Below are 112,691 nucleotides of genomic sequence, written 5' to 3' on the forward strand. Positions count from 1 at the left end.
GGGCACGGCGCCCGGCGCCACCGGCAGCACGACCGCAGCCCCGGGCACAGCCCCGAGCGCAGCCCCCGGCGCCGCCGCCCCGCGCACCGATGCGACGCCTACCACCGCCACCCCGGCCGCCGGCGCCAACAGCTTCACCGAAGGCCAGGCCCGCAGCCGTATCGAGGGCGCTGGCTATACCGACGTCCAGAACCTGCGGAAGGACGACCAGGGCGTCTGGCGCGGCCAGGCCATGCGCAACGGCACCCGCAGCGATGTCGGCCTGGACTTCCAGGGCAATGTCGTCGTCGGCAACGCCCCGGCCGCCAGCCGCTAGGCCAAGCGCGGCCGCCTGAACGGCGGCCGCCCGCCTCGGCCGCAAGCCCGGCCCGCCGCCGGCACAGCGCCACGCCATAACCACATCGGTGGCCGGACACGATCCGGCCCAACAAGGAACGCCCCCATGCAACGCACCATCACCCGGATGTTCGATACGCGGGACCAGGCCATGGCCGCCATCGCCGATCTGGAAGCCGCCGGCTTCGCGCATGACGATCTGGGCATCGTCGCCGCCAACCCGGAAACCAGCGCCGACCCCGCCACGCATCATGACCGTACCGAAGCCACCAGCAGCGGCACCGGCATTGGCGCCGCGCTCGGCACCTTCCTCGGCGGCGGTGCCGGCCTGGCGGCGGCGCTCGGCGCCATCGCCATCCCGGGCATCGGCCCGCTGGTCGCGGCCGGCGCCCTCGCCACCACACTGGTCGGCGCCGGCACCGGTGCGGTCGCCGGCGGCCTCGTCGGCAGCCTGACCGGCCACGGCGTCAGCGAGCGTGAAGCACCGATCTACGCCGAGGGCATGCGCCGCGGCGGCAGCATCGTCACCGCCCGCGTCGAGGAAGGCCGCTCTTCCGAAGTGGAAGCCATCCTCGCCCGCCACAACCCGGTGGACATCAACGCGCGTGAGGCCGACTACCGCGCCAGCGGCTGGCAGGGCTACGACGAGGAAACCTCCGTCGACACCCGCACCCGCCGCACCGGCGGCATCAACGACCCGCTGGTCCCCGGCGGCCCGCTGGGCGACCGCCAGATCTGACGCCGACATCGCCGCCGGGGGAGGTCATCCCCTAGCGTTCTTCCTGCCGAAACCTCGCAGGAACCAAGAAAGGCCGGGGAAGGAATTCCCCGGCCCCATCTTCTTTTTTCAAATCTGGCGTGGAGCCGGCGTGATGGCTTGGGGCGGAATCCCCGAGAGCTGAAGCACGCGGTCCCCCAAAGGCGTCGAGCAGGATGCGTGACCGAATGCGAACGCAGCAGGCTCGGGCTCACACCATCAGCGCAATACCTGCGGCCCTCAGTGCGCCCGGGCGATGCAGAACTCCACCACGCCCACCAACGCCCGCTTCTCCGCATTGTCCGGGAAGCCGTCCAGCGCCGCGATGGCCTTGTCGCCATACATGCGGGCCCGGCCGATCGTATCGGTGAATGCCTGGTGCTTCTGCATCAGCGCCAGCGCATGCGGCAGGTCAGCTTCTTCCTGCTGCTTCTCTTCCAGCACGCGGCGCCAGAACACCTTCTCGGCCTCGTCGCCGCGCTGGAACGCCAGCAGCACCGGCAGCGTGATCTTCCCCTCGCGGAAATCGTCACCCACCGTCTTGCCCAACTTCTCCTGCTGCGCGGAATAATCCAGCGCGTCGTCCACCAGCTGGAAGGCGATGCCCAGGTTGCGGCCATAGGCGTCCAACGCCTCGGCCTCCGCCACCGGGCGGTCGGCCACCACGGCACCCACGCGCGTCGCCGCCGCGAACAGCGCCGCCGTCTTGCCCTCGATCACGTCGAGATACTGTTCCTCGGTCGAGGACGTGTCGTTCTGGATCACCAGCTGCAGCACCTCGCCCTCGGCAATGGTGGCGCTGGCGCCGCACAGGATACGCAGCACCTCCAGCGATCCGTCCTCGACCATCAGCTCGAAGCTGCGGGCGAACAGGAAATCGCCGACCAGCACGCTGGCCTGGTTGCCGAACACCGCATTGGCGCTGGCCCGGCCGCGCCGCAGGTCGCTCTCATCCACCACATCGTCATGCAGCAGCGTGGCGGTGTGGATGAACTCCACGCACGCCGCCAGCCGCACATGCCGGTCGCCGCGATAGCCGCACATCCGCGCGGCGGCCAGCGTCAGCAACGGCCGCAACCGCTTGCCACCGGCCGCGATCAGATGTGCCGCCAGCTGCGGAATCAGCGCCACCGGGCTTTGCATCCGCTCGACGATCTGGCGATTGCAGGCCTCCAGATCCTCGCGCACCAACCCCACCAGGGCGGTGAGCGCATCTTCCCCGTTCGGGGCGGAAGCCTGGTCGGCGCGGGTCTGTACGGCGGGGGAGCTCACGCGGGGATTGACCTCTTGCTGGCGCGCGCACCATACCGGCCGGGCCCCGGCCCAGCAAGCCGACCGCCCCAATCCCGCCCGGCCCTTTCGCACCCGGCCCTGGACCATCCCCCAGGCCATCCCCAAGGCCATCCCCAAGGCCATCCAAGGAGTAGCCCGGCATGCCCCCGCTCCCGGACGCCACGGGCGACACGACCGAGGACACGCTGCTGGGCGGCCGCGTCCGCCTGCGCCAACCCGTGCAAGGCCTGCGCGCCGGGCTGGATGCCGTCCTCCTCGCCGCCAGCATCCCCGCCCGCCCGGGCCAGACGGTGCTGGAAGCAGGCTGCGGCACCGGCGCCGTCTTCCTCTGCCTGCTGGCCCGCGTACCGGACCTGCACATCCTGGCCGTGGAGCGGGAACCGGAACTGGCCGAGCTCGCCCGCCACAACGCCGCCGCCAACAACGTGGCGGACCGCGTCACCATCCTGACCGGGGACATCACCGACCCCGCCCTGCTGCAGGAGAGGCGGGTCCACCACGCCTGCGCCAACCCGCCCTACTGGCCCGGCGGTACCCGCCCGCCCACCCGCCTGCGCGCCGCCGCCACGCATGAAGGCCCGCCGCATCTGGGCCACGGCCCGGCACTGGAACTGTGGGCCGCCGCCCTGGCCGCCCCGCTGGCCCACAAGGGCAGCCTCACCTTCGTGCTGCCCGCCGGCCGCCTCACCGAAGCCGCCCTGGCCCTGCATGCCGCCCGCTGCGGTGGCCTGGCCCTGCTGCCCTGCTGGCCACGCGCCGGCCAGCCCGCCCGCCGCATGCTGGTGCAGGCGCGCAAGCACAGCCGCCAGCCGGACCACCTGCACCCCGGCCTCGCCTTGCATGACGACGCGGGCTGGAGCCCGCAGGCCAACGCCATCCTCCGCGACGCCGCCGCCCTACCGTTGCGCTGACCGCGGCGCCTCGCCGGCCCGGCCCGCACCGCACCCGGGCACCCCATCCCGAACGGACGGCCCGCCGCGCATCCGCCCGGCGGCCGGGACCGCATCGAAATTCCCCAGCGCAGCCCAGGCCTTTCGCCTGCAAGAAGCTGAGCACCGATCCCCGCATTCCGGTACAACCTCCGGCTGCGGCCCGCCTCCGGTCTCCCGCGCTGCCCCGCGCCAGGCCGCGCACCGCCTCCACGCGGCACGGCTTGCCATTTGCCCTGCCCCACCGCCTGGCTTAGGACTGAACCCCCGTCCACAAGAAGACGCACAGGCCCCCTGAACGACATGGCATCCCCGATCATCGACCCGGATACCCTGCTGGCCAAGGCGGACGCTCACAGGCGGGACAAGGACTGGATGGGCGCCGCCGACGCCTACCGCCAATTCACCATCCTGCGCCCCAACGACTGGACTATCATCGTCCAGGAAGGCCACTGCCTGAAGGAAGGCGGCAAGGTCGCCGAAGCCCTGGCCCGCTACCGGGAGGCCGAGGCCCTGGCCCCGGACGACGCCGACCTCCAGGTCCAGATCGGCCACGCGCAGAAGGTGCTCGGCCGCTGGCACGATGCCGCCCGCGCCTATCACCGCGCCCTGGCCATGAACCCCTCCAGCGCCGCCGCGCGGGTCGAGGCCGCCGCTACCGCCGAGTGGCTGACCGGCCCGGAGATCGATGCAGCCGACCGCGCCGCCCTCTCGCGCGAACGTGATAAGGACCCGCGCTTCGCGCCGTTCCTGCCCGTTCCGCAACCGGCGGATGCGGCCATCGCCACGGTGTTCGACGTCACCGACCTGCTGCAATACTTCAACGACCGCCGCACCCCCACCGGCATCCAGCGCGTGCAGTCGGGCATCATCACCCGCGCCCTCACCGCGCCCGCCGCCGGGATGGCCATCTCGCTCGCATACTTCGAACCCCGCCAGCGCGTCTGGAAGGCGGTGGACCGCCACGCCTTCACCCGCCTCTGCGCCCTCTCCGCCGCCGGCGCCGATACGCAGGACCCGGAATGGACCGGGATGCGCGATGCCGTCCGCCGCCTGCTGAACGCCACAGGCGCCATGCGCTTCCCGCGCGACGCCCTGCTGGTCAATCTCGGCAATTCCTGGAGCCTGACTGACTATTTCCGCGCCCTGCGCCAGGCGCAACGGGACCACGGCGTGCGCTACGTACCCTTCGTGCATGACTGCGTGCCGCTGATCGTGCCGGAACACTGCCTCACCGGCCTGGTACATTCCTATGTCCGCTGGTTCAGCGCCCTCGGCCTGCACGCCCACGGCCTGCTCTGCAATTCGGAAAACACCCGCGACGACCTGCGCCGGCACATGGAAGCGCTGCGCCCCGGCCTGACGCCCCCCACCCACGTGGTGCGCCTCGATGCCGACCCGCGCGGCCTACTGCCCCCGCAAGGCAACGCCGCGCCGATGGAGGCCCTGCGCGCCCTCCGCCACGATGAAAGCTTCGCGCTGTTCGTCGCCACGCTGGAAAGCCGCAAGAACCACCTGCTGGTCTTCAACGCCTGGCTGAAGCTGCTGCGCGAGCACGGCGCCGAGGCCATCCCCCGCCTCGTCTGCGTCGGCAAGCCCGGCTGGCACGCCGATGCCGCCCTGAAGCTGCTGGAAACCTCGCCCGAACTGCAGCGCCACGTCCTGCTGCTCCCCCAGGTCTCGGATCAGGAACTGGACGCGCTGTACGACCGCTGCGCCTTCACCGTCTACAACAGCCACTACGAAGGCTGGGGCCTGCCGATCACCGAGGCGCTGGCCCACGGCAAGGTCACCATCACCCCCCGCCACTCGGCACTGACCGAGGCGGGCGGGGACGTCGCCACCTACTTCACCCCGCAAAGCCTGCCGGAACTGACGGCAACGTTGGAGAAAGTCATCCTCGACCCCGCCTACCGCGCGGCGCAGGAAGCGCTGATCCGCGCCAAGGGCCAGCCCCGCAGCTGGGACGCGGTGAAGGACGAGGCGCTGGACGCCATTCGCGCCCTCGCCGCCCAGCCCGTCCGCCCGGTGGCGGAAGCGGCCACCGTCGCGCTCGGCCAGCACTACAAGCTGCGGCGGATGGAAAGCCCCACCCCCGCCCTCGCCCCCGCCATGGCCGAGCTGGTGCGCGAAGGCCCCGGCTGGTACCCGCTGGAGGAATGGGGCGTCTCCACCATGGCCGGCCTCGCCACGCTGCGCCTGCCGCTCCCCGCCGGCACCGACGCCCCCCTCCGCCTCTACCTGGAGATGCGCGCGCCCGCCGACATGGAGGTGGAGCTGCGCTTTCACTCCGAGGGCAGCCAGGCGCAGCCCTTCCTTGTCAGCCTGCCCGCCGGCGAGCCCCGCATCTGCCTGTTCGACCTGCCCGCCCTGCCCGGCACCAGCCTCAGCATCGAGCTGGACAGTGGTGACGGCCCCTATGCCTTGCAGTATGGGGAGGCGAGACGCCTCGGCGTCGGCCTGCTCGGCTTCATGCTCTGCCGGCTGGACGACCACGCCGCCCGCCTCGGCATGCTCGAAGAGCACAGCCTCAACCCCGTCTCCCCGGCCCTGACCTGATCATGAACCATACTCTCGCCGGCGCGCATGTGCTCGTCACAGGCGCCGCCGGCTTCATCGGCGCCGCCCTCTGCCAACGCCTCCTGGCGGAAGGCGCGCGCGTCACCGGCTGCGACAACATCAACGCCTATTACGACCCCGCCCTGAAGCACGCGCGGCTGGACCTGCTCCGCCCCAACCCCAACTTCGCCTTCCACCGCGTCGAACTCTCCGAAGCCGGCGCTCTCGCCAGCCTGTGGCGGGACAGCAAACCGGACTACGTCGTCCATCTCGGCGCCCAGGCCGGCGTCCGCCATTCGATCGAGCGTCCGCGCGCCTACGCCGCCGCCAATCTCGACGGCTTCCTGGAAGTGCTGGAAGCGGCGCGGGAAACGCCGGTGCGCCACCTCGTCTACGCCTCCTCCTCCTCCGTCTACGGCGCCAACACCAAGGTCCCGTTCAGCGAGCGCGATCCGGTCGAACAGCCCGTCAGCCTCTACGCCGCCACCAAGCGCGCGAACGAGCTGATGGCCCAGACCTACGCGCATCTCTACCGCATCCCCGCCACCGGCCTGCGCTTCTTCACTGTCTACGGCCCCATGGGGCGGCCGGACATGGCCTATTGGGGCTTCACCAGCGCCCTGTTCTCCGGCGCGCCCGTGCAGGTCTTCAACCACGGCAACGTCTGGCGGGACTTCACCTATGTGGACGAGATCGTCGAGGCCATCGCCCGCCTGACCCTGCACCCGCCCGCCGAGCCGGACGAGCCCGGCCGCGTCGCCCCCGCCACCCCCCACCGCATCTTCAACATCGGCAACGACACGCCCGTGAAGGTGGATGACTTCCTCAAAATCCTGGAGCGCCTGACCGGCCGCACCGCCAACCGCCAGGACGTCCCCATGCAACCCGGCGATGTGGAGCGCACCTGGGCCGACGTCTCCGCCCTCCGCGCCGCCATCGGCTTCGCTCCCCGCACGCCGCTGGACGAGGGCCTGAAGCGCTTCGTCGACTGGTACCGCGAATACCACCAGATCCGCTGAACCCGCCCCACCGTCATGCCACCCATCCTGGCGCCGGCATTCGACGCCGCCTTCCAGTCCCAGTTGGATGCGCTGTTCCGCTGGCGGCGGGACGTGCGCCACTTCCAGCCCACGAAGCTGCCACCCGGCCTGCTGGATACCCTGCTGCAGGCGGCCGACCTTGCCCCCTCGGTCGGCCTCAGCCAGCCCTGGCGCTTCGTCCTGGTGCGGGACGCCGCCCGCCGTGCCGCCATCCGCGCCAACTTCACCACCGCCAACGCCCAGGCCCTCGCCACTCAGGCCAATGACCGTGCCGCCACCTACGCCCGGCTGAAGCTCGCCGGGCTGGACCAGGCCCCCTGCCACCTCGCCGTCTTCGCCGAACCCGACCCGCGGCAAGGCCACGGCCTCGGCCGCGCCACCATGCCGGAAACCACCGCCTACTCCGCCGCCATGGCCATCCACACGCTCTGGCTCGCCGCCCGCGCCCACGGGCTCGGGCTCGGCTGGGTCTCGATCCTCGACCCGACATCCATCGCCACGACGCTCGACATTCCCGCCCATTGGGCCTTCATCGGCTATCTCTGCCTCGGCTACCCCGCCACGGCGGAACAGCAGCCGGAACTGGAACGCGAAGGCTGGGAACACCGCACCCCGGCGGAATCGCGCCTGCTGCACCGCTAACCACCCAGCACCACGCCGATACACGCCTACGACGCCGCATCACCGCACCTGCGCGATACACGTCCGCCAAATCTCAGTGGGAAACACCGCGAGGGACCGGCATCGCAGGCGCACCTCAAGCTTCCGCAACCACTTCCGGCGCCACTGCAGCACATCTCCATCGGGCGGACTCACCCGATGGCGTGAAAACGATCTCTAAAACAACAAACCGGAGCAGTTGAAGGAAGCCTGTGCGAACGGACACTGCTCCAGCCGGACCAGGCAGCATAAAACGCCACCGCTGCGAAACCTTGCTGATTGCCGCAGCACCTCTTCAAAGCCGACCGCCGCGCCGCCCATCCGCCCTCAACCAACGCCTCAGCACCCATAAACAGGCCAGGGAGGACCCGCCTCTCAAGGCAAGCCCTCCCCCTTTCTCCAGCAGGAAGCCGGGGCGGAACTTACTCCGCCACCTGCTCCACCTCACCCACGGTCACGGTCGGGGTCCGGCCACCGCCGCCACCCCCGCCGCCGCCACCGCCACCGCCGGAGAACCCGCCGCCGAAGCTACCAAAGCCGCCGAAGCCGCCATCACCCACGAAGCCGCCGCCACCGAAATAGCCCGCGCCCGTGGTATGATCGATATAGATGGTCTCGGGCGTACCCACGCTCACCGTTGGCACCGGCTCGGCCTCTGCCGCCGCATGGGCCTCACCCGCGGCAAATCCCTCGGCAAGCGCCGCCCCGGCAAAGCTCAAATGCTCGCCATGGCTCAACAGGGGATCGAACGCCGTCTCGCGATACTGCGCGACCATGACCTCCTGGAAAGCCTCGTAGTCGAAATTGAACAACGGCTCGGCAGGGCCCCAGTCCGGCGCCGGCACCGCCGGGCTGCCAAAACCTTCCGCATTCCAAACCGTGATGGTGTCGCCGCCGTCTTCGAACAGCATGGTTCCTCCTTCCTTCGTTGTTTCCGACAACATGAAAAACATGTCAGGATCGGGCCAGCAAAGCCACGAAGACGTGAGGGCACCGAAACAGCGCTGATACTCTCGTGATCTCCACATCAAAGTATCACGCGGTACAGAAAGATCGTGCCAGCAAGAAGAACCAATCAAACTCTACCGTAAGGTGCACTTCAACGCTCACATTCTACCGACCACCGAACGAACCGACGTCAAGCGCCAGCATCGCAGCGCAAACCCAGCACGACGCACCCGCAACACGCACCCGGCCTACCATTCCTCCGCGAGCCCACCGCCCACAACGCGAGTCATCAGAGTCCACCCTCCATCTCTGCCATCCGTGCCCGCAGCCGTGGTATGGTGAAGTCCAGGAAACTCCGCACCTTCAGCGGCAGAATCTCCGCAGGCGCATAGACCAGGCTGACCGGCAGCGGCTCCGGCGCGAACGCCTCCAGCACAACCCGCAGCCGCCCGTCCTTCACCTCCTCGGCAACCTGGTAGGACAGCAGACGCACGATGCCGACACCGGCCAACGCGGCCTGGATGGCGGCCTCCGTCGTATTCACCGCAAGCCTCGGCTTGGCTTCCATGACGCTGTGGCTGTCCCGCCGATACCGCCATTCCGGCGATGCCGCGAAGCCCTGGAAATTGATGCCGTCATGCCGCGCCAGGTCTTCTGGCATAAGCGGCACCCCGCGCCGCGCCAGATAGGCCGGCGATGCGCAGATCACCCGCCGCACCGTCCCCACCCGCGTCGCCACCAGCGCGCTGTCCGCCAGATGGCCGATGCGCAGCGCGACATCGATATGCTCGTCCGCCAGGCTCACTTGCTGGTCCGCCAGCATCAGCCGCAACGTGATCTCCGGCTGCTCGGCCAGGAAGGCCAGCGCCACCGGCAACAGGTGCCGTTGCCCGAACAGCATCGGCGCCGTCACATGCAACTCGCCGCGCGGCGCGCGGTACTCGCCCGCCGCCTGCCGCTCCGCCTCCTCCACCTGTTCCAGAATGCGCCGCGTGGCAGCGACGTAAGCCTGCCCCGCATCGGTCAACACAACCCGGCGGTTGGAGCGGACCAGCAACTGCGTCCCCAGATGCCGCTCCAACTCCGCCACCTTGCGGCTCACCGTGGTCAGCGGAGCCCGCAGCCGCCGCGCCGCCGCCGAAAGGCTGCCCGCCTCCACCACCGCCAACAGCACCGCCATCGCATCGAACCGGTCCACGCTCCCTCCCATTTTCCGGCAGGAACACTCCCACCTTCCCACGGTACCGCGCAGAAACCGGAAGGCCTAGCTTCCCATCCGCCAACGACCCCTTGGCAGGAGGACCCCCATGCGCCACCGCTATCTGGACATCGCCACCACCCCTGCGGTGACGGCCGCCCGCGAGCATTACGGCAGCGCCCCCCAATGGGCCCGCGCGACCGAAGGCGCGGGCGAACCCGCCAGCCACGACCGCCTCACCCCGGCCGAGGCACAGTTCATCGCCGCACGGGATGGCTTCTACCTCGCCAGCGTCTCGGAGGCCGGCTGGCCTTACGTCCAGTTCCGTGGCGGCCCGTCCGGCTTCCTGAAGGTGCTGGACGACCGAACGCTCGGCTACGCCGACCTGCGCGGCAACCGGCAATACCTGACCGTCGGCAACATCCAGGCGGAGGACCGGGTCTCCCTGTTCCTCATGGATTACGCCCACCAGCGCCGCCTGAAGATCTTCGGCCATATGCGCGTCATCGACGCCCGGGCGGACCCGGCCCTCGCCCAGCAACTCGCCATGCCGGGCTACCCCGCCCGGGTCGAGCGCGCCGCCCTCATCACGGTCGAGGCGTTCGACTGGAACTGCCCGCAGCACATCACGCCACGCTTCACCCAGTCCGAACTGGACACCGCCCTCGCCCCCGTCCGGGACCAGATGGCCGCGCTGAAGGCGGAGAACGAACGCCTCCGCCGCCAGTTCCACCCTGAAGCCACCACCCCCAAGCCCTGACAGGCCACCACCGGCATCCGCCGCCCCAACCCCACCAGGCCCGCAACGCAAGACGGCCGGGAAGTCCCCTCCCCGGCCGCCCGTCACGCCGGTGGGGCGATTGCCCGTCACCCCGTGCCGGTCAGGTCCATCGGCTCCGGTATCCAGCCATAGCCTTCCCCCGCCTTCACCACATGCCCCAGCCCCGGCCATGGAAAGTGGTAGGACAGCACGGCAAACTTATCCGTCGCCAACTGGTCGAGCATGCGGGAGCGGGACTGCGCCGACAGCTTCGGGTCCGTGTCGAAGGAGAATTCCCACATCGGCCGCTGCAGCAGCAGGATGTGGTGGTGCGCCAGATCCCCCGTATAGACCATGGTCTGCCCGGCGGAAGTGATGGCATAGCAATGGTGCCCCACCGTATGCCCCGGCGTCGCCAGCGCCACGATCCCTGGCGCCACTTCCGCCTTGTCCCGCACCATGATCATCCGGTCGCGATAGGCGGAGAGGTTCTTCTTCGCCCCGTCGATGAAGGTGGTCATGAAGGCCGGGCCACGCTTGTTGGCGTCGTCCGTCCAGTACTTCAGGTCGGCTTCGCTGACGGCCACCTGCGCGTTGGGGAAATTCCGGTTGCCGGCGGCATCCACCAACGCCCAGCAATGGTCGCTATGCGCATGGCTCAGCACCACCAGGTCGATCTGCTCGGGCTGGATGCCGGCGGCGCGCAGATTGCCCATCAGCCGCCCGGTGGTCGGGCCGAACATCTTGCTGTCCGCCCCCATGCTGTCGCCCATGCCGGTATCGAACAGGATCAGTTGCCGCCCGGTATTCAGCACCAGCGCGTTCTGCTCCAGCGTCGCCGCATCCGGCGGCAGGAAATTGGCGCGCAGCAGCCCGACGATCTCATCGGGCGGCGAAGCCGGGAAAGCCGGCTCCGGCTTCCCCAACGGCAACCGGCCGTCGGATACGATGGTCGCCTCGTACTCGCCGAAGCGGAACCGGTACCAGGCCGCCGGCACGGCGTTCTGGAAAGGCGCCGCGGCCAGCGCCGGGCGTTGCAGGATGGCGGCACCGGCAGCAAGGCCGGCGCCCGCACGGAACAGGGCGCGTCGTTGCAGGCTCATGGTCGATCCTCCTCGCCGGTCCCGTGCCGCGTCTCTCGCGCACGCATCGGGCCGGCGGGGTGGAGCCTAGCTGTTCCGCCCCCGCCACTCCATCACCAAGATGACGGAGATTCTTGTCAAAACCACACGTTTCGCGGATCGCGGCCTCACTCCGGCTCCACGCCCACCTCGCGCGTCAGCGCCCCCCAACGGGCGATCTCGCGCACCATCAACGCCCGCTGCGGCTCCGGCCCGCGCTCCTCCTCGGGCGGGATCTGGATGGCCATGTCGGCAAAGCGCTCCTTCACAGCTTCATCGTCCAACACGGCGTTGATCGCCTCCGTCAACCGCCGCGTCACCGCCTCCGGCGTGCCACGCGGCGCCACGGCGGCGTTCCACACGGTGATGTCGAAGCCCGGCAGCCCGGCCTGCGCCGCCGTGGGTACGGCGGGCATCTGGTCCAGCCGCTGCGGCACCGTCACCACCAGCGCCCGCAACGTGCCCCCCGTCGCATGCGGAATCACCGTGACGGCCTGGTCGACGATCGCATCCGTCACGCCATTCATTGTGTCCTGCAACGCCGGCCCGGCACCGCGATACGGCACCAGCGTCGCCTGTGCCCCCACCGCCCGGTCGAACAACAACGCCCCGAGATAGGAGACCGACCCCGTCCCCGCCGTCGCGATGGTCAGCCGCGCCGGGTTACGCGCGATCCACTGCCGCATCTCCGCCAGGTTGCGCCCCATGCCCGGCCGCACCGCCAGCACCATCGGGTTCACCGCGAACAGCCCCAGCGGCTCGAAGCTCTCCAGCGGGTCATACGGCAACTGCTTGTAGAAGGCGGTGTTGGCGGCCAGCGTGCCCATGTGCCCCAGGCCGAACGTGTAGCCATCCGGCTCCGCCCGCGCCGTCCGCTGCGTGCCGAGGATACCGCCCGCACCGCCGATATTCTCCACCGGCACCGCCTGCCCCAGCACATCGCCCAGCTTCTGCGCCATGATCCGCGCCATCACGTCAGTCGGCCCACCGGCGGCGAACGGCACCTGCATCGTCACCGGCCGCTCCGGCCAGGTGGAGGCCCGCACCAGCGAAGGCGCCGCCAGCAGCGCCACCCCCGTCATCAAACTCCTGCGCCCGATCATCCTGTTCCTCCCTGGTCTCTTCCTGGTTGGACGATGTGGCGGCGGGCTTCTGCCTCAGCCGATGCGTGCCTCCGCCCGCATGGCCAGCCCGCCGCCGGGGTTGGTGGCCCAGAGCGCGACGCGCCCCTCCGCATCCGGCGGTTGTCCGTGCAGCGTCACCGGCGCCCCGTCGAACAGGGGAGACACCGCGCGGAAGGAAAACCCCGTCACCCGTGCCTGCGGCATCTGGCGGCGCACCAGGTCCAGCAGCAACGTTGCCACCAGCGGCCCATGCACGATCAGGCCAGGATATCCCTCTTCACGCGTAACGTAATCGCGGTCGTAATGGATGCGATGGCCGTTGAAGGTCAGCGCGGAATAGCGGAACAGCATCACCGCATCCGGCACCAGGCTGCGCTGCCACGCCCCCGGCGGCGGTGCCTGCGGCGCCGCCTTGGCCGCCACCGTGTCGGCGGAGCGGTAGACGATGTCATGCTCCTCGGTCAGCAGCAGCGCCTCCTGCCCGCTCTCCCGCACCTCGTGCCGCACCGTCACGAACACCAGCTCCCCGGTGCCGCCCGTCCGCTGCGTCACGTCGGCGATGGTGGAACGCCGCGTCACCGCCATGCCGGCCCGCAGCGGCGCATGGAAGCGCAGCCGCCCCCCCGCCCACATGCGGCGCGGCAGATGATGCACCGGCGGCAGAAACCCGCCCCGCGCCGGGTGCCCATCCACCCCCAGCGCCGAATGCCGCGCACCGGGCAGGAACAGGATCCAGTGGCTCAAGGGCGGCGCCGCATCGCCCGCCGCCACCGGCGGGTCATCGCGGTCCAGCGTCGCCGCCCAGCGCTCCAGCGCCCCGGCGGAGACGGTGTCGTGCTGCTCCTCCGCCCGTCCCACCCAGGCGGCATAACTGCCCACGCCATCCTCATTCATCGCCGATCCTCCGTCCACGCACGCCTATCCAGGCCCCTTCGCGCCCGACTATCCCAGCCAGGCGCCCACTGCCTCACGCCGCCTCGCTGCGCCCACCAGCGGGCGCGGATCGCCGCAACAACCCCGCCGCATCGTTCAGCCGGTCCAGCCGCAACACTTCCTCCGCCAGCGCGGCGGCCGGCCCCGCCCCCAGCACCGCATCCGCCAACCCGGCGAACTTCGCGCGCAGTTCCGCCTCGTCCGGGAAGTTGGCCGGCTCGCCCTTCGGTACCACCACCGTGCGCACGAAGGTCTGCCCGCGTGCCCGCAGCGTCAACTTCCCCGCCATATTCATGGGAAACTCTGCCTCGATCTCATCGTCATGCGCGCAGCCGATGCGCGGCAGCAGCCCGCGGATGCCAGCATCGTCCAGCAGCCGGTAGCTGTCCCAGTCCATCCGCCCCGTGGCCAGCGCACAGGCTATCACGAAGGGCCCGCTGAACTGCGCGTCCACCACATTGCGCGGGTCCGCCTTGCGCGCGGCCGGCTCGCCCACCAGCAACAGCCCGGCACGGGAAAGCCCCAGCGTGGCGCTCTCGATCTCCTCCGCCCGCAGCCCCAGCTCCTCGCGCAGCGCCAGCGCCGCGTCGATCCCCGCATGGCCCCAGCGGCAGGAGGGATAGGGCTTCACCCCCGTCGCCATCAGCTCATACACCTCGCCCAGGTCCCACAGCACCCGCTCGGCGCGCGGCGCGGGCGCATAGGCGTTCAGGAAGCCATGCTTTCCCTCCACCGCCTCGGCGGCGCCCTTGAAGCCCTCCCGCGCCAAGGTCGCGGCCGTCAGCCCGGCCATGCCCGCCCAGCCCACCTGGAACCGCTTGGTCCACGCGCCATTGGCCAGGAACTGCAGGCTGCCCGCGCACTGGCTCAGCGCGATCCCCAGCGCCGAGGCCACCGTATCCGCATCCAGCCGCATCACCCGCGCCGCCGCCGCCGCCGCGCCAAAGGCACCGCAAGTGGCCGAAGGGTGGAAGCCACGGTCGTAATGTGCGCCCGCCGGCAGCGCCAAGGCCAGCCGCAATCCCACCTCGTACCCGGCCACGATGCCCGCCATCACCTCGGCGCCCGAAGCCCCCACCATCTCGGCGGCGGCCAGCGCGGCAGGGATGACCGGCGCCCCCGGGTGCAGCACCGCCTCCGCATGCGTGTCGTCGAAATCCAGCGAATGGCCCAGCGTCGCATTCACCAGCGCGGCACCGGCCGGGGAATACCCTTCGGTATCGGCGAACACCCGTGCCTCGCCCCGCGCCATCCCCAGCGCGCGCACGGCGGCCAGCAGCGCCGGCGTGCTCTCCGCATCCTGGCGCGCCCGCACGGCATTGCCCACCAGGTCCAGCACCAGCAGCCGCGTGCGCGCCACCACCTCCGGCGGCAACGCCTCGATCTGCAAACCAGCGACGAAAGCCGAAAGCTCGGCGGTGACGGTCATGGCATCATTCCCCTTCAGGCCGAAAGCTGCACGGCGAACTCACTCCGAATGGCCTGGCTGTGCTGCCCGATGGACGGCACCGCCCCCAGGCTGGGCGCCGCCCCATCGTGCAAGGCCGGCGGCGCGACGATCGAGGCCACACCCCCCGGCGTCTCCACCACCACCCGCCGCAGCGCCGGGTGGCTTGGCAAATCCGCCACCTCATTCACAAAACCATAGGCGGTGCCGGCCGCATCCAGCCGCGCCGCCGCCTCCGCCCGCGTCAGCCGGGCGAATACCTGGCCCACCAGCGCATCCACCGCCGGCCGGTTGCCCACCCGGGCATTGTTGCTCTCGAAGCCCGGGCGCTGCGGCAACTCCGGCTGCTCCAGCACCCCGGCACAGAATCTGTGCCACTCTCGCTCGTTCTGGATCGAGAGCAGCACCAGCGACTCATCGGCGGTCTCGAAGGCGCCGTAAGGGCAGATGGAAGGATGCGCCAACCCCACCCGCTTCGGCGCCTGCCCGGTGCCCTCGAAATACAGCAGCGGCACGTTCATCCAATCGGCCATGCCATCGAACAGGCTGACCGCCAGCTGCCGCCCCCGCCCGTCGATCCCACGGCCGATCAGCGCCTCCAGCACCGCCGCATGCGCCGCCATCCCGCAACCGATATCGCAGACGGAAACCCCCACCCGCCCCGGCCCCGCCGGGTGCCCGGTAATCGCCGCCAGCCCGCTCTCCGCCTGCACCAGCAGGTCGTAGGCCTTCATCCCCGCATAGCTGTGCCCGGCCCCGTAGCCCGAGACATCGACGGTGATCAGCCGCGGATACCGCCGCCGCAATTCCGCCGAGCCGAACCCCGCCCGCTCCGCCGCCCCCGGCGCCAGGTTCTGGATGAACACATCCGCCCGCGCCAGCACCCGGTGCAGCAGCGCCGCGTCGTCCGGGTCCTTGATGTCCGCCACAAGGCTTTCCTTGCCCCGGTTCAGCCAGACGAAGTAGCTGGAGAGCCCATGCACGCTGGCATCGTAGCCCCGCGCGAAATCTCCCTCCGGCCGCTCGATCTTGATCACCCTTGCCCCCGCATCCGCGAGGCGGGAGGAGCAATAGGGCGCCGCCACCGCCTGCTCCAGCGACACCACCAGCAACCCCGCCAGCGGCCTGCGCGCATCCCTGCTGTTGCCGGCTGCATCCATGCTCAAGGCACTCCCATCTCACCAGGTCACGCGGCGGCGGCACCCATGCCCCCGCCGCCTTTCGCGCGCACCGGAATCAGGCGTTCCCGCCGCCGGCGCGCGCAGGCCAGGCCACCGGCTCAGCGGAAGGCGACAGGCGCCGCCATCCGCTCCAGCGCGTCGGGCTTCAGCGTCTTCAGCCAGTCCAGGCTCTTCTGCCCCACCGGGGTCGTCACGCTCTCCGCCGGAAACACCACCATGTCGGTCATCACCGGGAAGGGGTAGCGGTCCGTATGCAGCGTCGTGCCGATCAGCTGGTTCTCCAGCCCCTGCCCGTCCTGCCGGATGGTCACGGACGATGTCAGCGACGGGAAGGTCAGCCCCCGGAACGCCGCCGACAGCTCGGCATCGTTCGGCCACTGCCCGCCCTTCGCCGCCAGCGCCTTCTCGTATCCCGCCTTCATCGCATACACCGCCTGCGCCATGTGGTGCGCCGAGTAGATCGGGTAGGCATTGAAGCGCTTCCTGTAATTTTCAGTGAAGTTCTTCAACAGCGCCGGGTCCGCCGGCGACGGGTGCAGGAACCAGTGATCGCCGCGGGAGCCGATGATATGCCCCGCCGGCAACACCTTCCCCACCCGCTCCAGCGACGATTCCGCCAGCGGCAGCACGAAGGTGCTCCGCTCGAACAGCTTCCGCTCCGCCGCCTGGCGGATGAAAGTATCCAGGTCGCCGCCCCAGGAGGTGGAAAGCACCACATCCGGCCGCAACGCCAGCAGCCGCGTGATCTCGCTGGAGAAATCCGTGGCGCCGAAGCGCGGGAACAGCTCCGCCGCCACCCGCACGCCCGGCTTCAGCGTCTGCAACCCGGTGCGGAAGATGTCCCAGGAATCGCGGCCCCAGGCGTAATCCTGGTTCACCACCGCCATGCTGCGGAAATCCGGCTTCACCTTCAGCAGGTACAGCAGCGCGGAGAGAATCTCCGGCGTCGCATTGCCCTGCGTGCGGTGCGCGTAATCGTACTTGCCGTCCTCGAACACGCGCTGCGTGCCGCAATCCCACAACAGCGTCGGCCGCTTCATCTCGTCCGCCAGCGGCGCGCAGGCCAGGCAGTCGGCCGAGGAAATCGCCGAGAAGATCAGGTTGACGTTCTCGCTCTGCACCAGCCGGCGGTACTCGCCGACGAAGTGGTCCACGCCCGGCCCCTCATCCACGAAGATGGGCCGCACCTTCACACCGCCGATGCCACCGGCGGCATTCACCTCGTCGAACAGCAACTCCGCCGCCTGCCGCCCCGGCACCCCGAAGACGCTGGAAGGGCCGGACAGGAAGGTCGCGATGCCGACCTTGATCTCGGCCGGCTTCTGCGCCGGCGCCTGCGCCCAGGCAGGCCGTCCGGCCGCCAGCAGGCTGCCGGCGCCAAGCCCGGCCTGCAGCAGGCCACGGCGGGAAACAGGACGGCGGGAAACAGGGTTGGTCGATTGTGGCGGGGTGGGACGCGTCATTGGGCACTCCTCCTCCGAGACGGCCGCTTCAGCGGCTCTGCGATCAGACTGGCACCCTGCATCCCTCAGGTCCAATATATGGAACCGCCACCACCCCCACGGTTCCAGATATGGATCTCCGCCACCTCCGCTACTTCGTCGCCGTCGCCGAGGAGCTCAGCTTCACCCGCGCCGCCCGCCGCCTCGGCCTCAACCAGGCCCCGCTCAGCCAGCAAGTGCAGCAACTGGAACGGGAAGTCGGCGCGCCGCTGTTCCAGCGCCTCCCCCGCGGCGTCGCCCTCACCGAGGCCGGCCAGCGGATGCTGGAAGACGCGAAGGACATCCTGGCCCGCACCCGCCAGGCCGTGCTCAACGCCCGCCGCGCCGCCAGCGGCGAGCTCGGCACGCTGCGCATCGGCTTCACCGCCTCCGCCTCCTTCAACCCCTTCGTCACCGCCAGCATCCGGGACTACCGCGAAGCCTTCCCGGACGTCCGGGTGGAGCTGATGGAAGCCAACACCGTCCAGCTGCTGGAACGCTTCCAGTCCCGCCAGCTCGACGCCGCCTTCATCCGCCCCGCCCCCGGTGAGGCCGGCCACCTCCCCTGCCGCCTGCTGCAGCGGGAAGACATGCTCGTCGCCCTCCCTGCCGGCCACCCCCTGGCGGAACGCCGCCTCATCCCCCTCACCGCTTTGCGGGACGAGAGCTTCATCCTCTACCCCCGCCGCAACGGCCGCGCCCTCTACGACGCCATCATCGACGCGTGCGAGGCCGCCGGCTTCAGCCCCCGCGTGGCGCAGGAAGCCCCGCAAATGGCCTCCACCGTCACCCTCATCGCCAGCGGCATCGGCATCTCCGTCGTCCCCGCCTCCATGGGCCAGCTCCTCGCCCAGGGCGTCACCTACCGCCGCCTGCGCGGCCCCGCCCCCTTCGCCGAACTCAGCCTGGTCCACCAGACCGAGACCGCCCAGGAAGTCACCACCGCCTTCACCCAACTGGTCCTGGACCGCGCCGAGCGCGAAGGCCTCCTGCCGTGAGGGCGTGGAGAAAAGCTGGGGAAGGAATTCCCCAGCCCCCATCTTCTTCCTACGAGTCTTCAGGTTGTTCTCGTGGAGCGCACGGTCTTTTCAAACCATCGCTGCGCGTCATCTCAGGACGCCCGGGCAACTTGGGCGTGCGCGACACGCCCCGTCGTCTGGCCGCTACTCACGCCGTCCGCTGCGCCCACCTCAGCCGGCCACGCCCCGGAAGCCCACCCGGATGGCCAGGCAATCCGTAGGCCCGGGCCCCGAAGACCAGAAAGGAGATGGGCGCCAGGGGAACTCCTTCCCCTGGCGTTTCTCCACCCTCGCCTACAGCGAACGGCACCGCATCACAGCGCCGCCATCGCCTGCCGCACCGCATGCGCCACCCGGTTCCCGGCCCGCCGGGCGGAGACGGTCAACAGATGCACCGCCTCGCTGCCCTCTTCCGCCCGCGCCAGTTCCCGCAGCGGCTCCAGCACCGGCCAGGCCGGCTGCGGCAGCGCCGGGTCGTGGCTGAAGCGGTCGCCCTGGGTGTAGTCCAGCGGCACCAAGGCGCGGGACACCCGCATCGACGCCGCGTCCGCCAGCACCGCCCCGTCCAGCCGGTCCCGCAACGCCTCCACCTCGGCCAGCAGCGCATCCAGCGGCAGGGCGGGGCTGCGGTAGCGCTGCAACTCGCCCAGCAGCGCCGTGGCCGTCGCCGCGTGGTCCAGCGGCAAGGCGGCATCGGTCAGCAGCCGCCAGATGGCGTGGGCGTAAACCCGCGTGTCCCGCGCCAGGAAGTCGGGGTCGATCTTGTCCAGCAGGTCCTGCGGCGTGTGCCACCACCAGCCCAGCGGGTTGCGCATCGCCACCGGTCCCGGCGGCTGGTGGCTCAACGTGCTGAACAGGCTCGGCAGCCCGATCCCCCAGAAGGAGGCATCGCCATTCCGGCCATGCCGCTTGCCCTCATGCGCCACGCCCAGCTCGTCCCGCAGCACCGCCCCTGCAAACCCGGCCAGCGCCCCATCGCTCGGCGCCTCGCCTAGCACCGTGGCGCCCGCGCCGCCGGTGGAATCCACATTCACATGCACCGCGCAGCGCTGCTCCAGCTCCGCCCAATGCGTGTCCGCATACCAGGCCGAGCTCGCATACCGCCCCTGCGAATGGCCGGACCAGAAGCAGAACCGCAGCCCGCGCTTCCACGCGTCGCGCCGCGCCGCCGCCAGCCGCGCCACCTCCATCATCGTGGCGTTGGCGGCGCCATTATCCATCACGCCCTCATACCAGGTGTCGTGATGCCCGCTGAACAGGATGAACGGCGCATCCTCCTCCGGCGCCGGCAGCTCAGCCACCAGCAGCGGGATCGGCCGCCAGCCGGTATCCACCTCGGCGTGCAGCACCACCGCCGGCAACTCCCCCGCCGCCAGCCGCGCCCGCAGCGCCATCCCATCGGCGTGGCATACCGTCACCGCCACCGCCGCCGGCAGGTTCCCCGCCGTCTCGGCGGAAGGGCTGCCCCACACGGGCGAGATGCACATCTCGTGGATATGCTCGTGCGGGCTCACATGCAGCGTCCCCGCCGCCCCCACCCGCGCGGCGCGCGTCGCCACCGCCGGGCTGGCAATGCCATCCACCAGCAGGATCGCCCCACGCAGGTCGCGCCCGCCGGCAAAGGCGGCCTCGTCGCCCGCCCCCATATCCACCACCGGCCCGGTCACGCCGCCAGCCGGCGAGGCCAGCGACATCGCGTGCGTGATCGCTCGCAACCGCTGCCCGTCCACCGTCACCTGCGCCGCGCCCGGCAGGCTGACATACGCTTCGTGCATCAGCATCGTGGTGCGGTAACCATAGGCATCCATCCTCGCCTGGATGAAGCGGATGCTCTCCAACTCCTCCGCCGTACCCGCCAGCTTCCGCCAGCGCGCCAGCGCGGTAAGATTCTCCATCAGCGCCCCGGCATCGACCCCGGCGGCGAACGCCTTCGCATCCCCCGCCATCACGCGGCCTCCCGCACCACGGCGGAAAGCGCATCCGCACTCTCCGGCCCGATCGCGCGCCGCCCCGCCTCCACTTCACCGATCAGTTCCACCAACCGGTCCGCGATCGGCGTCGCCAACCCATGCCGCCGCGCCGCCGCCCGCACCGGCGCCAACTGCGCCGCCACGTCGCTCTGCCGCTTCCGCACCGCCAGGTCCCGCCAGATCCCGCTATGCGACTTGGCCGAGCCGCGATTGAACACCTCCATCCGCTGCATGGACGCCGCGATGGCCGCCTCGTCCCCGCGCGCGAACCCCTCCGGGTCGAAGCCGTTGAAGCCCAGCACCCGTACCTTCTCGGCCGCCGCCACCGCCAGGATCTCCCGCACCAGTGCCACGATCAGCGCCCGCCGCTCCGGTGCCGCGATGAAGTCGGCAATCGAATCATTATCCAGCGCCGAGGCCTTCAGGATCGACCCGTACCCCGCCTTGCCCCACAGGTAACCGAAGATGTTGTCGCTCAGCACCGCATCCGGCTCGAACACCTGCAACTGCGCGTGCAGCTCGGCAATCCGCGGCGTCGCCGCCCCATCCAGCTCCCCCACCACGACGGAGCCCCGGTTGCCGAACAGGATCTTCCCCGGCTCGATGTAATCCGCGCCGAAATTCACGAAGGAACCGATCGTCCGCTCCCGCCCGACAATGTCGGCGATCACCAGCTCATTCAGCCCGTTCTGGCAGGAAACGACGATGCCATCCTCGGCCAGGAACGGCGCCAGCGCCCGCGTCGCCGCCTCGGTATGGTGCGCCTTCACCGCCAGCAGGATGCAAGCGTGCTTCCCGCGCATCCCCTCCGGCGTCACCGCCTCGCCGCCCGTGGTGAAATCGTCCACCGGCCCCTCGATGCGCAGCCGCCCGGCGCCGATCTCCGCCACATGCTCCGGCACCACGTCGACGAACAGCACCTCCTGCCCCGCCCGCGCCAGATACGCGCCGATCGTCCCGCCAATCGCCCCCGCACCCCAGATCACCACCGGCTTCGCCATCATCCGCTCTCCTGGTTCCTCGGTCAGCAGACTTCATGATGCCAAATTGTCTGTCAATACAGTTGACGATTGCCCGAAACCCCTGCCAACCTCCCGCTATGCAGCACGCCGATGCCCCCTCAACCCCCACTGTCCGCCACGCGGCGGAGGAGCGCCTGCGCAGCGCCATCGTCTCCGGCGAGCTCCAACCCGGCCAGAAACTCACCGACCGCAGCCTGTGCGAACTCACCGGCGCCGGCCGCACCACCGTGCGCGAAGCCATCCGCCAGCTGGAATCCGAGGGCCTCATCGCCACCGTCCCGCATCGCGGCCCCACCGTCGCCCTGCTGACGGAAGCCGAGGCGCGGGACCTCTACGAACTCCGCGCCATGCTGGAAGGCCAGGCCGGCCGCCTCTGCGCCCTGCGCGGCCAGCACGCCCACGCCGCCGCCCTGCACGACGCGGTCGATGCGCTGGATGCCGCCCGCCGCGCCGGCAGCATGCTCGGCGTCCTCTGCGCCAACAGCGGCTTCTACGACGCGCTGAACGACGGCGCGGGCAATGAGGCGCTGCGCCAGGCCATGCTCGGCGTACAGAACCGCCTGGCCTTCTTCCGCTTCAGCTCCACCCGCTGGCCCGGCCGCAGTGAGCGCAGCGTCATCGAACTCCGCGCCATCGCCGATGCCGTGCAGCAGCGGAACCCCGCCGCCGCCGAGGCCGCCTGCATCCACCACATCGAAGCCGCCGCCGAACTCGCCCTCATGGTCCTGGCGGAGCGCGCCCGCGGCGCCGCCCTGGCCCCCCGCGCCCGCCGGCGCGTCCTGGAAAAGGTGTAGCCGTTTGTCCCTGGATTTCACTGGTCAGATCGTCGCCGTCACCGGCGCCGCCACCGGCTTCGGCCGCGCCATCGCGCGCCGCTTCGCCCAGCACGGCGCCCGCGTCTTCGCCACCGATATCGATCCCACCGGCCTCGCCGAGACAGCCGACCACCCCAACATCACCCAGCATGTGCTGGACCTGACGGACCGCCCCGCCGTCGGCGCCTGGATCGCCCAGGTGGAACACGCGGCCGGCGCCTCCATCGGCATCCTGGTCAACAATGCTGGCGGCGTCATCGGCCGCACCATGCAGCCGATCGAGGATACCCCCTTCGGGGACTGGGACGCGGTGCTCCGAATCAACCTCGATGCCGGCTTCACCGTCACCCGCGCTGCCGTCCCGGGCATGAAGCGCGCCGGGCGCGGCCGCATCATCAACATCAGCTCCGGCGCCGGCCTCAAGGCATCCCGCACCGGCGTGCAGGCCTATACCAGCGCCAAGCACGCCGTCATCGGCCTCACCCGCCAACTGGCGCAGGAACTCGGCCCCTTCGGCATCACCGTCAACGCCATCGCCCCCGGCCTGTTCCCCGTCGCCCCCGGCCCCATCGCACAATGGGAAGGCTACGGCCCCGAAGGCCAGCAACGCGTGCTGGACGGCATCGCCCTGCGCCGCATGGGCAGCGCGGACGACATCGCCAAGGCCGCCCTGTTCTTCGCCTCGGACCTCGCCGACTACGTCACCGGCCAGGTCCTGCCCGTCAACGGCGGCTCATCCTGATCCCCGCCCGCCATCCGCCCCGCAACCCGCAGGACCTGAACGCCATGAGCAAGACCCCGCCGTCACCGGCCCATCCGCCCGCCCCCGGCCGCCGCCAGTTGCTGGGCCTCACGGCGGGCGCCCTCGCCCTGCCGGCCCTGGTCATCCCCGGCCGCGCCCAGGCGCAGCGGGATGCCGCCTGGCCCAACCGCCCCATCCGCATGGTCGTCCCCTTCGCCACCGGCGGCGGCACGGACGTCACCATGCGCCTGCTCGCCCCCAAGCTCGGCGAGATCCTCGGCCAGTCCGTGGTCATCGAGAACCGCCCCGGCGCCGGCAGCACCGTCGGCACCGACTCCGTCGCCAAGTCGGCACCGGATGGCTACACCTTCGTCCTCGCCACCCTCTCCTCCACCGGCATCGCCAAGGGCCTCTACAGCAACCTGCCCTATGACCCGGTGAAGGACCTCACCGCCGTCGCCCCCACCGTCTTCATCCCCATCAGCTTCGCCATCACCCAGCGCGGCTGGAACGTGAAGACCTACCCGGAACTGGTGGAAACCCTGCTGGCCAAGCCCAACGGCTACTCCTACGGCAGCAGCGGCTCAGGCTCCACCGGCCACATCGCCAGCGCCAACTTCCTGCGCCAGGTCGGCGCCAAGGCCGAACACGTCCCCTATCGCGGCGCCGGGCAGAGCTTCACCGCCCTCATCGCCGGCGAGACGCAGTTCACCCACGACATCCCCTCCCTGCTCAAGCCCTTCCACGAATCCGGCCAGGCCCGCGTCCTGTTCGTCAACGGCGACAAACGCTCGCCTCTGCTGCCGGACGTCCCCGCGCAGACCGAGCTCGGCATCCCCGACTACAAATCCTATTCCTGGTACGGCATCTTCGGCCCCGCCAACCTCCCGCCCGAAATCACCGCCAAGATGGCCGCCGCCATTGAAGCCACGCTGGCCGACCCCGCCATGGAAGCCAAGCTCAACGAACTCGGCACCCCCGCCATGCGCGGCTGGAGCCCGGCCCGCTTCGCCCAGTACGTGAAGGAAGAAATCGACACCTGGGTGCCCCTCGTCCACGCCTCCGGCGCCAGCGCCGGCTGAGCAGAGACCGGGGAGAGGAAAGGCTGGGGAAGGAATTCCCCAGACCCCATCTTTCGTTTTCAAGTTTGGCGTCCTGGCGGGGAGGCCGGCGCATCGCGCGATGGCGCTGCGGATGCACGGCCGCGGGCGAATACCGCAGCTGCACCCAGCGTTTTATCCGATCGCGTTTCTCTCGCTCGTGGCTGGTTCAGCCTGCGGCGCGTCCGCTCCCGCACCAGCGCAACGCGGCACCCTTCGCCCGGGCGAAGCCAATACAAAATCCCAAGCCAAACACGCCTGGCATCCAAACCAACAGCGCGCCAGCACCGCCGTGCCCGAACACCCTCACCACCGCCCGCCCAAAAACTCGAAAAAAGAAAAGAAGGGGCCCGGGGAATTCCTTCCCCGGCCTTCATCCTCGCCAAAGCCAGGAAGCCCCCCGAAGCAAGATGCGTTCACCTTCGCTCACACACCATGCTCTATGCCTGCGTCGGGTCGCGTGATTCAGGCTCCCAGTGATGTCACCTCAAGCCATCACGCTCTAACCCTTCTCCCGCTCCCGCAAGATCCGCAGCGCCACCTCCGCCGCGTGGCGCACATGCCGCCGGCAGGCGTCCCAGGCGGCGGCGGGGTCGCGCGCCTCCACCGCTTCCACCACCTGGCGCAGTTCCGCCACTGTCTGCGGCAGCCGCCCCGGTTCGGCCAGGGATGTCGCGCGCAGTTGCATGTTGCGGTTGATGGTGGCGTCGAACATGCGGGCCACCATCGGGTTCCGGCAGCCGCGCATCAGCACGTCGTAGAAGTCGCGCTTCAGGGCCAGCAGCGCCTCGCGGTCCGCCGCCGGCTGCAACTGCGCCAACTGCTCGTACACGCGCCGCAACTCCGCCCGCTCCTCATCCGTGGCGCGCACGGCGAACCCCTCGCCCGCCAGCGCCTCCAGCACGCCGCGTACCTCATAGGTCTGCTCCGCCTCAGTGGAGGACAGGAAGGCGACGAACGGCCCGCGGTTAGGGATGGTCGTCACCAGCCCCTCGGCTTCCAGCAGCCGCACCGCCTCGCGCACCACACTGCGGCTGGCGCCGAACAACTCGCACAACATCCGGTCCGGCAGGTGCTGCCCGGGGCCGAAGCGGCCGGACATGATGGCGTTGCGCAGCCCGTCTTCCACCAGCTTGCGCATGGGCTTCGGCACCACCCGCAGCGCCGCGTCATCCATCATTCGCAGTCCGCCCGTCTCTGTCATTCCACCCCGGCACCTATCCTGCCGCGTCTCTTTGTCTGACGATATGGAAATCATCGGCCACTGCCCGCGCCGTCAGCCCTGGGCGGGACGGTACCGCTCCACCACCGCCCGCACGGCGGCGGTATCGATGGCCTCGCCCTTGCGCCTGCGCCCGGTCGCCGGGTCCCGGCTCTCCACCGTCACAGCCCGCAGCATGGAGTTCAGCACCGCCTCCTCCACTGCCTCGGCGGCAGCGACGAACAACGGCGACATCCGGTCATTCGGCCAATCGGGCAAGCTGGCATCCCCGGCCCGGTGCGCCGCCCCGCGCCGCACCCCCGCATGGGTGGAAAACGCGATGGCATAGTCCCCCGACCCGTCGGAAAACGCCGCGCCCGTCCGCGCCAAGCCCGCCATCGCCCGCAACGCCAGCCGCTGCAGATTGCGGTCGGAGAGCGGCGCATCGGTGGCAATCACCACCATCACCGACCCATCCACATCGCCCTGGTCCGCATGCTCGCGCAGGTAGAACTTCCCCAGTTCCCGCCCGACCGGCACGCCGTCCATCACCAGCGCGCCGCCGTAATTGCTCTGCACCAGCGCACCGATGGCGAAGCCCCCCAGCGCCGTCGGCAACAGGCGGGAAGACGTGCCGATGCCGCCCTTCCAGCCGAAGGCCATGGTGCCTGTCCCGGCCCCCACGCTGCCTTCCTCCACGGGCCCAACCACGGCACCATCCAGCGCCGCCAGCACATCGGCCCCGGTCACGCCCCGGGCGCGGATATCGTTCAGCCGCCCGTCATTGGTCTCGCCGACCACGGCGTTGACGGACCGCGCATCGGCATTCCGCGCCAGCGTCCAGTCCACCACCGCCTCCACCGCCCGGCCGACGGCCAGGGTGTTGGTCAGCACGATCGGCGTCTCCAGCTCCCCCAGCTCCATCATCTGGGTGGCGCCGGCCAGCTTGCCGAAGCCGTTCATCACCGCCAGCCCGGCCGGCACCCGCTCGGCGAACAGGTTGCCGCCATGCGGGCGGATGGCGGTCACGCCGGTGCGGATGGTCTCGCCCTCCACACGCGTCACCTGCCCGACCAGAACGCCATCCACGTCCGTGATGGCGTTCAACGCCCCGGTCGCGAACTGCCCCGGCCGCAGGCCGATCTCCCGCGCCCGTACCGGCTGGCCGCGCTCCGGCCCGGCCGGGCCGCCACCAGCGGGCGCCCCGTCCGTTGTGCCAGGAGGCACCAGCCCGCCCGCCGTCACGCCGCCAGCGCGGCCCGGATGGCGGCCAGCGCGTCCTCGGCCTTGCTGGCATCGGGGCCGCCGGCCTGGGCCATGTTCGGCTTGCCGCCACCACCCTGCCCGCCAACCGCCGCCGCGGCCGCGCGCACCAGCGCTACCGCATCGGCCTTGCCCGCACCCGCAGCACCCACGCCGACGACGATGCTCGCCTTGCCATCGGCGGTGGAAACCAGCGCCACCACATCGGCGGCATCCTGCTTCAACAGCGCCTCGGCCACGCCGCGCAGGTCCTTCGGCGGAATCTCGCCCAGGTTCCGCGCGGAAAGCCGCAGCCCGCCAATCTCTTCCGCCGCCGCCGCGCCACCGCCCGTCGCCATCTGCTTGCGCAGCTCGGACATCTCGCGCTCCAGGCGCTTGCGGTCCTCCAGCAACGTGGCGATGCGCCCCGGCAACTCGGCCGGCCGCGCCTTCAGCAACGCCGCTGCCTCGCGCAACACCTTCTGCTCGGCCTCGATCAGCTCCAGCGCCGCCGCGCCCGTCACCGCCTCGACGCGCCGTACGCCGGCCGCCACCGCGCCTTCGCCGACAATCTTGAACAGCCCGATATCGCCGGTCCGGCCGACATGCGTGCCGCCGCACAGCTCCAGCGAATACACGCCGTGCTTGCTGGTGGCCTCGGGGTCGAAGCCCATCCCCACCACGCGCACCTCGTCGCCATACTTCTCGCCGAACAGCGCCGTGGCACCAGCCTCGACCGCCGCTTCCGGCGTCATCAACCGCGTCACCACCTCGGCATTCTCGCGGATGCGCCCGTTCACCTCGGTCTCGACCCAGGCCAGGTCATCCGCCGTCATCGGCGTCGGCTGCGATACGTCGAAGCGCAGCCGGTCCGGCGCGTTCAGGCTGCCCTTCTGCGCCACATGGTTGCCCAGCCGGCGCCGCAGCGCCTCATGCAGCAGATGCGTCGCGGAGTGATGCGCGCGGATCGCCCCGCGCCGCTCATGGTCCACGATGGCGGAGACAGCGGTCCCCACCCGGGCCTCGCCGGCCTCGACCTTCCCGAAATGCACGAACAGCCCCAGCTTCTTCTGCGTATCCGTGACGGAAATCCGCAGCCCGCCCGGGCCCTCGATCACGCCGGCATCGCCCACCTGGCCACCGCTCTCGGCATAGAACGGCGTCTGGTTCAGCACCACGCCGACCTCGCTGCCCGCCAGCGCCTTGTCCACCACCTGCCCGCCGGAGACGAGCGCGAGCACCTCGCCCTCCGCCTTCTCGGTCGAATAGCCGAGGAACTCGCTCGCGCCCCCCAGCTTCTCCTTCAGGTCGAACCACAGCGTCTCCGTCGCCGCCTCGCCGGACCCGGCCCAGGCCGCCCGCGCGCGCTGCCGCTGCTCCGTCATCGCCGACTCAAACCCCGCGACGTCGACCGAGCGCCCCTCGGCCCGCAGCGCATCCTGCGTCAGGTCCAGCGGGAAGCCGTAGGTGTCGTACAGCTTGAAGGCCACGTCGCCCGGCAGCACGCCCTTGTCGCCCAGCTTGGCGGTCTCGTCCGCCAACATCCCCAACCCGCGCTCCAGCAGGCTGCGGAAGCGGTTCTCCTCCAGCTTCAGCGTCTCGGAAATCATCGCTTCCGCCCGCACCAGCTCCGGGTACGCCGCTCCCATCTGGCGGATCAGCGCCGGCAGCAGCCGGTACAGCAACGGCTCCTTCGCACCCATCATGTGCGCATGCCGCATCGCCCGGCGCAGGATGCGCCGCACCACATAGCCGCGCCCCTCGTTGGACGGCATCACCCCGTCCGCGATCAGGAAGGCGCCGGAACGCAGATGGTCCGCCACCACCCGGTGGCTCACCTTGAACGGCCCGTCCGGCTCCTGCCCCGTCGCCTCGGCCGAGGCCAGGATCAGCGCGCGGAAGGTATCCGTGTCGTAGTTGTCGTGCTTGCCCTGCAGGATGGCGGCAAACCGCTCCAGCCCCATGCCGGTATCGATGGAAGGCCGCGGCAGCGGGTTCCGCGTGCCTGCCGGCTCCTCCAGATACTGCATGAACACCAGGTTCCAGATCTCGATGAACCGGTCCCCGTCCTCGTCCGGGGAACCCGGCGGCCCGCCGGGAATCTTGTCCCCGTGGTCGTAAAAGATCTCGGAACACGGCCCGCACGGCCCCGTATCCCCCATCCGCCAGAAATTGTCGGAGGTCGGGATGCGGATGATCCGGCTGTCCGGAATGCCCGCGACCTTGCGCCACAGCGCCGCCGCATCCTCATCCTCGGAATACACCGTGACGAGCAGCTTATCCTTCGCGAGAGCAAAATCCTTGGTCAACAAAGTCCAGGCATGCTCGATCGCCTGTTCCTTGAAATAATCGCCGAAGGAGAAATTCCCCAGCATTTCAAAGAACGTATGGTGGCGCGCAGTATAACCCACATTGTCCAGGTCATTATGCTTGCCACCGGCCCGCACCGACTTCTGGGCGGAGGTCGCGCGCGTGTAAGCCCGCTTCTCCTGCCCGGTGAAGACGTTCTTGAACTGCACCATGCCGCTGTTGGTGAACATCAGCGTCGGGTCGTTGCGCGGCACCAGCGGCGAGGACTCCACCACCGTGTGCCCATTGCGGGCGAAGTAATCGAGGAAGGTGGCCCGGATATCGTTGCTGCTGGTCATATTCCGTCGTTTCGCCCGAGAAGAGGGAAATTCGGGCGCTGACGTAGCGCGGATGGCCCAAGGCTGGGAAGCCCCGCCCGTTCCGCCCTATATGAAGGGCAATGCCCCGCAAAGCCGCCCCCGTCGCCCAGGACGCCACGACCCCCGCCGGAAACGAGGACCTCTTCGCCCCGCCGCCCGGCGCCGCCGTGGCCCAGCTGGAGCGCCAGGGCCCCGACACCCGCCCCCTGGCGGACCGCCTCCGCCCCACCACCCTGGCCGAGGTCGCGGGCCAGGACCACCTGCTCGGCCCCGGCGCGCCCCTGGCCCGCATGGTCGCCGCCCGCGCCATCGCGTCCATGATCCTCTGGGGCCCGCCCGGCACCGGCAAGACCACCATCGCCCGGCTGCTCGCCGGCGCCACGGACCTGCATTTCGAAGCCGTCTCCGCCATCCAGGGCGGCGTCGCCGACCTCCGCAAGGTGTTCGACGCCGCGAAGCTGCGCCGCCGCATTGGCCAGGGCACCCTGCTCTTCGTGGACGAGATCCACCGCTTCAACCGCGCCCAGCAGGACGCCTTCCTGCCCTATATCGAGGACGGCACCATCGTCCTCGTCGGCGCCACGACCGAGAACCCGTCCTTCGAGCTGAACGGCGCCATCCTCTCCCGCGTCCGCGTCCTCATCCTCAACGCGCTGGACGAACCGGCCCTCCGCACCCTCCTGTCCCGCGCCGAGGACCATCTCGGCGCCCCCCTCCCCGTCACCCCCGAAGCCCGCGACGCACTGATAGAAATGTCCGGCGGCGACGGCCGCTACATGCTCAACATGGCCGAGCAGATCGCCACCCTCGCCGGCCACGGCGCCGCCGCCAGCCCGGCAACGGATGCGGGCGAAGACGGCGACGAAAGCGCCCCCCCGGCGGCGCTGGACATCCCCGCCATGGGCCAGCTCCTGCAACGCCGCATGCCCAGCCACGACAAGGCGGGCGACGGCCATTACGACTTGCTCAGCGCCTTCCACAAATCCCTGCGCGGCTCGGACCCACACGCGGCGCTCTACTACGCCGCCCGCATGGTCCATGCCGGGGAAGCGCCGGAAGCGGTGTTCCGCCGCCTCGCCTGCGCCGCCTCGGAAGATGTCGGCATGGCGGACCCGCAGGCCATGGTGCAGGTCCTCACCGCCTGGCAGGCCTTCGACCGTATCGGCTGGCCGGAAGGCCGCCTGTTCCTCGCCCAGGCCATCAACTACGTCGCCACCGCGCCCAAATCCAATGCCAGCTACAATGGCTGGAACGCCGCCATGGCCGCCGCCCAGCGCAGCGCCCACATCCCACCGCCGATGAGCATCCTCAACGCCCCCACCAAGCTGATGAAGCAGATCGGCCGCCACGCCGGCTACCAGTACGACCACGACCACCCGGACGCCTTCTCCGGCCAGCAATTCCTGCCCGACGACCTCGCCGACGCCACCTTCTACGCCCCCAACGAACGCGGCTTCGAACGCGACATCCGCAAGCGCCTCGACTACTGGTCCACCCTCAAATCCCGCCGGCGGGAGGACTGAGCCCCGCCCGCTACCGGTGAACCTGAACGCCCGATGTCCAAGCTTTCATGCACCGCGCGCCGCCACCCGCGCGTTGAACAGGACACGGACAGCAGGAGACCCCGTCCCATGCGTGCCATCCTCACCGCCGCCCTCCTCGCCACCGGCCTGGGCCTCGCCACAATCCCCGCGGAAGCCAAGACCGGCGGCTGCGTGCGCGATGGTGCCGTCGGCGCCGTCGCCGGCCATTTCGTCGGCCATGGCCACGCGGTCGCCGGTGCCGCCGCCGGCTGCGCGGTCGGCGTCCACCGCCGCCACGCCGCCGAACGCCGCCAGCAGCAGGACCAGCAGCCCCAGCCGAGCCAGGAGACGCCGGCCCACTAAAACCACCACGGCCGGGGCCCCAGCCCAGGCCCACCCCACCATTTGCCCCGGCCCGCCCGCCGCGCCACTCTCCCCGGCGCCACCACCGCGCAGGCCCGCATGAACCCTTTCGCCCCCAGCCTCATCGCCCTCGTCGCCCTCGGCGGCGCCACCGGCTCGGTGCTGCGCTACGCCGCCGGCCTCTGGTGCGCCCACTGGTTCGGCACCGCGCTGCCCTGGGGCACGCTGGCGGTCAACGTCATCGGCAGCGCCGTCATCGGCCTGCTCGGCGGCCTCATCCTCGGCGGCCTGCAGCTCTCGCCGGAGATGCGCGTCTTCCTCATCACCGGCATCCTCGGCGGCTTCACCACCTTCTCCGCCTTCTCGCTCGATGTCGGCACGCTGTTCCTGCGCTCGCCCGCGCTGGGCGCCGGCTACCTCGCCCTCACCCTCGTCGGCGGCCTTGGCGCCTTCGCCCTCACCTTCGCCCTCGGCCGCACCCTCATGCACTGAAGCAGCCGCGCCACTTTTCTCGCGCCGCCCCGTCACACCCGCCCCCGCCATCTCGTCTTACCGGCACACAACCACGACGAGACCGCGATGACCCAGAGACTGAACTACGCCAAAGCCGCGCCGGACCTGCTGCAAGCCATGTACGCGCTGGAAAAGGCCGTCGCCTCCTCCGGCCTGGACCACAGCCTGCTGGAACTGGTGAAGACCCGTGCCTCGCAGATCAACGGCTGCGCCTTCTGCATCGACATGCACACCAGGGACGCCCGCAAGGCCGGCGAGACCGAGGCCCGCCTCTACCTCCTCAACGCCTGGCGCGAAGCCCCGCACCACTACACCCCGAAGGAGCGCGCCGCCCTGGCCTGGACGGAGGCCCTGACCCTCGTCGCCACCACCCACGCCCCGCAGGCGGATTACGACGCCCTGGCTCCGCATTTCGCGGATGCCGAGACAGTGGCCCTCACCCTGGCCATCACCACCATCAACGCCTGGAACCGGCTCTCCATCGGCTTCGGCAGCGTCCCGCCCGCCCCGCGCGCCTGACCACCTGGCCAGGGGCGCCGCCACACCCCCGCCCCTGGCCATCCCACCCTGGCAAAAGCCACAACCCCACGCCCCGTCGCCGCCTTCATCCCCCCGCTTTCACCGCCCCAGCGTTTCACCAGCCCATCGTCCCATCGGCCCAGCGCTCCACTGACCCAGCGCCTCACAAGTCAGAGGAATGTCCACCACCGCCAAACACGGCCATGGTCCAACCCGCTCCCCGCTTCACGCTGCCCACCTCAGCCACCCCCCCCCGTTGCCACCCCCCGGTTGCCACCCGCCCGAACACCCGCAAGGCCACCCCACCATGCCGCCAGAGGCCCCGAACCCCGATCTCGACAGCTTCACCGCCGTCCGCCCGGACCTGGTCGGCCTCGCCTATCGCATGACCGGCTCCCTCGCGACGGCGGAGGACATCGCCCAGGACGCCTTCCTCCGCTGGCGCGCCACCCCGCGCGAGCAGATCGAGACCCCCCGCGCCTACCTGCTGAAAACCGCCGCCCGCCTCAGCCTGGACCACCTCAAATCCGCCCGGGTGCGGCGCGAACGCTATGTCGGTCCCTGGCTGCCCGAACCGGTGGTGGAAGATGCGGAAGCCCCGCAACAGGCCGCACTCGCCCGCGCCCAGGACGTCTCGGTGGCCATGCTGCTCACCCTGCAACGCCTCTCCCCGGCCGAGCGCGCGGTATTCATCCTGCACGACCTGTTCGACACCCCGTTCCCCGAGATCGCCGCCCTGCTCCGCCGCACGGAACCCGCCTGCCGCAAGCTCGCCAGCCGCGCCCGCAGCCACCTCGAACAGCACGAACCACGCTTCGCGGTGGATGACGCGGAAGCCACCCGCATCGCCACCGCCTTCCAGCGCGCCACCGCCGCCGGCGACCTCGCCACCCTGCGCGGCCTCCTGGCCGAGAACGCCAGCTTCCACTCCGATGGCGGCGGCATCCGCCCGGCAGCGCTCCGCGTCGTCACCGGCCTGGAGAAATGCCTGCGCCTGATCGCCGGCATCGCCCGCAAGCGCCCCGCCCCACCGCAGTTGCTCCACGCCGGCCGCATCAACGGCCTGCCCGGCTATGTCACGCTGGAACATGACGGCCTGCCCCAGACCACGGCGCTGGAGGTCGAGGACGGCCGCATCACCGCCATCTACGTCATGCGCAACCCGGAAAAGCTGGAAGCCATCCGCCACCGCTTCCAGCAGCCCACCCCGCCCGCCTGACCCACGCATCCGTTCGCCATGGCCCGGCGGCACCAGAAACGCGAAGCAACCAGCCAGGCCAACACGCCAAACCACGCCCGCCGCTTCCCTCAGCGACGGGCATCCCCCCGCGCGTGACCGTCCCGGGCCGAAGCAGCCGGAACCCGGATCACCAACCCGGCCCTGGAGCACGATGCGTCCACATCCGTTCATGCACCCTGCTCCATGCCTTTGCTTGATCGCGTGATTCAGGCTTCTCGGTGCTTCCACCTCACGCCATCACACTCCGGAGCATGATGCGTACCGTTCACGTACCCCGCTCCCTGCCTGTGTCTGGTCGCGCGATTCAGGCGTTTCCTCACGGCATCAGCCGCGCCAGCTGCCCCTCCCGCGCCGCCCGCACGGCCGCCTCGGCATCCATCGGCAGCAACAGCCGCTCGGCCACCATGCGGCTCGCCGCCGCCTGCACCGCCGCCACATACGCCTCAGCCGTCGGGTACAACTCCTCCAGCGACGGCCTCGGGTCCCGCGCCGCCTCGCGCGCTGCCCGTGTCGCCGCCAGCGGAACCACGCCGCCCACCTGCGTGCACAGCTCCTGCGGCCCCTCGGCCCCCGCCTGCGCGTTCCAGCCGACATAGGTGGCCCGGGGCGCCGCGATCACCGGCAGCCGGATGCCGGAGATCATGTTGCCGTCCAGCCCTGCCCGCGGCAGGAAGATCGGGTAGCTCCCCCGCGCCACCGGCACCGGCGCCGCGGTCTCGATCCGCTCGGCCCGCACATACTGCCCCCGGTAAGGCAGGCCCGGAATCTCCGGGTACACCGCCGCCGCCGGCACCAGCGTGCCCTGCGCCAGCATCGGGTAGCGGCTGGCGGGCGGCTCCACGCCATCGCGCATCCAGCGCTCCATCGCCACCAGCAGCGCGCGCAGCGCCGGCCCCTGGCTGATCGGGTTCAACGGCATCACGCAGGCCGGTGTCTGGCGGGAAGCCGCGTTCCACGGATTGCCATGCGGCGCACCCGCCACCGCGTAGGCCCGCACATTCGCCGGCAGGTCGATATGCCGGCCCTGTGGGTCCGTCACCACCAGGCTGGCCTGGGAGCCCCAGAACTCGAACTCGGAATCCATCTGCATGACCACGGGGCAGCTATTGGTCAGGCGGCAACGCAGCAGCAGCCCATCCCGCCGCCCGCTCAACGGGTCGTCCAGCACCTCGTAGGTGAAGGGGAATTGCAGCACCGGGTACAGCCGGTCGTATTGCGGCCCCGGGTTGCGCCCCGGCTGGCCGAACCGCGCATTGGTGAAGCTGCGCCGCGCCCCGGGAATGATCGGCATCATCCCCTCGAAGACGATCCGCCCCGCCTCGTCCTCGTTCATGCCGTAATACAGCACGTCCCGCAGCACCCGCCCGGATTGCGAGATCCCGAACCCGATCGCCCGGTCCAGCCCGGACCGCCCATCGGCCGCCAGCGGGTTGGCCGCACCCCCTTCCCGCCGCAGGAAGCTGGAGACATCGCGGATCGCGGCCAGCGCCATGCCCGTCACCTTGGGGTCGCGCGCCGTGTAGGTCAGCTCATACAGCGCGCCCTCCGCCATCCCGGCCGGGCGGTCGATCTCGATGGTGTTGTCGTCGATGAAGCGGAAACTGCCTTCCGCCAGCGGCTGCCGCTCCTGGTCCGTGCGTGCCCGCACCGTCATGCGGGCGGAAGCGCGGTCGGCAACCGGGTAGCTCAGCACCGCGCGCTTCGGGCTCGCCGCGTCGGTGAAGGTGAACTCGTCGCGGGAAGGCCCGGTCACCCCCGCCGCCACCGGCAGGTCGATCCGCAGCAAACCTTGCCCGGCCGGCAGGTCATGCTGCCACCCGGCCCAGACCAGAGTGTAGCCCTGCTCCAGCAGGAAGCCGTTGCCGGCATCCTCCGCCCGCTCCAGCCGGATCGCCGGCGCCGCATCCGTATCCTGCGCCCAGCCGGTCACCAGCTTGCGCCCGCGGTTCAGCACCTCGAACAGCAGCGTGCCGTTGGTCTGCGCCGGGCGCAGGATCACCACCTCCGTGGTCGCCTCCACCCGCCCCTCGGCATTGCGCGGCGCCCGGTCGAGATCGGCGATCACCGCATTGCGCGGGTCGGCCGGGTCCAGCGCGATCGTCGCCCGCGCCGTGATCTTCTCCGCCTGCCCCCCCCGCGCGCCAAACGCCCGTCCGCCCAGCGCCGCCGCCTCGCGGGAGAGCACCTCGAACCGCGTCACCTCCGCCAGGGCCGGGGCGGCGCAACCCAGCGCCCCCAGGGCCAGGGCCGAACCCAGATAGAGAGACTTCACCGACATCCCCATTCCCTCCGTTCTTGCTTCTTATGGCCGTCATCGCCCCGGCGGGTGTTCCCGTCCGGCACCGGCACCGCGAAGTTCGCGGGCAGACGCACCATCCTGCCACCCCGCGCCCGCCGCCACCGGAAAGCGGCCGCGGCGCTGAACGTACCAGTTAGTTAACAAGGAACGTCACACAGCCCGCCCCCGTCAACCACCTCCTCCTCGCTGCCGCCCACACCCCGGCCCGCCGACGCCCCCGTGCCACGCAGCCCCGCCACCCGAAAAGAATATATTCCTTTACTTTGCCCGCGTCGCCGCGCTAACCTCCCCTCCATCAACCGCCCGGCCCGCATCCGCCGCGCTGACCATCTTCCCAGGCCACAACAGCAACACTCCATCATGCACCTGCACGCGGAAATGCGTCGGCGCCCCTAGCGCCTCGACCACCGCCTTCGGCAGGGTCAGCTGGTTCTTGCTGGTCATCTTCGCCATCCGCATCGCCGCGCCTCCACCCGGTAAGGAAGTAAGATAGTAAGGAATATATTCCTTTCCGTCAAGCGAATTTACCTCGACGCCGCGCGCCGCTCCGGCTAATCCGCGCGCATGACCATCCAGCACCGCACTGTGCACGCGGCGGACGCCGACTCCCGGCTGGACCGCTGGTTCCGCCGCTATTTCCCGCAATTGACCCAGGGCGCGCTGCAGAAGCTGCTGCGCACCGGCCAGATCCGCGTGGATGGCAAGCGGGCCGAAGCCAATACCCGGCTCGATCGTGGCCAGGAAATCCGCATCCCCCCCATCCCCGAGGGCCCCGCCCCCGACATGGGTCCCAAAATCCGCGAAGTGTCCCCCGAGGACGTCAAGATGCTGGAGCGCGCCATCCTCCACGTCGATGACAGCATCATCGCGCTGGACAAGCCCCACGGCCTCGCCGTGCAGGGCGGCCCCAACATCAAGCGCCACCTCGATGGCATGCTGGACGCGCTGCGCTTCGGCCACGAGGAACGCCCCCGCCTGGTCCACCGGCTGGACCGGGATACCTCCGGCGTCATCCTCCTGGCGCGGGACCAGCGCGCCGCCTCCTTCCTCGCCCGCGCCTTCCGCTCGCGCGATGCGAAGAAGACCTACTGGGCTATCGTCGTCGGCCAGCCGCAGCACGAGGCCGGGCGTATCGACATGGCCCTGGCCAAGCAGGGCGGCGGCCCGATGGGCGAACGCGTCGTCCCCGCCGAAGGTAAGGACGGCGCCTTCGCCGTCACCGAGTACGTGACGCGCGACGTCGCCCGCCGCCACGCCTCCTGGCTGGAACTGCGCCCGCTGACGGGCCGGACCCACCAGCTGCGCGTCCACTGCGCCAGCGCGCTGGAATGCCCCATCCTGGGCGACGGCAAGTACGGCGGCCAGGCCGCGCATCTGGAAGGCATGTCCCACAGCCTCCACCTGCACGCCCGCAACCTGAACATCCCGCACCCGGAAGGCGGCACGCTGGACGTCACCGCCCCCCTGCCGCCGCACATGCTGGAAAGCTTCGCCACGCTGGGCTTCGACAAGCCGCGCAACGCGGCGCCCAAGCGCACGGCCTGACGCCATGGCGACGCCTCCCTCCCGTCTCCGGACGGCGGCCCCGCCCACCGGCCTGCGGGCAGCCGCCCCGCCACCCCGCCGCCGGCGCGGCCGCCGCGCCCTGGTGGTGCTGGCCGTGCTCGTCGCCATCCCGGCGGCGGGCTACGGCACCCTGCGCTACCTGTTGCGGGACGACGTCCTGCGCCCCCGCCTGCTCGCGGCGGTGGAGCAGGCGACGGGCCGCAGCCTGACCCTTTCCGGCCCCATCGGCCTGAAGCTGTCCCTGGTCCCGACCGTGACGCTGGATGGCGTCGCCTTTGCCAACCCGCCCGGCGCCAGCCGGCCGGAGATGCTGACCGCCCGCCGGGTGGAAGCCAAGCTCGCCCTCCTCCCCCTGCTCTCCCGCCACGTGGCGTTCGAGCGGGTGACGCTGATCGAGCCCGACCTGCTGCTGGAGACGGACGCCGAAGGCCGCGGCAACTGGCGCTTCACCCCCGCCCGCCCGGCTTCCCCCGCCCCGGCCCCTACCACCACGGCGGAACCCGCCGCCAACACCCCGCTGGCCCTCTCCATCGCCGCCATCGGCATCGAAGGCGGCCGCATCGGCTGGCGCGACCCCCGCTCCGGCCGCATCGAGACTCTGGAAGTCCGCGAACTCGCCCTCACCGCGCCCGAGCCGACGGCGCCGATCGACTTCGAAGGCCAGTTCACCCTGCGCGGCGTCGCCCTGGCCGCACGCGGCCAGGCCGGCCCGCTGCCGCGCCTGCTCGGCACCCAGGCCGAGCCCGCCGATTGGCCCCTGCGCCTGACCCTCGCCGCCCCTGGCATCCAGGCGGTGCTGGATGGCGCCATCGCCCACCCGGAAACCGCCTCCGGCTGGCGCATCGCCCTCAACGCCACCGCCGACCGGGCGGACCGCCTTTCCCCCTTCCTGCGCCCCGGCACCACCCTGCCGCCACTCTCCGGGCTGGACCTGCAGGCCCGCGTCGCCGATGCCGGCCCCGGCGCCCCGCCGGATGTGCAAAGCCTGCGCCTGCACACCGCCGGCGGCGACCTCGGCAGCCTGCAACCCGGTCTCCGCCTCGGCGCCAGCACAGTCGGCATCGCCGGCAGCGGCCAGCCCGTCACCCTGGCCAGTGCCCTGACCCTGAACGGCCAGGCCTGGCAGGGCGAGGCCAGCCTGCCACCGCTGCCCGTGCTGCTCTCCGCCGAGCCCTGGCCCATCACCGCCGCCCTGCGCGGCGAAGGCACGGCGGCCCAGGCGCGGGCCACGCTGGCCGGCCCGCGTCGCGCCGCGCTCTCCGGCCGTCTGTCTGTCCAGGCAGCCGATACGCTGTCGCTATCGCGCTCCCTGGCCCTGCCGTTGCCGCAGCTGCAGGACCTGCGGCTGGACAGCAACCTGGCGCGCGACGGCAACCGCATCGCCGCCAGCGACCTGCACCTGCAGGCCCGCGGCATCGCGCTGGAAGGTGAGGCCAGCCTGGTCCTCGCCCCCCGCCGCACCGTCACCGCCCGGCTGAACGCACCACGCATCAACCTGGACGAGCTGACCGCCGCCGCCCCGGTCTCCGCCGCGCCGCAAGCCACCACGCCGCCCGCTACTCCTGCGATCCCCGCCACGCCCGCGACACCGGCGGTGCCCGCCACCCCGGCCACGCCCTCGGCCCCACCGCCGGGGCTGATCCCCGCCATCCCGCTGCCGGTGGCGGCGCTGAAGACGCTGGATGCCAACATCCAGCTGAATGTCGGGGACTGGATCGCCGACGGCATCCTCTATCGGGACCAGCGCATCACCCTGGCGCTGCTGGACGGTCGGCTGGCGCTGGACCCCGTCTCGCTCGGCGTCCCGGGCGGCCGCATGGCCATGGTGCTACGCGCCGATGCCAACGCCACCCCGCCCAGCTTCGCCCTGAGCGCCCGGCACGAAGGCGCCGGTATCGACCTGCGCCCCCTGCTGCAAACCTACCGCCTGCCCGCCCAGAGCAGCGGCCGGGTAGAAATCGAAACCGACCTGACTGGCGCGGGCGCCGATCTCCGCGCGGTCGCCGCCTCCCTCACCGGCCCCTTCGCCGTGGCGATGGCGAACGGGCAGATCGACAACAGCCTGCTGGACCGCTTCGCCGGCGACCTGCGCCGCCTGCTGGTGCCCAACGCACCGCGGGAGGGCAGCACGGCGCTGCGCTGCCTGGCGCTGCGCCTCGCCTTCCGCGACGGTATCGGCCGGCCGGAAGCGCTGTTGCTGGAAACCAGCCTGGCCAACATCACCGGCAGTGGCGAGATCGACCTGAAGCAGGAGCGGCTGAACCTACGCCTGCTGCCGCAGGTAAGGATCGCCGGCGTCGGCATCAGCGCGCCGGTGCGCATCACCGGCACCTTCGCCAATCCGGGCTATCGGCTGGACCAGGGCGGCGCCGCCCAGGCCGCCGCCAGCATCCTGGGCGACCTCGCGGCGCGGCAGCGCGAATCCAGCGTCTCCGCCCTCGGGCAGCTGGCACAGGAACTGGCGGGCCGCCCGGCTGGCAGCCTGCCGGATTGCGCGCAGCAACTGGCGGTGGCACGCGGCGGCCGCAGCGGTCCCGTGCCTGCCGCGGAAGCGCGTCCGCAGCAGGAACAACGCCGCGTCAACCCGGCCGACCTGCTGCGCGGCCTGCTGGGCCGGTAATCAACCAGTCAGTCGGCCCGGCTGGCGCCGGGAGATGGCCGGCAGTGCCGCGCCGCAGGCATAAAAAAAGGGAGCCGTGAGGCTCCCTTCTTCGTTTCGTGGTGTCGCGGCCTTACTCGGCCGCGGCGTCCTCGGTCTCGGCATCCGGGCTGGTCAGCATCGCCTCGGCGACGAGGCCGGACTGGGCGCGGATGCGCTTCTCGATGCTGTCGGCCATCGCCGGATTGTCGCGCAGGAACTGCTTGGCGTTCTCGCGGCCCTGGCCGATGCGCTGGTTGTCGCAGCTGAACCAGGCGCCCGATTTCTCGACCACGCCGGCCTTCACGCCAAGGTCGATCAGCTCGCCGACCTTGGAGATACCCTCGCCGTACATGATGTCGAACTCCAGCTGGCGGAACGGCGGCGCCATCTTGTTCTTCACTACCTTCACGCGCGTCTGGTTGCCGACGACGTTCTCGCGGTCCTTGATCTGCCCGATACGGCGGATCTCCATGCGGCAGGAGGCGTAGAACTTCAGCGCGTTGCCGCCCGTCGTCGTCTCCGGGTTGCCGAACATGACGCCGATCTTGAGCCGGATCTGGTTCAGGAAGATCAGCAGCGTGTTGGAGCGGGAGACGGTGCCGGTCAGCTTGCGCAGCGCCTGGGACATCAGGCGGGCATGCAGGCCGACATGGGTGTCACCCATCTCGCCTTCCAGCTCGGCACGCGGCACCAGGGCGGCGACGGAGTCGACCACCACGACGTCGATGGCGCCGGAACGCACCAACGTGTCGCAGATCTCCAGCGCCTGCTCACCGGCATCGGGCTGGGAGATCAGCAGGTTGTCCACGTCCACGCCCAGCTTGCGGGCATAGCCGGGGTCGAGCGCGTGCTCGGCGTCGATGAAGGCGCAGGTGCCACCCTTCTTCTGCGCCTCGGCGATGGCATGCAGCGCCAGGGTGGTCTTGCCCGAGGATTCCGGGCCGTAGATCTCGATGATGCGGCCCTTCGGCAGGCCACCGATGCCCAGCGCCAGGTCGAGGCCCAGCGAGCCGGTGGAGATAACCTCCACCTCATCGGATTGCTGCTTGGCGCCCATGCGCATGATAGAGCCCTTGCCGAAGGCCCGTTCGATCTGGCTGAGCGCGGCGTCGAGCGCCTTGTTCTTGTCCATGGTAAGGACCCCTTCTGGCGTCGCTGGTCGTAGTGAGTTGGCTGGTATGGGCCGGGCAGGCCTGTGCGAACAAGAGCCCGGGTTAAGTTCACGATTTCGCGATCCATAATGCCCCTGTTCGGGCGCCGCACCAAGCGGCGGTTCGTCATGGATCTTTCGTTCCCTATATGTTCACACTCAGGCCGTTCCGCAAGCGCTTTCGTATCAGGCCGGGCGGATTTGTTCCGCGACGGCGTCTACGAGTCCGGACGGGCTGTAAGGCTTTGCGAGATAACGGATATTGGCCTCCGCCAGTTGCGCTTCAACCACTGCGTTGGCGTAGCCGCTGACCAGGAGGACGGGCAGGCCCGGCAGGTCCCGCCGCAAGGCCTGGGCCAGGGCGACGCCGTCCATACCGGGCATGGCGACGTCCGACACCAGCAGCGCCGGCACCAGACCCCCGGCCACCAGTTCAAGCGCCGATTCGGCATCCTCGGCCACCACCACTTCATGTCCGGCGCGGCCGAGGGCGCGTTCGGCCAGGCGGCGCAGCGGTGCCTCGTCCTCCACCAGCAGGATGGGGCCCTGGGGTACGGGATGAGGGATGGCGGCTTGGGGCGTAGGGCGCGGGGCCTCCGGCGGTGCCTCCACGCGCGGGAGCAGGATGCGGAAGCGGGTGCCCTGCCCTGCCGCGCTCTCCACCACCATGTAGCCGCCGGACTGGCGGACGATGCCATGCACCGTGGCGAGGCCGAGCCCGGTGCCGCCCTGGTCGATGCGCGTGGTGAAGAACGGCTCAAAGATCCGCGGCAAGATGTCGGCGGGGATGCCGGGGCCGGTATCGGCGACTTCCAGCACCGTCCAGCGGCCGGCGGGGACCGTGTCCGGCACGCCTGGCATGGCGGAGAGCAACACCAGCCGGCCGGTGCCGAGCTGCAGCCGGCCGCCCTGTTGCATGGCCTGGCGGGCATTCATCGCCAGGTTCATCACCACGCGGTCCAGCTGCGACGGGTCGATCAGCACCTGGCGGCCGGGGTCGTCCAGCGCCAGTTCCAACGTGACACCCTGGCGCAGCACCGTGCGTTCCAACAGGCGGGCGATGCCTTCGACGGCGCCGTTCAGCTCCACCAACCGGGGGGCCAGCACCTGCTGGCGCGCGTAGGCGAGCAATTGTCGCACTAGCAGCGCGCCCCGTTCCGCCGCCTGCCGCACCTGCGCCAGTTCCGCCGCCAGGGCCGGGTCGGGCGCCGGGCCGGCGAGGCGCAACGCGTCCTCGCTGGCACCCAGCACCACCGTCAGCAGGTTGTTGAAGTCATGCGCGATGCCGCCGGCCAGCGTGCCGAGGGTTTGCAGGCGGTCGGCTTCCGCCGCGTTGTCCCGGCTGGCGACCTGGCGCAGCAGCAGCAGCGATTCGCCGTGCGGAAGCGGGATGCGGTGTGGCAGGACCGGTTGCTCCGCGATGCCCTGCGGCGCGGCCAGGCGGAGTTGCCCCGGTGCCCGCCCGCCCTGCAGCCAGGACAGCGCCGCCGTACGATCCGCCGCCGCGAAGAGCTGGCTGGCCGGCATGCGGCGCCGCACCGGCTGGGCGGGGCCGAGCGCCTGCCGCAGCGCGGCGTTGGAGGCCAGGATGCAACCGACATCGTCCAGCCACGCCGCTGCATCCGGCAGGCCATCGAGTACGGCCTGGGACAGGCGTGCCTCCGCCTGCCGCCGCCATGGGAAGCGCCACCATTTCATGCCCGCAGTATAGCCTCACGGAAACGTGAGTCAGGCATGAAACATGCGCGGGCGGGCGGCGCTAGCGTAACAATGCCAGGGTACGGTTCAGCACATCCTGGCAGGCGCGCAGCGTGGCTTGATTGTCCGGCGGTTGGCCGGCGCGCGGGCCTGGCCGGCCGCCGCTGGTTGGGCCGGGGCGAAGCAGGCGTTCGGCGGTGGAGAGGATGGCATCCGGCTCCGCCGCCGGGCCGGCGGCGACCCTCAGGGCATGGTCCATTTGCATCGCCTTCGCTCCTTCCTGTGGCGGGGACAGGCGGCATTGTGCCAGCGGTCAGTAAAGAGACGGTCAATGCGGCGTGGCGCGGCAAGGATCTGTTAGGGAGCGGGCCTGTATCGTCCCGGTGCCATGACCTCTCCGCAGAACCCGGCCGTGCTGGCCCGCATCGAAGCGATGGATTCCACCCTGGCGGTTGCCACCGCCCTGGCCACGGCCGGGCGCTGGCTGGACCTGGATGGGCTGGAGGCCGAGATGAACCGGCTGTGCGGCGCCGTGCTGATGTTGCCGGAGGAGGACGGCAAGGCGCTGCGTCCGGCCATGGCCGGGTTGCTGGTGCGGCTGCAGGGACTTTCCAGCGCCCTGCTGAAGGAGATCGATTCGCCGTTCGGGCCGGCGGAATAGCCGGAGGCCGGCGCATCCCGGGCCTGGAATCAGACGCGCGGCCCATGCCGGAGCATGGGCCGCGCTGCCTGAAGGCCAGCAGGTTGGCCATGGCCGGGCGCCTGGGGCGACGGCCATGGCGGCAGGGCTCAGCCCTGCGGCAGGTGCTTGGCGATATAGGGCGGCAGGTGGAAGGCGCCGGTGTGGATCTCCGGCGTCCAGTACTGCGTCTGGCCCAGGATGCCGGCGGCTTCCGCGCGGGCGCGGATGGTGGCGGTGTCCACCTGGCGCAGCGTGGCATCCTTGGCGGACCAGCCCAGCGTCATGAAGCCGCCCACATAGGTGGGGACCGCGGCGACATAGGCGAAGATGTCGCTGAAGGACTTGGCGCGGCGCAGCGAGGTGTCGTGCAGCTCGTCCGCCTGCATGGCGGGGACACCACACTGGTTGACGATGACGCCCTTGTCCGTCAGCAGGCGGGCGACATTGGCGTAGAACTCATCGGTGAAGAGCACTTCGCCGACGCCGATCGGGTCGGTGCTGTCCACGATCACCACGTCGAAGCTGCCATCGGCGGCCTTGCGGACGTAGTCGATGCCATCGGCCACCAGCACTTCGGCGCGCGGGTCGTTCCAGGCATCGCCGGCGATGCCGGGGAGGAATTCCTTGGAGAGGCGGATGACCTCGCCGTCGATCTCGACCATCACGGCCTTCTCGACATTCTTGTGCTGCAGGACGCGCTTCAGCACGCCGCCGTCACCGGCGCCGATGATCAGCACGCGCTTGGCATCGCCATGCGCCAGCAGCGGCACGTGGGTCAGCATCTCCTGGTAGACGAACTCGTCGCCTTCCGTGATCTGCACGACGCCGTCGAGCAGCAGGACGCGGCCGTGGGTGTAGCTTTCGAACACCACGATGTCCTGGAAATCGCTCTGCACACGGGCGAGTTCCCGCTTCACCATGAAGCGCTGGCCCCATTCGGGGTAGAGGGTCTCGTTGATCCAGGAATCGGTCGGCATGGGATGGGTATCCTCTGGCGATGCACGAAAAGAGGGCGGGGTCATATGGACCCCGCCCTCCATCAAATCACGTGAAAGGCTGGTGTCAGCCGATCAGGCCGCGCTTGTGCTCGGCGAGCTGCACGCGCTCGGGCAGGAAGCCCTTCTTCAGCACGGGCACCGCGTTGTACGGGTTGCAGTCCCCGCACACGAAGATGTCCAGCGCCGCGTAGGAACGCTCCGGCCAGGTGTGGATCGAGACATGGCTCTCGGCCAGCACCAGCACGCCAGACACGCCACCATTCGGGGAGAAGTGGTGGAAGTGGCCGTGCAGGATGGTCGCACCGGTCTTGATCGCGGCTTCGCGCAGCACGGCATCGATATGGGCAGGGTCGTCCAGGTTAGTGGCTCCCCACAGATCCACGATCAAATGCGTACCGGCGAAACGCACGCCATCGCGCTCGACGAAGTAATCCTTCGCCTCAGCGGCATCGAAAGTCTGGGCTTCGCTCGGGGATTCCGAGACCATCCCCAGCGGAGAGATATGAGAGTCCATGTGGGGCTCCTTTCCACCAGCAGATGACCAGGGTGATCGAACATCGATCGGGGTCAACGGCGCCGCATATGAGGCATATTTTCCCCTTCCTCAAGAAAAATCGGGACTTTGAGGCCGAAAGAATCGCGTGTCCCCCCCGCGTTGGACGCGCATCTCATCGCGTAAGGGCTGGAATGGCCCGCAATGGCTCCAGCCACGGCGCAATGTTACGGAAAAAATATCGGGTCGGATTGGTGGGAAAGCCGGTGCCGTGGCGGTGCCGGGGACGGGTGGCGCGAAAAAACCGGGGATGGACGAAAAAACCGTCCCATTTCCGTCATAGAGACGCTTGCCGAGGCGCGGCGGCGTGATTATACCCCGCCTCCTGAGATGGACGGGTGGCCGAGCGGTCGAAGGCGCACGCCTGGAAAGTGTGTATACCTCAAAAGGGTATCGTGGGTTCGAATCCCACCTCGTCCGCCAGAACCCCCTTCCGATGAAATCCTAGCAGTTCGATGTCCGGTACGGTTGAAGGGTTTGTGCCCTGCCGGGCGTATCGCCGTGTCCGGTCGAGACCCATTTAGCGTTGCGCTGTGTGGGACACGACGGAGCCGAGGTGGGTAGGAGCAGGAATCCAGGCTTGCGCGCCGAACTAGAGGGTGTTTTGCCGAGGACCCGCCTACGCGCATCCAGGTAACTGCGCTCATTCCAATATAGGCGTTCCGACACCGCCTGCCGTTTCCTCTCAGCGCTCTTCCCTGCTTCGTCGCGAGCGGTTGCCACGATGGGACGGCGTGCTATCCGGCTAAGGCAGTGCCCGGGAGGGATACCAAGGATGCGCGACTTCGTGGTGCAAGCACTGCCCTGGGTGATCGGTATCGCGAGTGTCGGTGCCTTTCTGGCGGTGGGCGGCGCGGAGACATCAGCAGGCCGGACGATCGCCGCCGTCATCTTGGGGCTCGGCGTCGTGGCGATTGCAGCCCTGCCACTCGTGCTGCGGTGGGCCCGTCGGAACGCCGCAGCAACGCGACGAGCGTTGGAGCGGGATCTCGATCAACGACATCGCGAGAGGCAAGAGGAAGACCGCTGATCGTCTGCCGCTGAATGGCGAGAAGGATCGGGGCCCAGTGGCGGTTATGTCTGGGAGCCGCTTTCCAGACGCATGCCCTGAAAAGGCGGCTTGCCTGATGGATACTCTTGATCACGAAACAGACAGACGCTTCACATGCGTTTTGTTGCTCTGTTTGCCGGCGCCGTGACCGGGCACCCGGTACTGATCTGGGAACAGGTTGAACGGAGCCTACTAGATGCAGGGGCAAATATGCTGACAGGCGTGACCGGCGAGCGCGAGGCGCTCGAAGTGCCTTTGCAGACGGAGGCTTACCGGAACCAAGGTGCGTACCAGTCTGCCTCAGGCTGATGGCCGCTTAAGAGTGGCAGCCATGAAGGCATGGTGCGCGGGTAGCTGCTTGTGTCAGGGCCGGCGATGAGCGATGGGACCCGCTTCTGCTCAAGATGGACAGTTCGGGTACAGCGTGCCTCGGGCGGCCAAGATTAGAATGGCAGTGGGCCGCGCCGGCCCTTTATGTGGGCCGGCGCGGGATCAGGCTCAGGCGGAGCCGAGGAAGACCCAGCTATCGTGGGTGGCGTCGGCGGTCAGGACGCGGGCTTCCAGGCTGTCGGAGAAGCCGACCAGAACGTCCGCCCGATCTCCGCCGTTCTGCAGGAAGCTGTTGTAGAAGTCGCGCCCGACCTGATCGGCCGGACGGTCGAGCACGTTCTGGTAGAGCTGCTCGATGAAGTTCGCGTTGTCCAGGCTGCCATAGAGATTGGCGAATTCAGGTGAATCGATGAAGCCGCGCGCGACGGAGCTAAGCGATTCACCGCCTTCAAGGCGCAGGTACCAGAATTCGAGGCCAGCGGCCTCGGGGGCGCGGTTCAGCGCCGCTTCGTAGAGGCGGTAGGCGCTGCCGTATTCGCGGTCTCCGGTGAAGGACAGCGAGTTCTGGATGTTCTCGATGCTGTCGGAGAATGCCATCAGCACGTTATCGCGCCCGAGGGTGCCGGCGTTGAGCTTGTCGACGTAGAAGGACACGCCGCTGGCTTCGCCAGGCCGGTCCAGGATGTTCTGATAGAGGGCGGAGACGTAGCCGAAATTATCGAGATTGCCGTAGCGGGCGAGGAACTCGGGCGACTGGCTGAAATAGGTCGCGACGTTCAGCTCGGTAATCGCGCCGGCTTCCAGCCGTTCGGTGTAGAATTCGAGGCCGGCGACCTCGGGCCTGCGGTCGAACGCCGCCTGGTAGATGTGGGTGACGTCCTGCGCCGCGCCGGTGGGATCGAAGCGGCCGACGCCGTCGGTGAACAGGATGTACTTGGCGTCCGTTAACGTGGACGTGCCGTCACGGCCTTCGACCTTGTCCTGCAGATAGAGTTGGCCGAGGCCGGTTTGCGCGATGATGTAGTCGGTGTGCAGGCCGGAGAGGAATTCGTCGTTCGGCAGGCCGCCACCATTGCCGAGGCCGACGCCGACATTGATGCCGCCCTGCCCGTTCGACTGGAAGCCGAGCTGGTCGCCGTCGAAGGAGCCGCTGACGGTGGCGCTGGCGACCAGCGTGTTGCCGTTGAAGACCTGAATCTGGCCTCCTTCGTAGCGAACATCGGTGGCGGTGGAAACGCCGGCGAAGGACAACACGTCGTCCGAGTTAAAGCCGGTGACGTTGCTAAGCAGGTTGACGTTCAGGCCTGGGTTCAGCACCAGCAGGCCGCCGACGCCGGTGAAGTTGATCGGCGACAGCAGGTTCACGCCGAGGGTGGAGGAGAGGTCCAGCTTGCCGGCGTCGCCGATGTTGAAGGTCGTCAGCGCATTGACGTTGGCCAGGCTGTCGATGGCGAGGCTGGCGTTCTGTACCTGGATGGTGGAGAGCAGGCCGATTGTCACGGTGTCGAAAGTGACGTTCACCGGGTCTCCGGCTGGCGAGGTGCCGTTGCGCTCGACGATGATGCGCGAGCTGAGGCCGAGGGTGACATCGTAGGAACCAGATGCGTTGAGGGTTTGAGTGCCGAGAATCGGGACGTTGACAGGGGTGCCCATAACTCAGTGATCTCCCGCTTTTTCTCTTGGACGCCAAGGCCCAGGCATTCGCTGCGCCCTGTTCTGGTCACGTTGAAAAGCGGCAATACTTCCGTAAAATAAAATAAATGTGTTCTGAAGGTAAATTCTGCGGAAGTTCTTTTCTCAAAGGGAGATTTCGCGGACGTGAGGAGGTTGCCGGCCCTGCCATGCCGCTATGCCGTGAAACTTTCCTCTTGCACGGAGAACCGGCTTGGCATGGCTGTAGAATTGCCGAATTCCGGCCAAGCCCTGGCTTTGCTAGGCGCCTCATGGCGCTTCGGTCTCGGTCGATGCGGGAGGCGGGTCTGGGAATCGCCTCGCTGGCCGGATGCTGTCAGCGGCGCGGGAGGCCTGGGTCGAAATCGATGCCGTCGCCGATCTCGCCCAAGCTGAGCAAGGGGCGGGCGGGAATGGTGAGGCGGCGGGTCTTTTCCTCGTCGTTCTCGATGCTGCCGGTCGTCACGGTGGCGCGGTGGGTACTGTAGTTGATGCTGACGGCTTCCGTGTCGCCGCTGCCGCGGTTCACGGAAAGGCTGTCGTAGCCGATCAGCTCGAACCGGCTGTTCTGCCAGCGGAAGGTGAAGGTCGGGCGCAATGTGCCGTAGGAGCCCGCGTTGGCGAACAGGTGCTGCGTGACACGCAGGGTGCCACGCTGGATGGCGACGTCATCCGGGGAGGTGATCGCGTCTTCCAGGGTCGGGCTCACCGGGCGGCGGACCAGGGTGTGGTCCTGCAGGGCCAGGCGGTAGCCGCCTTGTTGGCCGAAGGCGATGGCGAGGATGCGGGGGTTGGTGTCGAACCGCCTCGGGCCGAGGCCGCGATTGTCCAGCACGCTCTCCGGCGCCTGGTTGCGCAGGAGGAGGGCGAGGTCCTCGACGCCGTCGCCGTTCAGGTCGCCCTTGGCCAGAATCTCCTGCCGCCAGCCGGTGGGGGTGAAGCCGTCGGCGCTGGCGGCCTGGGCCGGCAGGGTGGGATAGGTGACATCGGGGATGCTGAGAGGCTGTGCCAGGGAAGTGGTGGCGGCCAGCAGGCTGGCTGCGCAGCCGGCGAATGCGGCGTGGATCCAGGATGACGTCACAGCTCTGTCCTCGCAGTTGCGGTAGCCCGCGATACGTCCCTGGCGCGGCGGATGCCAACGACAAGTTCTTGATGAGCGGACGGCGTGGCGTGGGCTGGGCGCTGCAACTGGCCAGGCTGCCGCTGGTTAGAATCGCATCAAGGATCGCGAAGGAGCGAGCGATGGAAACGCCGGACGACAAGACGGACCTGCAGAGCAGCCTGCAGGACGGGTTCAGCCGCCTGGACGAGACCGCCAAGCGGCTGGGCGACGAGACGCGGGACACGATGGAGACCGTGGCCGACCAGGCGGAGGGCTATGTGCACCAGGGCATGGCCAGCCTGAACAAGGCGGGCAACGCGGTGGCGGGCGCCATTCGCGGGCGGCCGTTCACGGCGCTGCTGGTGGCCGGGATCGGCGGTGCGATGGCGGCACTGGCGCGGCCGCACCGTTAAGCCTTCGTTGACGATTCTCCCGCAGGCTGAGGCGTCGGTAGAGAGGACGCCATGCGGAGGATCAGGTGGATGGTGGCGGCACTGCTGATCGCGGTGCCGCCGGCGAACGGTGTTGCCTGGGCGCAGAACCAGTGGAGCCGGCCGCAAGGCCGGCAGGACTCCAACCAGCAATATCGGCAGCCGCGCGCATACCGGCATGACGGGTACGTGGAGCGGCAGGGATCGACCCGGCGCTATTACGACTGGCGTGGCGAGTATGAGGGGCGGTCGGAACGCTCGGCCGGTGGCGGCGTGCGACGGTTCTACGATGAGGATGGGCGGTATCTGGGGCGGGAGGATGTGCAGCGCGACTTCCGCCAGCGCCGCTGGTGAGAAAATGCGCCTCATCGCAGGAATTTCGCCGGTTGTTTGCCGGGCGTGAACTATTCCCCGCCATCATGCCCTGGCCCGAAGGCAAGAAGCCTTGGGAAAAACGGCGACAAAAGGCGCCGTCTGGCTTGACTGGACCTGTCATCCGGGCGCGACCGCGAAGCGGCGCGCCCGGATGCACGTTGTGTGGGGCTCAGATAGATGCCGGGGCCGGAGGATGGCGCCTCTGTCGAAGCTCGCACCGTGAAGCGGCGTGGCCGCGCGAATCGCGCGGCCTGGCATCTCAGCCGCGCGGTGCAGGCGTGGCGGGCGTTTGCAGGAAGCCCAGCACCGCATCGGTCAGCATGTGCTTGTGGTGCTGCTTGGTCTCCGCCGATTGCAGCTCCCGCCGGAACAGCCGGCTGAAGGTATGGCGGTTGGAGACGCGGTAGAAGGAGAAGGAGCTGATCAGCATGTGGACGTCGACCGGGTCGGCGTCCTGGCGGAACAGGCCTTCCTGCTGGCCGCGGCGGATGATGTCCGCCAGCATCTCGATAACCGTGACGTTGAGGTTCTGGATGACCTCGGACTGCGCGACGTAGCGGCCGTGGTGGATGTTCTCGATGCTGACGAGCCGGACGAAATCCGGATGCTCGTCATGGTAATCGAGGGTGAATTCCACCATGCGGCGCATCGCCTCACGCGGCGGCAGGGCGTGCAGGTCCAGCTCGCGCTCGATGGCGCGGATGCGGCCATAGGCTTCTTCCAGCACCGCCAGGTACAGGCCGTCCTTGCTGCCGAAATAGTAGTAGATCATCCGCTTGGCGGTCTTGGTGCGGGCGGCGATGGCATCCACCCGCGCGCCGCTCAGCCCGTGCAGGGCGAATTCCTCACGCGCGACCGCCAGAATTTCCTGCCGGGTACGATCCGCATCGGGACGGCGAAGGCGGGCGGGCGGCGCCTTGGCGGGCTCCTTGGTGATCGACACGTGTTCCATTCATCCAGCAGCGGGAGGCGCGAAGCCCGGGCGCGGGAAGCCTAGCACCGACGGCCCGGCTTGTCGCGGCGCGGGATGGCGGGCGTGGCGGGCACGGTGCCGGAGCGCTTCGGCAATGGTTGTGCGACGCGGGCGGGATGGCCGCCCATGCGGATGCATGGACGGCCCTGCCCTGCTGCCCGTGCCTGGGCGCCGCCCTGGCCGGCGGCGCCCGGGGTGCGGGAGAGGCCTGTTACTCGGCGGTGATGCCGCGGCTGCGGATGACCTCGGCCCACTTGCCGCTCTCGGTGGCCAGGTAGGCGGGGAATTCCTCCGGCGTGCCGACGGTGGGGAAGTTGGACGCGGCACGGAGGCGGGAGAGCACGCTCTCATCCTTCATGGCGTTGACCAGGGCGGTGTGCAGGCGGCGCACCACCGGCTGCGGCGTGCCGGCCGGGGCCAGCAGCGCGAACTGCGAGGAGCATTCGAAGCCCTGCAGCCCGGATTCGGAGATGGTGGGGACATCCGGCGTGAGCGGATTGCGCTGCAGGCTGCTGACGCCGATGGCGACGACTTCCTTGGCGGCGATCAGCGGCAACGCCGTCACGGCATCGACGAAGGCCATTTCGACGTCGCCGGCCAGCATCGCCTGCACGGCGGGGGCGCCGCCGCGATAGGTGACGTTCATCACCTGGATGTCGGCCATCTTGAGGAACAGTTCGGTCGCAAGGTGGGCGGAGGAGCCGGCGCCGGAGGAGGCGTAGCTCATCTTGCCCGGCTGGGCCTTGGCGCGGGTGATCAGTTCCTGCACCGACTTGATGCCGGTCTGCGGCCGGACGCAGAGGAAGATCGGCGTCTCCGCGATGCGGCCGACGGGGGTGAAGCTGCTGGCGTCGTCATAGCCCTTCTGGGGGAAGAGATGCGTCGCCATGGCGTAGGTGCTGTTGACGCCCATGAGCAGCGTGTAGCCATCCGGCCGCGCGCGGGAGACGTACAGGTGGCCGATGGTGCCGGAGGCGCCGGCGCGGTTTTCCACCACCATGGGCTGGCCGAGCTCCTTGGCCATCTGCTGCGCCAGGAGGCGGCCGACGAAGTCGGTGGAGCCGCCCGGGGCCCAGGAGACCACCAGGGTCACGGTATGGTCGGGGAACACGCCGGGGGTGGCGGCGGGCGCGGTCTGCGCCTGGCCGGCGCGCGGCAGGAGGCCGGCGGAGGCCGCGAGCACGCCGAGGCTGGCGCAGCCGAATTGGCGACGATTCATGGTAGATCCTTCCCGAGACATCTCTTCCCGGTGCGCTTCGAAGGGCGCACCTTGGCGTGCGGCGCGATGCCGCATTGACCTTTACGTACTAGTTAGTCCATGAACATAGCAAGAGCAAAAGCCACGCGCATTGCAGGAGAGTCGTCCTTTGACCACCCAGAGTCCCGCCCCCTCCCCCACCGGCTCCGCCGTGGGGCGCCGCCCGCATCTGCTGCTGGGGCTGGTGGGGGCCGGCATCCAGCTGTCCCGCACGCCGGCGATGCATGAGGCGGAGGGCGCAGCGCAGGGTTTCCTGGCGCTGTACCGGTTGATCGACCTGGACGTGCTGGGGCTAGGGGTGGAGGCGCTGCCGGAGCTGCTGACGGCGGCCGAGCGGATGGGCTTCGCCGGGCTGAACATCACCTATCCCTGCAAGCAGGCAGTGATCCCGCATCTGGATGAGTTGTCGGATGCCGCGCGGGCGCTGGGGGCGGTGAACACCGTGGTGTTCAGGGACGGCAAGCGGATCGGCCACAACACCGATGCGCCGGGCTGGGCGGAGGGCTTCCGCCGGTTGCTGCCGGACGTGCCCATGCAGCGCGTGGTGCAGATCGGCACCGGCGGGGCCGGCGCCGCCGTGGCGCATGCGGCGCTGGAGCTGGGCACCGGCACGCTGACGCTGTTCGACCAGGACAAGGCGCGGGCGGAGGCGCTGGCGGCCTCGCTGTGCGAGCGGTTCGGCGCCGGGCGCGCCGTGGCCGGCACCGACCTGAACGCCGCGGTGGGTACCACGGACGGGCTGATCAACGCCACGCCGATGGGCACCGCCAAGCACCCCGGCATGCCCCTGCCCGCCACGCTGCTGCGGCCGGAGATGTGGGTCTCCGACGTCGTGTACTTCCCGCTGGAGACCGAGTTGCTGCGGACCGCCCGCGCGCTGGGCTGCCGGGTGGCGCATGGCGGCGGCATGGCGGTATACCAGGCCGTCGAGGCCTTCCGGCACTTCACGGGGCGGTCACCGGACGCGGCCCGGATGACCGAGACCTTCCTCTCCTTCGACCGCTGAGGCAGCACCGCGCATGTTCGTGACCGTGCAAGACCTGACCATCCATGTGCAGGTGGAGGGGCCGCCGGGCGCCGACGCGGTGCTGCTGCTGCACTCGCTGGGCACCAACCTGCATGTGTGGGACGAGCAGGCGCGAGTGCTGGCGCGCCAGTACCGCGTGATCCGTCCCGATCTGCGCGGCCATGGGCTGACGACGGTGACGCCCGGCCCCTACGCGATCGACGCGCTGGCGCGGGATGCGCTGGGCGTGCTGGACGCGCTGGGGGTGGAGGTGGCGCATGTCGCCGGTATCTCCATCGGCGGGATGATCGCGCAGTCCCTCGCAGCGCAGGCGCCGCAGCGTGTGAAGCGGCTGGTGTTGGTGGACACCGCGCTGGCGATTCCACCCGCGCAGAGCTGGACCGATCGGGCCGCGCTGGTGCGGGCGCAGGGCATGGGCGCGGTGGTGGAGGCGGTGGTCGCCCGTTGGGTGACGGCGCCGGCGTTGCAGGGCGCGGCGGCGCATGGCCTGCGCGCGATGCTGCGGCGTACCGATGCGGAAGGCTATGCGGCGGCTGCCGAGGCGATTGCCGCTGCCGACCTGACCGCCGCTACGCGCGGGCTGGCGGTGCCGACGCTGGTGCTGGTGGGGGACCAGGATGCGGCGACGCCGGTGGCCTCGGCCGAGGCGCTGCGCGATGCCATTCCCGGCGCGGTGCTGGAGGTGCTGGCGGATGCCGCGCATATCCCGACGGTGGAGCGGCCGGAGGCGGTGACCGCCGCGCTGGTGCGCTTCCTGGCGCCGGATGCGGTCGCGGACCCGCTGGAGGCCGGCATGGCGGTGCGCAAGGCGGTGCTGGGTGCCGCGCATGTCGCCCGCGCCAGCGCGGCGGCGACGCCGATGGACGCCGCCTTCCAGGACTACATCACCCGCAGCGTATGGGGCGGCATCTGGACCCGGCCGGGCCTGTCGCGTCACACCCGGTCCCTGCTGACGCTGGGGCTGATGGCGGCGCTGGGGCGGGAGGGCGAGTTCGTGCTGCATGTGCGCGCCACCCGCAACACCGGCGTGACGCCGGAGGAGATTGCCGAGGTGCTGTTGCAGGTGGGCGCCTATGCCGGCGTGCCCGCCGCCAACCACGCGCTGAAGCTGGCCAAGCAGACCCTGGCCGAGATGGACGCGGCCTGAAGGCTGCGCCGACCCCGTGCCGGCATGCAGCAGGCCGAGACGGCCGACGCTGAAACGCTGGGGTGCCGGCACCAGTTGTAGCGGTGCCGATGGACGATCCGGGACCCGGTGGCCCTGGATGGACCGCTGGCTTCCCGGCATGATGGCGGACCCCTGCCCGCATGTTCGGCATGGCCGCCCCGTGGTGGCCGTGCTGCCGGATTTGATTGATCGCGTGGTTCACGACCCGGGCCGCAACTTCAGGCGGGGACCACGTTCCAGACGCGCATCGACGAGGACGCCCGCATGTTGAACCTGCCCCGCCTGCCCCGCTCGATCGCGACCGTCTGCCTCAGCGGCCATTTGCTGGACAAGCTGGAAGCGGCCGCCGCCGCCGGCTTCGACGGCGTGGAGATTTTTGAGAACGACCTGCTGACCTATGAGGGCTCGCCGGCGGAGATCCGGCGGCTGGCGGAGGATCTTGGCCTCGCCATCACCATCTTCCAGCCGTTCCGCGACTTCGAGGCGATGCCGGAGCCGCAGCGGGCGCGGAACATGGACCGGGCGGAGCGGAAGTTCGACGTGATGCAGGCGCTGGGCACCGACCTGGTGCTGGTGTGCAGCAACACGCAGGAGGTGGCGATCGACGACGACGCGCGCGCCGCCGCCGACCTGGCGGAGATGGCGGAGCGCGCGGCGAAGCGCGGCTTGCGCGTGGGCTACGAAGCGCTGGCCTGGGGGCGGAATGTCAGCCGCTGGAAGCATGCCTGGAAGATCGTGCAGATGGCCGGGCATGATTCGCTCGGGCTGATCGTGGACAGCTTCCACACCCTGTCGCTGGGCGACGAGCATGCCGGTATCGCCGAGCTGCCGGGCGAGAAGATCTTCTTCGTGCAGTTGGCGGATGCGCCGCGGCTGAGCATGGACGTGCTGTCCTGGAGCCGGCATTTCCGTAACTATCCTGGCCAGGGCGACCTGGATGTGGGCGGCTTCCTCGGCTCGGTGATGAAGTCGGGGTATCGGGGACCGATCTCGCTGGAGGTGTTCAACGACGATTTCCGCGAGGCACCGGCGCGGTTGAATGCGCGGGATGCGCTGCGTTCGTTGATCCTGGCGGAGTCGCAGGCGGGCGTGGCGGAGTTGCCGGCGCTGGCGAAGTGCGAGGGCGTGGCCTTCCTGGAATTCGCCGTGGACGTGGCGGCACGCACGCGGCTGGGCGGGTTCCTGGAGACGCTGGGCTTCCGGCTGTGCGGGCGGCACCGGTCCAAGGACGTGCTGCTGTACCGGCAGGGCGGCATCAACCTGGTGCTGAACGCGGAGCAGGACAGCGCGGCGGCGGAGCATTTCCAACTGCACGGACCCTCCGTCTGCGCCATGGCGCTGAAGGTGGACGATGCCGCGCGGGCGCTGGCGCGCGCCCGGGCGTTGCAGTGCTCCGAATGGCAGGAGCATCGCGGCGTGGATGAAAAGGCGCTGCCCGGCATCCGCGCGACCGATGGCACGCTGATCCTGTTGATCGGGCCGGATGGGGACGGCGACAGCAGCCTGTCCTGGCAGAACGACTTCCATATGCTGGAGGACGCGCCGGAGGGACCGCTGGCGCAGATCGACCACGTGGCGCAGGCGTTGCCGACGGGCAGCATGGACAGCTTCGTGCTGTTCTGGCGCGCCGTGTTCGGGCTGGAGCCGCAGCAGGCGTTCGAGATCGCGGACCCGCAGGGCCTGATCCGCAGCCGGGCGATGATCAGTCCGGATGGGGCGCTGAGGCTGCCGCTGAACATTTCCGAAAGCCGCAAGACCTCCACCGGGCGCTTCGTCACCGCCTTCGCGGGCGCGGGCGTGCATCACGTGGCGTTCGATACGCAGGACATCTTTGCCGCGGTGCAGGATTTCCGCGCGAAGGGGCTGCGGACGTTGCAGATTCCGCCGAACTACTACGACGATCTGGGCGCGCGCTGGGGGCTGGAGGACGACATGCTGGCGCGGCTGCGCGAGCATGACGTGCTTTATGACCGCGATGCGGGCGGGGAGCTGTTCCAGTTCTACTCGCATGCCTTCGACAGCCGCTTCTTCTTCGAGGTGATCGAGCGGCGGGGGGCACAGGGCTTTGGCGCGGCGAATGCATCCGTGCGGATGGCGGCGCAGGCGCGGGGGTAATCTCTACGTCGATCGTGGTTAGGAGGGCCGGGGAAGGAATTCCCCGGCCCTCCTTGTATTGGCCGCGCGCGGTGGTGGGCGATTGATTGTGGCTTGAGCTTTGCAAAAATCTTGGCGGCCAGAGGGGTGGCGTCGCGCCTGTGCCGCTGCCGCGCCCACGCTGAGAAGTCCGGCTTATCGAATTCGCAGCTGGAGTTATTTGAGAGTTACTCGCAGTTGCACTAAGGAGCCGCTTTACCCTGCGGGGCGCGGGACCGATGGGTGGCTGAGATGACGGTGAGACGCGCGCTGCGGCGCAAGGAGATTCCGCTGGCGGTGGCGGCCGCGCTGGTACCAGGCCTGGCCTGGGCGCAGGGCGCGGTGCCGGAGGGCACGGTGCAGTTGCCCACCGTCAATGTCGAGGCCACCGGGCAGACGGCGACCTCCCCCGTGCGGGGCTTCGTGGCGGAGCGCGCGGCGAGCGCCACCAAGACCGACACGCCGTTGCTGGAGACGCCGCAATCCATCAGCGTCATCACCCGCGACCGGATCGACGCGCAGGCGATCCGGAGCGTGAGCGAGGCGTTGCGCTACACGCCGGGCGTGCTGAGCGAGATGTCGGGCTTCGACCCGCGCTTCGATTCCGTGATGATCCGTGGCTTCAACGCGCGGCCCAGCCAGTACCTGGACGGCATGCGTCTGCTGCGGACCTTCGGTCCCACCGCGATCGAGCAATACGGGCTGGAGCGGCTGGAGGTGGTGCGCGGCCCTTCCTCCGTCCTCTACGGGCAGACGGTGCCGGGCGGGCTGGTCAACATGGTCAGCAAGCGGCCGACGGAGACGTCGTTCGGCGAGGTGAACCTTTCCGCCGGCAGCCATGACCGCTTCCAGGGCGGCTTCGACCTGGGCGGGCCGCTGACCGAGGACGGCACGCTGCTGTACCGGGTGACCGGCCTGGTGCGGAACAGCGATACCGAGATCGACCATGTGGGCGACGACCGTTATTTCATCGCCCCTGCCCTCACCTGGCGGCCGACGGCGGATACCAGCCTGACGCTGCTGGGGCGCTTCCAGTATGACCAGAACAGTTCCCCCATCGGGCTGCCGGCGCAGGGCACGCTGCTGCCGAACGTGAATGGCCGCATCCCGCGCAGCCGCTTCGCCGGGGAGCCGGACTACAACCGCTCCGACGTGACGCAGACCAGCATCGGCTGGAACTTCGAGCACCAGTTCGACGACGTATGGACCGTGCGGCAGAACAGCCGGTACATGCACAACACGGTCAAGTACAACAGCCTCTACGTCTCGGCGCTGGAGGCCGACCAGTTCACGATACGTCGCGGCAGCCTGGTGCAGCGGGAGACGTCCGACACGCTGAACCTGGACAACCAGGTGCAGGCGCGGTTCACCACCGGGCCGTTCGAGCACACGGTGTTGGCGGGGCTGGAGTACCGGCAGTTCTGGGGCAATACGCAGAGCTATTTCGGCACGGCGCCGACGCTGAACATCTTCAACCCCGGCTATGGCGCCTTCGTGCCGGATTCACGGCTGACGGCGGTGGGCGGGCTGCGCACCAACAACAACCAGCACCTGGCGCAGACCGGCCTCTACCTGCAGGACCAGCTGCGCTACGGCAACTGGCTGCTGACGGTGGGCGGGCGCCAGGACTGGGCGGAATCCCGCACCGTGGGCCGCGTGACGCGGGCCCGTACCAGCCAGGATGACGACGCCTTCACCGGGCGCGTGGCGCTGATGTATGTCTCCGACATCGGGCTGGCGCCGTATGTCAGCTACTCGACCTCCTTCGACCCCGTCGTCGGTTCCTACAATGCCGGGCGTGGCGGCGGCGCGTTCCAGCCGACCGAGGGCGAGCAGTACGAGGCCGGCATCAAGTACCAGCCGCCGGGGATGAACAGCTTCATCACCGCCTCCGTCTTCCAGCTGACGCAGACCAATGTCTCGACCCGCGACCCGCTCTTCCCCAACTCCTCCGTGCAGACTGGCGAAGTGCGGGTGCGCGGCGCGGAGCTGGAGGCGGTGGCGAGCCTGGCGCGGGGGCTGAACGTCATCGGCGCCTATACCTATCTGGATGGCGAGATCACCAAGGCCAATGACGGCACGGTGGGCAACCGCCCGGGCCTGGTGCCGCAGCATGCGGCCAGCCTGTGGGCGGATTACCGGATGGGCGAAGGCACGGTGTTGCCGGGCCTCGGCTTCGGCGCGGGCGTGCGGTACACGGGCTCGCTGTATGGCGACAATGCCAATGTCTATCGCTCGCCATCCGTGACGCTGGCGGATGCGTCGGTCAGCTACGAGTTCGGCAATTACCGGTTTTCGGTGAACGGCAGCAACATCTTCGACAAGCGCTACGTCGCGTCCTGCACCGGGGCCACCTATTGCTATTACGGCACCGGGCGGACGGTGATCGGCACGCTCGCCTACCGCTGGTGAGGGTGTGGCCCGCCGGTGCCAGGGCGCCGGCGGGCCGCTTGCGTCGCATCAGGCGCTGGGCAACAGGGCCTGCTGCACCATGGCGGAATCGACATACTGGGTCATGCGCAGAATCTTGCCGTCCCGCAGCTCGTAGAGATGGGCGAAGGACGCGCGCATGAAGCGGCCGGTGGCGCGGTAGGTGCCGCTGTAGACGCCGAAGGCGGCGATACGGTCGCCATCCTCCAGAAAGGTGTGGGTCTCGGCGCGGTAGCCGATCCACTCGGTGCCCAGGCGGTGGAACACGCCGGCCATGATGGCCTCCGCGCCCACATAGGTGCCGGCATAAGGGAAGCCCGCCGCCTCCGTCCATTCGGCATCGGGGGCGAGTGCGGCCAGCAGGTTGCGGCCGTTCTCCTCCGACGATCCCTCATAGGTGGAGCGGATGAGAGCCAGGTTGCGGCCCATGCTCAGCCCCAGCTCATCTCGCCCTTGGCCACCTTGGCGCCGATATCCAGCGCCACTTCCATGCCGAGGCCGGGGAAGCGGGCCTTCATCGCGGCGATCAGCGCGGCGGAGTTGGCGGCCTTGGGCACCTCCTCCTCGAAGGCGAGCAGGTAGGCCCGGGTGTGCTGGACGGCGGAGATGTCGGTCGGAGCGGCCGCGGTCATGTGCCCCGGCACGACGACGGCCGGCTTGCGGGCGATAATGGCATCGAGCGTGGCGACCCAGGCGGCACGGGCTTCTGCGCTCTGCGTATCCGCCGTCCAGACATGCACGCCGGCGAAGACCAGCACGCCGCCGAACACCGCCTGCAGGGACGGCGACCAGAGGTAGCGGCGGTTCGGCAGGCCGGTGGCGTCGACGATCTCGATGGCCTGGCCATCGACCGACAGGGCCGGGCCGTCGAACGCATCGGGGAAGACGATGTCGGCCACGGCGCGGGGGCCGTTCTCCTTCAACTGCGGGCCCCAGGCGCCGATCTTCTTCTCCACGCTGGCGCGGATGGCGGCGATGGTGGCGGAGGCCGCGATGACGCGGGCCTGCGGGAAGGCCTCATGGACCGGGCGCAGGCCAAAATAGTAGTCGGGGTCGCTCTGGCTGACATAGATGGTGGTGAGGCGCTTGCCGGTCGCCTTGATCGCCTCCGCCAGGGCCTTGCCGTCGGAGAGGGTGAAGCCGGCGTCGATCACCACCGCCTCGGTGGCGCCGGAGACGAGCACGGGCGCGCGGAAGAAGCCGTTGGGCCCGGCGGGGAAGTGCCGCCAGGTGAGGCCGGCGGCCACGGCGCGGCCGATGCCGGCGGGGGCCAGCGCGGCGGCGGTGGCGGTCAGGGCGGTCTTCACGGCGGTTCTCCTGGTGAACATGGGGGCTCTCCTTCGGCAAGCGGGGTGCGTGGCGGTGCTGGTTTGGGCGGGACTGCCGCCCGCCGTTCGACCGGGAGGATGCCACGCTGGTGTCGTACGAATTAGTCGAATGAATCGGACAGAATGTCTGCCAGTGGTTGACAATCCAGCGCGGCGCGGCGTCCGCTGGCCGGCATGAACCTGAACCGGCTGGTCTATTTCGCGGCGGTGGTGGACACCGGCTCCTTCACCCGGGCGGCGGAGCGGCTGCGGGTAACCAAGGCCGTGGTAAGCCAGCAGGTGGCGGAGCTGGAGAGTGAGCTGGGCACGACGCTGCTGACACGCACCACCCGGCGCGTGCAGCCAACCGAGGCCGGACGGCTGTTTCACGCCCGCTGTGCCTCCATCCTGCGCGAGGCCGAGGACGCGTTCGGCGAGTTGGCGCAGGTGGCGGCGGAGCCCACGGGCACGCTGCGCGTCACGGCGCCGTATGATTACGGCATCGCCTCCGTCGTTCCGGTAGCGACCGAGTTTGCCGCCCGTTACCCGGCCTGCCGGCTGGAGCTGATGCTGGCGGACCGGACGGTGGACCTGGCCTCGGCCGGGATCGACATGGCGATCCGCGTCGGCTGGCTGGAGGATTCCAGCCTGCAGGCACGGCGCATCGGCGGCTTCCGGCAGGTGCTGGTGGGCAGCCCGGCGATGGCGGCGCGGATCGCCGCCGTGCAGGAGCCGGAGGAGCTGGCGGCGCTGCCCTTCGTCGCCAACATGGCGTTGCGGGAGCCGCTGCTCTGGCCGTTCACCCGTGCCGGGACGGAGAAGCGCCTGGTGCGGATGCGCTCCGCCCTGGCGATCGACACCACGCCGGCGGTGCTGGCGGCGGTGCAGGGCGGTGGCGGGCTCTCCGTGCTGCCGGATTTCCTGGTTGGGACGTTGCTGGCGGCGGGACAGCTGGTCGAGGTGCTGCCGGCGTGGCATTTGCCGTCGGGCGGCATCCACGCGGTGTATCCGGCGGCACGCTTCCGCCCGGCCAAGGTCACCACCTTCCTGGCCATGCTGGTTGCGGCGGAGGCCGCCCGGGGGCGGTGACGGCGCCTGGCACGGCTTCACGCCATCGGGTGGTTGCTCTAGCGGGAGGGGGCGTCGTCCGCCGGGTCCAGGCTGGTCCAGTAGGTGCCTTCGAAGGGCACGGCGGCGAAGCGGCGGTTGATCTCGGCCAGGGTGGCGGCGGGGTCGAGGTCCGCGAACAAATCGGGGCGGACCCAGCGGGCCAGAACTTCCGCCCCCACCACGTTGATCGCGGTGCCGGAGAAGTAGTTCCACAGCCCGTGGGCGCGGCCGGCACGCACGGCATCCAGGTTGGATAGCGCCGTCTCCTGCGTCACAGCCTGCAGGCTGCGGTGGGCGGTGGCGGCGTCCACGCCGGTGCCCAGCAGCAGGCCGGTATGGTCGCCCGGGCGGTACAGGCCAGTGCCGATGAACAGGTCGGGCGGGTCGCTCAGCACCTGTTCCAGCGAGATCTGGCCGCCGGGGCGGTTGCCCAGCACGGGCGTGGCGGCGTTGCGGCCGCCGACCAGGGCGAGGAATTCGCCGCTTCCGCCGGTGCCGGCGGCCCAGCAGCAGGGCCAGCGGCCGGGGAAGGCGTTCAGCAGCACGCGCGGCGCGGCGCCTTGCCCGGCCGGGGACGGGTTGGCGGCGACGCGGCTGCGGATGCGCTCCATCCGTTCCTCGTGGAAGCGGATGAAGGCGTCGGCTTGTTCGCGGCGGTCCAGCGCCTCGCCCAGCAGGCGGATGGTGGGGGCGGTGTTGGTCAGCGGCTTCTGGAACACGTCCACGAACAGGACCGGCACGCCGGATTGCGCGAACTGTTCCAGCAGCGGCCTGGATTCCGCCGAGTTGGCCTGCCAGGCGCTGAGGATGACCAGGTCCGGCGCCAGGGACAGGCCGCGCTCGATGGAGAAGGTCTGGCCGACATTGGTGGTCAGCACCGGCACGGCGTCGATGGCGGGAAAGCGGCGCTGGAAGGCGACGTAGCTCTGTGGGTCCGCCCGCCGCATGTCGCCCCCCATGCCGACCAGCAGGGAGACGGGGTCCGGGTGGATGAGGGACAGGGTGAGGAGCTGCATGCTCTCCCCCAACAGCAGGGTGGCGGGCTTGTGGGGCAGCGTGACCTGCCGGCCCAGCACGTCGGTGACGGTGCGGGGCCACTGCGCCCAGGCGGGGGTGGCCAGCAGCAGCAGGGGCGCCGCCAGCAGCGGGGCCAGCAGGGCCCGGATGCGCTTGAACATGACGGTGGCCTCCGCAGCCGCATGAGAGGGCTTCGGCATAGCGGCGTGCCCGGGGCCAGGACAAGGCGCGGGGTGGGTTGCCGGCCGCCATGCTGGCGGCCTCGTGTTGGCTTGCCGCGCGGGCGGCGGGCCGGGCCACTGGTGGTGGGGCCTGGGCGGGGCCATCTGCTGTGCCGTTGTCCCGCCGGAGGTCCGATGCACGCCGTTTCCACCAGCCTGTTGCTGCCGCTGCGGCAGATCACCGAGCCTGGCTTCCGCTGGCCGCTGCTGAAGGGCGTGCTGGGCGCCCTGCTGGCCTTTGGCGGGCTGATCTGGCTGGCGGATTGGGGCGTGTCCTCCCTGGTCGGCGGCGAGGGGTGGCTGGCTACCCTCGCCGGGGTGTTGGGCGGGGTGCTGGTGCTGGTTTCCGCCGTGTGGCTGTTCGTGCCGGTGATGCTGGGCATCGCCAGCCTGTTCCTGGACGAGGTGGCCGAGGCGGTGGAGCGGCGATACTACCCTGCCCTGCCGCCCGCCGTGGGGTCCGGCCTGCATTCGCAGGTCTGGGCCGGCGTGGTGCTGGGCCTGAAGATGCTGGCGCTGACGATCGTGGTGATGCTGCTGACATTGTTCGCGCCGCCGCTGGGGGCCGTGTGCTTCTGGGTGCTGGCTGCCATCTCGCTCGGCAACGGGTTGTTCGAGGGGGTGGCGCAGCGCCGCATGTCCGTGCCCGAGGCCAGCGCGCTGCGGCGGCGGCTGCGCTGGCCGGTCTGGGCCGTGGGCGGCGTGCTGGCGGCGGCGGCGCTGGTGCCGGTGCTGAACCTGGCGGTGCCGGTATGGGGCACGGCGGCGATGACGCACCTGATGCAGCGGGTGAAGCAAGGGGCGCCGGGCTGACGGGCGGGCTTGCTTGGTGAGAAGGAAGGAAGGAAGGCCGGGGAAGGAGTTCCCCGGACCCCTTATTTTCTTCTTCGAGTTTTAGCGGGCGGTGGACATGCCGAATGATGTGACAGCCGTCGCCGCCGGATTTTGGATTTATCCAGGGGCCAACTGGCAAACGTGAGGCATCACGAAAAACTCGCAGAAAAAAGATGGGGTCCGGGGAATTCCTTCCCCGACCTTCCCTCCGAAGCCCCGCCGGCGCGTCCCGGCGGGGCTTTTTGCGTCAGGCGGCGAGCTTGCGCGCGAGCAGGGCGTCGGCGGCGGTGCCGAGTTCGCGCACGACCTGTTCCGACAGGGCCGGCAGGGGCTCGCGCGTCAGGCGCCAGGCCATGTCCTGCTTGCGGTGGGCGATCATGGCCTTGAGGGCGGGGATGATCGGGTGGGTAAAGGCCAGCTCGATCAGCGGCGCGATGTGCGGGCTGTCCTCGCCACGCTTGGCGGGGCCTTGCAGCAGTTCGGGCACGATGTTGGCCATGCCGCAGATGGTGCCGCTGCCGCCTTCGCGCACGGCGCGGGCCAGCTGGCGTTCGTCGCCGACGAGGATCTGCAGGTCACGGTGGTCGGCCAGCAGGGCGGCGGTGTTGTCCCAGCTGCCGGAGCTGTCCTTCACCCCGGCCACCGTGCCCGGGAAGGCGGCGCGCAGGCGGCCGACGAGCGCAGGCGAGATGCCGACGCCGGTCATGGACGGGATGTGGTAGAGGAACACCCGCGTGCGGCCCGCGAGTGGCGCGATGACGCGGGAGAACCAGGCGAAGAGGGAGTCGTCGCTGACCTGACGGAAGTAGCAGGGCGGCGCGATCAGCAGGCCGGAGCAGCCGGCGGCCAGGGCGGTCTCGGCCTGGGCCAGTGCGTCTTCCTCCGTCAGCGTCATGACGCCGCAGAGCAGGCGGCCCTGGGCGTTGAGGCCCGCTGCCGCGAAGGCGGCGAAGGCGGCCTGGCGCGGGGCGATGCCGAAGGACGGTCCCTCCCCCGTTGTGCCGAACAGGGTCAGGCTGTCGCAGCCGCCATCAAGGCAGGCCTGCGCATGGGCGGTGAAGCGGGGCAGGTCGATGGCGCCAGTGGCCGTGACGGGGGTGGCGATGGCGCAGCCCAGGCCGAAAGGCCCGGATGAAGCAGAAGCCGACATCGGACGGTGATTTCCCTGTGAGGTCCGCGGCGCCTGATTCACGGCGGCGCCGTTGGGTGGAAAGCTAGCACAGCGGTTGGGCGGGGAAACAAGCGTCTTGCCCATGGCTATTCGGCCATGCATTGCGCACAAGAAACGTTGAGGCGATTTTATTTGATATTGCCGAAGCATCGGCGCTTGCCTACCTCCGCCGCCAAAGAAGAGCGGCCCCGTGGAGGACGATTCTATGACGCCGAGATGCCTGTTGACTGCCGGCCTGCTCGCTTCCGTCCTGACGCTGGCGGCACCGGTGGGTGCCATGGCGCAGGGCGCCACGCCGACGCCGCCCGCCGCCGGTGGTTCCGCTGCCAGTGGTTCCGCCGCCATGCCACGCCAGCCCACCGCCGCGCAGGCCGCGCAGCAGGAGCGGATGCGGACCTGCAACACCCAGGCCGGCACCAACAAGCTGGCCGGCGAGGCGCGCCGCACTTTCCTGAGCGATTGCCTGGCCGGGCGCACGCCGGCCGCTGCGGCACCGGCCGCCGGGGCGCCGACCACGCAGCAGGACCGGATGCGGACCTGCAACACACAGGCGGGCAGCCGCAGCCTGGCGGGGGATGCACGGCGCAGCTTCATGAGCCAGTGCCTCTCGGGCGCCGCGGCGCCGCGCTGAGGATAGGCGGCGGATCGGGCGTTACCGCGCCGTCCGGACGCAGGTCCGGGAGGCGGTGTTCCGGGCCTTGGCGCGCGCGGGGCGTTGGCGCGATCGTCACGGGTCGGCTTGACCGGCAGCGTGGTCGCGCCTGACGAACAGCGGATGGGATCTGGGCGAGATCGACATCCGGGCTTGGCAGGAAGGCTGGGGAATTCCTTCCCCTGCCCCTCCTTCCGGCGCCGGCCTGGATGCCGATCGGCGTTAGTGCCCGGCTTCGTCGCCGAATTGCAGGTCCAGCCCCTCCGCCGCCCAGCCGGCGCGGATGGCGGCACGGTCGACCTCGCCGGAGGGGTTGGCCTTGCGGGGGCCGGTGGCCAGGGACGGGCGGCGCTTCTGGTGCCAGATGCCCAGCAGGCGGCGCAGTTCCGGCAGCGGTGCCGCGTGGTCGTCCACGCGGATGTCGAGGTCGGGGAAATCCTCGGTGGTGATGAGCTTCATGGCGGCGGACTGGCGGCCGCGGCGGTCGCCGCCTGCCTGCTCTCCCGCGTCCATGGCCTGCATCATGCGCTCGGGCAGGGGCTGGGCGGCGTCGGCGGCCTGCAGGCTGGCGAGGGTATCCGCCACCACGGCGGGCCCGGCCAGCATGTTGCCGGCGACGCTGAAGCCGGGCGCGGCGGCGGAGCCGGCCCAGATGACGCAGCTGGAACCAGTCCAGGCGGCGCTGCGGCCGCGGCGGTCGATGGCGTGGACCTGGCGGTAGGCGCTGTTGGCGTCGCCGGCCAGGGCGGACTGGATGGCGGCTTCCGGCGTCAGGCCGCGTTCCAGCGCATCCAGCACCGCCGGGCCGAGATAGCGGTTGGTGAAGGACTGGGTGGAGACGGCGCCGACGCCCGCGCGCAGATACGGGCAGGAGGCGCCGACCGCGAAGGCGCAGGTGGCGACGGCGACGCCGAAGGCGCCGGTGCGGGGGTCATGGGCAAGGATGGACCAGGTCATGCGTGCGGCCTCGGCAGGTGGGATGCCAAGGGTTCGTGGGAATGGCGGTTTGTTCAAGGGGCAATGGCACATTCCCTGTCACGCCTGTGATCGGCCGGCTGGTTGACATCGCGTGGTCCCGGCGGCTCCTTTCCCGTAACAAACCGGGGGCGGGCGTGGCCGCCGCCGGTGCCAGCGGGCGGGATATGCCGGACCAGCCAGACACGCCTTGCCCCGATGCCCTGCGCCGCGTGGCGCTGCCGCGCGATGATGCGTTTCCGCACCGGGCGGAGGCGCTGGGCTTCGGGTTCCACTCGCCGGATGGCCGTGAGTACTGGGCGCGCGACGCCTGCTACGTGCTGCGCGCCACGGTGGCGGAGCGCATGGCGCTTGCGGCGCGGGAGCTGGAGCAGATGATTGAGGCCGCCGCCGATGCGGTGGTGCAACGGGGCGACTATCAGGGCTTTGGATTCAGCCCGCGCCTGATGGCGTTGGTGGAGGCGTCCCACCGCGCGGCGGAACCCTCGCTCTACGGGCGGTTTGATTTCCGGCTGGCAGCCGATGGCGGCTTGAAGCTTTACGAATTCAATGCGGAGACACCGGCGGCGCTGCTGGAAGCGGCGGTGGTGCAATTGGCGTGGTTCGAGCAGGCGACCGGCCTGCCGGCGGGCGCGGAGCAGTGGAACGCCATCGACGACGCGCTGGTGGCGCGCTGGCCGGCGATGGGGCTGCCGCACCAGGTGTATTTCGCGGCGGAGCGCGACCGGGAGGACGAGATCGCCCAGGTGGCCTACCTGATGGCCACCGCGCGCGCGGCCGGGCACGCGGCGAGCTTCCTGCCCGTGGACGACATCTCCTGGCATGCCCAGGACGGGCTGGTGACGCCGGAGGGCGCGCGGCTGGAGGCCTGCTTCAAGCTGTATCCGTGGGACTGGCTGGATGCGGAGGAAGGCGGCTGGTTGCTGCCGCGCGGCGGCACCCGGTGGATCGAGCCCGCCCGGCGGATGCTGCATGCCAACAAAGCCATCCTGGCCGAGCTGTGGCGGATGTTTCCGGGCCACCCGCTGTTGCTGCCGGCCTCGCTGGATCGGAGCGCGATCGACGGTGCCGCCATCGGCAAGCCGGCGCTGGGGCTGGAAGGGCATGGCATGACGATCGAGGATGCGGCCTCCGCCGATGCGTCGACGGAGATGCCGGAGGAGCTGCCGCCCTCCCCCACCATCTGGCAGCAATGGGCGCCGTTGCCGGCGCATGATGCCGGCGGCGTGCCGGCCTATCCGGTGATGGGGGTGTGGTCGGTCGGCGGCGAGCCGTGCGGGCTGGGCATCCGCGAAGGCGATGGGTTGGTGACCACGTTGGAGGACCGTTTCGTGCCGCATATTCTGCTGTGAGCGATTCCATGCTTCCCTTGCGCCGACTGCGAACTTCCACGCCAGACCTGTTCCAGCACCGCCTGCGCGCGCTGGGCCTGCTGGAGCCCGGGCCGGATGGTGCGCCCTACTGGAACACGGGCGCCGCCTACGCGCTGGCGCCCGCCGTCGCGCTGACCTGGCTGAACGCGGCGGACGCGGTGCACGACATGTGCCTGAAGGCCATCAACACCATTGTGCGGGAGCGCGACTACGCGGCCTTCGGCATCGAGAATGCGGGGATGATCGCGGCGATCGAGCGTTCGTGGCAGGCGCGGGAGACGACGTTCCTGGGCCGCATGGATTTCAGCCTGGGCGCGGATGGCGTGCCGAAGCTGTTGGATTACGAGGCGGACGGGCCGGTCTGCCTGCCCGAGGCGTCCTACCTGCAATGGGAATGGTTCGAGGCCTGGAAGGCCGCCGGGGGGCGCGGCGGCGAGGACCAGGAGAACCTGGTCTATGAGAAGCTGATCGCGATGTGGAAGGGGCTGCGGCTGGGCGGGCGGCTGTGCATCGCCAGCGGCGGCGATGCCGATGGCGACGGCAACCCGCTGGACACCGCCGAGCGCTTCACCGCCGAGTATCTGGCCGAGACCGCCAGGGAAGTCGGCCTCGACGTGCATCTGTGCGGCATCGGCCAGGTGGGCTGGGATACCGAGGCCCTGCGCTTCACCGATGCCGACGACCAGGTGCTGGAGCTGCTGGTGAAGCTGTACCCGTGGCACTGGATGGAGCGGGAGACGAATGCCGACGCGCTGCCGTTGAGTAAGACGCGCTTCCTGCCCCAGGCCTGGACGCGCCTGCTGGCGGACAAGGCGTTGCTGGCGGTGCTGTGGCGCATGTTCCCGGACTCGCCCTACCTGCTGCCGGCGGCGCTGGAGCCGGGCATGCTGGACATGCCTGCGGTGGCCAAGCCGCGCCGGGGCTGGGATGGCGAGGGTGTCAGCCTGCCCGGCCAGCCGAGCGCGACAGACCGTGGCCCGCTGGTCTGGCAGGCGCATTGCCCGCTGCCGGTGCTGGATGGTGTGCATGCCGCGCCCAGCGTGTGGATGGTGGATGGCGAAGCCGCTGGCCTGTCCTTCCGCGAATCCAACGGGCCGGTCACGCGCATCGACGCGCGCTTCGTGCCGCATATGCTGTTGCCGCCATGATGCGGGCTGCCGCTTCGCCCGCCTTTCGTGCTCTCACTCAGGAATTGCCGCATGCAGGCCGCTGATATCCTCGCCGTGTTTCCGGCCACGCTGCTGAGCTTCGTCACCGCCTTCGGGCTGGGGGCGCTGTTCTGGGTGGTGGGGCTGATGGTGATCTCCTTCGCCACGCCGCAGCGGGAATTGGCGCTGCTGCGCGCGGGCAACCTGCCGACGGCCATCGCCTTCGGCGGCAAGGCGGTGGGGATGGTGCTGCCGATCGCGGCCGTGGCCCGCAGTGCGGCCGGGCCGCTGGACCAGGCGATCTGGTGCATCGTCGCCGTGCTGGTGCAGTTGCTGGTGCACCTGGTGCTCTCGGCGGTGCTGCAGGGCCGGCTGAAGGCGGAGATCGAGGCGGACGAGGTCGGCGGCGGCGCCGTGTTCATCGCGTTTATCCAGATCGGCGCGGGCATCCTGAACAATGCTTGCATGGCGGGCTGAGCGATGAGCGCCGGGCCGGGCATACGCCTCGGCCGCTCCCGCACCGTGCGGGCGGCGGCGTTGGTGACGGTAGGGCTGGCGGCGACGGCCTGCGGCGACGAGACGCCGCCGCCCGATACGCCGCTGGATACGGTGCAGCGGCAGGAGATCTGCGAAGCCGCGCATCGGCGCCTGGGCGAGGACCCGGCGCATTGCGCGGCGCTGGAGCGCGTGGCGCAGCGCGAGCACAGCGCCACGCGGCCGCATTTCGCGTTGGCGGCGAATTGCGAGGCGGCCTTCGGGGCCGGCGCGTGCGAGGGCGAGGCCAGCCCTCTGGGGCGTGGCCAGTCCTGGCGCCCGGTGCTGGTGGGGTGGAACACCCGGCCGGGCGGCGGCGCGCCGGACCCGGTGGTGCGGGACCGGGAGGGGCAGGCCTGGGCGCTGTACGCATCCGGCCTGCAGCCGCAACCGGTGCAGGATGCCGTTGTCGGCGAGCCGGCGGAGGCGCTGAGCCTCCCGCAGCGCTCCGCCTATCCGCGGCGGGCGCCGGTCTATGACGACCGGGCGGGGTGCGAGGCGGGTTGGGGCCGTTGCGAGAGCACCGTGCTGCTCAACCGCTTCGTCGAGCAACGGGTATGCGAGGCGGTTTGGACCACCTGTACCGAGGTGACGCTGCCGGGCGAGGCCACGCTGGCCAGTTCCTCCAACGGCGGCGGCGGCGGCAGCAGCGGCGCGCATGGGCGCTTCATCTGGTGGGGCAGCTACAATTCCGGTTGGCGGGACCGCTACGCAGCCAGCTACGCGCCGCGCTGGCAGGGTTGGGGGTGGACCAGCAACCGGGTGCCGGTGGCCACCTATGCCAGCCGTACCGGCGGGGCCCAGGCCTGGGATACCAGCGGCCAGCGGCTGACGCCGGCCCGCAGCCTGGCGAGCATTGCCGGGGACCGGGCGGGGTCGGCGCTTTCCACCCGTACCGAGACCATCGCGCGGGCGGGCTTCGGCTCCACCGGGCGTTCGATGTCGGCGGGGGGCTGAGGAATGGCGAGCGTGAGTTTCAGCCGGCCGCCGGAGACCTGGCTGGGGGATGCGCAGCGGCGGTTGCTGCTGGTGTTGATGCTGGCCGCGGCGGCGCTGGGGCTGGTGGGCTGGCTGATGCCGCCGAACGGCCTGCTCTACTGGGTGGCGCTGGTGGCCGCGCCCTCGGTGGCGGCGGTGCTGGGCTATGTGGCCGGTGGGATGCCGGCGGCGCGGCGGCTGGACCGGTTGCTGATGGGGGGCGCGCAAGCCGGGCGGGAGGGCGGCTGGACGCCCGCCCACCCTGCCCTGCTGCCGGCCGAGGCGCGGGAGGCCCTGGAACGCGCCGTGGTGCCGGCCCTGCTGGCGCAACTGACCAGCGCGGCGCGCCGGGCGCCCGCGCAGGCGGAGCCGCTGCAGGCGCTGCTGGCCAGCGCGCGGGCGGTGATGCGGCAGCCGCAGCCGCCCGCCGAGGCGACACGTCTGCTGGCCGAGTACCTGCCTGGCATGATCGTCAGCCTGGGCCATGGCCGGCGGCGGGACGGCGTGGCCGAGGCCTGCGCGTTGCTGGAAGGCGCGCTGCGCGGCCAGCCGGCGCCGGGGCTGGTGGAGCGGATGGGTCGCCTGTTGCCGGCGGCGCCGGCCGGCGGGCAGGCGCGGCCATGATGCACCGGGAACTGAATGGCGCGGCGCTGGCGCTGCTGGCGGGTGCCGTGGCGCTGTTCTGCGCCGGCCTGACCTTCGCCGTCTCGAACTGGGATGAGGCGGTGACGGACCGCGCCTATGTGGAAGCGGCACGCCGGGCGGTGGAGGCCGAGCGCAACGGCACCCTGGCCGCCGAGGAAGGCAGCATGCGCATGTGGGTGCCGCAGGACTACGCCTTGCCCTCGCCCGGTTTCCGGCTGCGGGAGGAGCAGCTGAGCCGCTCCAACGGCCCGCTGAAGGGCGCCCGATGATCACTACCCTGTTGCTGGTGCTGGGCATCGTGCTGGTGGGCTATGGCCTGTGGCGGGCCCGCCGCGTCGGCGGTGCCGACCCGGTGCGGGACCCGGAGACCCGGCTGCGGATTGCCGTGCCGCCGCGCCGGGACCTGCCGATGCTGACGCTGGAGTATCGCGGCCAGGTGCAGTTCGGCCCCGTGCAGGCGCGCTGGACCGCGCCGCCCGAGGCCGCGATGGCCTGCGGCAACCCGGACCGCGACCCGGCCCTGCCCGGCGGCGACGTGCCGGCCGGACGCTACCGTGTGCTGGAGGCTGTGGACCTGTCCGATGCGGCGGACCCGCTGCGCGACGCCTTCGGCACGCTGGCGCTGGTGCTGCGGCCGGAAGCCGGGGGGCGCGACGTGCTGCTGCACGGGCAACGCCGGCAGATCCGGCATGCCCCCGGGGGCGTCGCCGTGCTCAGCCGGGTGCTGGATGCGCTGGTGGAGCAGTTGGGCGACCCGCGCGGGCTGCGGGTGGAGATCGAACGCCGCAGCATCCGGCGGCGGGGCTGGGGCGGCACGGGGCGGGAGATACGGGGTTAGAGGGCGGCCGCCCTGGGAAGTGCGGGGCGATCTTTGGGCAGGGCGACGCTGGGCTGAGTGGGCGATCAGCCGGGGAGCGGGTCGCTGGCGGCGATGTAGAGCGCGGCGATGCGCTCGATGCCCAGGCGGTCGGCTTCGGTGAAGCGGCCGGGGATGGGGCTGTCCAGGTCGATGACGCCGATCACCTGGCCATCCCGCAGCAGCGGCACCACCAGTTCGGAGCGTGAGGCGGCGTCGCAGGCGATGTGGCCGGGGAAGGCGTGCACGTCCTCCACCAGGACCGAGCTGCCGCGCTGCGCGGCGGTGCCGCAGACGCCGCGGCCGCTGGCGATGCGGACACAGGCTGGCTTGCCCTGGAACGGGCCCAGCACCAGTTCCCCGCCCGGGCGCAGGAAGTAGAAGCCGGCCCAGTTGAGGTCCGGCAGCAACTGGAACAGCAGGGCCGAGGTGTTGGCGGCGTTGGCGATGGCATCGCGCTCGCCATGCAGCAGGGCGGCCAGGGATTCGGCGATCTCGGCATGCAAGGCGGCCGGGTCGGTGGCGGTGATGGTCGGGGCTTCGAACATGGCGGTAGTCCCTTCGGCAATCCCGGCTTGAGCGGGGCGGCGTGGGCCGTGCGATGGCGGCTCTATAGCGCGTGGCACGTGCGGACGCAGGGCCAAGCTATCGCCAGGAAGTTGAATGTTGCCAATGTCATAGCGCGGGGTGTGGCAGGAATACATCTTGGGGTAGCTTTTCTTACAAAGGCGCTAAACCTGTAATTGCATTGAGCGAAAACATGTTACTTTCTCGTACGGTCACAAAGGCCCTGAGCAGGCCCGTAGGGAAAGCCGAAAACCATGGCGCCATTCGTGCAGTTTCGCGTCACCGCAGACTGGGGGGACGGCTTCAACGGGGAGATCACCCTGTTCGCCGGGGATGACCCGCTGCGGAACTGGTCCCTCGGCTTCCTGGCGCCGTTCACCATCGACGCGATGTGGACCAGCGGGTCGATCACCTCGGTGCAGGATGGGTTGATCACCGTCTCGGGCGCCGAGTGGAATGCCAATGTCGCGGCGGGAAAGTCCGCCACCTTCGGCTTCACCGCGGCGCGCGGCGATAGCGGCACGGATATGCCGACCGCCTTCCTCCTGGATGGCGCGCCGGTGGCGGCGCCCAGCCTCTCGGTCGGCGACGTGACGGTCAGCGAGGCGCTGCACAGCCTGACCTTCACGGTGACGCTGTCCTCCGCCTCCTCCCTCCCCGTCTCAGTAGATTGGGGCACGGCGGATGGCTCGGCCACGGCGGGCGCGGATTACGTGGGCGGCGGCGGCAAGCTGGTGTTCGCGCCGGGCCAGACCAGCCAGACCGTGACGATCGGCCTGCTGCCCGACGCGGTGCATGAGGGGCGGGAGACCTTCGCCCTCAACCTCTCCAACGTCTCCGGCGCCAGCATCAACGACGGGCACGCGGTGGCGACCATCCTGGATGACGACGACGCGCCGAATAACGGGGCGGTCGGTGCCATCTCCACCCAGGGCAACCAGTTCGTCGACGCGAACGGGGATAATGTCCGCATCGGCGCGATCAACTGGTACGGCATGGAGACGACGCGCTTCGCCCCGGACGGGCTGGACCAGCGCAACTGGATGGACATGATGGACCAGATGGTCGGGCTGGGCTTCAACGCCATCCGCCTGCCCTTCTCCAGCCAGGCGCTGGCGGGCCATGACCTGCCGACCAACATCAACTACCAGCTGAACCCGGACCTGGTGGGGCTGACCGCCAGCGGCATCATGGACAAGATCGTCGGCTATGCCGGCGAGATCGGCATGCGGGTGCTGCTGGACCGGCACCGTGGCGAGGCCGGCGACGGGCCGAACGACAACGGCCTGTGGTACGACGCCACCTATACCGAGCAGGCCTGGATCGACGACTGGACGATGCTGGCCACGCGCTATGCCGGCAACCCGACTGTCCTGGGCGCCGACCTTTCCAACGAGCCGCATGCCGGCACCTGGGGCGATGGCAGCGCGACCGACTGGCGGGCGGCGGCGGAGCGCGCCGGCAACGCCATCCTGGCCGCGAACCCGGACTGGTTGATCGTCGTCGAGGGCACTGGCTGGTACGACGGCGAGGGCTATTGGTGGGGCGGCAACCTGATGGGGGCGACGGAGCACCCGGTGCGGCTGAACGTGCCGAACCGGCTGGTATACTCGGCGCACGACTACCCGCCATCGCTGTTCCCGCAGAGCTTCTTCAACGACCCCAACTTCCCCAATAACATGCCGGCGCTGTTCGAGAAGATGTGGGGGCACGTCTTCACCTCCGGCACCGCGCCGGTGCTGCTGGGCGAGTTCGGCAGCGGCATGACCGACGCCAAGGACGTGGCGTGGATGCAGCAGCTGGTCGCCTACCTGAACGGCGACTTCAACGTGGACGGAACGAACGACCTGGCACCGGGGAAGGAAGGGATCTCCTGGGGCTACTGGGCCTGGAACACCAATGAGGGCGCCAGCACCGGTATCCTGGACACCGACTGGAGGACGCCTGTCGAATCCAAGATGGATGCCTTGCAGACGCTGCTGGCGCAGCGCTTCCCCAGCTACGTCGCCGGGGAGCCTACCGAAGTGATGGGGCACGCACCTGCGCCTGCGGTGGACACCGCACCGGCGCTGAAGGTGGAGGCGGGCGAGAGCGTGGCGGAGCTGCCCGCCACCCCTGCCGCCGGCCTGACGGAAATGGTGCCGGGTCCGGCGGGGACGCACGAGGTGCTGCTGCAGGGCAATGCGGCCGGGGCGATCTCGCTCGGCGTGGCGCTGGGTGATGTCAGCCTGACGCGTGCGGCGGATGGACATGTCAGCGGCATGCTGTGGAACGACGCGGCCGGGGCGCATGCGGCGCGCTTCCTGAATGCCGGGCATGTCGACTTCCTGGATGGCGGCATCACCTTCCATGCCGGTTCCAGCGTCGCGGCGGTGGAAGGGCTGTACCACGCGTTGCTGGGGCGGGATGGCGACGTGGTCGGCCGCAGCTTCTGGACCGCGGCGGTGGAGGATGGCTTCAGCCTGCGCGACGTGGCGGACAGCATGCTCGCTTCGGCCGAGGCGCATGGTGCCAGCGGGGCGCATTCCAACGACGCCTTCCTGGGCCGGCTGTATGAGAGCGTGCTGTTCCGCGCCGCCGATGCCGGTGGGCTGGCCTTCTGGCGTGATGCGCTGGCGCATGGGGAGAGCCGGGCCGATGTCGCGGCCAGCTTCGTAGCCTCGGCCGAGGCGCGGCAGGACCCGGGCGGCGTGGCCGCCGCCGGGCTGCTGACGGTGGACCCGGATGCGGCCTGGATCGGCTTCAGCTTCGCGGCGCTGCACGGCCGGCAGGTGGCGGCGGGCGAGTTGGCCAGCCTGCTGGGGCAGGCGGATGCCGTCGGGCGGAGCGGGCTGCTGGCCAGCATCATGCAGGGCAGCGAGTATGCCAGCTTCCTGGGGGCGAAGGACGCCGCCGGGTTCATCCAGGGGCTGTACGAGGGGGTACTGCACCGGCCGGCCGATGCGGGCGGGCAAGCCTTCTTCACCGCCGCCCTGGCTTCGGGAACCACGCGGCAGGATGTGGCGGCTTCCTTCCTGGCGTCCCAGGAAGCGCAGCCTTACTACCACGCCTATGCCGGGCATGGCGTGGACCTGCTGTAGTTTACTGAACTTGTAGTCGGTCTAAGCGAAGATCGTGATCAGGTATCAGGCGGCCAGACCGCCATCCACCAGCAGCTCGGCGCCGTTGACATAGGCGGCGGCGGGCGAGCAGAGGAACACGGCGGCGGCGGCGACATCCTCCGCCCGGCCCAGGCGGCCGGCGGGGATGCGGGCCTCCACCGCCTGCCGGTAGGCGGGGTCCGCCAAGGCGGCGGCGTTGCCTTCGGTGGCGATGGCGCCGGGGCAGAGGATGTTGACGGTCAGACCCTGCCCGCCCAGTTGGCGCGCCAGGTTGCGGCCCAGATTGCCGATGGCGGCCTTGCTGGCGGCATAGGCCAGCTGGTGCGGGTTGGGGCGCCATTGCTGCACGCTGCCCAGCAGCAGTACCCTGCCCTGCCCGCCCTGCCGCAACCCCGGCAGCGCCGCGCGCACCAGCAACAGGCTGGCGCGTACATTCACCGCCCAGTGCAGGTCGGCCCCCAGCGGATCGATCGCTTCCAGTGCCACGCGCTGTTCGAAGGCGGCGTTGCAGACCAGCAGGTCCGGCGCGCCGCCGAGTGCCGTGGCGACAGCCTGCACCAAGCGGGCCGGGGCGAGCGGGTCCGCCAGATCAGCCGGCAATGCAGCGCGGGCGCCGATAGCGGCGGCGGTGGCCTGCGCTTCGTCCGCGTCATGCGCCCCTTCATGCGAGATGGCGACGCCGGCGCCGGCTGCCGCCAGGGCGGCGGCAATGGCCTTGCCGAGGCCACGGCGGCCGCCGGTGACCAGGGCGCGGCGGCCGGTCAGGTCGAGATGCATCGGGGCGCCTTTGGTGCGTTCGGGTGTGGGGCGGGCATGGCGGTTCTCATCCGGGGTGGCGATTGTTCGTCGGGATGGGCGGCGTTGTGGAGTTCATTGGGCCTGGATAGGGACTGGGAGGTGGGAGGCAGGCCGGGAAAGGAGTTCCCCGGGCCCCTTCTTTTGTTTTTGGGTTTACCGGGTGTGGTGGTGGTGAAGGGTGCTTGGTGAGGAACGGCGTGGAGCGGCCATGGATGTCGACGATGGACAGCGCGCCATGCATAGCGATTCTGAAAGATGAATGTGGGCAGCGCGGCAGGAGGAAGCTCTGCGGCCGGATGGCCGCAACGGATGCGATTTTGAACACCGACATGCGCGTGCGGAGCACGGCAGAGGCCTTCGTTTGACCAGGTGACTGGCGTGCGGCGCGGGCGATCACATCCGGAAGCCATCAGGGCGTATTGAGCAGTCCCTGAACGATCCAAAAACCCGCAGAAAAAGAAGGGGTCCAGGGGAATTCCTTCCCCTGGCCTTTCCCTCTCACGCCGGCAGCAGCGGGCGCACCCGGGTCATCGTGCGTTCCACCGCCTGTTCGGGTGTACTGCGGCCGAGCACGGCGGATTGCACTTCCTCGACGAAGATGGCCTCGGCGCGGCTGGCTTCGGCGAAGGCGGGGAATGGGACGCGGGCGCTGGCCAGGGCGGCGGCTTCCACCTTGGCGACCGGGTTGGCCTCGGCGAAGGTGGCGTCGGCGTAGGTGGAGAGGCGGACGGGGCCGTTGCCGTTGCGGGCCGCGCCGGTAGTGACGGCGGGCGAGGACATGGCGCGGATGAAGCTCCACGCCAGGGCCTTGTCCCGCGCGTTGCGGGGGATGGACATGGACCAGAACTCCACCGCCGCCGCCATCTTCAGGCCGGCGGGCGAGGTGGTGGAGACCGGCATCTCCATCGCCTCGATCTGGCCGGGGAAGCGGGATTGCTCGGCGCGGTTGAGCTGGGCGTGGCGGCTGAAGGGCAGGATGGCGAAGGCGGCGCGGCCCTGCTGCAGCCAGGTGACCTGGTCCTCGTTGGTGGTGGTGGCGTAGCCGCGTGGCAGGGAGCCGGCTTCGAACATGCCGCGGATGACGGCGATGGCTTTCACCATCGCATCCGGGTCCGGCAACAGCTTGCGGTCGGGGGTGATGAAGTCGCCGCCGAAGGCGCGGGCGAACATCACCGGATAGGCTGCCAGCGCCGCCGTCATCACCATGCCGGTGACAGGCGCGGCGCCGGAGGGGCGGAAGGTGAGTTGCCTGGCCTGATCGACCAGTTCCTCCAGGCTGCGCGGCGGGGCGGCGATGCCGCGCTGTTCCAGCAGCGCCTTGTTGTAGAACAGGCCGTTGGTGGCGTGGCGCACCGGCACGGCGATGGTGTGGCCGCCTACGCGCATGGCCTCCCGCAACCCGGGGGCGATGTCTTCCCACTGCTCGATGGGGGCGGAGGCCAGCAGGCTGTCCAGCGGTTCCAGCAGGTTGCCGACTTCCGGGGTGGCGCGGCTGTTCAGCAGGTAGCCGATGCCGAAATCGGTGGCGGGCAGGCTGGCCTCGCGCAGCAGGCGGTCCTGCAGCGGGGCGATATCCGCCGTGGTCCAGGACAGTTCGGCATTCTGCTGGCGGCGCCAGTCGGCGGTCAGGTCCCCCGCAGCGCCTTGGGTAAGCACCTGCTGATGCACGCGGTGGGAGAGGATGTCGAGCCGCCGGGCCTGGGCACGGGCCAGGGAGGGCGCGGCGAGCAGGGCGGCGGTGGTGCCGAGTATGGCACGGCGGGTCAGGCGCATCGGGTCTTTCTCCATTCCTCGGCGGGCCGGTTGACCGGTCCTCATTATGTCGGGGCGTGATCGTCGCGGGGCGTACAGTCAGACGTTCGCCAGGGCGTGCCCATGGCGGGCACGCCCTGGTTCAGCCTTTGGTGGCGCCGGCGGTGAGGCCGGCCACCAGGTATTTCTGCGTGATCCAGACGAAGAGCAGCACGGGCAGCAACTGCACCGTGGCGGCGGCGAACAGCGTGCCCCACTCGACGCCGTCGAAGCTGCCCACCACCTCGGCCAGGACCAGCGGCGCGGTCTTGGCGCGGGTGGAGGTGAAGACGAAGGCGAAGAGGAATTCGTTCCAGGCATAGACGGCGACGAAGACGGCGACAGCCATCATGCCCTGCGCCGCCAGCGGCATGATGATGCGCCAGAGCGTCGTCAGGCGGCCGGCGCCGTCCACCGCCGCGGCCTCGTCCATCTCCTTCGGGATCTGGTCGATGAAGGCGCGCATGACGAAGCTGCCGAGCGAGACGAAGAAGGTGGCGTAGAGCACCGCCAGCAGCACATGCGTATCCTGCAGCCCCAGCGCGTTGGCGACGGGGAAGAGTGGCAGGGTGGTGACGATGGGCGGGATCAGCCGCACCACGATCAGCAGGAAGGCGGAGCCGGCCAGCCAGCGCGCGCGGAAGCGGGAATAGGCGTAGCCGGCGAGCAGGCTGGCGAAGACGGCGATGACGGTGGCCAGCGCGGTGATGATGACGCTGTTGCCCAATGCCTTGAAGAAATCCGGCCAGTGCTGCCACAGCGAGACATAGTGTTGGAAGGTTGGCTGGAAGGTCAGGCGCGGCGGCACGGCGAAGATCTCGCCCTCCGGCTTGAAGGAGGAGGAGACGATCAGCGCGATCGGGCCCAACGACCAGAGCAGGATGGCCAGCACTGCCAGCAGCTTCAGGGTGCCGAGCAGCAGCTGGCGGGGGAGCGACCTACGCATCGCCGCGCTGCTCCTTCGCCAGGCGCCACAGATAGGGCGCGGCCATCAGAAGGGAGGCGACGACCATGATCCAGCCGGTCGCGGCCGCGCCGCCGAAGGCGTTGTAGCGGAAGGCTTCCAGGTACAGGTACACGGCCACCACCTCCGTGCTGCGGGCGGGGCCGCCGCCGGTGAGCAGCCAGACCTCGCTGAACAGGCGGAAGGCGAAGATCAGCCGGAACAGCATGGCCATCAGCATCGCCGGCATCAGCAGCGGCAGGGTGACGTTGCGGAAGGTCTGCCAGACGCTGGCGCCGTCGATCTTCGCGGCCTCGTACACCTCCCCCGGCAGGGCCAGGCGGGCGGCGTAGAGGATCATGAAGGTGAAGGGCAGGTGCATCCAGATGGAGAGCAGCGAGACCAGCACCAGCCCGTGCGCGGGGGTGACGGCCCATTCCAGCCCGGGCAGGCCCAGCAGGTTGAGCAGGTAGGAGACGTGGCCGACATCGGGGTCGAACAGGAAGCGCCACATGACCACGGCCGCGACCTCGCTGACCGCGTAGGGCGCGAGGACGCAGGCGATCAGCAGGCGGCGGAACGGCAGCCCCTGCGCGAAGAGCAGCGCCATGCCGAGGCCGAGCAACAGCTCCAGATGCACCACCACCAGCACGACGATGGCGGTGTTGCCGAGGGCGCGCCAGAAATAGCCGTCCGAGAGGATGCGCGCGTAGTTCTCCCACCCCACGAAGCGGGCATCGGCGCCGAAGCTGGAGCTGTGGAAGGAGAGCCAGGCCAGGTAGACCGAGGGCACCACCAGCACCGCCCAGATCATCGCCTGGGTCGGTGCCACCAGCAGGAAGCGCGTGAGGAAGTTCTCCCGCATGAAGCGCTATTCCTTCAGGTGCAGGGTGACGAGCAGCGTGATCTCCGCCCCCGCCGGCAGATCCGCCGCCAGGCGCAGCCAGCCGCCGAAATGGGCGACGCGGGCGAAGGCGACGGCGTCGGTGTTGTCCGGGAAGGTCAGGCGCGTGCCTTCATCCGCCCAGTGCATGCCATCCGCGCTGATCTGCACCCGCGCGGTGACGCTGCTGGGCACGGCGGGCGGCTTCAGGGCGCGAACGAAGACGATGGCTTCCTTCGCCCAGCCGCATTCATACGGCTCGGTGGCCGCGCGGCCCTGCCAGGTCTCGTTGCGGCAGACAACGGCGGCGACATTCTGTGCCAGCATGGTCAGAACTCCCCGGAGAGGCAGACGCCGTCGATGGCCAGCGAGGCGCGCTTGTCCGTATCGGTCTCGACGAAGAAGACGATGTTCAGCATGCACCACAGGTTGCGCCAGGCGGGCATGCGCATCGGCGCGAAGCCGGACATGTCGAACACCCGGTCGTTGATGCGGAAGCTGGTGGCCTGCCAGCGGGAGAGATCGAAGTCGAAGCAGGCGTAGTGCCAGTTCACCTTCGTCGCGATCTCGTTGTAGCAGAGGCGCTGTTCGCCGCCGGGCAGGTTCTCCCACCCCTCGGGCGAGAGGTGGTCGTGCGTCGCGGTCTTGCCGCTGTTGCCGAGGGCGCGGGAGGGTTGCAGGGCCTGCTTGAACTGCCAGCGCTGCACATGTTCGCCATCCAGCGCGTTCAGGAAGCGCAGGTGGGGCATGACGCGCTCGCCACCCGCATCGCTATCCCCCGACTGCAGGTCGTAGAGAAAACCGACGCTGCGGACATCGGTTTCGGAGAGCAGCAGCTCCGACGCCTCGGGTTTGAAGGTGAAGTAGAATTCCAGGCGGATGGGGCCGGCTTTGCGGAAGGTCAGCCGCTTGATGGCGGTGTTGCGGGCGCCCCGGCGCGGGCGGGTCTGTACCCGCAGGGCGTAGCCGCCATCCAGCCCGTTATGGCTGCCGGAATCCCAGTTGGGCAGCGTGCTGAGCATCGGGTGGCTGTGCTGCGCGTAAGCGGGCAGCATGGAATCCAACGAGCCCTCGTAATTGCCGACCAGCTGCGTCCAGCCACAGAAGCCACGGTCGAAATCATCGCAGAAGACGATGCGGGAGAGCGGGTCGAAACGGGACAAGGCGGGGTTGGCATCGCGCAGGGCGCGGCGGAGTGTCTCGGCATCCATCGATGTCATTCCTCGATCCTGAAGCGGTCCAGCGCACCGGGGCGCAGGGCCACGCCCAGGCCGGGTTGCTGCGGTACGGTGAGGCGGCCATCCTCCAGCTGCGTGACATCCCCTGCCGCCACGTCCGTCAGTTCCTGGCGGAGGGGGTTGTCGAAGACCATGCATTCGTAGGTCATGAAGCTCTCGGCGGCGGCAGCCAGGTGCAGGCTGGCGGCGGCGCAGATGGCACCGGACCAGCCGATATGCGGCGCGTAGGCGACATCGTGCAGCGCGGCGTGCTCGGCGATGCGCCACGTCTCGGTGATGCCGCCGGAACGGGCGACATCGGGCTGCACCAGGCCTAGCGTGTGGTCCACCACCAGCGCCGCCGACTGGCGGGCGACGAAATCGCTCTCCCCGGCCGCGAGGCGCAGCGGCAGGTGGGCGGCGAGGCGGCGGTAGCCGGCATGGTCGTCCGGGCGCAGCGGTTCCTCGAACCAGCCGTAATCCGCGTCGGCCAGGGCGCGGCCGACGCGCAGCGCGTCGGCGGTGTCGTAGGCCCAGTTGGCATCGACGCCGAGCAGGATGTCCGGCCCCGCCATGGCGCGGGCGCGGCGGACCCAGGCGATGGCCTCGCTGACCGGATGGCCGATCTTGAGCTTGATCTGGCGGAAGCCGCGGGCGAGCGCGGCCTCGACCTCCGCCTCCATCCGCGCCTGGCCGGCCCAGTTGATGGAGGAGGCGTAGGCATCCACCCTCTCCCGCCCCACCCCGCCCAGCAGGCGCCAGACCGGTTGGCCGGCGGCTTTACCGGCGAGGTCCCAGCAGGCGATGTCCAGCCCGGCGATGCATTCCACCAGCATGCCGCCGGTGCGGCCGGTGAGCGTGCCGCGCATGGCGTTCCATAGCGCGCGCCGGTCATGCGCGCTGCGGCCGATCAGCTTCGGCGCCAGGGCGGAGCGGATGAAGCGGGCATAGCCATCGGCGCCGCGCCGGGCGAGGCATTCGCCCAGGCCGGTCAGCCCGCTTTCCGTATGGATTTCGATGACGATCAGTTCCAGCGCGGGCCAATCGCCCTGGCTGGTGCGCTGTGCGGTGGGCAGGACGGCGCGCAATGGATGCGCCTCCACCTGCCGGATGAGCAGAGGATCGGCCACGGATGTTTCTCCCTGGCCTAGCCACTTATCGGATAAGTTGCTGAGTTGCAAGACGGGTCCGCAACGGTCTATGCTCCACGAATGAGTGATACTGCTTTGCGCGCCCTGGCCCCGCCCGAGACCGACGGCACCGAGATGTTCGCGGGGCCGATCCTCGCCCCGGTGCGGCTGACCGATGGCGTGATCAGCGCGTTGTCGGAAGCCATTCTTGACGGACGGCTGAAGCCGGGCGAGGCGCTGCCGGCGGAGGCCCGGCTGGCGGCGCGCTTCGGCGTCTCCAAGCAAGTGGTGCGGGAGGCGATGCGCCAGTTGGCGGCGCTGGGCGTGCTGCAGGTGGGCCAGGGGCGCGCCACCCGGGTGGTGGAGGCGCTGGATGCCCAGCCGCTGGCGCGCTTCTGGCGCTTTGCCGCCGGCGGCACCCGCGCCGGGCTGGCCGAGGCGGTGGAGCTGCGGCGGATGATCGAGCCCCAGGTGGCCCGGCTGGCCGCGCAGCACGCGACGCCGGAGGGGCTGGCGCAGCTGCGCCGCATCCTGGACCGCATGGCGGATGCGATGGGCGACATCCCGCGCTGGATCACCGCCGACCTGGATTTCCATGACCACCTGGCCGCGCTTTCCGGCAACCGGCTGGTGCGGTTGCAGGTGCATGGGTTGCGGCCGGTGATCGAGGAAGTGATGCGGCTGTTCAATGCGCGGGAGCCGCGCGGGCCGGCGGACTGGCAGGCGACCTGGGACCGGCACCGGCTGGTGGCCGATACCATTGCCGCGCAGGACCCGGAGGCGACCGAGCGCGCCATGCTGGCGCATTTCGCCGCCGCGGAGACCGCGATCGCCGAGCTGTTCCCATCGCGTGCCGCCGACCCGCCGGAGCGAACCACGCCCGGCTGAACCGGGCGGCAAGAAGGGAGGATACAACAATGAACATGATCACCCGCCGTGCCGGCCTGGCCATGGCGGGGCTGGCCACGCTGGCCCGCCCTTCCCTGCCCCGGGCGCAGGGGAATGCACCGCTGGCGGTGTTTTCCCACCGTGTGCACCAGACGGTGGCGACCGGCGCCGATGGCGGCGATGCCACCGCCCCCTTCACCCGCCAGACCGGCGCGCCGGCGCAATGGACCACGTTTGATATCGGCCCGCTATGGGACCGGCTGCAGCGCGAGGCCTCGCTCAGCGAAGGCAGTGTCGATGTCGGCTTCGTGCTGAACACGCAAGTGACGCCGCGCGCCGCCACCTTGTTCGAGCCGCTGGACGAGTGGATGCGGCGGGACCCGGTGGAGGCGCCGGACGATATCTTCCCCGGCCTGCTGGAGGGCTTCCGCGTCGGTGGGGCGGGGATCGCGATGCCGGTGCGGCACTCATCCTCCGGCCTGCACTACAATGCGGAGATCTTCGAGAAGCGCGGCATTGCCGGGCCGCCGCGCACGATCGAGGAACTGGCCGAGGTGGCGCGGCGCTGCACCTACCGCGATGGCGGGCCGCCTGTGGTGGGGCTGGTGATCCCGGGCGTGGCCTACCCGAATGTCATCGACATCGCGCGGGCGTGGGATGGCGACTTCGTCACCGCGGATTTCCGTTGCGTCGCCGACCAGCCGCCGATGGTCAACGCCATCCGCCTGCTGCGTGAGTTGTTCGAGGCCGGGGCCTTCCCGCGCAACTTCGCCACGTTGCAGGCCGAGGACGTGAATACCTGGATGCAGACCGGGCGCGCCGCGATGGCGCTGACGGGGATGAGCCGCAACCGTATCTACAACGACCCGCAGCGCGGGCGCTTTGCCGGCAAGATCCGCACGGTGGCCGTGCCGGTCAGCGAGAGCCTGAAGGACCGGTTCGACGTGGCGCCGGCTAAGGTGGAGTTCTGGGGCATGGCCATTCCGCGCAATGCCAGGCGCAAGGATCTGTCCTGGGCCTTCATCAAGACGCTGCTGACACGGCAGGCGACGCTGGGCATGGCGCTGGGTGGCAACGGCCCGGTGCGCGCCAGCACCTATGAGGATGCTCGGTTGAAGGAAGCCGTTTCCTACGCCGATGAGGAGCGGCGGGTGTTGCGGGTGGCGCGGGTGCCACTGCCGGCTTTCGACGAAGCGGCGCGGGCTGGCGACTTGTTCCGCGAGGAGGCGGAGGCGGCCGTGCTGGGCATGAGGACGCCGGAGGAAGCGATGCGCAGCCTGACGGCGCGGGTGGCACCCCTGCTGCCAAAGGTGTGATGGCGGATGGCGGGCACGGCCTAAGCCGAGAGGCGTGGCGGCGGGCGTTGCGGCCCGCCGCCAGTTCGGTTCACGGGTTGCCGGCGCCGTTGCCGGTACCAGCGCCGGCACCGCTGCCGTTCTGGCCGCCGCTGCCGCCTTCACCGCCGCCACGCAGGTTGCCCTGCCCGGCCGGCATCTGCGGGTTGCTGAAATTAGGCCCGCTGGGCGGCGCGATCGGCGGCGTGGAGGTACCGGCGCCGCAGGCGGACAGCGCCAGGATTGACGCGATGGCGAGTGCGGAAAGGGATTTCATGGAATTGCTCCGTCCAGGACTAGCACAACAACATTTCGGCGGGGAGCAGAGTTGCGCTGCCGGGCAGGTGCTGGCCCCGCCGTGCCGATGCGCGGGAACCTCGGCGGCTGCGGCCGATTAGGTTGTTGCCCCGTTCACGCAAGCGGCCTTCCGCCGCCGTGCCCGGGAGCCAACAGAGGACAACGCGCCATGGACGAAACGGAGCAGGACCTGCAGCAGCGCATCGAGGTGCGCGCCTATCAGCTCTGGGTGGAGGCCGGCATGCCGGAGGGCCAGGCGGAAGATTTCTGGCACCTCGCCCGTGCCCAGGTGGGCAGCGAGGCGCAGGATGACGAGGACACGTTGCGGCCGGAGGGGCAGGAAGCGCTGCACTGACCGATGGCGTGGCCGCGCTTCGCGCTGCGCGCCGCTATCTTCCGCTGCCACGCGTCATAGGCGGGCTATTGGGAATTTCCTCGCCAGCAAAAGGCGCCTTTGGAAGGCGTGGCGCTGCTGGCGGGGAGTTTTGCTTCGGTGAAGCGGAAGTTGATCAGACCAGGCTGGGCGTGATGCGCCAGAAGCCGCCATTCTGCGTGTCCGGGTGGCGCAGCCAGCGGTAGGTGGCGCAGACACTGCGGATCTGGATGGTCGGTCCACGCATGGTCAGGCGGGCCACCACGTGCTGCGGCAGGTAGGCACCTCGCAGATGGCGCTCCCACAGCATGTCCAGCAATGCGTCGCTCATCGACAACGGCACCGTCCGGCCCAAGGTCATATTATTCTTTTTTCGTAATGAATCCTTGTGTGTCTGTCCAATGAGAATTCTGTAATCCGCGTCATGCGACGCGGTGAACAGGCAAGCCGCCGCGTGGGGAACCCAGGGTGGCGGCGGTGGTTCGGTTGGTTGGACCGATCTGGGAGGATCGCGATGAAGCTTGCACTCGGCCATACCGTGGCTGCCGCTGCGATGATGGTGGCACAGGCGGCCTGCGCCCAGCCTACGACGCCGCCGACCACACCGCCGACCCAGCCCCCGGCGGCGCCAGGGCTGGGGCCGACGCCCAACCCGGAGCGCCCGGGCATGACGCCGCCCGAGCGAGGCGTGATTCGCCCGCCTGCCAATGTCGACCCCGAGATGCGGGTGTTGACGCCGGACCCCCTGCCCGGCCGCACCCCAGTGGTGCCGCCGCCGGCCAACACGCCGGACCGGCCGCGCGTGGAGCCACGCTGACCGGGCCAGGACCCTGCTGTCCTGCGCTGGTGTGTTGGCAAATGAGCAGGTTCTGCGCGCAGGCCTTTATCGCCTGCGGCACGAGGTCAGGGGCAGCCGGCGCCGCTCAACCCGGGCGCCGCTCTGGATGACGGTTCTGCTACTTCGGGTTGCAAGCCCCGCATGGCAGCCCAGGGTAAATGTTGCCGCATCGTTACCTTCTGGCCTGCTAATCCGCGCTCCCATGACGCAGGCGTTCAAGACGAAGGTTCTCAAGGTCATCGGCATCGATACCGATGGCTGGCTCATCTCGCAGTACCGGGGTGTGCGCGTGCTCTCCCTCGGCATACAGCATGTGCTGGATCTGCCAGGGCACCCTTTCGACGGCATGTCTCTGGGCAACGCTCGTGCCTGGATCAGGGTTATCGATATCTGGCTGGATAGCCGGGACATTCCGCTGACCTTGCAGGGCTGCCTGCAAAGAGCCGGCGCGACCATGCCGGCGGCGATTGCCGCCCAGGAAGGAGAAGCCCGTGAGCAGACACGTCATTCAGGTGCTGAGCGCTAGCGGCGCGTGGAGGGTGAAGAACGGCGCCGCCGAGACATCCTATCCGAACAAGAACGATGCCATCGCCAAGGCCAGGGCAGAGGCCAAGGCCATCCATGATGGTGGCGGATTGTCGCAGGTGCTGGTGCAGAAGGCGGATGGCACCTGGCAAACCGAGTACACCTACGGTGACGACCCGCGCGACATCAAAGGCTGAAACGACAAAGCCCCGCGGCAGTGCCTGCGGGGCTTTTTTGAGCGAACCGAAAGATGCGCCCCCACGCGCGATGAAGCACGAGGCAAGGAGCAGTATCAATGGTTCTAAGGAAGACACCGAACCGGGCTGGAAGGCGGAGCCCTCCGAGCCGGCAACGCACTCACGTTCAACGAGAAGTGAGAGATGGCGTCCCCTAGGGGAAACGACGACGCCGCAGAAAATTCACGCTAAAACAAGCGGATACGGACCCGGCTTGGGCGAATAATGGATCACCCTGCCGGACCACCGCAAGAGGCTTCCCGCGAATTGCTGGGGTCCCATTGACGGGCCGGAACCTTGCTCAAGACGTTTGCGAACGCCTTCCGGGGATCAGACCCTAGCAGCAGCGCCGCGGCGTGCGGGTGCGTGAACTGAAGGACCTTCGCCGTGAACAGCCGCGGTTCGACCTCCAGGGCATCCGCGAAGGCAAGCATCCGATCTGGCGGTAGAGAGTTCCGGCCGGTCTCAATCGCGCTGATCCCCGAGCAGCCATCCATTCCGACGAGTTCGGCTAGCTGACGCTGGGTTAGCCCTACTTTGGCCCGGAGACCCTGTAGCCACCGCCCGAGCTCAACCCGGTACTCCGCGCCAGCCGGGCCGCGGTGACTGAGTGGGTTCGAGAAGGCGGGCATAACGGGCGGTCTCCGGGATAGGTCACGATTCTAGGGCTTGGAGCCGCCTGACGCCACCGCCCGGCCGGCCCCGGGGTGGCGGGTAGAGGCAACGTGAAAAAGAACCGGTCTCTGAAGGAACGACCGCTGGATTTGACCCCGTGGGGGTTCGAACGGCGACGACCAACCGACAATAACAACAACAACCCTTTAGCGGCTTTTTTGAAACGGCTGCTTGGAAACAGGGGGTGGGGGTCGTTCCGGAAGCCGAGTGCCGGTCGAGCGCCCGACTACAGACCCCCGGGCAGCCGGACCGTTCCTCGCGACCGCCCTTCCCGACAGAGCCCGCGCCCGCCATCCGCCCCGCCCTGCCCTGCCCTGCCCTGCCGCCGAATCAATAGGGCTTGCCCATACGATAGAGCCGGAACGCTGGCATTAAGCGCAAGAAAGCCGATCATTAGGGTTGCGTTCTGCCTTTTGATGCGATTATATCATTACATCTTTGACCCTAAAGATTGGATCGGCCGTGCTCGTTGGATACGCCAGAACTTCCACCGTCGACCAGGACGCCGGCCTTGCCGCCCAGGTTCGGGACCTCGAAGCGGCGGGCTGTGAGAAGGTCTTCGCCGAAAAGGTGTCGTCGGTCGCCACCCAGCGCCCCCAGCTTGCCAGCGCATTGGACTTCCTAAGAGAGGGCGACACGCTGGTTATCGCCAAGCCCGACCGGCTGGCGCGCTCGACGACTGACCTACTGGCCATCGTAGCGAAGCTGGAGGCAAAGGGCGTGGCGCTTCTGGTCCAGTCGATGGGCGGCGAGCCTATGAGTACCCGAGGCCCGACCGGCAAGCTCATGCTGACCATGCTCGCGGCGTTCGCCGAGTTCGAACGCGCATTGATGCTGGAGCGGCAAAAGGAAGGCATCGCAAAGGCCAAGGCAGAGGGGGTTTACAAGGGCCGTGCCCCGACTGCCCGCGCGAAGGCCGCCGAGGTCCTCGCCATGCAAGCCCAGGGTGTGCCCGTGGTCGAGATCGCTAAGCGTCTTGAGATTGGCGTGGCAAGCGCCTTCCGTATCCTGCGGGACGCAAAGGCCGCGGCTGCGGCGGAGACCCCTGCATCGCTGGGCTAGTTGGGTACTTCGCCCAGAAACCCTTCAAGGTTCGCGGGGAAGCACGTTGCCTTCGCCCTGCCCACTCGCAGACTTCACCCTGGCCGTGACTGTCGGCCTTCCAAAGGAAGCTCATGATGCGCGACACGCAGCTTGGCTGGTTTGACACGACCCTGGGCATCAACGCTGCCGATCTATCAGAGGGCCATTCGTTTGTCGGCCGGAACGCCGGATGGCTCGCGGAGCCCATTCTGGCGGAAGACGGCCAGTGGCTCGCGCTGTCCCCGCCGCATCGTGACGACGTGGTCTTCAGCGTAACCCGTTCGGGGGCATGGCTGCATGCCGTGAACCTCGATAGCCAGGCCGAGGTGGGCGTCTTCGCGACGATGGCGGAAGCGCTCCAAGGGTGCCTGTTGGACGCTGGCCGGGATGTCGTGGCGTAGAGGATGAGCAGGAACCCTCAACGGGTGCCACCATGATTGCTCCAAGCCTTGTAAAGGCTGGTATCGAATTGGGACCGATTCGGCCTTGATGAAGGACACCATCGGGGAACTTCTCTCTCTTTTAGTTGAACGGACTCTTGCGGCCGACTCGTTGCCTGCTAGAATCAGTCCGGGCGCTCGAACCGCCTCTCCAGAAGACTTAGAGACCAGCTTAGATATCAACCTGAGGTCTGTTAGCCCTCCTGGAGCAGATTGACGTCCATGGATAATTCCCACTTCCGTCTCGCAGACCTCTCCGCGACGGACCGCGCAGCCATCTCCGCATGGTGCAGGAAGACCCCGGGCGGGTGGCGTGCCGAGCAGGTCCCAAGTGACGGCGCGGCCTTCATGCTTGTTTCTAACAACCAGACCCGCAAGGCCCTCCGCGAGGTTCACCGCCAGTTGCGGGACCCCCACGCTACCACGGCTTGGCACGTCATCAGGCACGCGGACGGCTTCGTGGTCGTGGACGACGGTCGCTGCGGGCAGTCCATTGCCCAGGCGCCCACGCTGACGGACGCTCTTGCAGCTTTGGCAGTCGCCCAGCCGCTCCACTCATGAGGGAGGGCCGCAAGGCCCCCTCGCCTCGACATTCCCCCAGACGGCCGCCTCGCCTGCGCGCGGTACTTGATGAGGCTCGGCGGCGGCCTTTGCGGCTCGGACACGCCTGATCCCGATGCAGAAACCAGCGACCAACCAGGACTATGTCTTAACCCGCAACGGTGTCCAGGGTGTGGCAGATAAGGCACAGTATCGGCCATCCGGCGCATTCTTTGCTGTGGATAGCTGACACACTTCACGACACAGTCTCGGGCGGTAGCCCGCACTGCGCGCTGAACGTCAAACCCGTTCAATGGCTTAGTCGGCGGCCGTCTGAACAGTCTTTGATCATGTCGTCGTGGGGTCGACGTGCTTGCGCACTGTTTCTGGTTCCTATTGATGACGTCTCCAGCTTCTCACGGAGACGACTCAGTGACGCAGACCCGTAGCGCTTCAAGAGCTTCACGCCGACATCATCGTCGCAGAGCCGCGGGTTATCTCGCTGTGCCGTCGAACGGCCTGGATAAGCGACACCCCCTATGTGCTCGTAGGCGGCTTGCCTGTCCCTACGCAGGCATGAAACCCGACCTGCTCGGGCTCACAAGACCCTGACCCAAGCAACGTGACGCCGAACCTCCGTTCTAAGCCCCGAGACCCGGCTCAAGGATCATCATGTCTGGTCTCGGGGTCTGTCCTGACAGGAGAGGAATTACTCCTCTCTTCATCATCAGAAGGTCGGTCGCTGTGAACGTCCAGATGACACAACCCGCTGCCTATCCAACTGTCTGTCTTCAAGATGGTCTAAGTGAACGTCTTAATGATCAACGGGGGGAACAACCCCGAGGGGGGTATCCAGAAACAGTTAATGGCCTCCTCTATGAGGTCCCGCCGACCGTTCCCGCCGCCGACCTTCTGACGGACGCGAAGGAGCTCCCGTTGCACATCGTGCCGGCCTCTCCCGCTGCAATCGGAATGGTCGCTGCGGTCGTCGACAGAGTCGCGGCACGTTGTGCGGAAGGTCGCCGCCGGAAGCGCACAGAGACCGAAGCGGTCGGGCTGGCGACCGCCGCCTCTGCGATCATCTGCGGCGTCCTCTGGCTGTGGTCTCGCGGCACCCCACGGATGGGGTTTCGGGTCTGCTCTGCGGCTGCCTTCACGGGCCACCCGGTGTCGGCCCGCAGCTTCCGGGCTGCGCGCGACGCACTGCACGGCCTGGGCCTTATCGCGTATGTGGAGGGCGTGCGTTTTCGCTCTGAGTGGGCTGTCGGGGACGAGTGGCATGGACACGCCGGCCGGTTCGCTCCGGCCCTGGCACTGCTCATGACTGCCCGAGAATGGGGTCTGTCCCCCGCCGACCTGCGCCGTGACTTCAAGCGGGCGTGCCCGACAACCCCTCCTCTGCCAGCCCCGCCAGTGGTCCTGCGCGACTTCAAACGCTGGCCGAAGAGTGCCGGAGATCGTCTGCTACCAATTGACCCTGCTGACCCGCTGATGCTCGCGGCTGTCGCGGAGGTGGAAGCGCACAATGCCTTCGCTGCTCGGGTCCCCATCTCAGGCTGCCTTCCCCCACGCTGGCGCCGCACCTTTCGAGGCGACTTTCGCTTGGGTGGCCGATGGCACCCCCTGGGCGGCGTGGAACACCTGTCCTCGTACCTGCAACTCTCCGAGGCCGAGCGGGTCGGAGACATCAGGATAGGTGGCGAGAAGGTTGTGGAGGTGGACATATCTTCCGCGCACCTCACCATCTTGCACGGGCTGTTTGGCCTCCAGCGACCGCAGGGCGACCTCTACGCCGCGGTCCCCGGCGTCCCTCGCACGGTCGCCAAGGCGTGGACAACCGCCGCCCTCGGGTCTGGCTACGCCCGGACAACTTGGCCGAGAATCGCCGAACCTCGCCTCCTTCAGTACGACCCGCAGATGATCCGGGATGCCATGGTGGCGGCCTACCCCTTCCTGCTGGATCTAGCTGTGGCTGTCCCGGCCGAACTCCGCGCGGCCCACAGCAACGAACGGACGCTGACAGCCCTCTATCTGCAAGCCGTAGAGGCTGGGGCACTGACAGCCGCAATGCGCAGGCTACGTGAAGGCGGCCGGCTGGCGTTGCCGACCCATGACGGGATGATCGTCCCTGCCTCGGTTGAAGCCACAGCCTGTTCGGCGCTTCGTGCAGCCATCGAGGCGGCAGCCGGCGTGATCCCGGTCCTGGACGTCACGCGGTAGCGGCGGGGGGGGATGGCTTTAGGTGCTGCCAGTAGCGATGATCTACCGACATCAGGAGGCACGATGCGAAGCTGAAGCTTGCCGACGAAGTGGGGGCGTCTCCCCGTGAACTCGTCTGGCACTATCTGGCGGCAGCGGAGGCGCAGGCCATGACGTTGGCTCTGCGGGAGCTACGTGGGGCCGGCATTTTGGGTCTGCCCGTCCATGACAGCTTGATTGTTCCTGAAGCAGCGGAGGGTCTCGCGCGCCGCGCTATCGCAGAGGGGTTCCGGCAGGTCTGCGGGGTCGTGCCTACCGTGGATCGGAAGTAGCCACCAGCAGCAAGCGTTTTCGGATGGACGGCTGCGCTGCACCGCCTTGGTGCCCCACTACCGGCCGCTCTTGCCGCCGCCTAGCGAGGCTCCACATGCGGGCACCGCAGCACCGACGATCTACGGGATGGATATGAGGAAACGACCTAGCGCCGCCACATGACGGGGGTGCCCGCCGTTCCACGCCACCGCGCTAGCACCCCGAGCCGCTAGCTGCGGAGAAACGACCTAGAGCAGCTATATGAGGAGAGCGCGCGACCGCCCTCCCGTCATCCATCTCTCATCCCTACGAAACAGCCAGACAACCCCGCAGCCACGCTCGCGGGGTTTTGGCATTGGAGCTCTTAGAAGCCATGCATCACCTCAGCGGAGAGGCCACTGCGCTCGCGCCTTCGTTCGCAAAAGAACGTCTCAGGAAGCCAGCCCGCTACCCCCGCCGCCCGCGGCTAATTGACCCTGGGGTATTCCCTGTCAGGGTCGATGGCCAACGGGCACTCGTCATAGACCTATCGGGCGGCTGGGGCGCAGGTAAGCGGTTCATCATCGATCCGGAAGACTGGCGCTGGGTCAAAGAAAACCACGGCGCTACGTGGGTGCTTAACAGCAATGGAAACGGGGCGCGCCACGCATACGTCAGTAGCGCAGCGAGGACCGCGGCGAGGTCCGCCGGGCAACTGGGCGGCTCTCCAAAGGCATTACTCGCGCGTGTGATCATCGGCGACGGCAAGCCGATGCCCCCAAAGACCGCGGTGGCCTATCGGAACGGGAACCGCCTGGATCTTCGCCGCGCCAACCTCGAAGTCATCCCCCGTAGCGCGTGCAGCACCTACCGTCCGAAGTGCCCGCCGCCCGTCATCGTCGAAGGCTGGTTGGACTCCTAAGCGCCCTCCCTCACCCTCAACCCGAACATCTCCACGAAGGCGCCGCCGGTATCCACTCCGAGCGGCGCCTTCGTGATTCTGGAGCTAGAATGTCAGGAACATTCGACAACTACTCGATACGCGACCTGGAGGATATCGCCCGATACGGCAACCTCTATCGCGCCCAGCCGGGTTTGCGTGGTCCGGCCGGAGTACCGCAGGCATTTGCCAATGCGCCCTTCTCTGCGGACGTTGCAGGGCCGAACGGCGCGGCCTTCATTAACGACGCCGCGAGGGAGGCCCGGCTTCGCAGCTACTCCGCAGCGCCGGCCTCGCCGAGTTACCCCAGCCTGTTGGAAGACCAGCCGGAGGCGGCCCCGACAGGTGCGCCGGGGGCTGGCGCCCTCTTTGTGCCGCAGCCGCCAACCCCTCCCGTGGGTGCGCTGTCCCAGGCGGCCGTCAGTAGCAATCCCGCCGCACTTCCGCCGGTCCAGCGGGGCGCAGCCGTCCAGCCAATAACCCCACCCCCTACGGCCGAACCACCAGCATCCGACCGGCTCCTAGCATCCCTCCGAGCGCGCCAAGCCGCGGGATTGCCCCCGGTGACTACCCCCGACCCTGTGCAGTCCCGCGTCGCATCCATTGAGAGCGGCACTGCGGGTTCGGCCGCCCGGAACCCGAACAGCTCGGCATCCGGCGCCCTCCAGATCACGGATGGGCTCTGGGCGGACTATGCCCCCCGCCTGGGTCTTCAGCCCAGCCAGCGCAATGACAACGATGCCCAGGGTCGCGTCTTCCAAGCCTTCCGCAGCGACGTCACCCCGGAACTCCGCGGCGTCCTCGGGCGAGACCCGGAGCCGGCGGAACTGTATGGGGCTTGGCTGCTGGGTCGTGCTGGCGCCAAGGCGCTCTACTCGGCCAATCAGGGCGAAGACGCCCAGGCGCTATACGCGCGGGTTGCTGGAGAGGGCACGGCAGCCGCAGCGTTCCGGAACAACGGGAACATCATGCGGCCCGGCATGACGGTCGGCGACCTTCAGCAGAGCATCTCGTCCTACTACAACCGCCGACCCGGGGAGAATCCAGCGCCCCCGGGAGATACTGCGCAGTTACCCGCCGTGCGGCCGGCGTTGGCATCAGCGCCTTCCTTTCCCCAAGCGGCGCCGGTCAGCAACGCTGCGGAACAGCTCCAGGTCCCAGAGCAGCCCGCCTTCGCGCCGGACCGGTCGGCGCCTTGGATGGCGCTTGGCGCCGGTCTGTTGGGTGGGTCTGGCTTGGCGGACGGGTTCGCCCGGGGCCTTGCGGGCTTCCAGGAAGCAAGCCAGCAGGGTCGTCGCCAGGAATTGGTGTCACAGAACGCGGCCTCTGACCGAGCTTTCCGGCTGGCAACCGCACGCGCCACCCTGGCAGCTTCTGAGAATGATCGCGCCGCGCGGCGCGAACAGTTCCAGCAGACCCGAGAGGATAACCAGCAGGCGCGCGCTGATACGCTGACAGACCGGCGTGAGGGGCGCGCCGAGACCCTCGCCGCGCGCGCGGATGCACTGCGGATTGCCGCCTCGGCTCGGGGAGAAGCCGCGCAGGTCGCCGCTGCGTCCCGAGCCGAGGCGGGTCAGCAGCGCCAACTTGGGGAAGTCACCAAGACGGAGCTCCCGCTGATCGAGACCCTTGCAAGCTCACGTGAGACGGTCCAGCGCGGCCGGGTTATCCTCAACCAGCTCGATAACGGCGAACTGTCCCTCGGGCCTGTCGACAACGCTTGGTCCGGCGCTCGAAACTGGGCGGGCTGGTCAAGCCAGACCAGCCAGAACTATGCGGAGCTCCAGAGGTACGTCTCGACGACGGTCAACGCCATCCTGAACCAGGCCAAGGGTCCGCAGACCGACCAGGACGCCATCCGTGCCCGCGAGAACATCTTGGCGAACCTCAACGACCCCGCGGTTGTCCGCCAAGGCTTGGAGGAGCTAATTCGTATCCAGAGCCAAATCCACGCCGACACGGAGAGCCGTATCCAAGGACGGCGGAGGGCGCTTAGCCTGCCCGAAGCAGACTTAAGCAACTACGGGCTGCCCCAGATCCGCAACGCCGCACCGGCCGACGGCATCTTGAACATCCGGCGTATCAACTAACGACATCGGGTCCGTGCGGCTCTCTACCGCCCGCACAGCGTGCAGCCGTTTTCCCGCCAGCCGCTTCTGGCCGGTCTTCGGCTGTGTCCTACCTGACTTCCCCCAAGCCGCCCCAGCGGGCACGGCGGGAGGGCGGCGTTGCGCCCGTCCCGATGCGCTACAGCAAGTAGACCAGCAGGCACCGGACGACCGTGCTGCTGGGTGCCCATCCCCAAGAAAGCGACCCCTCGTGGATACTTCTCCCGTGATCATCCCAGGCGACATCGCCTTGGCCGATGACCTCGCGCCGAGGCTGCGTGCCGCCGATGCTGACGAACTCCGAGCCAACGGCCGGGAGCCTCTGCCGGGTCTGCGCCGCGCGGCTGCGGTGTCGGCCCTGTTGTCCGCAATCGCAGAGCCATGCGGACGACCCATAGCCCTCTTTGGGTTCGCCGACCTCGGCAACGGCGCGGCGTGTCCTTGGCTGCTCGGGTCTGACGACCTCGTGGACCGGCACCGGGGGTGGTTCATCCGGAACTCGCAGACCATCGTGAGATCTGGGGACCACCGCTGGGGCCGCTTCTGGAACCGCGTGGATGCGCGGAACATCCTTCACATCCGGTGGCTTCGCTGGGTCGGCTTTAAGGTCGGACCCGCAGCACCGCACGGGCCTTACGGCCTTCCCTTTCATTCAATCTCTAGGAATAATCTATGTGTGACGTAGCCACAGGAGCCGTCGTTGTTGGCGGCGCTATAGCCGGCGCAGCGGCTGGCAGCGGCTCAAAGAAGTCTTCGGCGACTTCTACGTCCTCGCCGTGGGGACCCCAGGCCACCCACCTGGACAACGCGTTCAACGGCGCCTCGGCGCAGTACGACGCCCAGCTCGGCCGACCGGCCTGGGAAGCGACAAACCCCACCGCCGCCGGCTTCAACGCCACACAGCAGGAAGGCGCCGCCCTGGCAGCCGACTACGGCCGAGGAGCCGGCGGGGCTCTGTCGACCGGGGTAGCCAACCAAGCAGGCGCTCTGATGGGCGCCGGCACGAACTACCTTCAGAACGCAGGCGCACTCGCCCAGAACGGCGCAGGGCAGGCTAACGGCATGGCGTCCGGCGTCCTGTCGCAGGCGGCTACCGGTCAGCCCATGGGGTCTTCCGGCGTGGCCGGGTCTTCGGGTCTGGCGGGCCAGCAGGGCGCCCTGTCCACCGCCACGGCGCTCGCCGCGCAGGGCCAGACGAACCTCAACCCGTCGATCCAGCAGGCGGCAGCGGGTTACGTCAACTCGGACCTTGTGAACGGCCAGGTGGACGCCGCCACCCGCGACGTTGCGAGGACCCTTGGGGAGGAGACCCTGCCCGGCCTCAATGCCCGCGCGATGGCCGGCGGGAACATCAACTCGGCCCGGGCGGGTGCTGCCGAGGCGGTGGCGCGTCGAGGGGCGGAGGACCGGGCGGCCGACATCTCGTCGGGCATTCGGAACAACGCCTATAATACTGGGGTCAACGCCGCCCTGACGGCGAACGCCCAGCAGAACAACTTGGCGCTGACGGCCAACGCCCAGTCGGCCGCCGCGGCTGGCGCCCTGTCGAACCTTGGCGAGAACCAGCGGCAGTTCGACACGTCCACCCGGGTCGGGGCCGCCCAGTCCCTCGGCGCGCTGGACACCTCGAACCGTTCGCTGGACAGCCAGACCCGGCTTGCGGCGAACAGCCAGCTTGGCGACGCGACGTCGCTGGGCTTCCAGGGGGCACAGTTGGCGGGCGCGCTGACGGACGCCAACGCCGGCCGGATCGGAGCACAGGGCGACCTCCAGCAGGCGGAAGCCCAACGGCTGATCGATCAGAACCGGACGCAGTACTACGCCCAGGAACAGAGCAACCAGGCGGCCCTCCAGAACTACTATGGGATCGTCGGCGCGGGGAACTGGGGGAACAGCACCACCCAGACAACCGCAACGCCAGGACCCGGAGTTCTGGGCGGGGCACTAGGCGGCGCTGCTGGTGCCTACGGGCTCTACAACTCGTTCGGCGCGAGTGCCGCGGGCGGTGCTGGCGGGTCGACGTCCGGCGGGGCACTGAGCCTGGGCAAGCTGTTCTCAGGGACGGCGGACGGAGGCAGCAAGGGCGCGCTCTACCGCGGCGCCTGACGGCTTGAGGTGAGACTTGGCGCAGGTCCTCCGGCTTCGGCTGGAAGGTCTGCGCCTTTTTTTACATCCCTTCATTCTTTTTCTGGACAAGCTGAGCTCAAGCCGCTATCGAAAGGATGCCCTATCGGTTCAGTTCTGAACGCGGCAGGGGTTTGTTGTTGCAGATGTCAATCGACAATCTGATGGCTACTGGCGCGAACTTTCTGAGTTTCGTGACCAGATGGTTAAGCAGGGTGAACGACATCATAGTAATCAAGTCCTCCGGACTGAGATTATAGCAATACCAGTATGGTAAAGGGCCGCTCGGAGTACTTGTACTACGCGCGAGTGATAACCAAGCAGGCGGCGTTCCGACGCAGCCTGACGGTTGAGGTGACGGAAAGACCAAAAGGCGACGATTGGTCCGATCTGTTGTCTGGCAGCAGAGATGCTGTCAGGGTGCCGAGGGGCTTTCCTCGTTAGAGGCGGATCCGCCCATAGATCCGGCCCCCGGCCTTGCCACTCAACAGACATGGTTCGAATGCTGTATCCCAAGAAGCCGCGCATTAAGAAGAAGCGTTCGGGCTGGTTCACCCCTCGACGATATCCGCACTTCGATATGCCGATCATGCGCCTGGAGACTGCCAAGGAGTTGGTAGAAGACCCAGAGAAAGTGGCGCGTCATGGGTTCCTTCCTCTCATAGCATTCGAGAAACGCCAAAGGCGGTTTGTTTCAAGTAAGGGTGGGAGACCGACTGGCAAAGTTAAGGTTCGCAAGCTTGCTTATTGCTCCAATAAGGACGCTACGATCTTATCGTATTATGCCGCTATGCTTTCGGATCTCTATGAAGAAGCGCTTCAAAGTGCCGGCCTCGACGAGGTCGTCACCGCGTATCGCAAAGGTTCATCAAACATCTCGCTAGCCCTTGGGGCTTTCAACGAGATAAGAAGCCGCGGGCGCTGCACGGCCCTTGCGCTCGACATATCTGGATTCTTCGACAACATTGGCCACGACGTCTTGAAGCGTCATTGGGCTACGATTCTAGGCGTCACGAAACTGCCTGCTGACCACTTTCAAGTCTTCAAAGCAATAACCCGCTTCAGCACGGTCGATCGTGCCTCGTGCCTTGAGCGGCTAGGCATGCATCCATTCACCCCTCAACGCAACTTGCGGGTCCCGCTGTGCTCTGCACGACAATATCGAGAACTGATCCGAGGCAGCCCGTCCGGCGCACCAAACCTTGTAACCCCGCATTCTGGTGAAAAGGGGATTCCTCAAGGTACCCCTATCTCAGCCGTAGCCGCCAATATCAGTATGCTGGCGTTCGACAAGGCGGTCTCTGCGGAGGCAGTACGGCTTGGCGCCGTTTACCGGCGTTACTCCGACGATATCCTGGTGGTCTGCTCACCCAAGGACGCAGGCCACTTTGAAGATTTTATCCTCGGATCTCTAGATTCGCTCGCCAATCCTTTGAAGATCAAGGCCGCGAAATCGCAGCGAGTTGAGTTTAGGGGGCCAGGCGTCGCGGCAATGCCGCACGCGCTTGATTATTTGGGGTTCACCTTCGACGGCCGAAAGATACTGCTCCGCGGCACAACGCTTGCCCGATTCTGGCGGAGAATGGCTACTTCGGTGCATTGGGCAAAGCGTATGCAGACACTGGCGGAAAAGGGCAAAGTTACCGGGAGGCCCGTACTGCACCGTCGCGAATTGCACACGCGATTGACCCACCTTGGAGCCGACAGCTTTCATAGGGGTTACGCCAGGAGGGCGGCCACGATGATGGGCGCGCCGTCTATAGGTCGCCAACTGCGCCGCCACATGCATGTCCTTCAGAATCTTATCGACAAGCCGAGATGAAGTTTAGCGCGGCCCGTAGTCCCGCGGGGTTCTGGTCAGCGGCGATGGGACTTCCGGTTTCCAGACTTGCGAGACGATACCCTCAATGTCGCCCATGCCAGCAGCCCGACGAGACATGCCCAACCTGCGGCAAACAGGGTCCCGAGCGCTAGCCACTGCCACCCAGCGCCGGGGTAGTGACCGCGCAGCCATCCGAGGAAGGCGATCAAGCCGCCTGTGAATAAGGTGCCTGCCACGAAGACGCACAGCATGAGCGCGCCCGGCGATATCTCGCCACGGTCATCGCTCATTCTCCCGCCTCGCTCGTCAATGGTCCGGTGTACCCGTCTACTGGGATAGGCGAAGGGATCTTGTAGACTTCCTTGATGAGCTGATCCGGCCGGCCACGCCAGCCCCGTCCATAGTTGGCGCCTGCATTTACCGGGTTGTTGTGACCCAGCATCGCATCTGCGGCTTCTTCGCGGACCCCGCTGAACCTCAACAGGTCCTTCATGCGGTGGCGCCATGAGTGTGCTGCGACCTTATTTTTATCTTTGATTCCAACCTTGCCGCGCAGCCAACGGCCCAGCTTCTTAGTTGCCATCGCACTGCGGTTACCATTACGCCCCGGCTTCAAGTCAGGGAATAGTGGCCCGGTGTGCGGACGGGACTGCGCGTAGGCAAGGAACCCCTCGGCAAGGAGGGCGGGATGCAAAGGCACCATTCGGACGGGCTGGCCGTCCTTTAGAGTCCGCCCCTCGGCGCGGTCGTGAATGTCGAGAATCCAGACCCCGCTTTGCTGCCTAATATCCGCCGCCGCTGCTCCGCTAGCTTCCTCAAGGCGACACCCTGTGAAGGCTAGAAGCCAAGGAAGCCAACGCAGGAAGCCCGCTTCACTGCGTGCGGCAGTCAGAATGATCTCAGCGTCCGCGTCACTGAATGGCTGCCGCTCGGTGGTGTGGCGCTTGGACCCTTGGGGGCTCATTCCTTCAAAGGGGTTGCTGGCGCCGTCTGGCAAGTGGCCGTTCCGTAAAGCCCAGCCCCAGAGTGAGCGAAGCATTGCGATATCTGCCCCGATGGTCGCCGGTTTGACCCCGCCCGCCGCACGGTCCTCCTTCAGCGCGCGAACGCCCGCCTTATCCAGGCGGCCCGCGTCATTGTAGCCAACAACCCGCTTCAGGTGTGCAAGCGCCGAGCGCCGCTTATCGAATGTCTTGGGCTTCTCTGCACGCTCGGCTTGGTGCACCTCAAGTAGTCGGTCCATCGTGAGGGACGGTTGTGCGGCTTTGAGCGACGGCGGATAGAGGGCATCCGCCGGGTCCGGCCCGAAGTCTCCCCGCGCGCGGCCAAGCCGACGCATCGCCAAGCGGTAGCGATAAGACCATAGGTGCCCGGCCATTCGGGTCGTTGTGTCGTCATCGGGAAGCAGTCCGAAGCCTAGAAGCACCTGTCGTGCCTCGGCCATGCGCCGCTCATTCGGGATGAACTCTGGTGCTTCGCCATCATCGGCATCGCCCGGCGTCAGTTCGTCCAGCACCGTATCGCGGTGGAGATCGGCCGCGGCGTAGGCGCCAGGCTGTGCATCAATATCCGGGCCCGCAGACCTATAGAGATCGCCGACCAGTGCTGCGAGGCGGTCGTCAGGCACCGACACGACTTCTCCCCGCACGACTAACCGGGCGGCATCAAGTCGGGCTTGGAGACTCGATAAGGCTGCGGGATAGCGGCGCGCGGCTTCCCGCGGGTCCTTCGTATTGAGCGAAAGGAACAGCTCGGAACGACCGATGGTCGCTCGCAACGCAGGCGGCACGACCACTCGAACGCGGTAGACTTTAGACTTGGGATGCTTCTGCGGTCTGGGCATGTTGAGAGGCACAATGGATCACCCCGGATGGATCACCGGGAGCCTGTAACCTCTTGATTATGCGATAAACCCTGCGACTTCAACGGCCTAAAAGGCCAATGGCGTCCCCTAGGGGATTCGAACCCCTGTTACCGCCGTGAGAGGGCGGTGTCCTAGGCCTCTAGACGAAGGGGACTTCGTTGGGCGTGGCGGGCTTCTAACCGGGGCGAAGCCGTCGATCAAGGCGTCATCTGCGAGAAAAGGCGGAAATTTTCATCCCCGCCCGTCCCTGCTTATTCGCCCAGGCGGATCTCGCCGGTCTGGCGCAGGTTGCGTGGGTCAACCAGCAGCACGCGGCCGCCATCCGGGCGCTCCACCCAGATGGCCAACTGGCCCTCCAACGCAGCAATGCCGCCGACGCGGCTGCCCACCGGCTGCCGCAGCGCCAGATTTGTGGTAGTGAGCGCCGTATCGACACCCTGGGCAGCCCGGTTCATCCGCTGGATCACCAGCACCACCAGCGCCACCGTGGCCACCACGATGAGCACGCCCATGACGGACACGAGAATCTTGAGCGCGCGCATCGACACCCCCCCTGCGAATACAATCCCAACCGAGGCCTTCACCCTGGCCGCCAGCCCCGCCGAGGCAGGGCAGCGGGTGGACCGCTTCCTGGCGGGCGGGATAGGCACGTTGTCCCGCTCCCGCGTCAAGGCACTGATCGAGGAAGGGCATGTCAGCCGCGACGGCCTGCCGATGACCGATCCGTCCGAGGCGGTGCGGGCCGGCGCCACCTATGTCGTCGCGCCGCCACCCGCGGCACCGGCGACGCCGCAGGCCCAGGACATCCCGCTGACCATCCTGTTCGAGGATAAGTACCTCATCGTGTTGGACAAGCCGGCGGGGCTGGTGGTGCACCCGGCCCCCGGAAACCAGGACGGCACGCTGGTCAACGCCCTGCTGGCACATGCGGGGGACGATCTCTCCGGCATCGGGGGGGAGAAGCGGCCGGGCATCGTGCACCGGCTGGACAAGGACACGTCCGGCGTGATGGTTGTGGCGAAGACGGAGCGGGCGCATCAGGTGCTCTCCGCCACCTTCGCCAGCCGGGAAAATCTTGAACGTTCCTATTTGGCATTGGCGTGGGGCGTCCCCACATCCCCCAAAGGCGAGATCGAGGCCCCGATCGGCCGCCATCCCACCGACCGCAAGCGCATGGCGGTGGTGGCCCGCAACGGCAAGGATGCGCTGACCCGCTACGTGACTGAGCGGGCCTGGGGTACCGGGTGCGCCCTGCTGCGCTGCCGGCTGGCAACCGGCCGGACGCACCAGATTCGCGTGCACCTCGCCCATATCGGCCACCCCTTGGTGGGCGATCCTGTGTACCTGAAGCGAGTCCCAAGTGGCTCGCGTGGGTTGCCGATGCCTGCGCGGGACGCATTGCTGGCCTTCCCGCGCCAGGCCCTGCATGCGGAATCCCTGGGCTTCCCCCACCCCGTGACCGGAGAAAATCTGCGGTTTTCCGCCCCTTTGCCGCAGGATTTCGTGGAACTGCTCACATTGCTGGACGGTAACGCGACGTAACCCGAGTTACGCACTCGGGAATTACTTGCGCAACCTCCTTCCGCTTGATAGCGTTCAATCAGTCGCCAACGCCGGGTGCCAAACCAAGGGTGTAGCCGCCGGACCCGTCCCGTCAGTGACTCGGGGCAGCGCGGTACATCAGGGCTCAGCGGGGTGCGACCCGGACAAGTTCGCCCGTCCGGGGCTCGCCGTCACAGGGGCGCCCGGAAGGTGCAGGAGGCAGATGCAACCATGGCTTCCACTACGTCGATGATCCCGATGGCCCCAGAGGGCAATCTCTCCCGCTATCTGCAGGAGATCCGCAAGTTTCCCATGCTCACGCCGGATGAGGAATTCCGGCTGGCCAAGTCCTGGAAGGACGCGGGCGACCAGAAGGCGGCCCACCGCCTTGTCACGTCCCACCTGCGCCTCGTTGCCAAGATCGCCATGGGTTACCGTGGCTACGGCTTGCCGGTGGGCGAGCTGATCAGCGAAGGCAATGTCGGCATGATGCAGGCGGTGCGTCGCTTCGACCCTGATCGCGGCTTCCGCCTGGCCACCTACGCTATGTGGTGGATTCGCGCGGCAATCCAAGAGTACATCCTGCACTCCTGGTCGCTCGTGAAGATGGGTACCACGGCCGCGCAGAAGAAGCTGTTCTTCAACCTGCGCCGGCTGAAGGGCCAGATGGCAGCCCTGGAAGAGGGCGACCTGAAGCCGGAGCAGGTGGCCAAGATCGCCCACACGCTGCAGGTGCCGGAGCAGGACGTCGTGTCCATGAACCGTCGCCTGGCCTCGCCCGACAACTCGCTGAACGCGCCGGTGCGCGCTGATAGCGAGGGCGAGTGGCAGGACTGGCTGGTGGACGAGAGCGAGAGCCAGGAAACCGAGATCGCCGAGCGGCAGGACATGTCCAACCGCCGGATGATGCTAGGCGAGGCGCTGAAGACGCTGAACGAGCGTGAGCGCCACATCCTGATCGAGCGCCGGTTGAAGGACGAGGCGACGACGCTGGAGGAACTCTCCCAGCAGTACAACATCAGCCGCGAGCGTGTGCGGCAGATCGAGGTCCGTGCCTTCGAGAAGCTGCAGAAGAGCATGAAGACGCAGATCACCGAGCGCCGGATGCAGGCCGACTAACGGCCCGCATCGGCGAGACGACGAAAACGGGGCCGCGAGGCCTCGTTTTTTTGGGCCCGGCGGCCAGCCTGCTGAAACAGGCCGCCCTGCGTCCCCTGCCCGCCTAGTGGCCCAGGGCCGCCTGTAGCTCACCCTTCGTCATGCTGGAGCGGCCGCGGATGTTGCGCTTGCGGGCTTCCTGCATCAGCGCCTCCTTCGTCGCGCCATCCTTGTGCACGGCGTCGCGGGCGCGGGAGGCTTTGCGGGCGACGTCCTTGGGCTGGGCGCTGAACTGCTCGCCCTTGGCCGTATCTGCCCGTTTCTTGCGGGTGGAGCGGTCGTATTCGTCGCAGCTGAGGGAGGCGCGCGCCTTCTTGGGCAGATAGCGCTCGCCCGTGCTGGCGCTGGTCTGGCCGGACCGGGTGCCCCATTCCTCGCGCTGCCATTTCTCCAGGCTGTTGTCGGCGCTCTTCCGGCCGGCATAGCCGCCGCCGGCCTTCTTGTAGGCCTGCGTTGCCAGCTGCGCCTTGCGGGCGGACCACTGCCCGGGCTTGCCGCCCTTGGCGCCCTGGGTGATCTCGGTTTTCACCTTTTCCCACAGCGCGGGGTTGGTCTTAGTGGCTGTGCCAGGCATGCGCGCCTCCGCCGATTGCTTCGGGCAGCAACGCGGGTGTGCGGCGGGCGGTTGCCGGGCGCCCGGCTGGGGCACGGCAAGGCCACGCGGCCAGCCGGTGCGGCGCGCATGAAAAAGGGCGCGACCCTCGCAGGCCGCGCCCTCCTTCCCGCCCTTTCGGGCGCAGGTCTCAGTCGGCGAAGGGGTCGCTGACCAGGATGGTGTCGTCGCGCTCCGGGCTGGTGGAGAGCAGCGTCACCGGCGCCTCGACCAGTTCCTCGATGCGCTTGACGTACTTGATGGCGGTGGCCGGCAGTTGCGCCCAGGAGCGGGCACCCTGCGTGGACTCGCTCCAGCCTTCCAGCGTCTCGTAGATCGGCTCGGCCTTGGCCTGGGCCCCGGCGGCGGCCGGCAGGCGCTTCACGACCTCGCCGTCGATGCGGTAGCCGGTGCAGATCTTGAGCTCGGTCAACCCGTCCAGCACGTCCAGCTTGGTCAAGGCGAGGCCCTGTATGCCGCCGACCTTGACCGCCTGGCGCACCAGGCAGGCATCGAACCAGCCACAGCGGCGCGGGCGGCCGGTGACGGTGCCGAACTCACGCCCACGCTCGCCCAGCCGCTTGCCGACATCGTCGAACAGCTCGGTCGGGAACGGGCCCGAGCCGACGCGGGTGGTGTAGGCCTTGGCGATGCCCAGCACGGTGCCGATCTGGTGCGGCCCGATGCCGGCGCCCGCCGCCGCGTTGCCGGCGACGGTGTTGGACGAGGTGACATAGGGATAGGTGCCGTGGTCGACATCCAGCATCACCGCCTGGGCGCCCTCGAACAGCACGCGCTTGTTCTCGTGCCGAGCCTCGTCCAGCCGCTCCCACACCGCTTCCGAGAAGGGCAGCAGCTTGGGCGCGAGTTCCAGCAACGCGTCCAGCAGCGCCTGCTTCTCGAACGGCTCGGCGCCGAGGCCCTTGAGCAGCGAGTTGTGGTGCAGCAGCAGCTCGTCCAGCTTGCGGGACAGCGTCTCCGGCTCGGCCAGGTCGCAGATGCGGATCGAGCGGCGGCCGACCTTGTCCTCGTAGGCGGGGCCGATGCCGCGCCCGGTGGTGCCGATCTTGTCGCCGCCGCGCGCGGCCTCCCGCGCCTTGTCCAGCGCCGGGTGCAGCGGCAGGATCAGCGGGGTATTCTCGGCGATCCGCAGGTTGTGCGGGCCGACCTCCAGCCCCTGCGCCTGCACGCGGGCGATCTCGGACAGCAGCGCGTCCGGGTCCAGCACCACGCCGTTGCCGATGATGCCCAGCTTGCCGCGCACCACGCCCGAGGGCAGCAGGCTCAGCTTGTACGTCTGGTTGCCCACCACCAGCGTATGGCCGGCGTTATGGCCACCCTGGAAGCGCACGACGATATCGGCCCGGCTGGCCAGCCAGTCGACGACCTTGCCCTTGCCTTCGTCGCCCCACTGGGCGCCGATGATGGCGACATTGGCCATGGCTACGCGTTCTCCTCGATCGGCGCGGCGGCGCGGCCGCGCAGGGTGTGGCTGCACCGCAGGCTCTGCGGTGTGTCGGTGTCGGACAGGGCAGCCACGGTGATGAAACCTTGGGTCCGCAGTTCAGCGGCGGCAACCGCATCGGCGCCGCGCGGGATGAAGACGCGGTGGGGCAGCGGCGCGGGGGCCACGGCGCGGGCAACGGTATCGGGGTACAGGGTCATGCCCGTCGCCGTCTCGCCACCGCTCATGTAGCGGCCGCCGCGGGCCAGCTCACCGGTATTGCCGGGGCCGTAAAGGGTGAAGGCAACGCCCACGTGATACTGCAGGCCGCGGAACTCCACCGGGTCCAGCGTGATGCGCAGGCCGGGCGCACGGGCGCGGATGGCGGCGACGATGGCGGCGGCATTGTCCGCGATGGCGCGAGCGGCGGGCGGCAGGCTGGCGGCAGCCAGGGCGGCGAGCGCCCCATCGGCGGGGCCGGCGGCGGTCAGCAGCGCGGTCAGGCCATTGGCGGGCGGGCCAGCCTGGGCGGCCAGGGCGTGCACGGCGGCGGCGTCCTTGCGGTCCAGCGCACGGGCCAGCTTGTGGCGCAGGTCGCCCTGTACGCCGGCCGCATCCAGCAGCGCGGGGGCCATGGTGGGCAGGGTGATGTCCAGGCTGGGGGCGGCGATGCCGGCGGCGGCCAGAGCCTCGACGCTGACGAGCGCGATCTCGGCATCCGCCTCGGCGCAGTCGGTACCGATCAGCTCGATGCCCACCTGGGGGATCTGCCGTTGCGGGGCGAGCTGGTTGCCGCGCACCCGCAGCACCTGGCCGGAGTAGGACAGGCGCAACGGCCGGGCCACGCCGCCCAGGCGCGTGGCGGCGATGCGGGCCACCTGTGGGGTGGTGTCGGCGCGCAGGCCCATCATCCGGTGGCTGTCCGGGTCCATCAGGCGGAAGGTCTGGTCCGCCACGGCGGCGCCGGAGCCGGCGAGCAGGCTGTCCTCGAATTCCAGCAGCGGCGGCTTGACGCGCTCATAGCCATGCGCGGCGAAGACGGCGTGCATCGCCTCGACCAAAGCGGCCTCGCGTGCTGCCTCGGGGGGCAGCAGGTCGGTCAGGCCGGAGGGCAGCAGGGCGGGGCTGGGCAGGTCTTCGGTCATGAGTCCGGGAGGGCAGCCTGATGAGAGCGAGTGGGCGGCGGCGTGTGTGGCAGCGCATGCGCTTTGGGGCAAGGGCGGATCGCGCATGCGTCCCTCCACTATCCCCCGTGTCCCGTGCCACTTGGCAACGACCGGGCCGACATCCTTAACTGGACGGCATGAACCGACGCTCCTGCCTCGCCCTGCTCGCGCTCCCCCTCCTCGCCGCTTGCGCCGACGATCCGGCGGGCGGCTTCCTCGGCGGTGCCGGAGATCCGGTGCGTGGGGCAGCGCTGAACGCGCCGTTCAACTTCGGCAATCTGGGCGCCCTGCGCGGGCAGCCGGGGCGGGTCGCGCTGGCGCTGGTGCAGCTGGAGTTCCTGGCGGACCAGTTGCCGCAGGACCCGTACTGGCAGAACCGCATCAACCCGCTGACCATCCAGCAATTGCAGCGCGCCCGGAACGACACGCGGCAGGCGCTGGGCATCCCGGCCGATGCGCCGGCCGGGCTGGTGATGGATTCGCTGCGGCAGGCCAATGCGGCGCTGGAGGGGCTGAACCCGGCCGGCGCGCGCGCTGCCCTCAGCGGACCCGCCTTCCCGCTGGGCGGGCAGGCGGTGCTGGAACGCCTGACCAACCTGCCGGACCTGCCTTCCGCCACCACGGCCGCCGGCGCCGTCAACCGGGACGTGATGGCGCTGGGCAACCGGCGCTGAGCCAGGACGGGGCCTGACCAGAGGGAGGCCCCTTCCCGCCCCGCCACCCCACGACGCCGCCCAAGGCTGCGCGGGCCGGGGCGGGCTGCACCGATTTGCGGCAAACCGGCTCTCCCACAGGCTGCAAAGCGGCTCTGCTGCCCGCTTTGGGCTGTATCGCGGCATGGTGGGCCAAGGTTATGCTGCGGCGAACCAAGCTGCCGGGACCCTGCATGCCCATCCATGTCGCGCTGACGCACCGCACCAGCTACACGTACGACCGGCCGGTCTCGCTGGGGCCGCAGACCATCCGGCTGCGGCCGGCGCCTTATGCGCGCACCCCGATCCTGGCCTATTCGCTGAAGATCTCGCCGCAGCCGCATTTCCTGAACTGGCAGCAGGACCCGCAGGGCAATTTCCTCGCCCGCGTCGTGTTCCCGGAACCGGTGATGTCCTTCGACGTCACGGTGGACCTGGTGGCCGACATGGCCACCATCAATCCCTTCGACTTCTTCCTGGAGCCCGAGGCCGAGACCTGGCCCTTCGCCTACGATCCGGTGCTGGAGCAGGAGCTGGCGCCGTTCCGCCGCGCCGCGCCGGTCGGGCCGCTGCTGCAGGCGCTGCTGGACCAGGTGCCGCGCGAGGAGCGCCGCAACGTCGACATGCTGATGATGCTCAACGGCATGGTGAACAGCAGTGTCGGCTACGTGGTGCGGATGGAGCCGGGCGTCTGGAGCCCGGAGGAGACGCTGGAGAAGGCCAAGGGCTCCTGCCGCGACAGTGCCTGGTTGCTGGTGCAGTTGCTGCGCAACCTGGGCTACGCGGCGCGCTTCGTCTCCGGCTACCTGATCCAACTGGTAGCGGACGAGAAGCCGCTGGAGGGCCCGGAAGGCCCCACCGCCGACTTCACCGACCTGCATGCATGGGCCGAGGTGTACCTGCCGGGCGCCGGCTGGGTCGGGTTGGACGCCACCTCCGGCCTCATGGCCGGCGAGGGGCATATCCCGCTGGCGGCGACGCCGGAACCGCAATCGGCGGCGGCGATCAGCGGGCTGATGTCCAAGGCCAAGGTGGAATTCGACTTCGGCATGTCGGTCCGCCGGGTGCGGGAATCGCCCCGCGTCACCAAGCCGTATGAGGACAAGGCCTGGACTGCCATCAAGGCCGCCGGGCAGCAGGTGGACCGCGCGCTGGACGCCGGCGCCGTGCGGCTGACGATGGGCGGCGAGCCCACCTTCGTCTCCGCGACGGACCAGGAGGGTGAAGAGTGGAACACCGATGCCCTGGGCCCGACCAAGCGAAAGCTGGCCGGGCGGCTGCTGAAGCGGCTGGTGCCGCTGTGGTCCAAGGGCGCGGCGGTGCAACTGGCGATGGGCAAGCACTATCCGGGCGAGCAATTGCCGCGCTGGGCGCTGAACGCCTTCTGGCGGCTGGATGGCCAGCCGGTGTGGCGGGACCCGGCCCTGCTTTCAGACGACGACCATACGGATGACGCGACGCCCGAGGATGCCGCCGGCTTTGCCGCCGGGCTGGCGGCGCGGCTGGGGGTGGACCCGGCGCTGGTGAACCCGGCGCATGAGGACATCCACTACTACCTGTGGAAGGAAAAGCGCCTGCCCGCCAACGTGGTGGTCGAGGACGCCAAGCTGCGCGACAGGCTGGAGCGGGAGCGGCTGGCCAAGGTGTTCGGCCAGGGTCTGGCCGCCAGCGTCGGCTCCGTGTTGCCGCTGCGTCATGGCAAGCGCGGTTGGGAGTCGGCCAGGTGGTTCTTCCGCGACGACACGCTGTTCCTGCTGCCCGGCGATTCGCCGATCGGCTTCCGCCTGCCGCTGGACAGCCTGCCCTGGGCTGACCCGAAGCGCATCCCAACCGAGTTCGAGGCCGACCCGTTCGCCCCCGCCGAGGCGCTGCCGGCGCCGGAGCTGCTGCTGCGCAACCTGCGCGCGCGGCTCGACCCCTCCCCCCTGCACCGCACGCTGCGGGCGGCGCGGGAGGCCCGGATGCCGGAGACACGGGTGCGGGAGCCGCAATACGCCCTGGCCGGCGCGCCTGGCCCGGTGGATGGCAGCCCGCGCTTCCCTGTCTATCACCAGAACCCGCCGCTGGTGGGGCGGGAGGAGCCGGACCTGGTCCGCACCGCGCTGACGGTCGAGGCGCGGGAGGGCAAGCTGCATGTGTTCTTCCCGCCACTGACCAAGATCGAGCACTGGCTGGACCTGGTGGCGGCGGTGGAGGACACCGCCGGCGCCGTGCGCCGCCGCGTGGTGCTGGAAGGCTATGCCCCGCCGCGCGACCCGCGGGTGCAGAGCTTCTCCGTGACGCCCGACCCCGGCGTGATCGAGGTGAACGTCCACCCCGCCACCAACTGGGACGAGCAGGTGGAGCGGACGGAGCAGCTGTACGAGGCGGCGCGGCAGGAGGGGCTGGCGGCGCAGAAATTCATGCTGGATGGCCGCCATGTCGGCACCGGCGGCGGCAACCATGTGGTGATGGGTGCGGCGACGCCGGCCGACAGCCCGTTCCTGCGCCGGCCGGACCTGCTGAAGTCTCTGCTGGGCTTCTGGCACAATCACCCCAGCCTGAGCTTTCTGTTCGCCGGCTTGTTCATCGGCCCGACCAGCCAGCACCCGCGCATCGACGAGGCGCGGCAGGACGTGCTGAACGACCTGGAGATCGCCTTCCAGCAGGTGAAGCCCTTCGAGGAGAAGGCGCCCTGGGTGACCGACCGGCTGTTCCGCAACATCCTCTCGGATATGACGGGGAATACCCACCGCACCGAGTTCTGCATCGACAAGATGTACTCCCCGGATAGCAGCAGTGGCCGGCTGGGGCTGGTGGAGTACCGGGCCTTCGAAATGCCGCCGAACCCGCAGATGGCGGCGGTGCAGATGCTGCTGATGCGCGCCGCGGTCGCCGCGTTCTGGGAACGCCCGTATGAGCGCCGGCTGGTGCGCTGGGGCAGCCGCCTGCACGACGACTTCATGCTGCCGCACTACGCCACGCAGGACCTGAACGACGCCATCGCGGAGCTGCGCGGCCTGGGCGCGCCGCTGGACCCCGCCTGGTTCGCCCCGCATGCCGAGTTCCGCTTCCCGCAGATCGGCGAGCTGGCGGTGGCCGACATGACGCTGGAGCTGCGGCACGCGCTGGAGCCCTGGCACGTGCTGGGCGAGGAAAGCACCGGCACCGGCACCGCCCGCTACGTGGACAGCAGCACCGAGCGGCTGCAGGTGAAGGCCAGCGGCTTCACGCCGGAACGCTACACCCTGGCCGTCAACGGCAAGGCGCTGCCGATGCAGCCGACCGGCGTGGCGGGGGAGTTCGTGGCCGGCGTGCGCTTCAAGGCCTGGGCGCCGCCTTCCGCCCTGCACCCGACCATCAAGGCGCAGGTGCCGCTGGTGTTTGATGTATGGGATAGCTGGAACGGGCGCAGCCTGGGCGGCTTCTCCCACCACGTCGCGCATCCGGGCGGGCTGAGCTATGCCGACTTCCCGGTGAACGCCAATTCGGCCGAGGCGCGCCGCCGCTCCCGCTTCTTCCCGTTCGGGCATACGGCGGGCAGCATGGCGGAACCGGTCCGGGTCCAGGGTGCGGAATTGTCCCGCACACTCGACCTGCGCCGTTTCGCGTGATACCGGCCGCGGGGTGAACATGCACACCCCGCGCGACGAGATGGTGGACGGCAACGGCCGCGTGCGCCCGCATTGGCGCGGCGTGCTGGCCGGCTTCGCCGACCTGCCGCCCGGCGGCATCGAGGCCTGTGCCCGCCGGATGGAACGCGCCTTCGAGGATGAGGGCGTCACCTCCCTGCTGCCTGGGGAGGCGCCGGCGGCTGGCCAGGCCTCCTGGCGGTGCGACCCGGTGCCGCTGGTGCTGCCGGCCGATGAGTTCGCCGCCCTTTCCGCCGGGCTGGCGCAGCGCGCGCGGCTGCTGGAGGCGTTGCTGGCCGATCTATACGGGCCGCAGGCGCTGCTGGCGGAAGGGCTGATCCCGCCCGCGCTGGTGTTCAACAACCCGGGCTTCCTGCGCCCGTGCCGGGATGCCAGCCAGGGCTGGGTGCGCCACCCCTTCCTCCATTGCTACGCCGCCGACCTGCTGCGCGGGCCGGATGGCCTGTGGCGCGTGGTGGCGGACCGCACCAGCCGCGCCGGCGGCATCGGCCACGCGCAGGAGAACCGGCGGATGCTGGGGCGGGTATTGCCGGCCGCCTTCCGTGGCTATCAGGTGCGCCCGCTGCGGCCGTTCTTCGATGTGTGGCAGGACGCGTTGCAGCGCCTGGCGCCGCCGCGCGATGCGGATGGCAGCGGGGATGGCCCGGCCATCGCGCTGCTGACCCCCGGGGTGAACCATCGCTTGTGGTTCGAGCATGTGTTGCTGGCGCGGGAGCTTTCCTGCGCGCTGGTGGAGCCGAACGACCTTTCGGTGCGCAACGGCGCCGTGTTCGTGAAGACGCTGAAGGGGCTGCAGCCGGTGGACGTGCTACTGCGCCGCGTCGCCGGGCCGGGGCTGGACCCGTTGGAATTCGACCATGCCGTGGGCGGCGTGCCCGGGCTGCTGGATGCCGCGCGGCACGGCACGGTGAAGCTGGCCAACGAGCCCGGCGGCGGCGTCGTGGAGGCGGCGGGGCTGACCGCGTTGCTGCCGGCCCTGTGCCGCCGCCTGCTGGGCGAGGACCTGCTGCTGCCGCAGGCTGAGACGCTGTGGCTGGCCGACCCGCTGGCCCTGGGGCGGGTGCTGGACGACCTGACCGGCTGGATCATCCGCCCCGCCACGGGCCGTGGCCGCAGCCAGGTCCCGGCCCTGATGGACCTGGCCGAGCGGGCGGAGCTGGCGGCGCGGATCGAGGCACGGCCGGCCGACTATGCCGCCAGCGCGGCGGTGCCGTCCTCCGTCGCGCCCTGCGTAGTGGGGGACAGGCTGGCGCCGCGCCCGGTGCGGCTGCGGATGTTCCTGATGCAGGATGGCGCCCGCTGGCACACCCTGCCCGGCGGCCTGGCGCGGGTGGAGGATGCCGACGGCACCACCGCCAAGGATGTTTGGGTACTGAACGAGGAAGACAGCCGCATC

At 69.2% G+C, this 112,691-nt stretch carries 101 protein-coding genes and 2 tRNA genes (1 of these 103 running past the window's edge); 56 read left to right on the forward strand and 47 right to left on the reverse strand.

The window, feature by feature from the left end; all coding sequences use genetic code 11:
* Window positions 1–316: hypothetical protein (locus IBL26_RS07820; RefSeq protein ID WP_456316404.1), on the forward strand; the 316-nt coding region annotated here is incomplete at its 5' end.
* A 126-nt stretch (window positions 317–442) separates the two neighbouring features.
* A complete protein-coding gene (locus IBL26_RS07825; RefSeq protein ID WP_187783918.1) occupies window positions 443–1,075 on the forward strand; it encodes a hypothetical protein in 633 nt (210 codons plus the stop codon).
* A 258-nt stretch (window positions 1,076–1,333) separates the two neighbouring features.
* Here IBL26_RS07825 and IBL26_RS07830 read toward each other — a convergent pair whose 3' ends face one another.
* Complete coding sequence (locus IBL26_RS07830) at window positions 1,334–2,365, reverse strand: polyprenyl synthetase family protein (RefSeq protein ID WP_187783919.1); 1,032 nt, start codon at window positions 2,363–2,365, stop codon at window positions 1,334–1,336.
* Between the two features lie 161 nt (window positions 2,366–2,526).
* On the opposite strand from IBL26_RS07830, the gene IBL26_RS07835 reads away from it, so the two are divergent.
* The 4 genes from IBL26_RS07835 (at window position 2,527) to bluB (ending at window position 7,556) form a co-directional block, all read left to right on the forward strand.
* Entirely contained in the window at window positions 2,527–3,297 is a 771-nt protein-coding gene (locus IBL26_RS07835; protein ID WP_187783920.1) for a tRNA1(Val) (adenine(37)-N6)-methyltransferase, read from the forward strand.
* A 321-nt stretch (window positions 3,298–3,618) separates the two neighbouring features.
* Window positions 3,619–5,874, forward strand: a complete 2,256-nt coding sequence (locus IBL26_RS07840) for a glycosyltransferase family 4 protein (RefSeq protein WP_187783921.1) — start codon at window positions 3,619–3,621, stop codon at window positions 5,872–5,874.
* Window positions 5,875–5,876: 2 nt separating this feature from the next.
* Window positions 5,877–6,893 carry an NAD-dependent epimerase/dehydratase family protein gene (locus IBL26_RS07845; protein ID WP_187783922.1) on the forward strand — a complete coding sequence of 339 codons (1,017 nt, stop codon included), beginning with the start codon at window positions 5,877–5,879 and terminating at the stop codon, window positions 6,891–6,893.
* 24 nt (window positions 6,894–6,917) lie between these two features.
* Window positions 6,918–7,556, forward strand: a complete 639-nt coding sequence (bluB, locus tag IBL26_RS07850; RefSeq protein ID WP_408901905.1) for a 5,6-dimethylbenzimidazole synthase — start codon at window positions 6,918–6,920, stop codon at window positions 7,554–7,556.
* Window positions 7,557–7,996: 440 nt separating this feature from the next.
* On the opposite strand, the gene IBL26_RS07855 is transcribed toward bluB, so the two are convergent.
* Entirely contained in the window at window positions 7,997–8,485 is a 489-nt protein-coding gene (locus IBL26_RS07855; protein WP_187783924.1) for a hypothetical protein, read from the reverse strand.
* Window positions 8,486–8,811: 326 nt separating this feature from the next.
* On the reverse strand, window positions 8,812–9,720 hold the full coding sequence (locus IBL26_RS07860; RefSeq protein ID WP_187783925.1) for a LysR family transcriptional regulator: 909 nt from the start codon (window positions 9,718–9,720) through the stop codon (window positions 8,812–8,814).
* A 109-nt stretch (window positions 9,721–9,829) separates the two neighbouring features.
* On the opposite strand from IBL26_RS07860, the gene IBL26_RS07865 reads away from it, so the two are divergent.
* Complete coding sequence (locus tag IBL26_RS07865) at window positions 9,830–10,480, forward strand: pyridoxamine 5'-phosphate oxidase family protein (protein WP_187783926.1); 651 nt, start codon at window positions 9,830–9,832, stop codon at window positions 10,478–10,480.
* Window positions 10,481–10,587: 107 nt separating this feature from the next.
* Here the strand turns inward: IBL26_RS07865 and IBL26_RS07870 are convergent, their stop codons facing one another.
* From IBL26_RS07870 to IBL26_RS07895, 6 genes are all read right to left on the reverse strand, one after another.
* A complete protein-coding gene (locus tag IBL26_RS07870) occupies window positions 10,588–11,583 on the reverse strand; it encodes an MBL fold metallo-hydrolase (protein WP_187783927.1) in 996 nt (331 codons plus the stop codon).
* A 146-nt stretch (window positions 11,584–11,729) separates the two neighbouring features.
* Entirely contained in the window at window positions 11,730–12,704 is a 975-nt protein-coding gene (locus IBL26_RS07875) for a Bug family tripartite tricarboxylate transporter substrate binding protein (RefSeq protein ID WP_187783928.1), read from the reverse strand.
* 54 nt (window positions 12,705–12,758) lie between these two features.
* Complete coding sequence (locus IBL26_RS07880; protein WP_187783929.1) at window positions 12,759–13,619, reverse strand: FAS1-like dehydratase domain-containing protein; 861 nt, start codon at window positions 13,617–13,619, stop codon at window positions 12,759–12,761.
* Between the two features lie 73 nt (window positions 13,620–13,692).
* Window positions 13,693–15,087, reverse strand: coding sequence for an MmgE/PrpD family protein (locus IBL26_RS07885; protein WP_187783930.1), 1,395 nt, complete (start codon window positions 15,085–15,087; stop codon window positions 13,693–13,695).
* Window positions 15,088–15,101: 14 nt separating this feature from the next.
* The gene (locus IBL26_RS07890) at window positions 15,102–16,265 is read right to left on the reverse strand and encodes a CaiB/BaiF CoA transferase family protein (protein WP_187784023.1); all 1,164 of its coding nucleotides are present in this window, start codon (window positions 16,263–16,265) and stop codon (window positions 15,102–15,104) included.
* A 119-nt stretch (window positions 16,266–16,384) separates the two neighbouring features.
* Complete coding sequence (locus IBL26_RS07895; RefSeq protein ID WP_187783931.1) at window positions 16,385–17,749, reverse strand: ABC transporter substrate-binding protein; 1,365 nt, start codon at window positions 17,747–17,749, stop codon at window positions 16,385–16,387.
* A gap of 110 nt (window positions 17,750–17,859) precedes the next feature.
* Here IBL26_RS07895 and IBL26_RS07900 point away from each other — a divergent pair, with 110 nt between their 5' ends.
* Window positions 17,860–18,765: a LysR family transcriptional regulator gene (locus tag IBL26_RS07900; RefSeq protein WP_187783932.1), complete on the forward strand. Its 906-nt coding sequence runs from the start codon at window positions 17,860–17,862 to the stop codon at window positions 18,763–18,765.
* Window positions 18,766–19,100: 335 nt separating this feature from the next.
* Here IBL26_RS07900 and IBL26_RS07905 read toward each other — a convergent pair whose 3' ends face one another.
* Both IBL26_RS07905 and IBL26_RS07910 read right to left on the reverse strand, forming a co-directional pair.
* Complete coding sequence (locus IBL26_RS07905; protein WP_187783933.1) at window positions 19,101–20,732, reverse strand: M28 family peptidase; 1,632 nt, start codon at window positions 20,730–20,732, stop codon at window positions 19,101–19,103.
* Complete coding sequence (locus tag IBL26_RS07910; RefSeq protein ID WP_187784024.1) at window positions 20,732–21,757, reverse strand: ketopantoate reductase family protein; 1,026 nt, start codon at window positions 21,755–21,757, stop codon at window positions 20,732–20,734. Before IBL26_RS07910 ends, IBL26_RS07905 begins: the two co-directional genes overlap by 1 nt.
* 98 nt (window positions 21,758–21,855) lie before the next feature.
* On the opposite strand from IBL26_RS07910, the gene IBL26_RS07915 reads away from it, so the two are divergent.
* Genes IBL26_RS07915 through IBL26_RS07925 form a run of 3 tightly spaced genes read left to right on the forward strand, consistent with a single transcriptional unit; the run spans window position 21,856 to window position 24,417 of the window.
* Window positions 21,856–22,572, forward strand: a complete 717-nt coding sequence (locus IBL26_RS07915; RefSeq protein ID WP_187783934.1) for a GntR family transcriptional regulator — start codon at window positions 21,856–21,858, stop codon at window positions 22,570–22,572.
* A 4-nt stretch (window positions 22,573–22,576) separates the two neighbouring features.
* A complete protein-coding gene (locus IBL26_RS07920) occupies window positions 22,577–23,335 on the forward strand; it encodes an SDR family NAD(P)-dependent oxidoreductase (protein ID WP_187783935.1) in 759 nt (252 codons plus the stop codon).
* Window positions 23,336–23,379: 44 nt separating this feature from the next.
* Window positions 23,380–24,417 (forward strand): Bug family tripartite tricarboxylate transporter substrate binding protein, encoded by a 1,038-nt coding sequence (locus IBL26_RS07925; protein WP_187783936.1) that lies wholly within the window; start codon window positions 23,380–23,382, stop codon window positions 24,415–24,417.
* A 520-nt stretch (window positions 24,418–24,937) separates the two neighbouring features.
* On the opposite strand, the gene IBL26_RS07930 is transcribed toward IBL26_RS07925, so the two are convergent.
* From IBL26_RS07930 to alaS, 3 genes are all read right to left on the reverse strand, one after another.
* On the reverse strand, window positions 24,938–25,639 hold the full coding sequence (locus IBL26_RS07930) for a GntR family transcriptional regulator (protein ID WP_241749140.1): 702 nt from the start codon (window positions 25,637–25,639) through the stop codon (window positions 24,938–24,940).
* A 72-nt stretch (window positions 25,640–25,711) separates the two neighbouring features.
* The gene (locus tag IBL26_RS07935; RefSeq protein ID WP_187783937.1) at window positions 25,712–26,863 is read right to left on the reverse strand and encodes a P1 family peptidase; all 1,152 of its coding nucleotides are present in this window, start codon (window positions 26,861–26,863) and stop codon (window positions 25,712–25,714) included.
* Between the two features lie 14 nt (window positions 26,864–26,877).
* Entirely contained in the window at window positions 26,878–29,526 is a 2,649-nt protein-coding gene (alaS, locus tag IBL26_RS07940; protein ID WP_187783938.1) for an alanine--tRNA ligase, read from the reverse strand.
* Window positions 29,527–29,627: 101 nt separating this feature from the next.
* Between alaS and IBL26_RS07945 the strand changes: the two genes are divergently transcribed.
* The 5 genes from IBL26_RS07945 to IBL26_RS07965 all read left to right on the forward strand — a co-directional run bounded on the left by IBL26_RS07945 (window position 29,628) and on the right by IBL26_RS07965 (window position 33,684).
* Window positions 29,628–31,070, forward strand: a complete 1,443-nt coding sequence (locus tag IBL26_RS07945) for a replication-associated recombination protein A (RefSeq protein ID WP_187783939.1) — start codon at window positions 29,628–29,630, stop codon at window positions 31,068–31,070.
* 108 nt (window positions 31,071–31,178) lie between these two features.
* On the forward strand, window positions 31,179–31,433 hold the full coding sequence (locus IBL26_RS07950) for a hypothetical protein (protein WP_187783940.1): 255 nt from the start codon (window positions 31,179–31,181) through the stop codon (window positions 31,431–31,433).
* Between the two features lie 99 nt (window positions 31,434–31,532).
* A complete protein-coding gene (locus IBL26_RS07955) occupies window positions 31,533–31,925 on the forward strand; it encodes a fluoride efflux transporter FluC (RefSeq protein WP_187783941.1) in 393 nt (130 codons plus the stop codon).
* 87 nt (window positions 31,926–32,012) lie between these two features.
* Entirely contained in the window at window positions 32,013–32,465 is a 453-nt protein-coding gene (locus IBL26_RS07960) for a carboxymuconolactone decarboxylase family protein (protein WP_187783942.1), read from the forward strand.
* Between the two features lie 307 nt (window positions 32,466–32,772).
* Complete coding sequence (locus tag IBL26_RS07965) at window positions 32,773–33,684, forward strand: sigma-70 family RNA polymerase sigma factor (protein WP_187783943.1); 912 nt, start codon at window positions 32,773–32,775, stop codon at window positions 33,682–33,684.
* Between the two features lie 337 nt (window positions 33,685–34,021).
* Here IBL26_RS07965 and IBL26_RS07970 read toward each other — a convergent pair whose 3' ends face one another.
* Together IBL26_RS07970 and IBL26_RS07975 are read right to left on the reverse strand one after the other, a co-directional pair.
* Window positions 34,022–35,983 carry an alpha/beta hydrolase domain-containing protein gene (locus IBL26_RS07970; RefSeq protein ID WP_206684168.1) on the reverse strand — a complete coding sequence of 654 codons (1,962 nt, stop codon included), beginning with the start codon at window positions 35,981–35,983 and terminating at the stop codon, window positions 34,022–34,024.
* 279 nt (window positions 35,984–36,262) lie between these two features.
* Window positions 36,263–36,448, reverse strand: coding sequence for a hypothetical protein (locus IBL26_RS07975; protein ID WP_187783944.1), 186 nt, complete (start codon window positions 36,446–36,448; stop codon window positions 36,263–36,265).
* A gap of 120 nt (window positions 36,449–36,568) precedes the next feature.
* On the opposite strand from IBL26_RS07975, the gene IBL26_RS07980 reads away from it, so the two are divergent.
* Both IBL26_RS07980 and IBL26_RS07985 read left to right on the forward strand, forming a co-directional pair.
* Window positions 36,569–37,549 (forward strand): RluA family pseudouridine synthase, encoded by a 981-nt coding sequence (locus IBL26_RS07980; RefSeq protein ID WP_187783945.1) that lies wholly within the window; start codon window positions 36,569–36,571, stop codon window positions 37,547–37,549.
* Window positions 37,550–37,553: 4 nt separating this feature from the next.
* Window positions 37,554–40,190, forward strand: a complete 2,637-nt coding sequence (locus IBL26_RS07985) for an AsmA family protein (protein ID WP_187783946.1) — start codon at window positions 37,554–37,556, stop codon at window positions 40,188–40,190.
* 112 nt (window positions 40,191–40,302) lie between these two features.
* Here IBL26_RS07985 and recA read toward each other — a convergent pair whose 3' ends face one another.
* The 3 genes from recA to IBL26_RS08000 all read right to left on the reverse strand — a co-directional run bounded on the left by recA (window position 40,303) and on the right by IBL26_RS08000 (window position 43,318).
* Window positions 40,303–41,343 (reverse strand): recombinase RecA, encoded by a 1,041-nt coding sequence (gene recA / locus IBL26_RS07990; protein ID WP_187783947.1) that lies wholly within the window; start codon window positions 41,341–41,343, stop codon window positions 40,303–40,305.
* 204 nt (window positions 41,344–41,547) lie between these two features.
* The gene (locus tag IBL26_RS07995; protein ID WP_187783948.1) at window positions 41,548–43,059 is read right to left on the reverse strand and encodes an ATP-binding protein; all 1,512 of its coding nucleotides are present in this window, start codon (window positions 43,057–43,059) and stop codon (window positions 41,548–41,550) included.
* Between the two features lie 61 nt (window positions 43,060–43,120).
* Complete coding sequence (locus IBL26_RS08000; RefSeq protein WP_187783949.1) at window positions 43,121–43,318, reverse strand: hypothetical protein; 198 nt, start codon at window positions 43,316–43,318, stop codon at window positions 43,121–43,123.
* A gap of 129 nt (window positions 43,319–43,447) precedes the next feature.
* Here IBL26_RS08000 and IBL26_RS08005 point away from each other — a divergent pair, with 129 nt between their 5' ends.
* Entirely contained in the window at window positions 43,448–43,720 is a 273-nt protein-coding gene (locus tag IBL26_RS08005) for a hypothetical protein (RefSeq protein ID WP_187783950.1), read from the forward strand.
* A 128-nt stretch (window positions 43,721–43,848) separates the two neighbouring features.
* Here IBL26_RS08005 and speE read toward each other — a convergent pair whose 3' ends face one another.
* Both speE and speD read right to left on the reverse strand, forming a co-directional pair.
* Window positions 43,849–44,718 carry a polyamine aminopropyltransferase gene (speE, locus tag IBL26_RS08010; protein ID WP_187783951.1) on the reverse strand — a complete coding sequence of 290 codons (870 nt, stop codon included), beginning with the start codon at window positions 44,716–44,718 and terminating at the stop codon, window positions 43,849–43,851.
* Between the two features lie 85 nt (window positions 44,719–44,803).
* On the reverse strand, window positions 44,804–45,253 hold the full coding sequence (speD, locus tag IBL26_RS08015) for an adenosylmethionine decarboxylase (protein WP_187783952.1): 450 nt from the start codon (window positions 45,251–45,253) through the stop codon (window positions 44,804–44,806).
* Between the two features lie 371 nt (window positions 45,254–45,624).
* Here speD and IBL26_RS08020 point away from each other — a divergent pair.
* Window positions 45,625–45,715: transfer RNA gene (locus IBL26_RS08020), tRNA-Ser, on the forward strand.
* 352 nt (window positions 45,716–46,067) lie between these two features.
* The gene (locus tag IBL26_RS08025; protein ID WP_187783953.1) at window positions 46,068–46,322 is read left to right on the forward strand and encodes a hypothetical protein; all 255 of its coding nucleotides are present in this window, start codon (window positions 46,068–46,070) and stop codon (window positions 46,320–46,322) included.
* Between the two features lie 519 nt (window positions 46,323–46,841).
* Here IBL26_RS08025 and IBL26_RS08030 read toward each other — a convergent pair.
* Together IBL26_RS08030 and IBL26_RS08035 are read right to left on the reverse strand one after the other, a co-directional pair.
* Complete coding sequence (locus tag IBL26_RS08030) at window positions 46,842–48,326, reverse strand: DUF4214 domain-containing protein (protein ID WP_187783954.1); 1,485 nt, start codon at window positions 48,324–48,326, stop codon at window positions 46,842–46,844.
* Between the two features lie 355 nt (window positions 48,327–48,681).
* Entirely contained in the window at window positions 48,682–49,425 is a 744-nt protein-coding gene (locus tag IBL26_RS08035) for a hypothetical protein (RefSeq protein ID WP_187783955.1), read from the reverse strand.
* Window positions 49,426–49,496: 71 nt separating this feature from the next.
* On the opposite strand from IBL26_RS08035, the gene IBL26_RS08040 reads away from it, so the two are divergent.
* Together IBL26_RS08040 and IBL26_RS08045 are read left to right on the forward strand one after the other, a co-directional pair.
* Window positions 49,497–49,859 (forward strand): hypothetical protein, encoded by a 363-nt coding sequence (locus tag IBL26_RS08040; RefSeq protein WP_187783956.1) that lies wholly within the window; start codon window positions 49,497–49,499, stop codon window positions 49,857–49,859.
* Window positions 49,860–49,910: 51 nt separating this feature from the next.
* On the forward strand, window positions 49,911–50,231 hold the full coding sequence (locus IBL26_RS08045; protein ID WP_187783957.1) for a hypothetical protein: 321 nt from the start codon (window positions 49,911–49,913) through the stop codon (window positions 50,229–50,231).
* A gap of 280 nt (window positions 50,232–50,511) precedes the next feature.
* Here the strand turns inward: IBL26_RS08045 and IBL26_RS08050 are convergent, their stop codons facing one another.
* Window positions 50,512–51,195: a TetR/AcrR family transcriptional regulator gene (locus IBL26_RS08050; RefSeq protein ID WP_367615393.1), complete on the reverse strand. Its 684-nt coding sequence runs from the start codon at window positions 51,193–51,195 to the stop codon at window positions 50,512–50,514.
* 241 nt (window positions 51,196–51,436) lie between these two features.
* A complete protein-coding gene (locus tag IBL26_RS08055; protein ID WP_194443537.1) occupies window positions 51,437–52,444 on the reverse strand; it encodes a Bug family tripartite tricarboxylate transporter substrate binding protein in 1,008 nt (335 codons plus the stop codon).
* A 148-nt stretch (window positions 52,445–52,592) separates the two neighbouring features.
* Between IBL26_RS08055 and IBL26_RS08060 the strand changes: the two genes are divergently transcribed.
* The 4 genes from IBL26_RS08060 to IBL26_RS08075 all read left to right on the forward strand — a co-directional run bounded on the left by IBL26_RS08060 (window position 52,593) and on the right by IBL26_RS08075 (window position 59,223).
* Window positions 52,593–53,489, forward strand: coding sequence for a shikimate dehydrogenase (locus tag IBL26_RS08060; protein ID WP_194443538.1), 897 nt, complete (start codon window positions 52,593–52,595; stop codon window positions 53,487–53,489).
* A 13-nt stretch (window positions 53,490–53,502) separates the two neighbouring features.
* Complete coding sequence (pcaDC, locus tag IBL26_RS08065; RefSeq protein WP_187783959.1) at window positions 53,503–54,657, forward strand: bifunctional 3-oxoadipate enol-lactonase/4-carboxymuconolactone decarboxylase PcaDC; 1,155 nt, start codon at window positions 53,503–53,505, stop codon at window positions 54,655–54,657.
* 285 nt (window positions 54,658–54,942) lie between these two features.
* Window positions 54,943–56,793 carry a bifunctional sugar phosphate isomerase/epimerase/4-hydroxyphenylpyruvate dioxygenase family protein gene (locus tag IBL26_RS08070; RefSeq protein ID WP_187783960.1) on the forward strand — a complete coding sequence of 617 codons (1,851 nt, stop codon included), beginning with the start codon at window positions 54,943–54,945 and terminating at the stop codon, window positions 56,791–56,793.
* A gap of 270 nt (window positions 56,794–57,063) precedes the next feature.
* On the forward strand, window positions 57,064–59,223 hold the full coding sequence (locus tag IBL26_RS08075; protein ID WP_187783961.1) for a TonB-dependent siderophore receptor: 2,160 nt from the start codon (window positions 57,064–57,066) through the stop codon (window positions 59,221–59,223).
* 48 nt (window positions 59,224–59,271) lie between these two features.
* On the opposite strand, the gene IBL26_RS08080 is transcribed toward IBL26_RS08075, so the two are convergent.
* Both IBL26_RS08080 and IBL26_RS08085 read right to left on the reverse strand, forming a co-directional pair.
* A complete protein-coding gene (locus IBL26_RS08080) occupies window positions 59,272–59,670 on the reverse strand; it encodes a nuclear transport factor 2 family protein (protein ID WP_187783962.1) in 399 nt (132 codons plus the stop codon).
* Window positions 59,671–59,672: 2 nt separating this feature from the next.
* On the reverse strand, window positions 59,673–60,548 hold the full coding sequence (locus IBL26_RS08085; RefSeq protein WP_206684169.1) for an MBL fold metallo-hydrolase: 876 nt from the start codon (window positions 60,546–60,548) through the stop codon (window positions 59,673–59,675).
* A 195-nt stretch (window positions 60,549–60,743) separates the two neighbouring features.
* On the opposite strand from IBL26_RS08085, the gene IBL26_RS08090 reads away from it, so the two are divergent.
* Window positions 60,744–61,637 carry a LysR family transcriptional regulator gene (locus tag IBL26_RS08090; protein WP_187783964.1) on the forward strand — a complete coding sequence of 298 codons (894 nt, stop codon included), beginning with the start codon at window positions 60,744–60,746 and terminating at the stop codon, window positions 61,635–61,637.
* A gap of 38 nt (window positions 61,638–61,675) precedes the next feature.
* Here the strand turns inward: IBL26_RS08090 and IBL26_RS08095 are convergent, their stop codons facing one another.
* A complete protein-coding gene (locus tag IBL26_RS08095) occupies window positions 61,676–62,836 on the reverse strand; it encodes an ABC transporter substrate-binding protein (protein WP_187783965.1) in 1,161 nt (386 codons plus the stop codon).
* Between the two features lie 195 nt (window positions 62,837–63,031).
* Here IBL26_RS08095 and IBL26_RS08100 point away from each other — a divergent pair, with 195 nt between their 5' ends.
* Window positions 63,032–63,709, forward strand: coding sequence for an EI24 domain-containing protein (locus IBL26_RS08100; RefSeq protein WP_187783966.1), 678 nt, complete (start codon window positions 63,032–63,034; stop codon window positions 63,707–63,709).
* A 268-nt stretch (window positions 63,710–63,977) separates the two neighbouring features.
* On the opposite strand, the gene IBL26_RS08105 is transcribed toward IBL26_RS08100, so the two are convergent.
* On the reverse strand, window positions 63,978–64,880 hold the full coding sequence (locus IBL26_RS08105) for a dihydrodipicolinate synthase family protein (RefSeq protein ID WP_187783967.1): 903 nt from the start codon (window positions 64,878–64,880) through the stop codon (window positions 63,978–63,980).
* 226 nt (window positions 64,881–65,106) lie between these two features.
* On the opposite strand from IBL26_RS08105, the gene IBL26_RS08110 reads away from it, so the two are divergent.
* Window positions 65,107–65,532 carry a PsiF family protein gene (locus IBL26_RS08110; RefSeq protein WP_241749142.1) on the forward strand — a complete coding sequence of 142 codons (426 nt, stop codon included), beginning with the start codon at window positions 65,107–65,109 and terminating at the stop codon, window positions 65,530–65,532.
* 243 nt (window positions 65,533–65,775) lie between these two features.
* Here IBL26_RS08110 and IBL26_RS08115 read toward each other — a convergent pair whose 3' ends face one another.
* The gene (locus tag IBL26_RS08115) at window positions 65,776–66,510 is read right to left on the reverse strand and encodes a DUF1028 domain-containing protein (RefSeq protein ID WP_187783968.1); all 735 of its coding nucleotides are present in this window, start codon (window positions 66,508–66,510) and stop codon (window positions 65,776–65,778) included.
* A gap of 155 nt (window positions 66,511–66,665) precedes the next feature.
* On the opposite strand from IBL26_RS08115, the gene IBL26_RS08120 reads away from it, so the two are divergent.
* The 7 genes from IBL26_RS08120 to IBL26_RS08150 are packed head-to-tail and all read left to right on the forward strand — an operon-like array spanning window position 66,666 to window position 72,044.
* The gene (locus IBL26_RS08120) at window positions 66,666–67,880 is read left to right on the forward strand and encodes a glutathionylspermidine synthase family protein (RefSeq protein WP_367615394.1); all 1,215 of its coding nucleotides are present in this window, start codon (window positions 66,666–66,668) and stop codon (window positions 67,878–67,880) included.
* A gap of 8 nt (window positions 67,881–67,888) precedes the next feature.
* Window positions 67,889–69,049: a glutathionylspermidine synthase family protein gene (locus tag IBL26_RS08125; RefSeq protein ID WP_187783969.1), complete on the forward strand. Its 1,161-nt coding sequence runs from the start codon at window positions 67,889–67,891 to the stop codon at window positions 69,047–69,049.
* A gap of 51 nt (window positions 69,050–69,100) precedes the next feature.
* Window positions 69,101–69,526: a DUF350 domain-containing protein gene (locus IBL26_RS08130; RefSeq protein ID WP_187783970.1), complete on the forward strand. Its 426-nt coding sequence runs from the start codon at window positions 69,101–69,103 to the stop codon at window positions 69,524–69,526.
* Between the two features lie 3 nt (window positions 69,527–69,529).
* Entirely contained in the window at window positions 69,530–70,540 is a 1,011-nt protein-coding gene (locus IBL26_RS08135) for a DUF1190 domain-containing protein (protein WP_187783971.1), read from the forward strand.
* Window positions 70,541–70,552: 12 nt separating this feature from the next.
* Complete coding sequence (locus IBL26_RS08140) at window positions 70,553–71,185, forward strand: hypothetical protein (protein ID WP_187783972.1); 633 nt, start codon at window positions 70,553–70,555, stop codon at window positions 71,183–71,185.
* On the forward strand, window positions 71,182–71,475 hold the full coding sequence (locus IBL26_RS08145) for a hypothetical protein (RefSeq protein WP_187783973.1): 294 nt from the start codon (window positions 71,182–71,184) through the stop codon (window positions 71,473–71,475). Before IBL26_RS08140 ends, IBL26_RS08145 begins: the two co-directional genes overlap by 4 nt.
* The gene (locus tag IBL26_RS08150) at window positions 71,472–72,044 is read left to right on the forward strand and encodes a hypothetical protein (protein WP_187783974.1); all 573 of its coding nucleotides are present in this window, start codon (window positions 71,472–71,474) and stop codon (window positions 72,042–72,044) included. The genes IBL26_RS08145 and IBL26_RS08150 overlap by 4 nt, the downstream gene beginning before the upstream one ends.
* Before the next feature lie 65 nt (window positions 72,045–72,109).
* Here the strand turns inward: IBL26_RS08150 and IBL26_RS08155 are convergent, their stop codons facing one another.
* Window positions 72,110–72,610: a GAF domain-containing protein gene (locus IBL26_RS08155; RefSeq protein WP_187783975.1), complete on the reverse strand. Its 501-nt coding sequence runs from the start codon at window positions 72,608–72,610 to the stop codon at window positions 72,110–72,112.
* Between the two features lie 273 nt (window positions 72,611–72,883).
* Here IBL26_RS08155 and IBL26_RS08160 point away from each other — a divergent pair, with 273 nt between their 5' ends.
* A complete protein-coding gene (locus IBL26_RS08160) occupies window positions 72,884–75,709 on the forward strand; it encodes a cellulase family glycosylhydrolase (protein WP_187783976.1) in 2,826 nt (941 codons plus the stop codon).
* Between the two features lie 45 nt (window positions 75,710–75,754).
* Here IBL26_RS08160 and IBL26_RS08165 read toward each other — a convergent pair whose 3' ends face one another.
* Window positions 75,755–76,507 (reverse strand): SDR family NAD(P)-dependent oxidoreductase, encoded by a 753-nt coding sequence (locus IBL26_RS08165; RefSeq protein ID WP_187783977.1) that lies wholly within the window; start codon window positions 76,505–76,507, stop codon window positions 75,755–75,757.
* A gap of 233 nt (window positions 76,508–76,740) precedes the next feature.
* Here IBL26_RS08165 and IBL26_RS08170 point away from each other — a divergent pair, with 233 nt between their 5' ends.
* Window positions 76,741–76,893, forward strand: a complete 153-nt coding sequence (locus IBL26_RS08170; protein ID WP_187783978.1) for a hypothetical protein — start codon at window positions 76,741–76,743, stop codon at window positions 76,891–76,893.
* Window positions 76,894–77,026: 133 nt separating this feature from the next.
* Here the strand turns inward: IBL26_RS08170 and IBL26_RS08175 are convergent, their stop codons facing one another.
* The 6 genes from IBL26_RS08175 to IBL26_RS08200 form a co-directional block, all read right to left on the reverse strand.
* On the reverse strand, window positions 77,027–78,301 hold the full coding sequence (locus IBL26_RS08175; protein WP_206684170.1) for an ABC transporter substrate-binding protein: 1,275 nt from the start codon (window positions 78,299–78,301) through the stop codon (window positions 77,027–77,029).
* A 121-nt stretch (window positions 78,302–78,422) separates the two neighbouring features.
* Window positions 78,423–79,265: a carbohydrate ABC transporter permease gene (locus tag IBL26_RS08180; protein WP_187783980.1), complete on the reverse strand. Its 843-nt coding sequence runs from the start codon at window positions 79,263–79,265 to the stop codon at window positions 78,423–78,425.
* The gene (locus IBL26_RS08185; protein WP_187783981.1) at window positions 79,258–80,127 is read right to left on the reverse strand and encodes a carbohydrate ABC transporter permease; all 870 of its coding nucleotides are present in this window, start codon (window positions 80,125–80,127) and stop codon (window positions 79,258–79,260) included. The genes IBL26_RS08180 and IBL26_RS08185 overlap by 8 nt, the downstream gene beginning before the upstream one ends.
* Window positions 80,128–80,133: 6 nt before the next feature.
* Window positions 80,134–80,472 carry a hypothetical protein gene (locus IBL26_RS08190; protein WP_187783982.1) on the reverse strand — a complete coding sequence of 113 codons (339 nt, stop codon included), beginning with the start codon at window positions 80,470–80,472 and terminating at the stop codon, window positions 80,134–80,136.
* A 2-nt stretch (window positions 80,473–80,474) separates the two neighbouring features.
* Window positions 80,475–81,365, reverse strand: coding sequence for a DUF6772 family protein (locus tag IBL26_RS08195; RefSeq protein WP_241749143.1), 891 nt, complete (start codon window positions 81,363–81,365; stop codon window positions 80,475–80,477).
* Window positions 81,362–82,492 carry a mandelate racemase/muconate lactonizing enzyme family protein gene (locus IBL26_RS08200; RefSeq protein WP_367615395.1) on the reverse strand — a complete coding sequence of 377 codons (1,131 nt, stop codon included), beginning with the start codon at window positions 82,490–82,492 and terminating at the stop codon, window positions 81,362–81,364. The genes IBL26_RS08195 and IBL26_RS08200 overlap by 4 nt, the downstream gene beginning before the upstream one ends.
* 81 nt (window positions 82,493–82,573) lie before the next feature.
* Here IBL26_RS08200 and IBL26_RS25880 point away from each other — a divergent pair, with 81 nt between their 5' ends.
* Window positions 82,574–83,380 carry a FadR/GntR family transcriptional regulator gene (locus tag IBL26_RS25880; RefSeq protein WP_187783983.1) on the forward strand — a complete coding sequence of 269 codons (807 nt, stop codon included), beginning with the start codon at window positions 82,574–82,576 and terminating at the stop codon, window positions 83,378–83,380.
* A gap of 29 nt (window positions 83,381–83,409) precedes the next feature.
* Window positions 83,410–84,696, forward strand: a complete 1,287-nt coding sequence (locus IBL26_RS08210; RefSeq protein WP_187783984.1) for an ABC transporter substrate-binding protein — start codon at window positions 83,410–83,412, stop codon at window positions 84,694–84,696.
* Window positions 84,697–84,766: 70 nt separating this feature from the next.
* On the opposite strand, the gene IBL26_RS08215 is transcribed toward IBL26_RS08210, so the two are convergent.
* Window positions 84,767–84,991, reverse strand: coding sequence for a hypothetical protein (locus IBL26_RS08215; protein WP_187783985.1), 225 nt, complete (start codon window positions 84,989–84,991; stop codon window positions 84,767–84,769).
* 189 nt (window positions 84,992–85,180) lie between these two features.
* Between IBL26_RS08215 and IBL26_RS08220 the strand changes: the two genes are divergently transcribed.
* Window positions 85,181–85,366, forward strand: coding sequence for a DUF2934 domain-containing protein (locus IBL26_RS08220; RefSeq protein ID WP_187783986.1), 186 nt, complete (start codon window positions 85,181–85,183; stop codon window positions 85,364–85,366).
* A gap of 154 nt (window positions 85,367–85,520) precedes the next feature.
* Here the strand turns inward: IBL26_RS08220 and IBL26_RS08225 are convergent, their stop codons facing one another.
* Window positions 85,521–85,745: a hypothetical protein gene (locus IBL26_RS08225; RefSeq protein WP_187783987.1), complete on the reverse strand. Its 225-nt coding sequence runs from the start codon at window positions 85,743–85,745 to the stop codon at window positions 85,521–85,523.
* 153 nt (window positions 85,746–85,898) lie between these two features.
* Between IBL26_RS08225 and IBL26_RS08230 the strand changes: the two genes are divergently transcribed.
* The 3 genes from IBL26_RS08230 to IBL26_RS08240 all read left to right on the forward strand — a co-directional run bounded on the left by IBL26_RS08230 (window position 85,899) and on the right by IBL26_RS08240 (window position 86,944).
* On the forward strand, window positions 85,899–86,201 hold the full coding sequence (locus IBL26_RS08230) for a hypothetical protein (RefSeq protein WP_187783988.1): 303 nt from the start codon (window positions 85,899–85,901) through the stop codon (window positions 86,199–86,201).
* A gap of 223 nt (window positions 86,202–86,424) precedes the next feature.
* Entirely contained in the window at window positions 86,425–86,748 is a 324-nt protein-coding gene (locus IBL26_RS08235) for a hypothetical protein (RefSeq protein ID WP_187783989.1), read from the forward strand.
* The gene (locus tag IBL26_RS08240) at window positions 86,714–86,944 is read left to right on the forward strand and encodes a DUF2188 domain-containing protein (RefSeq protein ID WP_187783990.1); all 231 of its coding nucleotides are present in this window, start codon (window positions 86,714–86,716) and stop codon (window positions 86,942–86,944) included. The genes IBL26_RS08235 and IBL26_RS08240 overlap by 35 nt, the downstream gene beginning before the upstream one ends.
* A gap of 269 nt (window positions 86,945–87,213) precedes the next feature.
* Here IBL26_RS08240 and IBL26_RS26065 read toward each other — a convergent pair whose 3' ends face one another.
* Entirely contained in the window at window positions 87,214–87,615 is a 402-nt protein-coding gene (locus IBL26_RS26065) for a helix-turn-helix domain-containing protein (RefSeq protein ID WP_187783991.1), read from the reverse strand.
* Window positions 87,616–88,120: 505 nt separating this feature from the next.
* Here IBL26_RS26065 and IBL26_RS08250 point away from each other — a divergent pair.
* From IBL26_RS08250 to drt2, 6 genes are all read left to right on the forward strand, one after another.
* On the forward strand, window positions 88,121–88,720 hold the full coding sequence (locus IBL26_RS08250; RefSeq protein WP_187783992.1) for a recombinase family protein: 600 nt from the start codon (window positions 88,121–88,123) through the stop codon (window positions 88,718–88,720).
* Window positions 88,721–88,836: 116 nt separating this feature from the next.
* Window positions 88,837–89,142, forward strand: a complete 306-nt coding sequence (locus IBL26_RS08255; RefSeq protein ID WP_187783993.1) for a hypothetical protein — start codon at window positions 88,837–88,839, stop codon at window positions 89,140–89,142.
* A 2,211-nt stretch (window positions 89,143–91,353) separates the two neighbouring features.
* Complete coding sequence (locus IBL26_RS08260) at window positions 91,354–91,941, forward strand: hypothetical protein (RefSeq protein ID WP_187783994.1); 588 nt, start codon at window positions 91,354–91,356, stop codon at window positions 91,939–91,941.
* 1,773 nt (window positions 91,942–93,714) lie between these two features.
* Window positions 93,715–95,241: a hypothetical protein gene (locus IBL26_RS08265; protein ID WP_187783995.1), complete on the forward strand. Its 1,527-nt coding sequence runs from the start codon at window positions 93,715–93,717 to the stop codon at window positions 95,239–95,241.
* Window positions 95,242–95,931: 690 nt separating this feature from the next.
* Window positions 95,932–97,365, forward strand: coding sequence for a hypothetical protein (locus IBL26_RS08270; protein ID WP_187783996.1), 1,434 nt, complete (start codon window positions 95,932–95,934; stop codon window positions 97,363–97,365).
* 520 nt (window positions 97,366–97,885) lie between these two features.
* Window positions 97,886–99,205 carry an antiviral reverse transcriptase Drt2 gene (gene drt2 / locus IBL26_RS08275; RefSeq protein ID WP_187783997.1) on the forward strand — a complete coding sequence of 440 codons (1,320 nt, stop codon included), beginning with the start codon at window positions 97,886–97,888 and terminating at the stop codon, window positions 99,203–99,205.
* 286 nt (window positions 99,206–99,491) lie between these two features.
* On the opposite strand, the gene IBL26_RS08280 is transcribed toward drt2, so the two are convergent.
* The 3 genes from IBL26_RS08280 to IBL26_RS08290 form a co-directional block, all read right to left on the reverse strand.
* On the reverse strand, window positions 99,492–101,048 hold the full coding sequence (locus tag IBL26_RS08280) for a DUF6538 domain-containing protein (RefSeq protein WP_187783998.1): 1,557 nt from the start codon (window positions 101,046–101,048) through the stop codon (window positions 99,492–99,494).
* Window positions 101,049–101,147: 99 nt separating this feature from the next.
* Window positions 101,148–101,223 (reverse strand) — tRNA-Glu (locus IBL26_RS08285).
* 97 nt (window positions 101,224–101,320) lie between these two features.
* Window positions 101,321–101,611 carry a DUF6476 family protein gene (locus tag IBL26_RS08290; protein ID WP_241749147.1) on the reverse strand — a complete coding sequence of 97 codons (291 nt, stop codon included), beginning with the start codon at window positions 101,609–101,611 and terminating at the stop codon, window positions 101,321–101,323.
* On the opposite strand from IBL26_RS08290, the gene IBL26_RS08295 reads away from it, so the two are divergent.
* Together IBL26_RS08295 and rpoH are read left to right on the forward strand one after the other, a co-directional pair.
* Window positions 101,580–102,611 (forward strand): RluA family pseudouridine synthase, encoded by a 1,032-nt coding sequence (locus IBL26_RS08295; RefSeq protein WP_187783999.1) that lies wholly within the window; start codon window positions 101,580–101,582, stop codon window positions 102,609–102,611. The genes IBL26_RS08290 and IBL26_RS08295 overlap by 32 nt on opposite strands.
* Window positions 102,612–102,842: 231 nt before the next feature.
* Window positions 102,843–103,730 carry an RNA polymerase sigma factor RpoH gene (gene rpoH / locus IBL26_RS08300; protein WP_187784000.1) on the forward strand — a complete coding sequence of 296 codons (888 nt, stop codon included), beginning with the start codon at window positions 102,843–102,845 and terminating at the stop codon, window positions 103,728–103,730.
* A 103-nt stretch (window positions 103,731–103,833) separates the two neighbouring features.
* Here the strand turns inward: rpoH and IBL26_RS08305 are convergent, their stop codons facing one another.
* From IBL26_RS08305 to IBL26_RS08315, 3 genes are all read right to left on the reverse strand, one after another.
* Window positions 103,834–104,343 carry a DUF5872 domain-containing protein gene (locus IBL26_RS08305; RefSeq protein WP_187784001.1) on the reverse strand — a complete coding sequence of 170 codons (510 nt, stop codon included), beginning with the start codon at window positions 104,341–104,343 and terminating at the stop codon, window positions 103,834–103,836.
* Window positions 104,344–104,512: 169 nt separating this feature from the next.
* Window positions 104,513–105,802 carry an adenylosuccinate synthase gene (locus IBL26_RS08310; protein WP_187784002.1) on the reverse strand — a complete coding sequence of 430 codons (1,290 nt, stop codon included), beginning with the start codon at window positions 105,800–105,802 and terminating at the stop codon, window positions 104,513–104,515.
* Between the two features lie 2 nt (window positions 105,803–105,804).
* Window positions 105,805–106,950: an ATP phosphoribosyltransferase regulatory subunit gene (locus IBL26_RS08315; RefSeq protein ID WP_187784003.1), complete on the reverse strand. Its 1,146-nt coding sequence runs from the start codon at window positions 106,948–106,950 to the stop codon at window positions 105,805–105,807.
* A gap of 158 nt (window positions 106,951–107,108) precedes the next feature.
* On the opposite strand from IBL26_RS08315, the gene IBL26_RS08320 reads away from it, so the two are divergent.
* The 3 genes from IBL26_RS08320 to IBL26_RS08330 form a co-directional block, all read left to right on the forward strand.
* A complete protein-coding gene (locus IBL26_RS08320) occupies window positions 107,109–107,645 on the forward strand; it encodes a hypothetical protein (RefSeq protein WP_187784004.1) in 537 nt (178 codons plus the stop codon).
* Window positions 107,646–107,857: 212 nt separating this feature from the next.
* A complete protein-coding gene (locus IBL26_RS08325) occupies window positions 107,858–111,256 on the forward strand; it encodes a transglutaminase family protein (RefSeq protein ID WP_187784005.1) in 3,399 nt (1,132 codons plus the stop codon).
* 19 nt (window positions 111,257–111,275) lie between these two features.
* Window positions 111,276–112,691: the 5' portion of a circularly permuted type 2 ATP-grasp protein gene (locus IBL26_RS08330; protein WP_241749161.1), read on the forward strand. The gene runs 1,101 nt beyond the window's last position; the window shows 1,416 of its 2,517 coding nt (coding positions 1–1,416); its start codon is at window positions 111,276–111,278; its stop codon lies beyond the right edge, outside the window.

Origin of the sequence: Teichococcus aerophilus (assembly GCF_014490485.1) — a bacterium.
GTDB classification, from domain to species: Bacteria; Pseudomonadota; Alphaproteobacteria; order Acetobacterales; family Acetobacteraceae; genus Pseudoroseomonas; species Pseudoroseomonas aerophila.

Excerpts from the sequence above, each read along its gene's own strand:
- IBL26_RS07825 (WP_187783918.1), top strand. The coding sequence starts at position 443 with ATGCAACGCACCATCACCCGGATGTTCGATACGCGGGACCAGGCCATG.
- IBL26_RS07835 (WP_187783920.1), top strand. The coding sequence starts at position 2,527 with ATGCCCCCGCTCCCGGACGCCACGGGCGACACGACCGAGGACACGCTG.
- IBL26_RS07840 (WP_187783921.1), top strand. The coding sequence starts at position 3,619 with ATGGCATCCCCGATCATCGACCCGGATACCCTGCTGGCCAAGGCGGAC.
- IBL26_RS07845 (WP_187783922.1), top strand. The coding sequence starts at position 5,877 with ATGAACCATACTCTCGCCGGCGCGCATGTGCTCGTCACAGGCGCCGCC.
- IBL26_RS07855 (WP_187783924.1), bottom strand. The coding sequence starts at position 8,485 with ATGCTGTTCGAAGACGGCGGCGACACCATCACGGTTTGGAATGCGGAA.
- IBL26_RS07865 (WP_187783926.1), top strand. The coding sequence starts at position 9,830 with ATGCGCCACCGCTATCTGGACATCGCCACCACCCCTGCGGTGACGGCC.
- IBL26_RS07870 (WP_187783927.1), bottom strand. The coding sequence starts at position 11,583 with ATGAGCCTGCAACGACGCGCCCTGTTCCGTGCGGGCGCCGGCCTTGCT.
- IBL26_RS07875 (WP_187783928.1), bottom strand. The coding sequence starts at position 12,704 with ATGATCGGGCGCAGGAGTTTGATGACGGGGGTGGCGCTGCTGGCGGCG.
- IBL26_RS07880 (WP_187783929.1), bottom strand. The coding sequence starts at position 13,619 with ATGAATGAGGATGGCGTGGGCAGTTATGCCGCCTGGGTGGGACGGGCG.
- IBL26_RS07885 (WP_187783930.1), bottom strand. The coding sequence starts at position 15,087 with ATGACCGTCACCGCCGAGCTTTCGGCTTTCGTCGCTGGTTTGCAGATC.
- IBL26_RS07890 (WP_187784023.1), bottom strand. The coding sequence starts at position 16,265 with ATGGATGCAGCCGGCAACAGCAGGGATGCGCGCAGGCCGCTGGCGGGG.
- IBL26_RS07895 (WP_187783931.1), bottom strand. The coding sequence starts at position 17,749 with ATGACGCGTCCCACCCCGCCACAATCGACCAACCCTGTTTCCCGCCGT.
- IBL26_RS07900 (WP_187783932.1), top strand. The coding sequence starts at position 17,860 with ATGGATCTCCGCCACCTCCGCTACTTCGTCGCCGTCGCCGAGGAGCTC.
- IBL26_RS07905 (WP_187783933.1), bottom strand. The coding sequence starts at position 20,732 with ATGGCGGGGGATGCGAAGGCGTTCGCCGCCGGGGTCGATGCCGGGGCG.
- IBL26_RS07910 (WP_187784024.1), bottom strand. The coding sequence starts at position 21,757 with ATGGCGAAGCCGGTGGTGATCTGGGGTGCGGGGGCGATTGGCGGGACG.
- IBL26_RS07915 (WP_187783934.1), top strand. The coding sequence starts at position 21,856 with ATGCAGCACGCCGATGCCCCCTCAACCCCCACTGTCCGCCACGCGGCG.
- IBL26_RS07925 (WP_187783936.1), top strand. The coding sequence starts at position 23,380 with ATGAGCAAGACCCCGCCGTCACCGGCCCATCCGCCCGCCCCCGGCCGC.
- IBL26_RS07930 (WP_241749140.1), bottom strand. The coding sequence starts at position 25,639 with ATGACAGAGACGGGCGGACTGCGAATGATGGATGACGCGGCGCTGCGG.
- alaS (WP_187783938.1), bottom strand. The coding sequence starts at position 29,526 with ATGACCAGCAGCAACGATATCCGGGCCACCTTCCTCGATTACTTCGCC.
- IBL26_RS07945 (WP_187783939.1), top strand. The coding sequence starts at position 29,628 with ATGCCCCGCAAAGCCGCCCCCGTCGCCCAGGACGCCACGACCCCCGCC.
- IBL26_RS07950 (WP_187783940.1), top strand. The coding sequence starts at position 31,179 with ATGCGTGCCATCCTCACCGCCGCCCTCCTCGCCACCGGCCTGGGCCTC.
- IBL26_RS07955 (WP_187783941.1), top strand. The coding sequence starts at position 31,533 with ATGAACCCTTTCGCCCCCAGCCTCATCGCCCTCGTCGCCCTCGGCGGC.
- IBL26_RS07960 (WP_187783942.1), top strand. The coding sequence starts at position 32,013 with ATGACCCAGAGACTGAACTACGCCAAAGCCGCGCCGGACCTGCTGCAA.
- IBL26_RS07965 (WP_187783943.1), top strand. The coding sequence starts at position 32,773 with ATGCCGCCAGAGGCCCCGAACCCCGATCTCGACAGCTTCACCGCCGTC.
- IBL26_RS07970 (WP_206684168.1), bottom strand. The coding sequence starts at position 35,983 with ATGTCGGTGAAGTCTCTCTATCTGGGTTCGGCCCTGGCCCTGGGGGCG.
- IBL26_RS07975 (WP_187783944.1), bottom strand. The coding sequence starts at position 36,448 with ATGACCAGCAAGAACCAGCTGACCCTGCCGAAGGCGGTGGTCGAGGCG.
- IBL26_RS07980 (WP_187783945.1), top strand. The coding sequence starts at position 36,569 with ATGACCATCCAGCACCGCACTGTGCACGCGGCGGACGCCGACTCCCGG.
- IBL26_RS07985 (WP_187783946.1), top strand. The coding sequence starts at position 37,554 with ATGGCGACGCCTCCCTCCCGTCTCCGGACGGCGGCCCCGCCCACCGGC.
- recA (WP_187783947.1), bottom strand. The coding sequence starts at position 41,343 with ATGGACAAGAACAAGGCGCTCGACGCCGCGCTCAGCCAGATCGAACGG.
- IBL26_RS07995 (WP_187783948.1), bottom strand. The coding sequence starts at position 43,059 with ATGAAATGGTGGCGCTTCCCATGGCGGCGGCAGGCGGAGGCACGCCTG.
- IBL26_RS08000 (WP_187783949.1), bottom strand. The coding sequence starts at position 43,318 with ATGGACCATGCCCTGAGGGTCGCCGCCGGCCCGGCGGCGGAGCCGGAT.
- IBL26_RS08005 (WP_187783950.1), top strand. The coding sequence starts at position 43,448 with ATGACCTCTCCGCAGAACCCGGCCGTGCTGGCCCGCATCGAAGCGATG.
- speE (WP_187783951.1), bottom strand. The coding sequence starts at position 44,718 with ATGCCGACCGATTCCTGGATCAACGAGACCCTCTACCCCGAATGGGGC.
- speD (WP_187783952.1), bottom strand. The coding sequence starts at position 45,253 with ATGGACTCTCATATCTCTCCGCTGGGGATGGTCTCGGAATCCCCGAGC.
- IBL26_RS08025 (WP_187783953.1), top strand. The coding sequence starts at position 46,068 with ATGCGCGACTTCGTGGTGCAAGCACTGCCCTGGGTGATCGGTATCGCG.
- IBL26_RS08030 (WP_187783954.1), bottom strand. The coding sequence starts at position 48,326 with ATGGGCACCCCTGTCAACGTCCCGATTCTCGGCACTCAAACCCTCAAC.
- IBL26_RS08040 (WP_187783956.1), top strand. The coding sequence starts at position 49,497 with ATGAGCGGACGGCGTGGCGTGGGCTGGGCGCTGCAACTGGCCAGGCTG.
- IBL26_RS08045 (WP_187783957.1), top strand. The coding sequence starts at position 49,911 with ATGCGGAGGATCAGGTGGATGGTGGCGGCACTGCTGATCGCGGTGCCG.
- IBL26_RS08055 (WP_194443537.1), bottom strand. The coding sequence starts at position 52,444 with ATGAATCGTCGCCAATTCGGCTGCGCCAGCCTCGGCGTGCTCGCGGCC.
- pcaDC (WP_187783959.1), top strand. The coding sequence starts at position 53,503 with ATGTTCGTGACCGTGCAAGACCTGACCATCCATGTGCAGGTGGAGGGG.
- IBL26_RS08070 (WP_187783960.1), top strand. The coding sequence starts at position 54,943 with ATGTTGAACCTGCCCCGCCTGCCCCGCTCGATCGCGACCGTCTGCCTC.
- IBL26_RS08075 (WP_187783961.1), top strand. The coding sequence starts at position 57,064 with ATGACGGTGAGACGCGCGCTGCGGCGCAAGGAGATTCCGCTGGCGGTG.
- IBL26_RS08080 (WP_187783962.1), bottom strand. The coding sequence starts at position 59,670 with ATGGGCCGCAACCTGGCTCTCATCCGCTCCACCTATGAGGGATCGTCG.
- IBL26_RS08090 (WP_187783964.1), top strand. The coding sequence starts at position 60,744 with ATGAACCTGAACCGGCTGGTCTATTTCGCGGCGGTGGTGGACACCGGC.
- IBL26_RS08095 (WP_187783965.1), bottom strand. The coding sequence starts at position 62,836 with ATGTTCAAGCGCATCCGGGCCCTGCTGGCCCCGCTGCTGGCGGCGCCC.
- IBL26_RS08100 (WP_187783966.1), top strand. The coding sequence starts at position 63,032 with ATGCACGCCGTTTCCACCAGCCTGTTGCTGCCGCTGCGGCAGATCACC.
- IBL26_RS08105 (WP_187783967.1), bottom strand. The coding sequence starts at position 64,880 with ATGTCGGCTTCTGCTTCATCCGGGCCTTTCGGCCTGGGCTGCGCCATC.
- IBL26_RS08110 (WP_241749142.1), top strand. The coding sequence starts at position 65,107 with ATGACGCCGAGATGCCTGTTGACTGCCGGCCTGCTCGCTTCCGTCCTG.
- IBL26_RS08115 (WP_187783968.1), bottom strand. The coding sequence starts at position 66,510 with ATGACCTGGTCCATCCTTGCCCATGACCCCCGCACCGGCGCCTTCGGC.
- IBL26_RS08125 (WP_187783969.1), top strand. The coding sequence starts at position 67,889 with ATGCTTCCCTTGCGCCGACTGCGAACTTCCACGCCAGACCTGTTCCAG.
- IBL26_RS08130 (WP_187783970.1), top strand. The coding sequence starts at position 69,101 with ATGCAGGCCGCTGATATCCTCGCCGTGTTTCCGGCCACGCTGCTGAGC.
- IBL26_RS08135 (WP_187783971.1), top strand. The coding sequence starts at position 69,530 with ATGAGCGCCGGGCCGGGCATACGCCTCGGCCGCTCCCGCACCGTGCGG.
- IBL26_RS08145 (WP_187783973.1), top strand. The coding sequence starts at position 71,182 with ATGATGCACCGGGAACTGAATGGCGCGGCGCTGGCGCTGCTGGCGGGT.
- IBL26_RS08150 (WP_187783974.1), top strand. The coding sequence starts at position 71,472 with ATGATCACTACCCTGTTGCTGGTGCTGGGCATCGTGCTGGTGGGCTAT.
- IBL26_RS08155 (WP_187783975.1), bottom strand. The coding sequence starts at position 72,610 with ATGTTCGAAGCCCCGACCATCACCGCCACCGACCCGGCCGCCTTGCAT.
- IBL26_RS08160 (WP_187783976.1), top strand. The coding sequence starts at position 72,884 with ATGGCGCCATTCGTGCAGTTTCGCGTCACCGCAGACTGGGGGGACGGC.
- IBL26_RS08165 (WP_187783977.1), bottom strand. The coding sequence starts at position 76,507 with ATGCATCTCGACCTGACCGGCCGCCGCGCCCTGGTCACCGGCGGCCGC.
- IBL26_RS08170 (WP_187783978.1), top strand. The coding sequence starts at position 76,741 with ATGTCGACGATGGACAGCGCGCCATGCATAGCGATTCTGAAAGATGAA.
- IBL26_RS08175 (WP_206684170.1), bottom strand. The coding sequence starts at position 78,301 with ATGCGCCTGACCCGCCGTGCCATACTCGGCACCACCGCCGCCCTGCTC.
- IBL26_RS08180 (WP_187783980.1), bottom strand. The coding sequence starts at position 79,265 with ATGCGTAGGTCGCTCCCCCGCCAGCTGCTGCTCGGCACCCTGAAGCTG.
- IBL26_RS08185 (WP_187783981.1), bottom strand. The coding sequence starts at position 80,127 with ATGCGGGAGAACTTCCTCACGCGCTTCCTGCTGGTGGCACCGACCCAG.
- IBL26_RS08190 (WP_187783982.1), bottom strand. The coding sequence starts at position 80,472 with ATGCTGGCACAGAATGTCGCCGCCGTTGTCTGCCGCAACGAGACCTGG.
- IBL26_RS08195 (WP_241749143.1), bottom strand. The coding sequence starts at position 81,365 with ATGACATCGATGGATGCCGAGACACTCCGCCGCGCCCTGCGCGATGCC.
- IBL26_RS25880 (WP_187783983.1), top strand. The coding sequence starts at position 82,574 with ATGAGTGATACTGCTTTGCGCGCCCTGGCCCCGCCCGAGACCGACGGC.
- IBL26_RS08210 (WP_187783984.1), top strand. The coding sequence starts at position 83,410 with ATGAACATGATCACCCGCCGTGCCGGCCTGGCCATGGCGGGGCTGGCC.
- IBL26_RS08215 (WP_187783985.1), bottom strand. The coding sequence starts at position 84,991 with ATGAAATCCCTTTCCGCACTCGCCATCGCGTCAATCCTGGCGCTGTCC.
- IBL26_RS08220 (WP_187783986.1), top strand. The coding sequence starts at position 85,181 with ATGGACGAAACGGAGCAGGACCTGCAGCAGCGCATCGAGGTGCGCGCC.
- IBL26_RS08225 (WP_187783987.1), bottom strand. The coding sequence starts at position 85,745 with ATGACCTTGGGCCGGACGGTGCCGTTGTCGATGAGCGACGCATTGCTG.
- IBL26_RS08230 (WP_187783988.1), top strand. The coding sequence starts at position 85,899 with ATGAAGCTTGCACTCGGCCATACCGTGGCTGCCGCTGCGATGATGGTG.
- IBL26_RS08235 (WP_187783989.1), top strand. The coding sequence starts at position 86,425 with ATGACGCAGGCGTTCAAGACGAAGGTTCTCAAGGTCATCGGCATCGAT.
- IBL26_RS26065 (WP_187783991.1), bottom strand. The coding sequence starts at position 87,615 with ATGCCCGCCTTCTCGAACCCACTCAGTCACCGCGGCCCGGCTGGCGCG.
- IBL26_RS08255 (WP_187783993.1), top strand. The coding sequence starts at position 88,837 with ATGCGCGACACGCAGCTTGGCTGGTTTGACACGACCCTGGGCATCAAC.
- IBL26_RS08270 (WP_187783996.1), top strand. The coding sequence starts at position 95,932 with ATGTGTGACGTAGCCACAGGAGCCGTCGTTGTTGGCGGCGCTATAGCC.
- drt2 (WP_187783997.1), top strand. The coding sequence starts at position 97,886 with ATGCTGTATCCCAAGAAGCCGCGCATTAAGAAGAAGCGTTCGGGCTGG.
- IBL26_RS08280 (WP_187783998.1), bottom strand. The coding sequence starts at position 101,048 with ATGCCCAGACCGCAGAAGCATCCCAAGTCTAAAGTCTACCGCGTTCGA.
- IBL26_RS08295 (WP_187783999.1), top strand. The coding sequence starts at position 101,580 with ATGACGGACACGAGAATCTTGAGCGCGCGCATCGACACCCCCCCTGCG.
- IBL26_RS08290 (WP_241749147.1), bottom strand. The coding sequence starts at position 101,611 with ATGCGCGCGCTCAAGATTCTCGTGTCCGTCATGGGCGTGCTCATCGTG.
- rpoH (WP_187784000.1), top strand. The coding sequence starts at position 102,843 with ATGGCTTCCACTACGTCGATGATCCCGATGGCCCCAGAGGGCAATCTC.
- IBL26_RS08305 (WP_187784001.1), bottom strand. The coding sequence starts at position 104,343 with ATGCCTGGCACAGCCACTAAGACCAACCCCGCGCTGTGGGAAAAGGTG.
- IBL26_RS08310 (WP_187784002.1), bottom strand. The coding sequence starts at position 105,802 with ATGGCCAATGTCGCCATCATCGGCGCCCAGTGGGGCGACGAAGGCAAG.
- IBL26_RS08315 (WP_187784003.1), bottom strand. The coding sequence starts at position 106,950 with ATGACCGAAGACCTGCCCAGCCCCGCCCTGCTGCCCTCCGGCCTGACC.
- IBL26_RS08320 (WP_187784004.1), top strand. The coding sequence starts at position 107,109 with ATGAACCGACGCTCCTGCCTCGCCCTGCTCGCGCTCCCCCTCCTCGCC.
- IBL26_RS08325 (WP_187784005.1), top strand. The coding sequence starts at position 107,858 with ATGCCCATCCATGTCGCGCTGACGCACCGCACCAGCTACACGTACGAC.